Source organism: Segatella baroniae B14, assembly GCF_022024235.1.
Classification (GTDB): domain Bacteria; phylum Bacteroidota; class Bacteroidia; order Bacteroidales; family Bacteroidaceae; genus Prevotella; species Prevotella bryantii.
In genome coordinates this window covers 2386374-2485805 of record NZ_CP091799.1, presented here as the reverse complement: position 1 = coordinate 2485805, position 99432 = coordinate 2386374, and the positions used below count along the sequence as shown (strand labels likewise).

Below are 99432 nucleotides of genomic sequence, written 5' to 3'. Positions count from 1 at the left end.
TACTCTATTCCGAAACTCTCATACAACTTGATAAATTAAGTTAAGCTATCAAATAGCAAGAATTCACATGGATTACATCCAATATTTATTAAGGGGGAAAACACCTTTTCACTATACTTTTGTTTCATACTTCCCCCTTTTATCGTATATTTGCACGAAACAATCATAAAGTATGAAGAGGATTTTTTTCTATATAGCAGGATTTTGTTGCATGTTTAATGCACATGCTCAAATGCATCAATACAATACGAACTTCACCTTATCAGAAAAGAATTTCGTCGATACAGTTGCCATTGAATACGAGAATGACCAAATCTACGTTCCGGTAATAATTCAGGGCAAAAAATATCGATTCAATCTAGATACAGGGTCAAGTCAAGGCTTGCTATATACAGACACCCAAATACCTAATCTCCAAGAATTAGGCAATGTGATATCACATGATGCCAATGGAGTAACGGATACCATAAAAGTTGTTCAACTTCCTAATTTGATGTTAGGGCATCAAAATATCAACGGCTATGTTGCTTCTATTGTTAAGAAACCAATAGGCAAGGTTAATTATGATGGCATTATCGGATTCGATATTTTTAATAAAGGCATAGGAGCAAAGATTGATCCAAAGAATAAAATAATGATACTCTCCGATCGTAAACATTATTTTGACCATGAAGCTGGACAAACTCTTAAATATAACTTAAAATGGTTTGTTCCATATATTATGGTTAGCCCGTTCATGCGCCATACTGATGAAGTACTCTTCGACACTGGAGCTAAACAACTATACCAGATGAATCGAGAAAGTTTTATGGAACATCGTTACAAAAGTAAGCAAGTAAATGCCCAAGTTGAAGGAGAAGCAACAGGAAACTTTACGGTAGCAACCAACAGTACCGAAAAACAAGATAAAGTATATTTTCTGAATCTCAATCGATTAAAATGGAATGAATTCGCCTTTAAAAACGTTCGAACCATAACAACTCAAGGCGCATCGAGAATCGGAAGTCAACTTTTTAACTATGGAAGTATTGTTATTAACCCGAAAAAAAAGAGAATAACCTTTCAGCCATATAACAATAGCGACAGCGTAAACGTAAGCAATAAACAGTTTGGAGTAGCATTTATTGAAAAAGAAAACCAACCTTATATTGGACTAATTTGGCATAAAAGCGAAGCCTATAAGAACGGAATGCGCCAAGGAGATATCGTATTGAAGATTGACAATGAACCCATTAACTCATATCAAGAATTTATAGATTATCCTTTTACTACCGGCAAAAAATATAAATTTGTGTTACAAGACCCTAGAGGATTTAAGAAAGAAGTCTTCGTTACACGCTAATAAAACGAACAGACGACCATTCTCCAATAGGAAATGGTCGTCTGTTCATTATTTTAAAAAGTCATTAAATCGAAGTATACCCACCATCAACAGGCAACATAATACCATTAACATAACTACTAGCAGGACTAGCCAAGAAGATAGCCGCTGTATCCAGTTCCCCCTCAACTCCATATCGCTCTTGAGGAATTGCCCCCTTAGCATATTCTCTAAACCATTCTGTGTTCAAGGTATCCCTAGTCAGAGGTGTTTCAAAATATCCAGGACAAATAGCATTAACATTAATATTATACTTAGCCCACTCCGCAGCAAGTGCACGGGTCAAATTAACGACGCCCCCCTTAGCAGCATGATAAGGAGAAGACGGTGCTATTTTATTTCCAACAAGGCCGTATATAGACGATATATTAATAATACGACCAAACTTAGCAGGAATCATGGCCTTCTTCGCTACAGAACGAGCCATTTTGAAAGTACCAAAAAGATCTATATTTATCTCATTAGCAAACTGTTCGTCAGTAATATCTTCTGCAGGAGCAACAGCACCTGTACCTGCATTATTAATCAAAATATCGATACGACCAAAATGAGCAAGAGCTGTATCTACAGCATTCTCCACCATTTCGGTATCACTTACATCACAACGTATTGGGAATGCTTCAACCCCGAATTCTTGTTCCAGCATTTTAGCAACCTCTTTAATTTTCCCTTCACGACGAGCAACAGGAATAATATTACATCCCTGATTAGCCAAAGCACGAGCCATTTGCACACCAAGTCCTGTAGAACAACCTGTAACCAAGGCTACTCGACCTGTGAGATCAAAATAATTCTTCTTCATTTGGTATTCACTTTTGTAAATTCATGAGTTTGTCACAAATTTAATAAAAAATATTTGGACAACAACGGTATCACATTCTTTTTTGTACCTTTGCACTCAAATTAATGAATCAATAGGTTATGGCAATTCGAGCTCTTTTTTTTGACATTGATGGAACTTTGGTTAGTTTCAAAACACATCGCATACCCCCATCAACAGTAGCTTCTCTTACAAAGGCAAAAGAAAAAGGTGTAAAAATATTTATTTCTACTGGACGTCCCACTCAGTTTATTACAAATCTCCAACAAATAGAACACCTTATCGATGGATGGGTTACTACTAATGGAGCAAACTGCTTTATTGGCACAGACACCGTTCACCGCAAAGCAATGAGTCGTGAAAATGTTGATCACATAATCGCCTTATCTGATAAATATCAAGTACCTGTTATTATTGTAGGCAGTCAAGATATAGCTGTACACAACTACAATCCTCAAGTAGATATACTCTTTCGCGAAGGTCTTGGTGTTGTAAATATAGATTTCACCAAACTCGACATCGAAGATCTGAAAGGTCAGGATATACTACAGATGACTCCTTTTTTTAATCAAGCCATGGAAGAAAAATTAATGCCACAACTAAGCAACTGTACAGCAGGGCGCTGGTGTGACGACTTTATCGACATTACAGCCTTAGGTGCTGATAAAGGTGAAGGTATAGAAGCAATAGCCCGACATCAGGGAATAACCATAGATGAAACCATGGCATTTGGTGATGGAGGAAATGACAACACGATGATTATCAAAGCTGGTATAGGTGTCGCCATGGGTAATGCCAATGAAGGTACCAAGAAAATTGCCGATTATATTACGACAGGCGTAGATGACGAAGGCATTCAACATGCCTTACAGTATTACCATATCATATAAAACAATATATATAAATAATCCCGAGCAACTATTATATGTTACTCGGGATTACTATTTACTAAAGCTTCGCTTGTGAATATCCATTCATCATGCGACATTAAAATTATACAGTTTATGAACATTGGATGATCATCAACTAGTACGCTAAATAACACACTGGCATCAGAGGTTACCAATGCTGCTATTTCCTGGTCAACGTTGTTCCGCTTCTTGCCCTCATCGAAGGGAGATGGACTCGACATCGCGTCTAGTATTGACCTTCTCGTACTGCTCGTTGAACATACAACGCAACAGATCACACTTATGCTAAGCGTTTCTCAAGATGAGCACGTATTGCAGCTATGAAATCTGCAGAGTTGACAGCCTTAGCCTCAACACCCTCCATAAGATTAACAAGGTCTTTTGTTGCTACACCCTCATTCAACGTATCAAAACAAGCAGCTTCCAATTCATTACCAAAGTTCACAAGAGCACTGATGCCATCCAGTTCACCACGTTTGCGAAGTGCACCACTCCATGCAAAGATAGTAGCCATAGGGTTAGTACTTGTATCCTCACCCTTCAAGTAACGATAATAATGACGGGTCACAGTACCATGAGCTGCCTCATACTCATACTTTCCATCAGGAGATACCAACACGGAAGTCATCATAGCCAAAGATCCAAAAGCGGTACTGAGCATATCACTCATCACATCGCCATCATAGTTCTTACAAGCCCAAATGAAACCACCTTTGCTACGAATAACACGAGCAACAGCATCATCAATCAAAGTATAGAAATATTCAATACCAAGTTTTTCGAAAGTAGCTTTATATTCTTGCTCAAATATATCTTCAAAAATCTGACGGAACTGTGCATCATAAGTTTTAGAGATAGTATCCTTTGTAGCAAACCACAGATCCTGTTTGGTATCAATAGCAAATTTGAAACAACTATGTGCAAAAGATTTGATACTCTTATCAGTATTATGCATACCCTGAATAATACCAGCACCATCAAAATTATGGATTTCGATTTCTTGACGTTTACCACTCTTACCTTCGAATACCAACTTAGCTGTACCTGGTTCATCTGCACGAAGCTCCACACTCTTGTATACATCACCATACGCATGACGAGCTATAGTAATAGGCTTCTCCCAGTTTTTTACGACAGGATGAATAGAAGGTATCGTTATAGGAGCACGGAAAACTGTACCATCCATAATAGAACGAATAGTACCATTAGGACTCTTCCACATCTTGTGCAGATGATATTCGTCCATACGTTTCGCATTAGGAGTAATGGTAGCACATTTTACAGCTACACCATATTTTTTTGCAGCCTCAGCAGAATCAATTGTAACCTGATCTTCTGTTTTATCACGATTAGGAAGGCCTAAGTCATAATATTCTGATTTCAGGTCAACAAATGGAAGGATGAGTTCATCCTTGATCATTTTCCATAAAATGCGGGTCATTTCATCACCATCCATCTCGACCAAAGGGGTCGTCATCTTAATTTTTTCCATAATTCTGTAAGTTCGTGTATCTATATTCTATTAAATCTGCGGCAAAGGTAGTAAAAAAGATTCCAATTTGATTAATTCTACATCAAAAAAGTGACAAAAACTAAGAAAAATCAGTATTTAAGATACAATCCGTTTAAATGTTTCAAAAATATTGTCTTATCATCATTATACATTTTTACAAAGTCGCTAATCACTGCATTATTCATTCCAGGATAAGGCACACAATAATGCCCTTCTTTAGAATCACCATAGTTAGCTCCGAACATGATATACGACAAACGATACTTTTGAATAGCTGACAGAATTGTACCCGTAAAGTAAACACTGTCAGGAATCCCCTCTATACCTGTAGTCAATCCAGGTACCATATATCTTTCCTGAGCTACTGATGTTAACACTTGTAACATCTTATGAAAGTTTTTCCGATAAGACTCAACATTCTTAGTTTGAGAAATCAAAGAATAGTTGATGACATCAATATCATCACTGATATATTGATTTATTTTTTCACGACTTATCATCTGCGAGAAAGAAAAACCATAAATGGCATTCGTAACTTCTGCTTTTTTGAGTTTATCTATAGTTTTATCACAAAGACTCTTATAGTCTCCTGCAGATAGTTGTGTATACCAAGATTTTCCATCTAAAGGATAAAGACACAATACGACAGGAGCTTTAATGCCATAACCATCTTGTAATGAATCAAGATATTTAGCCAACTGTTTAACATACTCATCGAGCATATCTTCATTTTCATTAAAATCAGGAGCCGTCCAAAAAAGAATAATGAGTCCACCTCGTTTAAAGAGTCTAAGAATATCTTTACGAATCACATCAAACCTCTCTCCATCCCTATTTACCTTACATCCCTTCTCTACACCCATCAGTTCATATCCACCAACAGCGGCATAATCATCACAAATACTAAACATATTGCTATGATGAGATTTGTCTTTCCACCCTATACCTTTTAGGCTATCATATATTTGTCCTATCATTACACCTTTATTCATAAATGTGCGAAGATTGGTTTGAAGATTTTCTGTTCTTGTAGTTAGCCCATTACTCCCCATTTCATCATAAGACTTTCGTTCATGATGACGACAAGACACCATGAAGAATGCTACCACTAACAAGCAAAAGATAGATTTGATTTTCATGATTAACAATGTCAAAAAGCCCTCCCTAAAAAAGGAGGACTTAAAAAAGATTATTACATTAATTATTATAAGCTTCCTGCATAGCCTCAACCACAGTTGGCAGTGACCACTGAGGCTGTATACGGTCAGAGCCATCGAATATACTCATCCAGTAAAATGTAGCAGAATGATGATCTTTAGCCAGTTTTACCATATCAGCAGCCTGATCTGCAGCCAACTTAATTTTCTCTGCTGGAGAAGACTTTGATACCGATATATCAGACTCTCCATGAGTACCATATTCGCCTATAATATAAGGTATAGTCGTGAACTTCTTGGAAAGAGCTGAGAAGATTTCTGTTAAGGTATTATGACATTCACTATCCCACGTCGTTTTGGTATTGAAAAAATTCCAAGGATCATAGGAGTGAACTTGCACTATAAGATGGTTATTTACTGCATCTGTAGGAAGCATAAAGTTATTAAGTACATTTTCCCCTTTAGCTGCAGCATAAGTATTTACAATTAAGTTACGAGTTGCATTATTACCCCCAGTCGCACGAACAGCATCTACAAAATCCTGAGCATAATTGTTTAATGCCTCATATCCAGAAGCCTTCTGTGGTTCATCCCAGGAATTATTACCATCAAGCATCTCATTATAACCTTCAAAAAGCAAATGCTGATCATAATCAGCCAAAGCATTCGCAATCTGAGTCCACAGTTTCTTGAATTTCTCCTTTGTTGCAGCATATACATCAGTATCCGCTTTTATCCATGCACCAGAACCAGCAGCTGTATCATGATGAACATTCACAATAGCATAAAGACCAGCATTCATTGCATATTCCACGATTGCTTTAACACGCATCATCCATGCCTCATCAACATTTCCCTCTGCATCCATATGCTCATACCAAGTAACCGGGATGCGGACAGCATTAAATCCATTTTGCATTAGAAATGTCATCATATCTTGCGTGGTTTCGGGCTGTCCCCAAAAAGTTTCATAAGTAGCAACAGGCTTACCTGTACCACAACCATTTGCATCAAGGGTATTGCCCAGATTAAAACCTAAACCAAAGTTATCAACAGCACTCTGTGCAGATTCTTCCATATAAGTAGCGTTCTGATTGATTTCATCACGGGTAATCACAACGTTTTCGTTCATCACCTTAGTCCACCATTCATCTGATGGCATAGATTCACCATACCATGGCATAAAGTTCAACCATTTTGCTCCAGCATTCCAAGCTTGTTCAACATCAGCTGTAATAGTAGAATTATTAACACCACACTCTGCGAGAGCAATCATCTTAGATGGATAACGACCCTTAAGTTGACTATACTCAGAATACTGCTGAACAGCCGTAGTACCATAGAGATCACGACCGATAATATCTACATAAGCATCACCTGGATACCAGTCATCATCATTATTATATATATCAGAATCACCATTATAATTCTGAGAAGTCCACTCCCAAATCAAATTATGAATACCTTTATTGGAAAAGTAATTGAACATCGTGTGCCATAGTTGCTTATATACATCAGGACCATCTTCGCCCCACCAGAACCAAGCTTTTCCCCAGTTTGCACCAGACTTTAAAGTTGCATTACCGGCAGCTTCATGGAACGGACGCCAAAGAGCAACAATACCAGCATCTTGAAGTTTAAGTATAACGTTAGCCACATTTTCCATTTGTTCCATGAAAAATTTATTCTCCCAAGTACCAGAAACAAGAGCATGACTAGCCTTGAAAGTAGTTTGACTAGAGTTAATACCCTGTCCAGAACCATCTGCCCCAATAGTTGTATTTTCATTTTGAGGCACATTGAAATGCCACATCAGACTAACAATACCACCAGCATCAGCCCATTCAGTAACCGGAGTAATATCATTATAATTAATCCATCCATTAGAGCCTTGATTAGGTACAGCTATATGAATAAAATCATAGCAATTGATAGCAGGATATTTACCTGTAAGCACATGTATTTTATCGGCCTCATCATGATTCCAAGCTACATGAGCCATCATACCCGATAAGATCTTATTACCATAAACAAGCCGCAGATACTTATAGAGTTTCTTTGCTGCATCGTTAGCAGAAGCATCAGCCAAAAAAACACCTGAAACATCTACAGGATTAGAATGAGCGATATTAAAGGTTACACTCTTCACATCACTGATGTTCCAAACATTGATCTGACCGAAATCATCAAAGCCAGTCATATAATTGCCAAAGGTACCATCACCATTAAACTTAATATTTGGGAATTCCATCACCTTATAGGATTGCGAAGTCCCATCTGCCTTATTGACTACATAAGTATCATCTGCAGATTGTGCAAAAACTGAAAAAGAAATCAGAGTTGCTAAAAGAGAAAAGATAAACTTTTTCATTTCTTGGTTATTTTAACAGATTTACCATTTGTATTAATAACATATACTCCCTGAGGTAACGACTCCAAATTAAGAACTGTAAACGAACCTAATTGGGTACTATCCAAAGAAACACACATTCCATTGATAGAAAAAATACGAATCTGATTTGAAGAACCTGGAATTATCAGCGAATTGCCCTCAAAAGTCAATTTTTCATTTGTAACATCTTCAATTCCCGTACTTTCTCCAAATGTAAATGTTCTGACTTTATACAAATCATACTCTGCAGTTGTTAAACCTGCAACAATAGTCATCTTATCATTTTGCATTTTAATATTAGGAAGATCTGATAAGGCAAAAATCTGTGTGGTATTATCATTAAACGTAATAATCAATGACTTGTCTGCAGCTTTTGCTGCAAACACACAGATTGCAAAAATAAAAGCTAATATAAACTTCCTCATAATAAAAGTTTTAATCAAGTAAAATGTGGCGTAATATTAATATATCACGCCACCAATTTTATAAAAACATAGAGAATTACTTCAATGTAATCTTAGTGATTGTAACATCCTTTCCTGTAACAACGAGACCACCATTATTGACTAACTGATTAAGAGCTGTTTCTGTCAATGTATAAGTAGCAACCGTTGAAGATCCAGTCAAATCAATCTGTGCATTAGGTAAATTGTCCCATTTATCTCCCTGACGAACACTAATACATACCCAACTAGCACTTGTATCGTTTGCTGTAAAATAGAAAGTTAGTACTTGACCAGCTTTAACAGTAGACCAATCATATCCACCCCAAGCTAGATCTTGATTGCCTGCCCAATTTGCACAATCAAAGCTACCTGTCCAAATAGTCTTCTCTGCAGAATTTACAATGATCTTACCTACAGTAAATTTAGTTTCTTCTGGAGTAATAAAGATAAAATCATAAGTAGCAGGAGCTATAGAAGCTGGAATTTGGAATGTAATTTCACTGTCACTACGACTTCTAATCTTAGTAACCTTAGTTCCACCAATATAAATAGCCTCAACATTATTAAAGTTCTTTCCAGATACAGTTACATATTCACCAACAGTACCTTCAACTTCTGTACTATTAACCGCCGGTGTTGTAGAAGCATTAATGGTAAGACCTGATACCTTAACCGTTGTACCATTCATCAAGTTCAAAATAACACCTGAACCTGACGCTGCAACAGGAGTCGTTAAACCGATAGAGGTTTCTGACTGAGCAGCAAACTCTGTAATTTCGATATCAGCTTCTCCAGGGAAGGTAATAGACTTCACCAAGTCAAGATCAGTACCTGTTAGGACAACCCTATCACCCGCAGTCAATGTAGTAGGTATAAAATTTATTACAGTTGGTTTTACCAATGTATAAGCAACAGATACAGTCTTACCATTAGCCAGGCTCAAAGTGATATCCCCCTCCTGAGCAGTGACTGGAATTTTAGCTGTAATCTGAGTTGCAGATTGAGTTGCGATTGTAGCATCAGTAGCGTTAGGGAATGCGATACCTGTAATCAAGTCAAGATCCTTACCTGTAATCGTAATCGTCTTGCCATTTTTAACAGGAGAAGGAGAAACAGCCAAGTCTGTTGGAACAACCGTAGTAATACTACCAGCAGGAATCTCAACACCAGACTTCGTAACCAATGTTACTTCACCATCAGATGCTTTCACTGGAAGAGCAAAGCTAACCATAGTAGCAGTCTGAGCAATAAAATCGCTATCAGCAACAACTGCACCATTCAACTTGACACTGGCAATCTGCGTTAAGCTTGAACCCGTGACAGAGATTGTAGCACCAGCCTTAAGGGTTGTAGGCGTCAAATTCTGAACAGTAGGAAGAGTTACCGTCAGAGCATCCTCAGTACTGATTTCCGTTGGAGAAGAAGCCAAGTCTGTAAGCGTAATCTGTCCCGTCTTTGCTTCCTCAGGAATAGCTACCTGAATCGTATAACGATCATGAGCAATAAAAGCATCCTCCTTTACTGTATCATTATCTGCAAAAATTATTCCATGAAATAAATTCAAATAATCACCCTTAATCGTAACAATATCACCAACAGCACCAATCTTATTATTCTCTTGCCCAACATAGAAATCTGTTAATTTGATATCTTCACGATAGGTAACAGGAGAAATTGTGCTAATGGTACCACCCTTAACAGTCTTCAAAACAACAATACCCGTATCACACTTTTCAGCAGGAACCTCTATTGAGATTTTACTATGAGAACCCGCAGTTAGCACTTGTATAGCAGTAATCGGATCAGCACCAGGAAGATCAATCTCACTAATCTGATCCAAATGACTACCATAGAAATAAAGCATACCTCCACGAAGTACAGGACAAGGACCAAACGAGTTGACAGCAATATCATTACCGTACTGATCAGTATTCAAATCGTCATCACTACTACAAGCGGTTACTGATAGCCCTACCAGGGCCACCAATAACATGACAAATATATTATTAAGTTTTATCATGACTTACATCCTTATTAAGATTTATTTATTAGGCACAACACGAATATTATCAATCTTGATAATTGGTGTACATTCCACTCCGTCAGGAAGAACAGACTTATCATTGTAAGCACCCTTAATCAGGAAAATATTCAAACTTGAAAAGTCATTAATACTAGAGAATGACTTAGTAGCCGAATTTCCATCAAATTCAAGATTAAAATCAGAAAGAGGAATTGTGACGGTAACCCACTTATCACCTGTATCATAAAGACTTGCACTAGAATTTGAATACCAAGGCATATAAATGGCACGTCCCCAACCATTCTGAGCATGAAACCAGGTATTGTTACAACCAGCTAAGGTTACGCCGTTCACATCTACAACGCCAGCATTACCTAAACTGATCTGAGAAGGACTACCAAAAATAATCTGCATTGGACCTGCTCCCCAACCGGCATCAGCAGGAATCAACATTTCAAACTTCAAACTCTTGTTTGTCCAATCAGAGAAGTCTGCGACATCACAAAGGCGAGGATGAGATGCATAGGTCTCAGGATTAGCCCAATTACCAGCCCAGTATTCGAAAGAGAATTCATCATTCCATTTACCATTAGCAGCCATAGTAACACCAGTATTACCTATTTGCATATAATTACCACTGAGCGATGTATCATCACTCTGGATAATACGATCATGCCATCCAGAATTACCTAACACTTCATTCGTAACACTATTAGGTGTATCAAAGTCGAATAGCATACCACGATTATCCATATACTGGAATGGTGCATTGGTTGAACCATACTTATCAGAGACAACTATATCTTCATGCTGCGGCATATCCTCAGGCATGGTAAACGTAATCTTCGTTTTTTCGATACTCGTAATAGCCTCTCTTGGCAAAGTATAATCTTTACCAACTTTGATCTCTAAAGGATAGTTATCATAATCCAGGAAATAATCACCAGTAATAGTAACTTCCTCTCCTGCTTTAGCCCACTCGTTGCTCATGGAAACTACAGAAGGAGCAGAAATGGTAACCTGAAAATCATAAGGTATTGTATCATTACTAGCAGTAATCATATACATTTTATCTGTTACTACAGAAGGAATCTCGTTAGGAACAGAAACAATCAATGTATGATCAGTAATATAACTTGTATTTAATACAGCTGCCTGATCATTGAAAAGAATACCCTTGATACTTTTCAAATTATCACCTACTAAACAAATTGTAGATTGTAAAGACGCTGAAGTAAGCAACGAATCCTTGCTGGCTACATCTACCGGTCGAATATAATATACAGTAGGAGTTCCACTTGCCAGTTCAAATTTATCAGGCTGATCTGCACAGGATGTGAATCCCGAGCCAACTGCCGTTAGAGCAATCATGAAAGACCATGTTATATTTTTAATTTTCATAATTGTATTTTCTTAAAAGGTTAATAGCTATATGTATTACGCACATCTACATGAATGGATGCTGCACTTGTAGCAAGATTAGGATTCAATGCAACATCCTCAGTCGGGAACGGCAAAGAGAAACTTGCAGCTGTAACGTTAGGAGCTGCTGTAGCCTCATCATATTGGAATTCACCATCTTCCTCACTGTAAGACCAATTCGTTTTTCCAGATTCATAATATCTCTTATACACAATATTACATCCCCAAAGAGAATTACGTTTCTGGGCCGTAATTTCCTTAATGCAAGAATTTACATCATAATAACTTCTTCGAACAAAATCATACCATCGGTCACCTTCACCAGCCAATTCTAGACGACGTTCTTTCCATACTTCATCAAATGTTAATGATGACTTTTCTACATCAGAAGGAACTGCACGTTGATGAACTTGATTGAATGCATACAAAGCATCTGCATTTGTTGTTGAACCACCATCAAGAAGGGTATGTGCTTCAGCATTTACCAAGTATACATCAGCCAATCTTAAAATATGAGTAGAGAATGCATAAGCCATACGACCTGGAGTTAGACCTGTTTCTGCGATATGATCAGCATTATCACCATACAAATGCTTTACATTCGTACCACCGCAAGGAGCCTGACATTCACCAGTCGCAGCAGCATTATAAGTCTTATCATACCAAAAACGAAGGTAATCAAAGCCTTTCTTATTATTACCGAGATCATGATCTCTCCAGAAATAGTCATAAATATCACCAGCTAACATCACCGTTGCCTTACGACGGGAATCTTTATCAATTCGCTTTGCAGGATCATCCTTTGGGGATACACCAAAAGCTTCAATCAAATCAAGTGAAGGGCCTCCCCAACCACCCCAACAGTCACCATTCTCATCAAATCCTTCAGGAGCAAGGTCACTTTGCAAGGTATTCTGACATGTCCAGTGTGAGCCTACTGTCCATTTCCACGCAAACAAACTTTCATCACTGTTATTATTGCTTCCACGGAAAATATCAGAATAATTGGTTAATAAAGCACGACCAGAGTTTTCTATAACATCTTTAGAATACTCTGCAGCTTTGGCCAAATCAGAACTATTTAAAGAACCGCTTACACCAGCCCTTGTAAGATAAACTTTAGCCAAAAGACCTTCTGCACAATAGTAATCAATACGCCCCGTTGTACTTTTTTCTTTAGGAAGAAGTTCCATTGCCTTTTCCAATGTCATAATAATATACTCATACACATCAGCTTTCTGTACCTTACTGAGGGTATTATAATCACCTGCTGCTAAGTTTTCAGAGTTATTATGTATAATAGGCACATCTCCAAAACTACGAACGAGGAAAAAATAAGCCATGGCCTTCCATGCCAGACACTCACCCAAACACTGATTCTTGGTAGCCTCAGAAGCTGTAGCACCCTTAATAGACTCATAAACAGTATTAGCATGACCGATTTCTGACCAAAGCGAATAAGACATATTTACCAAATCCTGATCTGTACCGTTAACACTAAAGTTCAGATATGGACTATTCCCCCAGTACATATTACCAGATAACACTTCACCTACCTTGATAAAACCACGTTGGAAATCATACCAAGGTGAATTATACAAGTAATTGACGCCTGAAATACAAGCAGCATCGGAGGTATAATAATTTTCTGTATTGTAGCTATCCTCTACCGGCTTATCCAAGAATGAGCTACAAGACGATAAACCTAAACCCAAAAGTAAGGTTACAGCAGTATACTTTATATATTTGCTTTTCATTGTGAAATCCTTTCTATCGTTAGAATGATAAATTCAGATTGAATGTTACTGTTGTTGGAGAAGGATAACGACCATTATCCAAATTGAATACATTAGCACTTGCTGTAGATGCACCAATTTCAGGATCATAACCATCATAACCTGTAATAGTAAATAGATTCGTTGCATTCAAAGATATACGAACACTATTCATACCAAGTTTTGAAACAAGCGGTCTTGGTAGAGTATATCCAAGAGTTATACTCTTCAGGCGAAGATAAGAACCACTCTCAATATAACGACTACTCCAAGCATCATTATCATTAGGGTCATTAATAGAAGCGCGAGGCAAGGTTGCATCAGGATTGCTCACTACCACATTAGCAATATTGTCATACCAAGCTCCTGTAGTATTGCCATCGGCAGCCGTCAATTGCGCTCTACCGGCAACATCCACCAACTGATTAGTCCAAACACTATTCATGTGTGTCAGCTTCATCTTCATATAGTTGCCTATCTTGCCTCCTACAGAACCATTGAGGAATATATTCAAATCAAAGTTCTTATAACGGAAACTATTGTTGAAGCCGAAAGTGAACTTTGGCCATGGAGAACCAATATTCGTCTTATCATTTTCATCAATAATACCATCATTATTGACATCCTTAAACTTCAAATCACCTACGTATGTCGTATTCGTTCGGCTATATTTTGAAGCATCTGTACTCCAAGACTTTGTACCATCGGCATTTGTAACAATAGGATTATTTTGCTGAAGTGTATTCACCGGAGAATTCAAGATGTCTTCAAAACTTGTATATACACCTTCAACTTGATAACCATAGAAAGAAAACAGAGACTCACCAGGAACTGTACGAGTAACAACATCAGTCCACTGACCATATCCAAGCAAGGCTGTACTGCCCGACAAACTCTTCAATTTGTTACTATTAAATGATATATTGAAATCAGAAGTCCAATCAAAATCCTTTGTTGCGATAGGTTTACCACTGATATCAAACTCAAAACCAGTATTTTCAATGTCACCATAGTTACCATAAGGAGCAGCAAGAGCAGATGAACTATTACCACTAGTACCCATAATAGAAGGGAGTATCAACTGCATCAACATATCTTTTGATTCTTTCTTATAAGCGTCAAATGTAAAATTTAAACGATTATCAAAGAAGCCAAGATCAAGACCTATGTTCAGCTGTTCTTGGGTTTCCCACTTAATATCCAGATTCTTCAAGTTAGCTGGACGATAAGATACACCCAATGATGTTTCCATTACAGACATAGCAGAACCCCACTTGTAACTACCAATATTAGAGTTACCAGTTTGTCCCCATCCCATACGCAGTTTACCATTAGAAAGCCATTTACCCGCAATATCCCGAATAAATTTTTCATTAGAAAAACGCCATGCTAATGCAACTGAGTGGAAGCCAGCCCAACGCTTATTTGGACCAAAGTTTGAACTACCATCATAACGGAAGGTATATGTAGCTAAATAACGATCATCAAAATTATAAGTTTCACGAGTGAAGAAAGAAGCCATAGAGGAACTTCCCCATCCTGCACCTATCTGAGGATCACCCGTACCAAGAGCAGGGTTATGAACGATATCATTAGGAAGATTCGTATTATAAACGGAGGTATAATCGTATTTAGATTCCCAAGCTTCCTGACCCAGCATAGCCGAAACACTATGCTTGCCCCAATTATTATTGTAGCTAAGATAGTTACTCAACGACCAATAGGTATTACTGTTCTTTTGGATACGACTCTGATTCTGATCACGATTCCAAGTACCCAAGTTTACCTTAGGATTATAAGTAGAACCCTTAGATGCACCAACATTATAACCAAACTGAGCATGCCATGTAAAATGCTTAATAGGTGTGATATCTGCAAAGACACTACCATTCAAAGACTGTCTATCAAGCAAAATATCATCCATTAATGCCATAGCGATAGGGTTAGGATTGGTATAACCTTCCTTCGATACGCTTGAATAGTTACCATCTACATCATATATCTGAATATCAGGAGGAGTAGTCAAAGAATAGTTTATCAAGCCCTCATCACTATCAGCCAATTTCAAACTTTCACTAGTCTTACTATAAGTATTATTGGTACCAACCTTTAACCAATTTTTCAATTGAGCTTCTACATTCACACGAAAGCCATAGCGACTAAAATCACTACCGATAATTGTACCATTCTGCTTTTCATAGTTACCTGAAAGATAATATTTAATTTTATCAGTACCTCCTTCGGCACTAATCTGATGACTATTAGACCACGCTGTGCGGAAGATAGCATCCTGCCAATTGGTACCAATACCTAAAATAGAAGGATCGCTATAGATTGCATCGGGCTTAGAAATTTCACCCTGAGCTACCAAACTGTTATAGAACTCAGCATACTCACGGAGATTCATAATATCAAGCCGTTTATTTTGGCGAGAAGCCGAGACACTACCATTATAAGTAAATTTAGCTTCACCACTCTTACCCTGCTTCGTTGTAATAAGAATTACACCATTAGCACCCTGAGCACCATAAATAGCAGTTGCAGAAGCATCTTTGAGAACTTCCATGCTAACGATATCCGCAGGATTTAACAAAGAAAGAGGAGAAACTGCAGAATGTGTACCATTTCCTAAAGCATCACCTAAACCAAGACTTGCTCCACTATTAGAACCACCTTGCCAGATAACACCATCAACAACATATAATGGATCGGAATTAGCATTTATAGTAGCCTGACCACGAACACTTACAGACACAGCAGAACCTGGTGCGCCAGATGTTGTCATCGTAGTAACACCAGATACACGTCCCTGAAGGGCGTCATCTACATTCGTCATAGGAGCAGACTTCAAAGTCTTCTCATCCAATGATGTTGAAGCACCTGCCAAATCGCTTTTTTTCATTGTACCATAACCCACAACTACTACTTCGTTTAGATTCTGACTATCTTCTACAATGGTTACATCGATTGTACTCTGTGAACCAACTTTAATCTTTTTCTCAATATAACCTACATAGTTAACTGAGAGAGTAGCACCTGCCGGTACATTAAGTGTGTAACGACCATCAAAATCTGTTACAGTGGCAATTTTTGTACCTACTACACGAACTGTGGCACCGATAATAGGACCTTGTGCGTCTGTTACAGTACCTGAAATCTTTTTGGTTTGTTGCTGAACAACCATAGCAGCATTATCTGCTGCAAAGGTTTGAGGTAAATATCCTGCCCAAATGCAAGATACTAAACCTGCAAGCAATAACGGTCTTTGATTCTTTGGTTTCATATTGCTTAGTTCTGGTTTTTAATTATTAGCTTCATGATATTGGGATTAGCTATTATTTTAATATTAATTCTTCTGATTTTATCTTAGTAATTCATGGTACTCTTTAAATAAATGTTTTCGATATTACATATTGCAAAAATATAAAAAAAGGTGCCACATGAATAATACTATTTTGATAGAACATGATACTTTTACACCTATCTAATAATCTATATAATAAGTATTATTTTACACTTATTTTTACTTCATTTTAAAATCCTACAAAATTGTAAGTATCAGCTACTATTAACCATTGATAAAATTTTCAATAGAAATTATGAACTTTCAAAAAAATATTATCTCTACAATCCGCTTATTGAAAATCTACAAAAATAAGACAAAAAGTATCTGTTTAAATAAGTTTCATGCAAACACTTAATTTGCCTTATATTGCACTATTCAAGTAACGAAACACAAGAATAACAGATCAGATAATAATTTTAATTTTTGGTTCATCAGACAAATGACGTGATGCGTCTGTCGTGTAAGGCATAGAGTCTAAGTTCAAAGTACTTATCATCCCTGAATCCGTATGCATTTCTTTTGAGTACTTTGATCTTATTATTGATACCTTCGACTTTAGCAGTAGATATGTGACAGTCGTACCATGCTAGGATGCCGGATCGATATGCAGCAATAGTATTTGCCACCTTTTCTATCAGTGATACTTTAGTACTCCTGGCTTGTCTGATCCATTCGTCTAGGAAAGATTCTGCATGAGTTTTAGTGACTTGCATCCATATTTCCCTCATGCTCTCCTTTAAATAGTACGCCTGTGCAAGAGGTTTGTTCATGGCTAGGGCATTCTCAAGTCTCTCCTTGTGTTTGTCATCATAGATGTCCTTACCATTACAGAGCAACAGCCATCTCATACCCTTTATGACCTTCCGTCTATTGAGATCCTTCTCCTCATGGTACATCCTGCTTCTAAGTTTGTCTATCGCATCATTCATGAGCTTTACAACATGGAAATGGTCAAACACATGTACGGCAAGCGGTGCATGTTCCATCACAGAAGCAATGAAGGCCTTTGATAAATCTGTAGCTATATGCTCAATGACAACCCCATAATGGTCTACCTTGCGCCAGAAACCTTTCAGGGCATCTACACCCTTACCGTCTCCCACATATATAATCCTGCCTGTCTCCAAATCCACGACAATAGTCTTGTATACATGTCCTTTACGTACTGCGAACTCATCTATTCCTATGCTCTTTACATTCCGTATGTTCGGATTACCATACCTGGATTTCAGACGACGTTTATGAATGTCCTTTACAGTATCCCATGTCAGATGGAGGTATTCTGCCACCGATTTGATGGTTGCAATATCAAGCAGGTCCACTACAAGGTTCTCCAAACGAGCAGTATAGGTGCGCTTACCATGAGCAAAGTGGATCTCCTCCTGCATGTCACAACCGCAATCCTTGCACTTTATACGTTGAATCTTTGTATGAAGGACTACTGGAATATGACCTATCGGGACAGTCTTGAAGTCGCGCCATACATAACCATTACGAATAATATGACGACTCTTACAACATGGACAGCGCATTTTGTCCATTCGCTTTTGGATATTCAAAACTATTTGGCTATCTTTGTGGCTGAAACTGTTGCATTGGAATCCATTGATGCCGAATGCGAAAAACAGGAAGCTGGAATTTATCATGTCATTTATAGTTTGGTCGCTACAAAGATATGAATTTTCCAGCTATTTCTTTTCAATTCAATTTAACATCACGTCATTTGTCTGATGAACCTAATTTTTTTATATTCTTCCCTGAATTTAGTAGGAGAACAGCCTTTTTTCCGTTTAAAAAGACGATTAAAATTACTTAAGTTATTATATCCACAAGCAAAACTGATTTCAGAAACACTTTCATTCGTATCTATCAACTTACGAGTAGCATATCCCATTCGAATATCAATAATATAATCACTTAGGGTTTTACCTGTATGAAGTTTAAAAAATCTACTAAAAGCACTATCGCTCATATTTGCAATATTCGCTATCGTGCTCAGTTTGATTTCCTCCATATAATGCTCGCTAATATAATTTTTTACTTTTAAGATTCTTCTACTATCATCTTCCACTTTTACTTTTGCATAGCTAGTAGTGGCCAAAGTATAGGCACCCTCGGATAAAGATAATATATTCAATATCTGTAGAAATTCTATCAATGCCGTAAAACGATCCTGAATCTGACTAAGACGATCCAATTTATCATATACCTTCATGATAGCATTAAGAGGGAAAGCAAGTCCTTTTCTTGCTTCATGCATCATATGACGGATACTGGAAAATGGATTTTTGGAAAAGAAATCATCACTATCCTCATTTACCATTCCAAAACAGAATTGTATCGTTATCTCACGCACATTTTCGCATTTACAACCATTTTGCTCCCATACGTGTTCCAGTTCAGGACTCGTAATCAAGACTAAGTCATAATCACCAATCACTTCACTACTGTCGCCCACTATACGACGAACACCAGCTCCATGCTCAACAAAATTTAGTTCATAAGCCTCATGATTATGGATAGGATATGCAAATTCCTTTTTATGGCGATCAGCAATATACAGAGCATCTTTATCCATCAAAGGAGTTATTTCATGTAATACTTCACTCATAAGCGTTCCAATATTTCTATACACATTCTACTGTTATGATACGGACATTTCCAGAAACCAGCATGATCGTCTTTACGATTAATATTACCTTCGGCATCACAAGACCAGTACCATTCGCCTAACGTATAGTCTATAAGATGATCTTTAATGTACTGCCAACCTCGTATAGCTTTATTCAATGCGGATTCTTCATGGAAATACTGAAAAATATTAACCCAACCTACAACATTTTCTGCTTGTACCCACCAGTGGCGATTAGCATCAACATAACCAGTATCAAGATTAGTTTCATGCGTCATCGAGCCATCTTCATTGAGCCCTTTCTCACTAGCCTGAGCGACCTTACGAACAATCGGTTCCACGAAGGCAAGAACCCTTTTATCATCTAAGATCAAAGCTGCTTCATGCATTAACCATGAACACTCAATATCATGACCATAACTCTCTAAATGGCCAGCACCACGTGTCCAATCCATACCAAAAAACAAATCAAGGTGGTAAGTCTGTGGATTAAGTATTTTATCTGTAAAGATAGTAATCAGATTACGTAGTGCTTTTTCTAATCTAATATCTTTCCAGATACGATAAAGATTAGTGTATGATTCGATGATATGAAGATGAGTATTTTGAGACTTTGGATAATTGGCGTCTAACTCAGAAAGGCGCATATCAGCTATTTCTTTCCAGTCACGGGTCTGAGCTTCAATATACCCATTGTTTACCGCATCAAAAGAATGTTCTTCTATACACTCGAACAACTGGATGGCATAATCTAAAGCCTCTTTACTTTGAGCTTCCATACCTGCTACATTTTGTGTAGCACGGGCATACTCAGAAAGCCCATATATCATAAAACCTATCGCATAAAATTGTTTTTTGGTATCAACAGGATTACCCAAATAATCTAACTCCCAATATGTACCACCAAACTCACGATCTATGAAATAGGTTAGGATATAATCTTTTGCACGGGTAGCAGCCTTCAAATATTCAGGATTCCCCAAAACACGATAAGCAGCAGAAAAAGACCATAGTATACGGGCATTTAAAATTCCTCCTTTATTAGCCGTAGTATTTAAAACACCTTCACCTGTCATCTGACCGTAAAAGCCTCCATGTTCATAGTCTACCATTTTGTTTAACCAAAAAGGAAGGATATTACTCTGGAGCACATCCTTCACCTCTGATTTCATACGTAATATGACATCTTGTAACATACTTATTTATTAATAGGATACTTATAAGTTAAAAGAAGCATGATCACCACAATAGCAGCAGGGAACAGCGAAAATAAAGACCATACCATAGAGAGAACAGAGTCTGTAATAGATGTAGGATCTACTATAGAGTTTCCCGTAGAATCAGTAATCATACTAGCACCAGCCAAACCTAAGAACAAAGCTACTAACGAACCCGAGATAGCTGTACCAAATTTTTGTGCCATCGTACCTGATGAAAATATTAACCCTGTAGACGATGTTCCGTTCTTTTCGGTTGCATAATCAGCAACATCAGCATACATAGACCATAACAATGGAGAATAAAGTCCTACACCTATAGAAGTCAATATAACAATACCTACCATTAACCAAATATAAGAAGAATGCATAGGCACAAAGAAAAATGCTACAGAAGTAACAGCACAAATAATAGCTGCCACAGTAAAAGCTTTTTTCTTAGATCCCACCCACTTGGTAAATATAGGAGATATACCACCAAAAACCATACAAGTAAGTTCACCAAAGGTCATAAATACCGTATAATTAATAATGAACCCACTTACCGTAACATCACCTTTCAAACAATATTCAAAAAGATAACCTGCCACAGCATAACGGAAACCGTTAAAGAAATTGGTACAAATACCTATCAGTGTAAGATAGATCCATGGTTTGTTTCTAAACAAATCACCAAACTGCTTAAAAGAGAACTTTTCTGCACGTACAGGCTTCAGTCGCTCTTTAGTAAGCAGACCACATGTTAACGTACCAACAGCAGCTATAAAACCAAAGAAAACACCAAGCACTGCATATTGATGTTGGCTTGTTCCCCCAACAAATTTCTGAAGATAAGGAAAAGACAACAGAGTAACAAATCCCATGGCATAAGCACCTACCATACGAAAAGAAGAGAACTGATTTTTTTCATTATCATCATCGGTCATAACTCCTAAAAGAGAACCATAAGGAACATTAACTGCAGTATAAATGGCCATCATCAACAGATAGAAAGAATAAGCCCAAATACGTTTACCTACAGGGCCAAAGTCTGGTGTGTATAATAGAAGGGCAAAAATCAATCCGAAAGGAATTGCTCCAAATATAAGCCAGGGGCGATACGTTCCGAAACGAGACTGCGTGCGATCAGCCAAAGCCCCCATCAACGGGTCGGTAACCACATCAAACATACGAGCAACAAGCATAAGAGCTGCAGCATCTGCAAAAGTCAAACCATACACATTGGTAAAAAACAATGGGAATGCGATTGACATAATTTTCCAAGTAATGCCACCTGCGGCTGCATCGCCCAAAGCATAGCCTATTTTTTCTTTAAGACGAACCATAATATGTTTTTCTTTTAGGTATTACTGATTAATAATCTTCTTATTCTTGACAACCAAAGCCTTGATATTTCCTACACTAGCAGCTGTAGTGAATCCGTCCTCTGGTGTATTCATGCAATAATCTATTAATTTTTCAACAGTAGATGTTGCAACATGCATACGCGTATCAGAACTAGCATAATAGATAAAAACCTTACCATCTTCGTCAGCAATCCAACCATTAGAGAATGTTACATTCATAACATCACCAATATACTCTTCCCCCTGAGGTACGATAAAATATCCACCAGGCTGAGCGATTACATGTGTAGGATCATCAAGGGCTGTCATATACATATAAAGTACATAACGCAAACCAGAAGCACAACCACGCACACCATGTGCCAAATGTAGCCATCCCTTAGGAGTCTTGATAGGTTGAGGTCCCTCGCCATTTTTCACCTCCATAATGGTATGATAATGGCGCATATTTATAATCTTTTCTTCTTTAATCTCAGCATGAGTAATGTCATCAACAAGCGCCCACCCGATACCACCACCAGAGCCAGCATTAATAAAATCATCTTGTGGACGAGTATAGAAAGCATACATTCCATCTACAAACTCTGGATGAAGTACTACATTACGCTGCTGACTTTTTGCTTTCAAATCAGGAAGCCGTTCCCAAGTTTTTAAATCCTTCGTACGAGCTATACCTGCAGTAGCGGTAGCTGCGCTCAAATCTTCCGGATGATTATCATCATGACGCTCAGCACAGAAAACACCATAAATCCAACCATCTTCATGAAGCGTTAGGCGCATATCATAAACATTCGTGCAGGTATTACATCTTCTGGCATTGATATTGGCTCATCCCAAAATCTAAAGTTATCAACTCCGTTAGGACTCTCTGCAATAGCAAAGAAACTTTTTCGATCAGCACCTTCCACACGTACAACCAACAAATACTTTCCATTCCATTTAATGGCTCCACTATTAAGAGTAGCATTCATCATAATACGTTGCATCAGATATGGATTATCTTTCTTACTAAAATCATATCTCCATTCTAATGGAGTATGTTCTGCTGTAAGTATTGGATATCGATAGCGAGTATAAATTCCATTACCCCACCTCTCTGCTATATTTTTCCGAGTAAGTAACTCTTCATGATGCTGACGAAGAACGGCAATTTTTTCTGAAAATTGTTCCATACGCTATTTATTTTATTTTCTTTATATTTTTAACAAACAATGTTTTCTTTTCCTTAGCAAAATGCTTAAAATCAGAAGCTACAACAAGGCCTGGTGCAGCAATATATAGTTCTTTTGGATTGTCCCACGCATTACGCCAAAACAACACATAACTAATTGGATATTCTTTGGCTACCGGCCAAAACACATGCGTAAACCATGTTGAGTCTGGTAATGTTTGGGCTCCTGTTTCTGTCAATGCGACCAACTTATTTTCCGTTATTGCTATATCTTTTAGTGCTTCCAAATCATGTTTGAGATTTTTAATATACACATCATTATCTTTATTGAAATCATACAGGTCGACACCTATTAAATCGACATATTGAGTTCCAGGATAATATTTCAAATAGTCTGCACCACCAGAATTTGGTGAATACCCCCACAAGAGTTGATCGCAGGCATACCGTTTTAATAGTTGATCATGCGTATATATATAGAGCTGCTTATACTCATCTACTGTAGTGCCCTTAGATCCCCACCAGAACCAAGTACCTTCCATTTCATGCCAAGGACGAAAAAGAATTGGAACTTTTTCACCATCAACTGTTTGAATAGAATTGAGAAAATCAGCAACAATCTTCAACCATTTATTAAATTTTTGATGCTGTGATCCTCCTGGAAGTATTTCTTTAACAGGATTTCCAGATGGGTCCCAAGCATTTTTTTCTGTAACCGGATTAAAAGGATGCCAACTTATCGTTGTAACACCTCCACGTTCATGCTGGGCTAAAATTTCTTCCCGCATTCTATCAAATGGTACGTTGTCGATATTAGCAGTTTCTCCTAATTCGATACCACCTAATTCGAACCCCATAATAGCTGGATAATCGCCACAAACCTCTTTGACATCAGAACGTCCTCTATCCCATTTCCAATTTCGTCCGTATACGGGATCATCCTGGTGGCCTATCATGATACCTTTTTTCTGAATTTTCTTCAGACGATTCAATAATCTATAGGCTGGCGAACATGGTTCACTGGCCATTATACCAAGGCTTAAAGCCAAGCCCAAAATACTTATTGCAATTTTTTTCATCATTCGTTCAACAAATGTTTACATAAATAATTTTGCCACTCATCCCACTGTTCTTGATACCAAAAATGACCGGTCATCTGATACACACTCACTTGTTTCTGGCCTGGATAAATATTATATAATCCATAAGAAGATGTTGGAGGAACAACCTCATCATTATAGCCAAAAGAAAACCAGCCAGGTACATGAATACGACGAGCAAAATTTACTCCATCGTAATAGCGTACACCATTCAGTTTTTGCAAACTTGGAGTTTTATCATATATAAAATAATGTGGCCAACCGCCTGCAACACCATTCAATTCAGACTCATAGTCACACATGGCATCATGTACTGCAGCCAAGAAAGTAACACGCTTATCCAAAGCTGCTACAGCCAAAGACAAGAAACCTCCTTGACTTGCACCGGTTACACCTAGGGTTTTACCGTTCCATTCATCAAGAGATGCGATATAATCTACACCTCTCACAGCACCTGTTACAACGCGCTTATAATAGTTTTCGTTAGGATTATCAAGATTAGTAAAGCTATAATTACGAAGGGCTCCATATCCTAAGTCATCATATACTTTCTGATCCAAAGTTACGGGTATGCCATGAATACCTATTTCTAGGATTATAGCTTTACCAGGAGCCGTATAAGTATCACCTGTATAAGGACGAACTCCAGCACCCGGAACACGGAGTAAAGCTGGATATTTTCCTGGTTTTACTGGTACACTTAATATACCATATATTTTGCTGCTATAAGAATCATTAGAATAACTCACCTCATACACGTTCATATCTTTGGTACAACGTTCCGCCAACAATCGCTTGGTTGGATTCAGACGAATTAAGCGAGCATCAGCCAATGCTTTTTCCCAAAAAGCATCAAAATCTTTCGGGCAATGTGTGGCAGGTTGAACTTTTTCTGGTGAGAAAGCAGCCGTACATAATCCTTCATAAGTTTTACCATCTACATGAGCAGTAACCTTAAGACGATAAAAACCAGGAGTATTCATGCTTCCAGTCCATTTCATCTTACCTTCCTTGAGCTCCACTTTCTCTTTTGTTACTGTAGGGAACATAACAGGTCCTGCTTCATAACTGATAATTGCTCCAACCAAAGGAGTACCCGATTTTAGGACAGAAACTTCAAAAGAAGCTTTTTCTCCTATCTTATAATTCCAGTCTGCATGATTTGGCTGGACCTGCACCATTATATTTGTTCCACGAATTTGAGCCTGTATGCCCAAAACAGAAAATGCCAAGAAAAAAAATAAAAATATTTGTCTATACATGGTAAGATGACAAGATAATGTTAATAATTATATTATTATTAGGTTTCAGTCACTTGATATGGTAACTATGACTTTGCAAAGATAGCGTTTCTTTTGGCAAAACACTTATACTATTTTGACCATTCCTTACACTTTAACATCATTTGAATAAAAACTGCTTTCACATCGGAAACATACTATTTAAAACACAATTAAATCATTTTGCTTAGACTCATCAAAAATGAAAAAGAGTATAAGTGATACTTTACATTTTCCACATCTATTTTTAGCAAGAAAGTATAAACGAAAGTCAATAAAGTATGCACTATATATCTAAAATATATCTATATTTGCAACATTATATACTTTAAACCTAACATTACAACTCATTAATTACTAACAAATGTTCAAAAAATTATTTCTATTTGCCGTAACAGCATTTTGCTTCTATCAGACACAGGCTAAAGTCAAACTTCCCCACATGATTTGTGACAATATGGTTCTCCAACAACAAACTGAAGCCCGATTGTGGGGATGGAGCAAACCTAACAAAGAAATTAAAGTCAGTGTATCATGGTCTAACGACATTTATACGACCCTAGCTAACAAGAATGGAAAATGGCTACTCAAGGTAAATACACCCGCAGCCAGCTATACTCCACTATCCATTACTTTTGATGACGGTGAACAAACAACCATCAAGAATATTCTCTCGGGAGAAGTTTGGGTTTGCGCTGGCCAAAGTAATATGGAATTTCCTATTAAAGGCTTTTGGAATTGTCCACTAGAAGGATATAACGAAACAGTGTCAGATGCCTCATCGGCCAAAGGAATTCATTATGTGAAAATTCCGAGCACTATGCGTATGGAACCACAGGAGGATGCCGATTGCAAATGGGAATCTATCAATATCAATACCATCAACGAATGTAGTGCTGTTGGATATTTCTTTGCTCGTGTCATGAAACGCACTTTAGATATACCAGTAGGACTTATACTTGCCAACAAAGGTGGTTCACGCGTCGAGAGTTGGTTGGATAAAGAGAATCTAAAAAAATATACCAAAGAGCCTTTAGATTCAACTAACATCATCAAGAAGTATTCTACTTATGATTACCTCAGACCATTAGTTTGGGGTAATGGAACTTTCCATCCCATCTTAAACTACACCATAAAAGGCATTTTATTTTATCAAGGTTGCTCTAATGTAGGTGACCCTGGAAATAAATATTCTGATAACCTTAAATTATTAGTAGAACAATGGCGTCGTGATTTCAAGTTGGGTGAAATACCCTTTTATTTTGTACAAATAGCACCTTATTATCAAGATGCAGAAGGGAAAAATGGTATTTCTGGTGCTCTACTTCGTGAACAACAGATACGTGCAGCCGATATTATTCCCAACAGCGATATTGTTTGCACGAACGACTTGGTATATCCCTTCGAATGGTCACAGATTCATCCTCGCAACAAAAAAACTGTTGGCGAACGACTCGCTTACATCGCTCTCAATCATAATTATGGCATAAAAAATCTATGGTGTGAAAGCATGCGCTATCAAGACATGACGATTTCTAATGACACTTGTTACGTTCGCTTAACTAATAATTATGGAGGAGTATCACGATTTGAAAATATTGAAGGATTTGAGGTTGCCGGTGCTGACAGAGTATTCCATAAAGCGACAGCCCAACATTACTGGAAAGCGGGCAACGATCCTAAAAACGAAACCATCGCAGTTTACTCTTCAGAAGTTAAAAATCCAGTCGCTGTACGCTATTGTTTTCGCAATTTTCAACTAGGTAATCTGAAAAACTGTGCGATGCTTCCACTCCTACCTTTCCGAACTGACAACTGGTAAAAACCAATAACACCTTAATTACAAATATATGAAAAAAATACTATTCAGCGCTTTATCCTTATGTTTTACAGGAATGCCTGCAATGGCTGAAAATATCACGATTCAGTCTAAAAACATATCACTCATTCTTGATATCGAAAAAGGGCAGCAACCTAAATATGTCTATTTCGGTCAAAAAATAAATCTTGGCGAACTTCAGTCACCTCAAGGTGGAAGAATGGAAGCCTATCCTGCCTACGGTTTAAATACTCCATCTGAATCGGCATTAGCCATACGACATGCAGATGGTAATATGTCTACAGAACTACAAATTACAGGTTATGACACCCAACAAAAAGGAAATACGACTATTACCACCATTCACATGAAAGACCCTATCTATGCACTTCAAGTAGATTTGAAATATCGTGCATATACAGATGTCGATATGATGGAAGTGTGGAGTGAGATTACTCATCAAGAAAAAGGTACCATTACTCTTACTCAATTTGCTTCAGGGATGTTACCTATTCGCCGAGGAAACGTATGGATATCACATCTTTACGGAACTTGGGCTAACGAAGCACAAGTAGTCGAAGAGCCCATACAACCTGGAGAACTTGTTATTCGCAATAAAGATGGTGTAAGAAACAGCCATACAGATCATGCCGAAGTTATGCTATCGCTTGATGGAAAAGCGCAAGAAAACACGGGCGACATTATTGGAGCAGCACTCTGCTACAGTGGCAACTATAAACTTAAAATGGTTACCGATGATACCGAATATCATTATCTTTTTGCAGGTATCAATGAAGATAACTCTGAATATCAACTGAAAAAAGGTGAGAAATTCATTACTCCTACATTAGCGTTTACCTTTTCAGATAAGGGACTGAGTGGAGCAAGTAGAAATTTTCACAAATGGGGACGTGATTATATGCTTAGTCATGGTAACCAAGAACGCATGATTCTACTCAATAGCTGGGAAGGAGTATACTTTGATATTAACCAAAAAGGTATGGATCAGATGATGGGTGACATCGCAGATATGGGAGGAGAACTATTTGTCATGGACGATGGATGGTTTGGAGGAAAATATCCTCGACTTACTGACAACTGTGCTTTAGGAGATTGGGTGGTAGACAAGAAAAAATTACCAGAAGGGATAGAAGGCTTACTCCGCGATGCCAAAAAGCATGGTATAAAATTTGGTATTTGGCTTGAACCGGAAATGACGAATACAGCCAGTGAACTTTACGAGAAACATCCAGACTGGGTGGTTAAAGCTCCGAAACGCAATGCCGTAAAAGGTCGTGGAGGTACCCAATTAGTTCTAGATATGGGCAACCCGAAAGTTCAACAATTTGTTTTCAATACCATCGACAATCTTCTGACGAAGTATCCTGATATAGCCTATATTAAATGGGATGCTAATATGTTTATACTTAATCACGGCAGTCAATATCTAGGCATGAACGAACAGAGTCATCTTTATATTAATTATCATCAAGGATTCAACAACGTCATGAAACGTATCCGCGCCAAATATCCTGATGTTATTATTCAAGCCTGTGCCAGCGGTGGTGGTAGAGCCAACTGGGGGGTACTACCTTATTTTGATGAATTTTGGGTTAGTGATAATACAGATGCATTACAACGTATCTATATGCAATGGGGAACGAGCTATTTCTTCCCAGCGATTGCTATGGCAAGCCACATATCAGCTGTACCAAACCACACCGTTTTCCGCACAACTGCTCTCAAATACCGTATTGATGTTGCCATGAGCGGACGTCTGGGCATGGAAATTCAACCTAAAAATATGACTAATGAAGAAAAGTCTCTCTGTAAAAAAGCAATTGCAGAATACAAAACTATTCGACCTGTCGTACAGTTCGGTAACATCTATCGTCTTCAGAGTCCATTTGATCACAAGGGCGTAGCATCACTTATGTATGTCAGTGATGCTAAGGATAAGGCTGTATTCTATTGGTGGAAAACAGAAACCTTTCAAAACCAACACTTGCCTCGCATCAAAATGGCAGGCTTAGATGCCAACAAAATGTATACTGTACACGAACTGAATCGCATAGATAATAAGGAATTAGACTGTGAAGGCAAAAGCTATAGCGGTGCATACTTGATGAATCATGGACTCGACATGCCATTAACCCATCATGTAGATTGGGATAAAAAAGACAGTTGGTCAAGTAGAGTTTTATACTTAACAGCTCAATAAACAGATTTCATTGCTAAAATGAAAAGAGGATATGCTTCAATAACATATCCTCTTTTCGTTTTTATATGATCCTATACAAAGATTATTTATTTCTTCTCAATAAGTTAAGCGTATGCTGTGGCTTCATGGCCTCACTGACCTTCTCTGTATATTCCACCAAACGAAGTTTAGCTGTACCAACCATATGAGCAGCATTATCACCTACCATAAATACATACTCACCAGCATCACCTTTCCACTGACTGTTAGCCTCATCAAAGCTCGTTAAGTCACGACGGTCTATTGTCATTGTTAAAATCTGGCTCTGACCTGGAGCTAATTCCTGAGTTTTAGCAAAAGATTTCAATTCCTTGACAGGTTTTTCATAATTACCTTTTGGAGCTTGAACATAGATCTGTGCCACCTGCTTGCCACTTGTTTTACCCGTATTCTTGACTGTAACCTTCACCTGTACCTTATCTTTTATTTGTTTAACAGCAAAGTTACTCATACTGAAAGTTGTATAACTCAAACCATAACCGAAAGGATAAGCTACCGGCTTATCAAAAGCATCGAAATAACGATATCCTACATAAATATCTTCATCATGATTAGTATAGTTTACACCTGCAAGATTATTAGCATAAAGTTTTTCTGTAAGATTATAATAATCAGGCTGCTGAGGGAAATTAGCTGTAGAAGGATGATCTACCGCAGCTATAGGCCATGTCATCGTAAGTCTTCCCGAAGGATTTGCTTTACCTGTTAATACATCTACTACAGAGTTACCACCTTCTTCACCAGGTTGCCATGCTACAAGAATAGCATCTACTAAATCACGCCAACTTGCAGTTTCCATAACACTACCAGAATTAATTACAACAATAACCGGTTTACCTTGATTATGGAAAACAGCACTGACGTTTGATATCATATCCTTTTCTTGAGCAGAAAGATTAAATTCACCTTCTATCTTACGATCAAGACCTTCACCAGCCTGTCTACCGATTGTAATAATAGCAGCCTGAGCCTCCGACACTTCATGTTCAACACAACGACGAGAAATTTCAATTTCATCTAGTTTAGGCTGTCCCTGATCCAAGAACCACATTTCAGGATTCTTATCTGCTTTCAACTTTGACTTGGCATAAGCTACGTACTTTTCATAAATGTCAGTCAACTGTGCTGTTGTACTGATACCAGCATTTTTCAATCCTTGAACCATATCTACCACATAAGGAACATTAACACAGCCAGAACCGAGACCACCACTCATAAAGTCATAGCTATTTACACCAAAGAGGGCGACCTTACTCATCTGCTTCATCGGCAAAATATGCTGACCATTCAGTTTACCATTCTTCAGTAAGACCATACCTTCAGTAGAAGACTGTCTAGTTATAGCAGCATGTGCTTTTAAATTTGGTGTATTCGAGAATTTATAACCCTTAAAACGAGGCGTTTTCACGATATATTCCAACATATTACGCACATTACGGTCTACATCTTTTATATCTATTTTTCCACTTTTCACTCCCTCAATGATATGATTTACTTGAGTAGGGAAACCAGGCATCAACAAATCATTACCAGCTTTGACAACATCACTTATTGGTAAATCAGCACGTTCACCTATCCAATCGGTCATAACGATACCCTTAAATCCCCAGTCTTGTCGAAGCACTTTAGTCAACAAATCATAATTGCCCTGAGAATATACTCCATTAATACGATTATAAGAAGACATGAGAGTCCACGGAGCACTCTTACGTACCATTATCTCAAAACCCTTGAGATAAAGTTCACGCAAAGCACGCTGACTGACACGTTCATCTACACGTGTACGATCAGACTCTTGCGAGTTTACAGCAAAATGCTTAGCAGATACACCTACCCCCTGACTTTGGATTCCTTTTACCATAGCAGCACCTATCAATCCCGTAACAATAGGATCTTCACTATAATATTCGAAATTACGGCCACAAAGCGGGTTACGATGCAGATTCATACCTGGACCTAAAATGGCATCACATCCATATTCCAAAGTTTCATTACCAATAGCCTTACCTACTTTTTCTACCAAATCTAAATTCCAGGTTGAAGCCAAACAAGTACCTATAGGGAAACCTGTAGCAAAGAAAGTTTGATTTGTACCCTTACGATATGCATCAATATGAACTCCAGCAGGACCATCGGCAACAACCGTCTGTGGTATACCCAAACGTGGGATTCCTGCAGTAACACCCGCAGCACCCGCCACCAACTTCGTTTGATGCCCCATAGCAGCTCCACTTCCTGGGAATCCAGCATTACCACAACCTGTTAAGAGTTGGGCTTTCTCTTCCAACGTCATAGCAGCAATAATCTCGTCAATATTGTCAGCTCGTAACTGAGGAGCCTGTGCCATTGATGCTCCAGACAAACAAATTCCTAACGCAAAAACACCAATTTTTTTATTCATTCTGTTGATAAATAGTTAGATTATAGATTATTCTATTCGTGATTATCGAATAGAAGATAAGATTTTACAATACTTTTTGACTATAGCCAATGTAGACTTATCTGTTACAAAAACGGAATTTAGCCCTTGCGCTTCTTGTGCAGGATCACCCGTATAGTCATCACCTACCTGCCACTGTTCATGTTTCGGTTTGGCTTCACCACCCCATCCCCAGAAGTTACATCCGGCAAAGAGCCCGCCTTTCGTAGCATTTTCAGCAACCAGCCCAAATACATACTGATAATAGCTGTCACGAGCATGGGTAGATGCCTCAAGATCAAATTTGAATCCGTCACGTGGGTATCCATATTCTTCCATAACAAGAGGTTTTTGCAATCGCTTACAGATAATCAAATGATGATCTATATACTCTTTCGTATTTTTTTTGGCCCGAGGCAAATTTTCTATCAAGGAGTCAGCCTTAGCCCAACTCCAATTATAAGGCCATAAATGAACATTACAGTAATCGATATTTTTATCAGCACAAATCTGCTCATATACTTTTTCATCATTCTCGCATCCCCAAGAACCTTCACTACCGATAGAAATCAGATGATTAGGGTCTAGCTTGCGAATCAGTGCAGAAGCTTCAGATAACCATTGTGCAAATGCAGGAAGAACTTTCTTGCTGAAAGCACGAGGTTCATTACCTATCTGCCATGACATAATGGTCGGATCATCGATATAACGTTTACCTGTATAACGATTGGTACGGCTCAAAATAAATTTCACATAATCATAAAAGAGTTGATGCGCTTTTTTATTGGTAGCAAACTTGGATACAAAATTCATGAAAGCAGGATATCCATCTTCATTTGGCCGCGGAGCTTTGCCTTCGCCAGCATGTTCCAGATAAAAGCCATATCCACCACTCCACTCCCATGAATTATTAAGATAGAGAACAGCTACCATGTTACGCTTTCCCATTTCTGCCAGTAAATAATCCAAACCTGCCATAATTGTATCATTATATACTCCCGGAGCAACTTGTAAAGTAGGTTCAACTTTGGTTTTTACACCTCGTAAGCCATCAGATCCGACCAAAATACGAAGATTATTGATTCCCAAACGCTGCATATGATTAAGCTCCCTTTTCAAACGAGCGCGATTACCTCCCTGGCCTTCCGAACCAAGTATTGCACCATACCAGAAATTGGTTCCGACATAATAATACGGTTGATTTCCTCGCCAAAATTTACCATCATGGCAAGAAATGATCTGGGCTTGTAAAGTAATTCCGTAAAGAAAAAGAATTATTAAGGTAATAATTGTTCTAAATAATGTTTTCATATTGCAAATATAAAACAAAATAATGAAAGATGATGATATTATTTTTGCTAAAATTTGCCTTTATTTTATATTTGCCTTTGAAAATCAAGCACCAAAAAAGGCATGTCCCCATAAGGGACACGCCTTTTCTATGAATATTATAATTTTCTAATTACTTCTGAGCATCATTTGGAGCTTTGTCTATCAAATCCATAAACTGATCTAACTTAGGAGTAATGATAATCTGAGTACGACGGTTACGCTGCTTACCAAGTTCTGTATCATTTGTAGCGATAGGATTATACTCACCACGACCACCTGCAGTCAAACGCTTAGGATTGATACCATAGTGATCCTGAAGATACTGTACTACAGAAGAAGCACGGAGTGCGGAAAGGTCCCAGTTATTGCGGATGTTCTTCATAGAAACCGCCTTAGTATTTACAGGAACATTATCTGTATTACCCTCGATAAGAACATCATAATCCTTATAGTCCTTAATAATCTTAGCAATCTTGCTCAAAGTCTGTTCTGCACGATCATTAACCTCGTAAGAACCACTCTTATACAACATATTATCAGCTAAAGAGATGTAAACTACACCTTTCAGAACCTGAACATCTACTTCCTTCATTTCATCCTTACTCAAAGAGCGAGTAAGATTGTTGGTCAATACCATATTCAAAGAGTCGCTCTTGCTCTTCACCTCTACAAGATGACGAATATACTGGTTACTCTCATTGATCTGGTCTACCAACTTAGAAATGTTGATATTATTAGAATTGGCATTTGTCAAACTCTTATCCAATGAAGACTGCAATGATGCATAGTCTTTCTTAGACTGAGCCAACTGATCTTCAAGAGATGTAACACGAGCGTTTGCAGCTGCCAATTGCTCCTTAGCATTCTGATAGTTGCCTGTCAACTCTCTATTTTCGTTCTGGCAGTTTTCCAACTCTTTTTTGCTAGCACAGCTAGAAACTACTAAAGCGCCAGCCATTAATGTCATCACTAATAATTTACTTTTTTTCATATAGTATTGGAATTTTATTTTTGTTTATTTATGTGCAAAGTTATCAATAAGACGTACTTTACCAAGAAAAGTATAATTCCTTTAAAATATTTTAACCCCATAACCGTCAAAATGACACGATTTTAACAATTTAACTATAAAAAACACAGACTATTACGAAACGATTTGCCAACAAACTGATTATATTTTTCATATTCGCCAGTACGACTCACTCATTTTTTAATTGATAAAAAAACAGTCATGTTAATAAATAACTATAAATCAACAATTTACGAAATCAAGAAAAATGTGCGATTTTTAAGATGTTTGATATATTTCCAACTATATCCCCCCATACAAACATAATCCTCCACCCATTTCTCACGAAATAGATGGAGGTCTGAGATAACTTATAAAATTGGTTTTATATTTGGATGAAATTAATTATTTCTTCTTATTTCCAGGACCACGTTGTGGTTCAAGTTTTTCATAAGCACTATACTGGCTATCATTTAGGATAGATTTCAACTCATTCAAATACTTTTTATGCTGAGCCATTCTTTTATCCATATCTTCTTTAGATGGACGTTCACCTTTTTCACCAGGTTTACCTGGAGCTTTAAAGAGATCTGCATATTTACTTCTCAACTTAGAGAATTTCGCAGCTGTTTTCTTATCCAGATTTAATTTATCAACAATCTGTTCAGTAGTATAATGCTTAGGGCGCTGATGACCTGGCTCTTGTGCCAATGCAACAGTCATAGACAATGCTGCAACTAATGTTAACATAACTTTCTTCATAACTCTTCTAATTCAATTTAAAATCCAATTGCAAATGTATAGTAATTGATTGTCACGAAGAAAAGATTTCAGTAAAAAGCTTTTTTTTTTAAGCGAACCGGTCAAGAATAGTTATTCTTTTATTTTGATATGTCTACTTTTTGCAGTACCTTTGCACCCAAGATTATAACACCTGAATTTTTAAAGTATGATTCTTTTTTTTAGAACTCAATCTAAGAGTGTAGTTGCGACTGAAATTGATCATCAGCCGGAACAGAATGAAATCAATGAACTTTGTTGGCTTTATGGCGATGCAACCCTTGAGGATGCCCAGGAACTTAAAGGCTTCTTCATTGGCCCACGTCGTGAAATGATCACTCCTTGGAGTACAAATGCCGTTGAGATTACCCAGAATATGAGTCTTAACGGCATTTCGCGCATAGAGGAGTATTTCCCTGTTGAGTCAAAAGACGCTGAGCACGATCCTATGCTTCAGCGTATGTATGATGGTATTGACCAGACGATTTTTACCGTTAATCACGAGCCAGAACCAATCAAGTACGTTGATAACCTAGAAAAGTATAACGAAGAAGAAGGTTTGGCACTCAGTGTAGACGAAATAGCTTATCTACATAAGCTTGAAAAAGAAAATGGTCGTCCACTGACAGACTCAGAAATCTTCGGTTTCGCCCAAATCAATTCAGAGCACTGCCGTCATAAGATTTTTGGTGGTCAATTTATTATTGACGGACAAGAAAAGGAGTCTTCTCTTTTCAATTTGATTAAGAAGACTACTCAAGAAAATCCACATGAGATTCTTTCTGCCTATAAAGATAATGTAGCATTCTCTCAAGGTCCAGTTGTTGAGCAATTTGCACCACAAGATCAGAGCACTGCAGATTATTTCCAAATTAAGGATATCGAGAGTGTTATTTCTCTCAAGGCTGAGACACACAACTTCCCTACCACTGTAGAACCTTTCAATGGTGCAGCAACAGGTACTGGTGGTGAGATTCGCGACCGTATGGGTGGCGGTGTAGGATCTTGGCCAATCGCAGGTACAGCATGCTACATGACTTCTTATCCTCGTTTGAAGGATGACAACGGCAAGAGCGATATTGAGCGCGACTGGGAGGATATTCTTCCTGTTCGTAACTGGCTATATCAGACTCCTGAGCAGATTTTGATTAAGGCATCTAATGGTGCCAGCGACTTCGGTAATAAATTTGGTCAGCCACTGATTACCGGTTCTCTTCTGACTTTCGAACATCAAGAAAATAACGAAAAGTACGCTTACGACAAAGTCATCATGCTTGCTGGTGGTGTAGGTTATGGCAAGAAGCGCGACTGCTTGAAGAAGGAACCTCGTACAGGCAACAAAGTTGTACTTGTTGGTGGTGATAACTATCGCATCGGTCTTGGTGGTGGTAGTGTTAGTTCTGTTGATACAGGCCGCTATAGCAATGGTATTGAGCTTAACGCTATCCAGCGTGCTAACCCTGAAATGCAGAAACGCGACTACAACTTGGTTCGTGCTCTTGTTGAAGAAGATTCAAACCCTGTTGTTTCTATCCACGACCACGGTAGTGCAGGTCACCTGAACTGTTTGTCAGAGTTGGTTGAAGAATGTGGTGGTGAAATCGATATGACCAAATTGCCTATCGGTGATAAGACTTTGAGCGCTAAGGAAATTATCGCCAATGAGAGCCAGGAACGTATGGGTCTGTTGATTGATGAGAAATATCTCGAGCACGTACAGAAGATTGCAGATCGTGAACGCGCTCCTATGTATGTAGTAGGTGAAACTACCGGTGATGCACACTTCAGTTTCAAACAGGCTGATGGTATTAAACCATTTGATCTTGATGTAGCTCAGATGTTTGGTCATACACCAAAGACAATTATGGTGGATGAAACTGTTGAAAGAAAATATGAGGATGTTACCTATTCAGCAGACAAACTCGATGAATATATTAATCGAGTACTTCAGCTCGAAGCTGTTGCTTGTAAAGACTGGTTGACGAATAAGGTAGACCGTTCGGTTACAGGTAAGGTAGCTCGCCAGCAGGGTCAAGGCCAAATTCAATTACCATTAAGCGACTGTGGTGTTGTTGCTCTCGACTACCGTGGCAATGCAGGTATTGCGACCGCACTCGGTCATGCTCCTCAGGCAGGTTTAGCAGATCCAAAGGCAGGTTCTGTACTTTCAGTTGCAGAATCTCTTACCAACTTGGTATGGGCTCCATTAGGCCGCAAGGGAGATGAAGAAAAGCGACCTCTAGACTACGTAAGTCTGTCTGCTAACTGGATGTGGCCTTGCCGTAGCCAAAAGGGTGAAGATGCTCGTCTTTATGAAGGTGTTCAGGCATTGAGCGATTTCTGCTGCGCTATCCATGTCAACGTACCTACTGGTAAAGACTCACTCTCTCTAACCCAGCAATATCCTAATGGTGATAAGATTATCTCTCCGGGTACTGTTATCGTCAGTGCAGGTGGTGAAGTCTACGATATCAAGAAGACCGTTAGCCCTGTTCTTGTAAACGACAAGAATTCAAGTTTGTATCATATCGACTTCAGTTTTGACGACCAGCACTTAGGCGGATCTGCTTTTGCACAAAGTCTCGATAAAGTTGGTAGTGATGTTCCTACTGTAAAGAACCCAGATTACTTCGTTGACTGTTTCAATGCTGTTCAGGAACTCATTAAGAAGGGATGGATCATGGCTGGTCATGATATCTCAGCAGGTGGTATGCTGACAACTCTTCTCGAAATGACCTTCGCAAATACAGAAGGTGGTATTCATATCAACTTGCATGATATCGCTTGTGATGATATTGTAAAGACTCTCTTTGCAGAAAATCCAGGTGTCATCATTCAGGTAAGCGATGAACACAAGCAAGAACTCAGAAAGTATCTTGAAGACAATGGTATTGGCTTTGCTAAGATTGGCTATCCAACTCCAAACAATCGCAAGTTGATTATCAAGAAAGAAGGTTTCGAGCATGAATTTGACATCGACATTCTTCGCGATGCATGGTACAAGACTTCATACTTACTCGATCGCAAGCAGAGTATGGGTGGTATGGCTAAGAAACGTTATACCAACTATAAGAAGCAGCCTATCGAGATGAAGTTTAATGAGAACTTCGATGGCTCATTAGCTAGCTATGGTATCAGTGCAGATCGCAGAAAGCCATCTGGCATCAAAGCTGCGATTATCCGTGAGAAAGGTACTAATGGTGAGCGCGAAATGGCTTACACGATGTATTTAGCCGGGTTCGATGTTAAAGATGTTATGATGACTGACTTAATTAGTGGTCGCGAAACACTTGAGGACGTAAACTTCATCGTATACTGTGGTGGTTTCTCTAACTCTGACGTACTCGGAAGTGCAAAGGGTTGGGCTGGAGCATTCCTTTACAATCCAAAGGCAAAAGAAGCACTCGACAAGTTCTATGCTCGTGAAGATACACTTTCTCTAGGTATCTGTAATGGTTGTCAATTAATGGTTGAGCTCAATCTCATCAACCCTGAACATAAACATCGTGCACATCTCTGCCACAACAATAGCAAGAAGTTCGAAAGTTCATTCTTAGGGCTCACCATTCCACAGAATAACAGTGTTATGCTTGGCAGTCTGTCTGGCAACAAACTCGGAATTTGGGTAGCTCACGGAGAAGGTCGTTTCTATCTTCCAGAACCTGAGGATCACTACAATGTAATTGCTAAATACAACTACGCAGAGTATCCAGGTAACCCTAATGGAAGTGACTACAATGTTGCAGGTATCTGTTCTGCAGATGGTCGTCATCTTGCAATGATGCCACACCCTGAGCGTGCTATCTTCCCATGGCAAAACGCTTGGTATCCAGCAGACCATCGCAACGATGATGTTACTCCATGGATGGAGGCCTTTGTCAATGCCCGTAAGTGGATTGAAGAGCGCATAAAATAATAATTTGTAAATGACAGAACAAAAGAAAGACAGTATATACTGGAAGTCTTTTAAGACATTCTTTAAGATTGGCGCAGTCACCTTTGGAGGTGGCTACGCCATGATTCCTATTATAGAAGAAGAAGTTGTAAACAAGAATAAATGGATAAGTAAAGAAGAATTTCTTGACTTGATAGCAATAGCCCAAAGCTGCCCTGGTGTATTTGCTGCCAATATCAGCATCTTCATTGGTTATAAACTGAAAGGAACAACTGGAGCTATCGCAACATGCTTGGGGACTTGCTTACCTTCGTTTTTGATTATTCTTGCTATCGCCATGTTCTTCCATGAATTTCAAGATAACAAAATAATAGCAGCAATATTTGCAGGCATACGTCCAGCTGTAGTTGCCCTTATTGCCGCACCAACATTTAATTTAGCCAAAAGTGCACATATCAATCTTACCAATTGCTGGATTCCTATAATTAGTACTTTATTCATTTGGATACTTCAAGTAAATCCAATTTGGGTTATTATAGCAGCAGGCTTCAGTGGTTACTTATATGGTCAATTTATTAAACCAACAGAATAATGATATTTTTGCAGCTTTTTATTACTTTCTTTGAAATTGGTCTTTTTGGTTTTGGTGGCGGTTATGCTATGATTTCACTGATTCAAGGTCAGGTTGTAACTCGTTATCATTGGATGTCAATGAGTGAATTTACAAATGTCATTGCAATCTCGCAAATGACACCAGGTCCTATAGGCATCAACTCAGCTACTTATTCTGGGTATACAGCTATTCATAATGCAGGTCATGGTGCGTTTCTTTCAGTTTTAGGAAGTGCAATTTCTACTTTTGCACTGATATTGCCATCGCTCATCCTCATGATACTTATCTGCAAACTATTTATGAAGTACATGCATACGAATGCCGTACAAAGCATATTTGCAGGCTTACGTCCTACAGTTGTAGGCCTTTTAGCTGCAGCCACGATGTTATTAGTAAATCCAGAGAATTTTTCAACGCCAACAGAAAATCCATGGACTTTCTATATCAGTGTATACCTATTCTTATTTACTTTCGTTGGCACTATGTATATGAAAATTAATCCAATCCGCTTGATTGGATATGCAGGTATTGCCGGTCTTCTCCTTTTATATTAGCGTATTACACACTACTTCTTTGTAACATAAGTATTTGTGCAAAGTAAAACTTTATTTAACGTAATAAACTTGTAAATTTTGTAGAATATTTGTAAATTTACACCAAATATAACCTACAAAACTTACAACATGATATTAACTCTTTTATTCAGTCTTTTTACCTCATTTACAACGGATACAGCATTCGTTCATGACCCCGTTATGGCCTACGAGAACGGCATCTACTATATGTATTCTACTGGTCGAAATATCCAAGTGATGACATCGCCTAATCGAAAAAGCTGGACACTAAACCAAACTGGAGTTCTCCCCAATATCCCTTCCTGGACTCACGACAGTGTACCAGGATTCAAAAATCATATCTGGGCACCAGACATTATACAATGGCATCAACAATGGTGGATGGCCTACAGTTGCTCTACGTTTGGTAAAAACACTTCAGCTATTGGATTACTACAAGCTTCCAATTTAGCCATCAATCAGTGGACCGATAAAGGATGCCTAATAAATAGCCATGCAAAAAGAGATAACTGGAATGCTATTGATCCTAATTTTGTAAAAGACGAGGATGACAATCTCTGGCTTACATTTGGCAGTTTTTGGGATGGCATTCAACTTATCAAATTACAGGAACAAAACGGAACCTTAACTCAAGATCCTAATGTAGCTCAACTAACTATAGCAAGGAGATATCACAACAATGCTCCAAACAATATGAAAAACCCAACTTCAAAAAATGCAGGTATCAATGCCATAGAAGCCCCATTTATATTCAAACATGACAATTGGTATTATCTTTTCGTAAGCTGGGATTATTGTTGCCGAGGCGCAAAAAGCAATTACCGTGTAGTAGTAGGAAGAAGTAGGAGTATTACAGGGCCTTATATCGATGAAAATGGCATTTCCATGACAGAAGGTGGCGGAACACTCGTTTTAGAAGGAGATAAAAAAGTATATGAAGCTGCTGGACACTGCGCTGTATATCATTTTAATCACCAAGATCTATTCATATGTCATGGCTACAATCTGCAACTCGACGGAATGAGCACACTGATTCAGCGCAAAATACATTGGAAAGAAAATGGTTTTCCACAACTAGAAGAATAATGATGTTCAAAAAAGATGGGAGCGTCCCCAAGACGTCCCCATTGCTCTTATAAAATCCCTAAAAAACCTTTTTAAACTTAAAATACCTATTAAAAAGATCGATTCTAAATTTAAATAATGCGAATAAATTAACCTTTATAAACCTAATAAAACCAATTATATATTTTTATTCCATAAATAGAATGTTCTGTTTATCTTATATTGCAAATATAATTAATAATAAAATAAATATTGTAAGATATTTTTACGCAAACTATCATATTTGTGAAAACTTTTATCGAATATGTTGTTTAAAAGTAAATAGTACACTTGTGTGGTCGATAACATAAGTGGAGATTTTACAATTGTTCTCGCAAAATTCTTGCAGTCATTCCAAAATGTTTTTTACAAAACTCATTAAGATGGGTTTGCGAAGAAAAATTCAATTCATCAGCAACCTGCTTCAATGGCATATTCGTGTTATGGATATAATACAAAATTCGTTCTGCTTTACGTTTCTGTAACCAAACCTGTGGAGTCTCATTAAACTCCTTCTTAAATAAACGATGAAAATGACTTCGCTCTAATCCCATTTTCTCAGCAATAATAGTAATAGAAGTTTCTTGATCAGCCAGTAACTTTACTTTAGTCTTAAAATCGGAAGAATTATCATGAGTAACTTGAAATAGTTTTAAAAAGTCATGATTTGAGAACTGTGAATTTAAGACTATAAAAAGTTCACACTCTTTGAGACGATAAATAGCACTATAGACCATATCCATTTTGATATATGAATACACCGTTCTCAAAATATTTCGCACTAACTGAGGACTATTATAAGCAGTCTGCTGCTTATGAAAAAACATGGTTGGCTGTTTATCATCTTCAGGATGACTAAACTTGAGCCAATGACATAGAGTCTCAATAAACCCCGTTTGAAGTATGATTACTTCTGTTACCTGAGTTGCCTGCAAACATACATCAAACTCATTGGAGACAAATGCAAAATATCCCTCAGACACTTCTTCAAAAACCTCCTGTATTATGGAAAAACGCAAATGCCCGGAAAATACATAGATGAAGCGACTTTTAGTAGTGGGCAAAACACGCATAGACTCGCCTGCAGCCAATCTATGCAACCGAAAACCGACTTCAGAATCATTTTCACTGCAATATTGGCCCACCAACAAGTTTAGACTATTATTCAAAATTGGTCTCATGGTATTCTATTAATGCGATAATAAATTTAGTTCGTAAAGATAAATTATATTTTCGAAAAATGCAAATTTATTTTTGACGACAGTTACAAAAAAGATGGGGATGAGCCTACTTCACAGTATTTTCACCCCCTATTTCATCAAGAAAAATATTTTCTATAAAAGTACAAAATCTATAAAAGACTATTTGCTAATTCTCTTTTTACCATTCCGGATAACAATTCCCTGATAATTATCATCTACAAGTTGCCCCTGCATATTATAGGTTTTACCGTTCTGTACCAAAGTATCATCACACGAAATAGAATTAATCCCAAGAGTCAATCCATCAATATAAGAGCCTTCATTTACAAAGAATAGAAGTATATTAGATGGAGCACCATCTATAGTCTTCTCAAAAGAGTAATTATACTTTTTGCCAGTAGCCGTATTTATAACCGATTTCATTGTGAACAAACCATCTTTAGAATAAGTAACGGTCATATCTACTAATGAACCATCCATATCCTCCTTGAAAGTATCCCAATTAAAATCAGACGTACATCCCGTATTATTGGCAGCCGTATTATTATAATTATCATTTCGTATACCAAAATACTCCTTATAGCCACCATCATTAGGAGCTACGTTTGCACCATAAAGGCACCAGTTATGCCAATTATTAGCCTTATCACTATAATTATAAAAATGAAAGTTGAGCTGATCACCGAGCTCTATAGCATACTGGTTTTGAGAGAAATTCTGCCACCAACCAGAATTTGTATTTTTTATCACAGATGTAGGATAAGCAGTAGTTAGTTTATCACTGCTATTTTCTACTTTATAAAGCCACATCGCCTGTTGGTAATTATGCGTACCACACACTGCAGAAATAGCAACAGCTGGCGTGTTAACCATTTTATCTACATTCTGGCGAATCATGACACCAAAATAATTCAAACCTCCTATTGTTAACTTGATATACGACTTCGAATTATCTGTAAAGCTCCATGTGCCAGTTTTTCCACCTGTTATTTTACCATCAGACGTTAATGTAACAGTTATAGCCTCAGAGACCTGTTTTTTTTCATAATCCAATCGATATGGATGAACTATCAATTGGTAAGAACCCGCTATCTCCGTTTCATCAAAAAGGCGTTTACTCTCAATATCTTTTTGAGTAGTCTGCTTACCTGTATAACGGAAAGGAGATGCGACAAGATACCCATTCTCATTAACAAACAGCTGACGAACACGTACCTGATGACCTTCGCCACCATCTACAAAACGACTATGGTAAACCAAGAAAGCATCACCATTCTCATCCACAAGTACAGAATTATGTCCTTGAGCCAATTCCCCCTCATTATTTGCGCCCCATGCACCCATTGCGCCAAGAATACGAGCACCACGCTTATCACCACTAGTACCAAAGTTCTTCACATAAGAAGAATATATCGCATTATCATAAGGACCATCAATGCTCTTAGAACGGAATACACGCATTTCATATCCTCCCGTAGAAGTAAGACCACCATAAGAAAGGAATAGATAATAATATTCACCGATTTTCTCTATATATGGACCTTCGCCAGAAACATAATAACCACCAGCTATCTTTTTGCCAAAATAGGGGTCAGAAGTACAGTTTGCATTAGCTGCTCCAGGAGTAGTAACTTCTCCATTAATCTCATAAGGATAAATTGCGGTATAATCGCGTAAGCCCGTATTTTGATCTAACTGTATCTGGAAAATTCCACCCGACCATGAACCATATGTAAGATAAAGTTTACCATTATCATACTTCACACACGGATCTATACAGTTTGGCCAATAGGTGCCCCAATGGGTAGAAACATTATAACGTTCAGGAAGAGATGTTGCACCAGTTGCTATGGCTAAATCTGTATGTTTCCAATCATCAGAAGCACTATAGCCATTATGGATATACGTTCCCTGAAAACCAGAAAAGACAACCGGTCCCTGATAGATATAAGGACCTTCTATCTGATCAGCTGCAAGACATACAATAGCAGAGCACCAATTGCTACCATTAACAGACATATACATCAACCACTTCCTCATGGTTGGATTCCAAATAACATCAGGAGCCCACTGATTACCTTGGATATTATCACCAGTATACTGCCAGTCATGAATATTATAAGTACCAAAAGTTACTTCATTTCCCTGGTAATCTTTTACCCGTGTTACAGCGTTAGAGTTATAAGCATCAGCATAGGTTACTTGATGACCAGAAGGATTAGCAAAAAGTGTACAAGCACTTGTTTCACCACCACCAACACCAGAGGTCCAGTTAATCAAATCTGTAGTCTTTGAAACGGCCAAATGGGAACCAAAAATATAATATGTTCCTGCATTGTCATAGACAACAGACGGATCGTGGACAGTCGTCTCTGCATAAGATTCTCTTAAATTGGAAGCCTGTTGACCATCAGTCTGTGCTAAAGAAGTACAAGCCAAGGATAGAAAAGCTATTGATATTAAAAACGGTTTATTCATGATTATATTTTTTCTTGAATGAAAGATAAGAGAAGGAGTGGAAACTTGCTATTTCCACTCCCTGGTTATAAAAATTAAGTATTGTCATCTACGTATAAAACAATGATTGCTCTTAGCCTGGGCACTATTAAATATCAAGTGGCTACCATCAACCGTAAATGCAAACTGCAAATCATTCGGATCTACAGTGCTGAGACCAATATAATACTGTGTATACAGATTATCGTCAGTACCAGTCATTACTGCTTGAACGTCTGCAGTACCATTATTACAGTTGGTGATATAAACTGTTACATCAGAACCATTCATAGCAGCAAGCCATGTTGCCCAATCACTTTGTCCGCCACTCAAAAGAGCCGTAGAATAGCCATTTCCCCAACCATAATTATCTGCACGAACAACAGCATATTCTGTTAAAGCGGCATTACGAAGAATAACAACGAAGTTATTCCAATTGGCAGAGCCCGCATAGTTTTTGAAAGAAACAACATATGTCTTACCTGCAGGAACCTGAATATCATTAGAGAATGCAGTCCACCAAGCGGTAGAATTATCCTCTGCACCTATATTAGTTGGAGTAGGAACAACACCGACTTCTTCTGAAGCTTCAACGTTTACATTGACAGTTGCAGTCTTTCCATTATTAGTAGAAACAGTAACCGTATGTGTACCAAGGGCTGCAGAGACAGCCGAGAATGTAAGTTTTGAGTTATCAATAACTGCAGTTTTTCCACTTACATAGGTAGCAACAACTTCCATGCCTGTAGGATCAAATGCCATCGTTCTATTTACGAAATCTGAAGTAGCAATTGACTCATAAGTATAATAAGTTGTACGAGTAGGCTGTTGAGTAATCGAAATAGATTCTATCTGCTGCACAACATTAAACTTGGTGTTAGCAACAATTGGAGTAGAAGCAAGTTCACCCTTAAATGTCTTGTTATAAATGGCTACGAGAGTTTTTTCACCTTCGACATTCATATCATTGATAGCTGAGAAATAAAGTTCAGAAGCAGGCACGTTCTTCACGACACCTTCCTCGAAGGTAATATCTGCAGATACATTGGCCATTGCCTCATTAAGATCAGAACCAATATTAACTTCATCAGGTACATTATTCAATACCATAGAAATAGGCTGTTTATCATTAGCTGATGTATAACCACCTATAGGTTCGATATTTGACTGTAAGAAGTTAATATAAGAGCCTTCAGGAACAAGGAAACAACGAATGTTAGCATTCGCTGCATCTGTATTAAGATTACTCAATTTATAAGGTTGGGTATATGTCTTTGTCACAGTACCATTGGTAATTTTGATAAAGAATGTATCAGCTTTAGAACGGTCTACAGTCAAAGTTACTTTACCACCTAACTTTTGCACATTAGCATCTAAATTACTAGCATCAGGCGCCATCAACATGCTACTATTCGTATATTTAAAATATAAGTTACCCCATTGTGAATTATAAGTAGCAGAGTCACCAGTTGCATCAAAACGAAAAGCTCCATACTCTGCATAATTTGTTGCGCCACGATCTTCATCGTTTGTAATAACAAGAGCAAAATTTTTATAATAGGTATTATCAGAAGGATTAATATTCAAATTGAACACAGCATTCCATTTCTGATTATCAGGGATGACATAATACTTTGAGAATGCAGACCACCATCCTGAGGTAAAATCGGTTTTGCCAATGGTATATACATCTTCCTGCATTCCTTCAAGAACTTCTTCGTCTGTTGTTTTAGAATTTTCGATAGAATCAATCTTCGCTGCAATCCAATCTGGTGAATCTATTTTATACAGATCACCCCCCTCACAACTTGTCATCGCCAACAATCCTAAGGCTGTTGAGCAAAATAGAGTTGCTATTTTATTGAGATATTTCATATTTTTAAATTATTTAGGTTTGGAATGCTACCTCATAGCCTATATCTACTCCATGAGGTAACATAAAATCATTATTTACTCAAGTCAACAACAGGATGAACGGTCCATCCTTTCTGTTCAAAGTATGATTTATTACTTTCACTATTATTTGCAGAGTTGCCAACAAGATTAGGATTACTATTCATCAATGTCTGAACAATAGGAATAAATTCGTGTCCCTGAACATATGTATCAAAAGAACACTTCAACTCAGAATCAATTCCTACCTGCGCATAACTTACAGGATCTTTTGCACGATGCAAAGAACGACGGAAGGTTTCATGTTCTTTCAACTGTTGCTGACGATCTGAAGTAAGGAAGAATCCCCAACGTATCAAATCAAAGCCGCGACCAAACTCACATCCAAATTCCTTAGGACGCTCTACATTAGCTATTTGCTCAAAGAGTTTATCCTTGGTATCAAAGTCAGTCAAGTTTAAATCGGCCAAGTTAGCACGCTCACGCACCTGATTAATCCAGTCAATAGCCTGCTGTGTAGGGCCATTTACTTCATTCTCACATTCTGCTGCACGAAGCAACACATCTGAATAACGCATCATACGAAGATTGATACCATCATGTAAACCAGTGGCTACACTTGAATATAGACCTGTACGCATATTGGTATTCTTAGCGATAGGAAGACCTCCATTGGTATTATTGGTCATGATCGTGTCTGTGGCTGTCATTGGTACAGTGTAGCCAACATTGCCATATTCAAACCCCTCCCAATCTGCTTCATAAGTACCAATAGTCCAATACAAACGCGGATCGAGTTTACCTGCAGTAGTACGTTCTGCTTTAAACAGATTATAAAGCCATGGAGAAGCAGATAAGTCAGCCCAGCCTCCATATACACCTGGACAGAAATTACTTTCTACAGCAGAACCTTGAGTTGCATTCTTACTCGTATTTACAGGAGTCCACTCGTCATCTGTACCTTGCGAACCATAATCAAGGAATTGAATCTCGAAGAGGCTCTCATCATTATTCTCATATTGTGAACCTTCACGGAAGTTATCACCATAATTAGCCATAAGCTTATAAGTACCATACTTTTTGTTGATAATATCCTTAAGTACGGTAAGAGCCTCGCTATATTTGTGGCGTTGCATCAGAGCACGAGCATAGTAACCTGCAGCAGCTCCACATGTTGCTCTACCTTTAGCCCACTCATCACCAGCATCACGTGAAGGAAGCAAAGTCATAGCCTCTGCTAAATCTTTCTCAACCTGATCAAGAACTTCATCGTAAGAGGAATTTTTGGCATAAAGACCATCGAGGGTAGAATATGTGCTATAATCCGTAATCAAAGGAGGATTCTGGAAATATCCTGCCAGATTATAATAGGCAAGTCCACGAAGGAAAAGGAATTGTCCCTTAATACGTTTCATTGACTCTGAAAGCACAGTATCATCATCACCACATTTAGAAAGACCGAAATTACAAACATTAATGGTATAATACCATTCACGCCATATCCACCAGCCAATATCACCATCTTCTGGAAGATTATAATCATCGAAAGGCATATACCACACTTGCGATGAATTCCAAACCTCGTCGCCACGTGTTACGTCAATCGTATAACCAACACGGGCATACGATCCCTCCATACGAATATGGTTATAAGCAGCTACTACATTTTCCTCCAATTCGTCAACACCAAAGTTGGCTGTAGTCTGTTCATTTGGATTTTCTACATTCAACTTGTCACTGCACGATGTCAATGTACTGATACCTAATAACATCGCCAAGGAAATATTATATAATTTCATATTTAATGATTCTTATTTAAATAATTGTCAATTCTGTTTCTCTTCATGATTAGAAGGTAAAGTGGACACCACACATAAAGGTACGAGGTGTTGGGAAAGAACAGAAGTTATAACCTGGAGTAAACGTTCCACCTGCATAGTCTACATTATAGCCTTTATATCCAGTGAAAGTATACAAATTCTGAGCAGATACATATATACGTGCATCTGTTACCACACCACCAAACCATTTATTAGGCAAGTTATAGCCTAATTCTACATTAGCTATTTTCCAATAGGCAGCATTCTGAATCTTACGTGAGCTGAACAAATCGTTCCATGCCATACCTGTATTTACAGCGTATGTACGTGGCACATCAGACAGATATGTTAATCCATCTTCAGAATAACGGTTAGCATCAAGCATAGCAACATCCTTGTTTCCATAGCCATAACAAGAGTTCAAACTATTATAGATTTCATCTGATACATGATAGTTAAGTGCACCAAAAGTCTGGATACTCAAGTCAAAATTCTTATATTCAAAACGGGCACTGATACCAAAGTTTACCTTAGGAAGTCCACTTCCCAATACGACACGGTCTGCAGAGGTTATTTCGCCATCACCATTTACATCTTTATAAAGACAATCACCTATACCAGCACCAGTTTGTGTTATCACAGTACCATTCTCATTGACATGGTTGTCTAAATCCGCCTGAGTTCTGGCAATACCCTCATAAACATAACCATAGAATTGACCTATTTCCTGACCAACAATGGTAATATAGTCACCAGAAATATAGGAATTAGTACCAAAACCTAAAGACTTAACCCGATTTCGAAGTGTACTGATATTAGCACTTAAATCATACTTTAAAGGATGATCATGGTTACGATAAGTGGCAGAGAATTCAAAACCACTATTGTCCATGGTGGCTGCATTCATGGTCACGGTTGTATTAGAAACACCTGCATTCTCTGGTACAGGAACACTATAGAGCAAATCTTTTGAACGATTTCGATACCACTCTGCTGTAAATTCTAAACGGTTATTAAACATGGCTAAGTCGATACCTATATTAGTCGTAACTTTCTTCTCCCAAGCTATATTCTCATTAATAAAGGTAGAGATAGCAGAACCTGTAACTACAGTATTACCAAAGCTATAGGTCATATTATTACGAGCCATCGTTGCCATATACTGATATTCACCAATATTCTCGTTACCTAATTCACCATAACTTGCACGAATCTTAAACAGATTTACTACATCATGACTAATCGGGAAGAATTTTTCTTTATCAAAACGCCAACCTGCTGATACAGAAGGGAAAGTACCCCAACGAATATTACGAGAAAGGCGAGAACTTCCGTCACGACGAATGACTGCAGAAAAAAGATATTTCTCATCAAAGTTATAATTCAAACGACCAATAAAAGAAGCCAAAGCATGCTTATATTCGTATGAAGAAGCATCACGGGTTGCAGCATTTTGTATCTGTAGAAAATAAGGTTCATCAAATTCAACACCCCATGCTGTCAAAGTATTGGTATGTTCCTCCTCATAAGTCTGGCCAAGAACCAAATTAATATTATGTTTAGCAATATGCCCATCATATGTAAGTGTATTCTCTATCAAAGCATCAGAATAATCGCGTGATCCTTTGGTTAAACGTTCATTGGCCTTGGCCAAATATACACGGTTACTCTGAATCCACGAAGGAACCCAGGTTTCATCTGTTGCATGAGTTTTGCTATATGACAAGTTGATGTTATAATGTAAACTATGATTCTTGCTGTGCAAACCAACCATATTCATAAGATCAACATCTGCAGATGCTGTACCTACAAATCTATCAGCTATAGTATTACGAGTTAACAAATTATTGATTAACAATGGGTTTGAAGCTGATATATCACCATGAATAGTGTCATAGTATACACCATACCCGTAAGCATCATATTTATAACCATTAGCAGAACCTACTTGATCATCCAACACCCATGTTGAATTATCGTATGCCTTAATAGTTGGCTGCATTAACAAAGTACCACGAAGCACATTAGTAACATCACCATAAAGCCCCTGAACATATTCTGAAGCATTAGAAATAGCCATGTTATCCTGGTCTGAGTGTGAATATACTACACTCGTACGGAACTTAATAAACTTAGTATCCATCGTGTTATTTACACGAGCTGTATATCGAGTATAGTTAGGTCCGGCACCTTCGATTGTACCTTTCTGCTGGAAATAATCAAGACCAATATTATAGGTATTATTGGCACCACCACCACTTAAATTGACATTGTGGTTCTGACGAATACCAGTTTTAAAGACTTCATCAAACCAATCAGTATTGGTATCGTCCATAAAATGATATTTGCCATCTTCCCCTTTGCTATAACCACTAGGGATCGTTGTAGCTGAATTTTCTAATGCTTGACCAAGATACTGACTATACTGATCAGCATTCATGACGTCATATACACCTTTAGAAATTTTATCGACACCAAAATAGCCTGTATAGTCAACCTTCAGAGGTTGATCTTTTCGACCACTTTTTGTTGTAATAATAACTACACCATTTGCAGCACGAGAACCATAGATAGCACCAGCTGCTGCATCTTTCAATACCTGAATAGTAGCAATATCATTAGGAGAAAAATCACGGATAGTAGTACCCACAGGCACACCATCAATTACATATAACGGAGCAGTACTACCGAAAGAACCAATACCACGAATACGTACAGATGGGTCTGCACCAGGCTGACCATCAGAAGTTATCTGAACACCAGGAACTTTACCTTCAAGCATCGTAGAGATATTTGAATTAGAAACCTTCTTCATCTCCTCCGCATTCACAATAGATACAGCACCCGTTAAATCGGCTTTTTTCTGTGTACCATAGCCGACGACAACCACCTGATCTAACACATGATCATCTGTGGTCAACTGAATTTGCTCGATTTCAGAACGGCCTCTTACGGCTACTTCACGGTCTTTATAACCAACATAGCTGATAAGTAAGACAGCTTGAGATGGTGCCTCCAACTGGAAACGACCATCAAGATCTGTGACCGCCCCCTTATTTGAGCCTTTCACTTTAACAGTTGCTCCAATAAGAGGATTACCTTGTTCGTCAACAACCAGGCTACTTACCTTAATTGTTTTTGCCTGTGTCACTGAAGCCATTACTGAAGTCGGACAAATAGTAAGTCCACTCATAGCGCCTAGACATAGCATAGCTGAGAATAGTTGTTTTCTCATTTTACAAGTATTTAGGTTATTAATTGATAGAATAGTTATCTTGTTTTTCTTGACCAAAAGATTATTATACAATTCTAAAACTGGTAAATATTCACTGTCGATTTATTTTACATCCGAAAGTTTACTATTATAATTGAAATAAGAACGATTCCAATACCAGTCAGAAAGATATATTATGTTTTTACAGCATAATTTTATTAGGTTTTCATTCTTAGGTCATTAATTATCTGAGATACACTCATTTGTCTATGCCGCAAATATATACAAAGTGCAGTTTTGCAAGGTGGACAAAATAATCTATTAGGTGGACAAATAAAGATTCGTGTTGTAAATTCTCTATTTATCCACCTAGCATTTATTAATTCTCGATATCTTCTTAATTTACAGGTGCTTCTCCATTATAAACCGATGGAGATACACCATACTGTTTTGAAAAACAACGAGTGAAATATTTCGGATCATTGAATCCTACACTATAGGCAATCTCTGTAATATTTCGTCCACCTGTAGCATCCAACAATAATTTACTTGCGACTTCCAAACGATAACGACGTAAAAATTGTGCTGTCGAATCTCCAGTCTCATTAGTTAATTTTCTACTTAGAGCACTTCTACTCATTCCTAACTGATCGCCTAATTCAGACACACCAAATTCTGAATTTTGATAATTTTCTTCAACAATACACATTACCCGTTCCATAAATGGAACATTATTTTTCTCAACTTCCTTAAGTGTAGCCTCAACGCTTTTAGACTGGCTCTCTGCATATCGCTTTTGAGTTTGAAGAATCTCTTGTATACGCGTCTGTAGCTTACCAGGTTCATTACTTTCTTTTAAAGCTACTTCCAATGGACGATAAAGCTTTTCGACTTCACGATCATGCAGCACTTTAATTCGACGCTTATACAAATAGCGAGCTATAACTACAACCAAAAGTAATATTAATAGGAAAAACCACCAACTCTTCCAAAAATAAGGAATTACATGCACATTTATAGAGATACTATTCTCATCAGTTTGTAAAACAGATGAGTATTTCACCTCGAAAGTATAATCGCCCGAAGGCAGACTCGTATAACGTACACTATGCTGTCCTGGTTGTAACTGAATCCAATCATTATCAAACCCCTTAAGACGATAGCTATAAACACCTTGTGTTTCGCTACCAAAATTTAAGGTCGAGAAATCAATCATAAATGCCTTGTCACTCTCATGAAGATAAATATCATGAGCTATAGATATATCTTCCTCTAAAAAACGAGAACCAGCATATGCCTCCCTCTGATCGATCGTAAGTCCAGTAAAACGTAAATGTCCCTTATAAATACGTTCTACATTTTCTCCATTCAACTGTATTAATCCAGCGGTGGTACCTAAATACAAAGCTCCAAAAGGCGACTTCACTGCTGAATTAAAATAGAATTGTGATGAAATTAATCCATCATCCTCTGTATACTTCGTAAATACTCCGGTTTTAGGATTTAAATGAGTTAAGCCATAATCTGTAGTTATCCATAAGTTTCCTTTCTGATCTTCTACAATTCCTTTCACACTATTATTAGAAAGGCCTTGAGCCATAGAATAATTTTCATAAGATACCTTTCCATTCTTATTGACAACCCTTTTGTAAAGTCCATAGCCATTACTTCCTAACCATAAAGTGCCATCTTTCGCTTCGTAGAAGCTACAGATTTTATCAATGATTTTACTTTTAGGATTATCCAATTTATGTCGAATATGGCGAAAAGAAAAATACCCTTTTCTACTTTTACGAGATTTTAAGTCAACTACAACCATTCCTTCTACACATCCTACATAAAGCATCCCCCCTCGAGTTATAATAGAACCTATACAACCACGAATGGTTCGATTTTCTAAAAACGGCTGCTCCAAGGAATTAGATTTGAAATTATAAAAGAAAAGACCGTCATTCGTTCCTATCCACAATCCATTATTTATGCGATCATACGTCAGCGTTCCCACAAAGAGCAATGACTCCTGAAATTTTGCAGGTATCTGAAGAGGACGAATATCTTGCGGATAATCTATTTGCATTTGATGTACACCTCCTCCCCAGGTACCAACCCACATCATATTTCTCCTATCAGTAGTAAGACAAGAAACACTATTATGGGTAAGAGCAGAGTTAGACTTATTAATATGCAAGAAAGACGACTCTCCACTTTTCTTCATATTCAAACCACCCTCTACTGTACCTACCCATAATTGCTGACGCGAGTCTATTAACATTGAGTTTACTGCATTCGGTGAAATCGAAGCAGGATTATCTGAGTGAATATAATTAGTCAACAGCAATTGACGAGGAGATAACTTGGTTATACCTCCAGACTCTGTACCTATCCATAAATTACCATGACTATTCGAGATGCAATGAATAAAATTACTACTCAACGGAACTGTTTTATGACATACATCCCAAACATCAAATACTGTTTTACCAACTTGCAATACATCTATACCACAATATGTACCAACCAACAAAGACTTGCCGAAAACAGATAAACACGAAATAAAATCATGAGACAAATCTCCTTTTTTCCCGTATATCGAAAAGCCTTTAAAACAGTACCATTAGGGTTCATTATATACAAGCCATGATTAGTCCCCAGCCAGTATTTTCCTTGATACTTAATAAGTGCTGACAAAAAAGCGATTCCTGTATTTTTAAGAGATGATATTGTTTTAGCCACCTGAAGCCTCCCACCTTGAGCCTTCAATTTCACCAATGTACTATTAAGACAAACCCAAGGACAACCATCCTGATCGATATCAGTAATTATCACATCTGGTGTATTGGCCTTATAGCTAAACGAAAGTATCTGCACAACTTCACCTTGATTATTAAAAGCTATACGATAAATATAACCCATCGTAACCAACCAAATACATCCTTTACTATCTGTCATAACTCTAACAGAACGTTCGGATATTATTTTATTTAAGTCTAATATACCAGGCTTTACTTTTGGCATAACCTGTCGCATCATATCCAAATCTACGATACTTGTACCCTCATCAAAAGAGACCCATAGACGATGATATCGATCTTCTGTAAGATTTCTACAAGAATTACTTCGAAGTGACAAGCCCTGAATTCTTGTTCCAAAATAACAATTATAGCCATCATAGCGTACTAATCCTCCACTTTGAGTAGCAATCCATACAAAACCACGACTATCCATAAATATATCATTAACAAAGTTATTAGGAAGCCCTGTCATAATATTTAAATAGGATACATCATATTGCTCAAAAAGTTGTATTTGAGCGACACTATTCGCCATGGATAATAGTTCTATCAGTAGTGTTAGTAGTACATACTTCATAGGATTTTTCAAGTATAATTGGTTTAGGTCGACTACAAAAGTACAAAAAAACTAATAATATAAAAAAAAATCGCTTAAAATTCCGAGACCTTCCCAAAATAATCTCATGAATTTTAAGCGATTGCAATAAATATTTCTATACGATAAATATGATTATTTTATCTCTATAATCAATGTTTGTCGAGGAGATAAACGAATATTCTGATCCAAACGGACAGTGTCTCCCGAAATAATATCAGTAGCCTTCAAACGCCCACCAATAATCTCAGCATAACGTTTCACCTGACAAATCGCATCATGATCGGTACCATTCAATATTGTCATGACCGCCTTACCCTTATACTGACGTGCAACGACGTAAACACCATCCACAGGAATAAACTGAGTCTGTTCACCATGAACAATCACCTCGTTTCCTTGACGCCAATGCAACAGTTTGCTTACCCAATCAAACATGGCATTTTCGTCATGAGTTCTTCCATCTTTACTGAAAGCATTGTGAGTATCTCCAGGAAAACCTCCAGGAAAATCTTTACGTACATTTCCATCAGTAACCTCTTTGGTACCATTCATCAATATTTCAGTACCATAATAAAGTTGAGGAATACGTTTAATAGTCAATAACAAAGCCAAAGCCTGTTTCAGACTATTTACATCCTTTCCATTACCCAAAAAACGATCAGTATCATGATTCTCTATAAAAGCCATTACACTGGAAGGATTAGGATAGAGATAATCATAACACAAACTATTATAAATTCGATAAAATCCCTTTGACCAATGATCAGTTTCCTCAGTCTTAGCCTGATTAACTCGTTCAAAGAAAGCAAAATCCATAACGGTTTTCAAATAGCTATTCTTTTTACTCAATTTACTATCTTTCTGCCATGCAGCCGTATAAGCAGGTTCAGCTACCCACGTTTCACCTACGGTATTAAAATTAGGATACTCTTCATTGAGACATTTCATCCACTCAGCCATTCCGTCTCTATCGGCATACGGATAGGTATCCATACGGATACCATCAATACCAACAGTTTCTATCCACCATTCAGAATTCTGAATAAGATAACGCATCACATGCGAATTACGTTGATTCAAATCGGGCATAGAGGGAACAAACCAACCATCCACTGTCTCATGCATATCTATCTTAGAAGCATACGGATCGAGAACAGGAGTTAACTTATAAGATGTCTGCAAATATGAAGAAGCAGTCTTTTTATCGCCCATTCCCGTATTACGATCTACACCTGAAGCATTGGCATCCTGCGCCTCACTCAGCCATTCTGGGGTATTAAACCAGTCTTTGCTTGGCATATCCTTTACCCAAGGATGCTCAAAACCACAATGATTAAAGATCATATCCATAACCACTTTCAAACCCTTAGCATGCGCATCTTGAACAAGTCTGATATATTCCTCATTCGATCCAAATCGGGGATCCACTTGATAATAATTCGTTGTGGCATAACCATGATAAGTAGAATAGCCATGACTATCTGGAGAATTATTTTCTAAAACAGGAGTAAGCCAAAGTGCCGTTACACCCAATTGATTAAAATAATCTAAATGTTGACGTATGCCTTCCAGATCACCTCCATGTCTCAAAGATGGCTCTGAACGATCATTAACATATGGATTCATTCCCTTAATCTGATCATTTTTACTACTTCCTGAAGCAAAACGATCAGGCATCAACATATAGAGAACATCTGCATTCGTAAAACCTACATGATCTTCACCGGCCATCTGTCGATTATTTAACGGATAGTTGACAATTTGTTTATCAAACTTCAGTTTCATCGTTCCAGCCTGAGCATCTTTCACATTCAGATAAACCAACAAATAATTTGGAGAATCCAATCGTACAACAGAATCGACCTTCACTCCTGGGTAATCCGTAGAGAATTTAGCTTGACGGATATTTTTACCATAGACCATCAGTTGCAATGACGGGTTTTTCATACCCACAAACCAATTGGCAGGCTCAATTCTTTTTACTTTCGTCGCTGCACCTACATGTAAGCAACCGCATAACAATGCTAATAAAAATATTTTTTTCATAGTTGTATTCGTTCTATTAATCATGAAATATTAACGCAGACTGTCCATCTACCATCACCTTTCCGCCAGTCATCTTATCGATACCATCTTCATTGATTATTCCATCACAAGCTACTACTGTATATAATCCCTCAGGAATTATTATCTCCTGTGCATCACGATTACCATTAAGGATGACATATATCGTTTTCCAAGAATCCCCCCCAGCATACTCCTTTAATACAAATCCAACCATCGCAGGCTGTACCGGCAAAAAAGAAAGATGCTTACGCACTAAATCTGCATCACCTAGTCGGAAAGCAGGATGATGCTTACGCAAGCAAATGAGATTCTTATAATAACTAAACACTTGAGGATATTTTTTCAGATTATTCCAGTCTAGCTGATTAACTTCATCTGAAGAATTATAACTGTTATGAACCCCTTTCTTGTCACGAAGCATTTCCTCGCCAGACAATACAAATGGTACTCCCTGAGAAGTAAACACGGCAGTCTGAGCTAATTCATCCAACCGAATCAACTCATCGTCCTTGATACCTGGCAACTCTGCACGGAGGCGATCTACCAAACACATATCATCATGACAACTAACATAGCTAATTTGCTGGGTAGGTTGCAAAGCAAATGGCTTTTTATCATAATTTACCTTACTCATATCGACATCATCATGTGCAATACCTCCAACGATACCAAATTTCAAGCTTTCTTCTTCACCTGACAATCCCGCCAAAAATGCACCTTTCCTATCATCCGAGAATGGACCACGCAAGGCATCACGCATATCATCACTAAAGACTGCAATACCCGGCATTTTATAAGTAACCGCTTTCATCGCCAACATATCTTGTGGATAAGCACAACTACCAGCACTCCACCCTTCACCATACACAAAGATAGAAGGATTAATTCGATTTAATTCAGTGCGTACTTCATTCATCGTCTCTATATCATGCACCCCCATCAAGTCTACACGAAAACCATCGATGTGATATTCTTGAGCCCAATACTTGAATGATTCTAACATAAACTGGCGCATTAATGGCTTATCAGATGCTGTTTCATTACCACACCCAGAACCATTTGAAGGCGTTCCATCGGCATTAAATCGATAATATGCATTCGGATATGTCTTCTGAAAATTACTATTATCTAAATCAAAAGTATGATTATATACCACATCCAAGATAACACGGATACCCGCCTTATGCAAAGCCATAACCATCGCCTTAAACTCCTTGATACGAGTAGATGGATTATATGGATTCGTGGAATAAGAACCTTCTGGAACATTGTAGTTCAAAGGATCATATCCCCAATTATACTGAGGCTGATCTAACTTGGTTTCATCTACAGAGGCATAATCAAAAGAAGGCAAAATATGAACGGCATTTATACCTAATTCCTTCAAATGGGCTATTGCCTTCGGTTCTGTTAAAGCCAAAAATTTTCCTTTGTTTCGTATGCCCGAGGATGTGTCGATGGAGAAATCACGATGGTGCATTTCATAAATGACAAGATCTACTGGCGAACGAAGATTTAGAATATGATCCAACTCCCACCCTTCAGGGTTAGTGGTTGCCATATCCAGTATGAAACCTCGTTTGCCATTTACACTCACAGCCTTAGCAAAGACACCAGGAGTTTCTCCCTTCCCCATATCAAAGGTATAATATTTACCTACCAGATTACCTCTTACCGTTTGTATCCAAAGATCTTTTCCTGATTTCTTTAGAGATATGGTTTTCCATGGTTTATGAGTTTTGTCATTCTGATATATCCGCACTTTCACCTTACTTGGTGCATGAAGTTTAAACACAGTCTGCTCAGGACTGTAAGATACTTCTTTAAAAGTATCCTGCGCCTGAGCAGATGACATCAACATGAGAGCTGTCATAACAGCTATTAGTCTATTTACTTTCATTTAGCTATCAATGAGATGGCAAAGCCACCACCAGGAGCCTCAGTTAACTTGAGGGTATCACCTTTTTTAACGATGCGATGGGTAATGGTATATGCCTTTGGATTTTTTTGATAATGTGCATTTTTAGCGTCTGCATAAATGGTACAGTCGTACTTCCTTCCCTTATCCAGGAAATCGAGTTTAAGGGTACTCTTATGACCATTTTCGTCACATTTACCACCAACAAACCAATTATTAGTACCTTTTGCCTTACGGGCTACAGTAATATAGTCTGCAGGCTCTGCTTCCAAATACTTACTATCATCCCAATCACAGGCGACGTCCTTGATAAACTGAAAGGCATCACGATATTTGGCATAATTTTCTGGAAGATCAGCAGCCATCTGCAATGGTGAATACATAGTGACATAAAGGGCCAACTGACCAACCAATGTAGTACGAACCCATGAAGTATTATCACTCCAAGTATTCAACTGAGTTTCCAATATACCAGGAGTATAATCCATTGGGCCACCTTGCAAACGAGTAAATGGAAGTATCACGGTATGGTCTGGTTTATTTCCACCAAAAGCTTCATACTCAGTACCTCGCGCACTCTCGTTGCCCACCAAATTAGGCCAGGTTCTGCAAAGTCCCGTAGGACGAGTTGCCTCATGCCCGTTAACCATAATATGATGTTTAGCAGCAAGCTGTACATTATAAAGATAGTGATTATTCATAGACTGCGAGAAGTGATGGTCGCCGCGAGGAATTATATCACCAACATAACCCGTTTTTACAGCATCATAACCATACTTATTCATCAGGTTGAATGCATTTTCCATGTGACGTTCATAATTACCAACACTTGAAGAAGTTTCGTGATGCATCAAGATTTTTACCCCCTTTGAATGTGCATATTCGTTCAAATACTTAATATCAAAATCAGGATAAGGAGTAACAAAGTCAAATACATCACGTTTCCAATGATTAGCCCAATCTTCCCAACCTACATTCCATCCTTCAACCAATACTTCTTGCAATCCATTTGCAGCAGCAAAATCAATATATTGCTTTACTTTTTGTGTATTAGCAGCATGTCGACCATTAGGCTTTACACTATTCCAGTCAATCTGATCTAACTTAATTGATGGAAAATCATCTGTGTAATGCCAAGAACTCTTACCTACAATCATTTCCCACCACACACCACAGTATTTAGTAGGATGAATCCAAGAAGTATCTTCAATCTTACATGGTTCATTCAGATTCAGTATCAAGTTACTTGAGAGCATATCACGCGCATCATCACTAACCATTACGGTACGCCAAGGACTCTGACATGGTGTTTGCATATAGCCCTTCATTCCTGTGGCATCAGGAGTTAACCATGACTCAAATACCATATTTTTATCATCCAAATTCAAATGCATTGTAGCATAGTCGATGCAAGCGGCCTCATGGATATTGATATAAAGTCCATCTTGAGATTTCATCTGCAAAGAGGTCTGTACTCCAGTTGGTGAGAATACTGATACAGAAGAGTTATCCCAGTTGACTGCATCATGGAAGCGACTACGAATCTGTGAAAGTTTGCTTTCCTGTGTTTCCTGCTCCTGTGTATCATAGTCACCTGGCAACCACCAAGCAGTATGATCACCTGCCATAGCAAACTGTGAATGTTCCTCCTTAATCGTAAAGTAGGTTAACGAATCCTGTTGTGGAAATTCATAGCGGAATCCCATACCATCATCATATACCCTAAATCGAATTATCATCTTACGCTTACTTTCCCCTTGATTCAGATCTACTTCTAATTCGTTATAATGATTACGAATGGTAGCAGTTTCACCCCAAACAGGTTTCCAAATTTCATCAAAAGTAGATGATTTTGTGTCTAAAATTTGAAAACCATCCATTAAACTGGTTTCACGAAGTCCTTTAGAGGCATGCTTGTCTTTTGCCAGTTCCAGTCCTAAATGAGAAGGTTTTACCACGGCCCTACCCTTGTAAGTCATTTCATAAGTAGGCTGCCCATTTCCTGTTAATGAGAAGTTGACAATAATCTGTCCATTAGGAGATTTGACGGTCTGAGCCGACACGAGAAAAGGTGTCAGCAACAGACTGAGTAATAATGTTACTTTTTTCATTTTTGTGTTATAAGGTTACTTTCTTCCAGCCTCGAGTATCAATTCTGATACACAATGCGAGAAATCTTGGTTATTTATTAAATCCTCAATATTCACATGCATACGATAACGCCAGTAATGACGTGGATTAGCCGGTATATTGATTCGCTCTGCATTTTGGTCTGCCAAACGAAGTTTTTCATCGATAGCCATCCAGTCTTGAATGCTCAAAACACAGAGCATAGAAGGTGATGCAAGATGGCGACTGATAATATTGCGAGCCAGCCATCCTGGAAGTGGATGTGGTGCAGGCCCCTCACGATGCAACATCGTATTATAGTATTCTTGAGTACGTTCCCAATCTTCATCCCACCATTGACGCAATGTTGGCATATCGTGAGAAGATATTGTACATACCGAACGGTATGGATTTCTACTCAAATGCCCAAACTTAACGGTAGGGTCCTTTGGCATACTCTGTAGTTCTAGGCTTAAAATGCGAAGCTGATTCATTACCCATGGCACACAATCAGGAACCATTCCCAGGTCTTCTGCACAAACAAGCATACGAGTAGCCTCTACAAGTCTAGGCAATTTCTTCATAGCTTCACCATACCAGAACTGATTGTTTCTACGATAATAATAATCATTATAAAGCTTATTAAATGCGGCTTTGTCATTATCCCAAAGTGCTTCATAAACAAAATCAAACTGCACCGAGATTCGTGGGTGAAACTTGTTTGGATCTTTACTGTCACGTATAAAGAGTACATCACTAATAAGTGAGTATAACCCATCTCTAATCCAGATATCCTGATCTGAAGTTTTACCTTCAAATATCGCCTCAATCTTACGCTGAGTATCGTATTCTGGTTTCATTTCTAGAATATCATCATGTACACGATTCAGATATTTGGCTTTGACTTCATCCGCATGTTCTTTGAAAATACGCTCTACCACCCAGTCTGCAATAAATGGTTTAGTAAACTGTTCTTCCTGAAAATGAAGTCCATATCCCTCGATTTCGTCACGGGTCATCCCTAATGATGGAGCAAACTGACCTAACAAACCATGAACGGAATTAACAGGTATCTCCCATATGCGGAAGAAACCAAGTACATGGTCGATACGATAAGCATCAAAAAACTTCGACATATTCTGGAAACGGTGAACCCACCAGACGCAACCATCCTTAATCATTTCATCCCAATTATAGGTTGGGAAACCCCAGTTTTGGCCATTGACGGAGAAATCATCAGGTGGAGCTCCTGCCTGTCCATTCAAGTTGAAATATTTTGGCTCCATCCAGACATCACAACCATATCGATTTACCCCAATAGGGATATCACCTTTCAGAATAACACCCTTTGATTTAGCATATTCATGTACGCTTTGCATCTGTCGATTCAAGATAAACTGCACATAATAATAAAAAGCTACATGTTGATACGCTTGCGATTTATGATCTACTAGTATATCTCGATCAGCCTCATTCCAAACTTGATGGTCTGGCCAAGTAGAGAAATCAGCAGTACCATACTCTTCCCTCAAATAACTATACTGCGCATAAGGCACTAACCACCATTCAGCCTCCTTGAAGAATTGTTTAAAGTCGGTAGACTTAAGGACCTTCTCTCCCTCCTGAGCAAAGAGTTCCTTAAGATATTCATTTTTAGCCTCATTCACACGTTCATAATCTATTTGCTTCAGAGCATTCAATTCCTCACGAAGTTTCTCGAAGTCATTTTTCTTCTTTACATTCTTCAATGATGGTAAAACTGTAAAGTCAACATATTGCGGATGTATAGCAAAGATACTAATACAACTATAGGGATAACTATCCGTCCATGTATGCGTTATTGTCGTATCATTGATTGGCAACACTTGAAGAACTCGCTGATGGGTCTGTGCCACAAAAGTAATCATCTTCTTCAAATCACCAAAATCACCGACACCAAAACTTGTTTTTGAACGAAGCGAGAATACAGGCACAAGAGTACCAGCCAATTTTCGATCGTATATTTCGAAGAAAGCTTGGTCTAATTCATACACTTCTACATCACCAGCCTTCATTTCTGGTAAATCTATGGTACGATTATACCCCGTTTCCCATAAAGGACTATAATCAGCTTTCTTATTCTTTGCAATAAACTTAAATTCGAGATGATAAGTATTCAAAGCCTCAACATTGAGGTCAACTACCCACTCATTATAATTATGCTCAGCCATAGGAATAGCTTTATCAGCATTCCATTTTCCTAAAGCTTCAATACTTCCACAGAGAAATAAAGCTTCATTCTCACGCAATTGTGGAGCATGAACCTTTATCTTTACGGTCTTTGGATAAGCATGAACCGGTTCTTCTCCTAACACAATATGGTTAATACAATCAGTGTAAGCTGAAGAATATAAATAAGAATCAGCAGGAATATCATTCCATCGGTCGTAAGTAACATAGTGCTCGCCTTTCAAAGAAGACAATTTCAAGATATGCGGAGCCAATTTCCATTCAGATCGCACCTCCTGATTTCCTCTTACTACACTATAATAATAAGACAATATCTTTAACTCCTTATGACTACCTTTAATAGAACCACTCCAATGGAGTCCATCGCATGTTGACAATCTACATTGGCTTTTGGCATTACTGTTTATTACATTCAGCACCAATTCTTCTCCGAAGACGGTCTGATAAGCTATATTGAATTCTATTTTCATAGACTAGTTATTAATTTTGTTGCTAAGTTAGTAAAAAAATCTAATAACTTGTTTGCACAATTTACATGATTTCTGAGAATTCGTGCGCTAACGATTGCACACTATTCTTTTACTAAACAAAAGAAGCTGTACCACATGTCTATTTTTCCTTAATAATACTTACAGACAGCGCACCCAAAATAAGCAGAATACCTGCTAAAATCATCATGTTGCTCTGTACAGAACCGACCATATTTAATAAGATGCCACCCACAATGGCAGCAACTATCTGAGGGATACAGATTGTACCATTAAATAGTCCCAAATAAGTACCCAAATGACCATATCCCTGGAGGGCATTGGTAACAAAAGTAAATGGCATGGCCAACATAGCGGCCCAAGCACATCCGATGAGCACAAATGGAGCAAACATTAAATACTGATCATGAATAAAAGCTGTCCAGGCAAAGCCGATACCACCAAGAATAAGACTCAACGCATAAGCGAATTTACGATTTTTAAACTGCGGTAACACTGCAGCCCAAATTACAGAGCCAATAGCTTGTACTGCAAAAAGTATACCTACCCAGTTTCCTGCTTCCTGATAACCTTTACTGGCTACGTCTGTTGTTCCCCAACAGTTATCAGCGACAGTACCATTCGTATAAGTCCACATATACATAAAGGCAAACCAGCAAAAGAATTGTACAAGTCCCACTTTCCAGAAAGTAGAAGGTGCTTTCTTTAACAAACTTACCAAGTTAACTTTTTCAGCATTCAAAGGTTCTTTTAAACCATTATATTCTGCATATTCCTGTGGATTCCACTCTTTTACTTTTAGTGTGGTATAAATCACACAGATAATCAATATCGCTGCACCTATATAAAAACTATAAATCACAGAATCTGGTACAACACCTTGAGGAGCGACATTAGAAATTCCGATATAGGTAAACACAAATGGGAACACATATCCTACAAGGCTACCAGCATTACAAAGAAAGCTTTGTATCGAATAAGCCAATCCTTTCTGTTTTTCGTTAACCATATCACCTACTAGCATTTTGAATGGTTGCATGGCCATATTAATACTAGTATCCAAAAACATTAAAGCACACAAGCCAAAAATCATGGCCGTTGAAACATGCATACCAAACGAACCTGCATTAGGTAACAGGCACATCACCAATACTGCAGCTGCTGCGCCTACAAAAAGATAAGGAATACGTCGACCTAATTTGCACCAAGTCTTATCACTACATGCACCAACAATCGGTTGAACAAGAATACCCATCAATGGAGGTAAAATCCAAAAATAACTCAGATTGTGTGGGTCTGCACCCAAAGTTGCAAATATACGAGAAATATTTGCACTCTGTAAAGCGTATGCAATTTGTACGCCAAAGAATCCGAAGCTCAAATTCCACAGCTTCCAGAAACTCATATTAGGTTTTTGTTTCATATAGGTTTTGTTTTAGATTGCTTAAGACAACATTTTTCTCCAAGAGAAACTACTATATTTATCGAGTAGTGCCACGAATCACGAGACGAGTACGCACCACTCTCTTTTCAACTTTATCTTTAGGAATAGATCCTTCTACATGACCTATCAAAATATTGGCAGCTTCCTCACCAACCAGTGTACCTCGTTGCTCAACAGTAGTAAGCATCGGGTCACAAGCCTTAGCACGATTACCATTAGTAAAACCACAAATGGAAATATCATCAGGTATACGAAACCCCATGCGTTTAGCTGTATAGAGAATACCTATAGCCGTATCATCATTGATAGCAAAAAATGCATCTGGACGATTCTCTTTCGATAGAAGATCTGGCGTAATCGCTTCTGCCGAAGCACGATTATCACAGATATGAATCAAACTTTCGTCCAGTTTGAGACCATGCTGCAACAAAGCATCTTTATAACCATTATAACGATTCTTAGCAATTTCCATCGTCATAGAAGAGCCATAGTATGCAATACGTTTACACCCAGTATCAATAAGATGTGTTACAGCTGTAAAAGCGCCCATATAATCATCGACTACTACACGAGAACAGTCTACTCCCGTGCAAATGCGGTCATAAAAAACCAAAGGTACACCACTATTTATTAGTTTCTGAAAATGGTCATGCTTCGTTGTATCTTTAGCTTGTGATACAATGATACCACAAACCTTATTTTTATAAAAAGAATCGCATATTTGCACCTCACGCTCATAGCGCTCATCACTTTGGGCCACCATAATACGATACCCTCTAGCACTAGCCTCTTCTTCGATGCCTGTCAGAATAGAAGCAAAATAATAATGGATAAATTCTGGAATAATCACACCAATAATCTTCATCGGCATAATTTTGCTAAGACGGAGCGCTTCACCTATCACATTCGGATAGAAATTGTGCTCACGTGCATAAGTTTGAATACGATCCCTTTGTTCCTTACTGATACGGGGACTATCCTTCAATGCTCGCGAAACGGTAGCGACTGATACATGCAGTTCGCGAGCTATATCTTTCATTGTTATAGGCGATTGTTCTTTCATAGGTTATGTGAGCAAAAAATACTTTTTATAGCATTCCATGCAAAGATATACAAAAGTAAGATATGTCGTTTTTATTGGATATTAAATTGAAAAGGAAAAGTGCGCAAACGTTTGCGCAAATTAAGATGCAGTTTTAATATTGAAAGAGAACAAACAATCGTTAATTAGTATATATTTGCATCGAAATATTATGCCAAAAGGACATACCGCCAGAACCTAGCGAGACATATATATACTATCTTTATGCGACGCTTATCTATGTCCAGGCCTATTAAATACAGAATAATAACTAAAAACAATAATACGTTAACTAAAAAATCAAAGCAAAATGAAGCAGGTAAATTTCAAATTGCCTCTAAGGAGTTTCGCTATTGCTAGTGGAATATTCCTTTCAGCTACAGCCCTTGCACAATCTAATACTGCAAAAGGACAAGTTAAGGATGCTACTGGAGAACCTGTTATCGGTGCAACAATCATGGCTAACGGTAAAGCTGTAGGTGTAACCGATTTCGACGGTAACTATTCTGTAAACGTCCCTAAGGGAACTGAGCTTACTATTACTTATGTAGGCATGATACCTATGAAAGTAAAAGCAGGCGAAAATCAAGTCATTACTCTTACCGCTGACGACAAGACACTAAACGAAGTTGTTGTTATCGGTTATGGTGCCGTGAAAAAATCTGACTTGACGGGCTCTGTATCAGCCTTAAAACCTGATGGTAAAAATAAAGGTGTTGTTGTCAATGCACAGGATATGCTTGCCGGTAAGGTTGCCGGTGTAAGTGTAACGAGCAACGATGGTACACCAGGTGGTGCTACGACCATGCGTATTCGTGGTGGTTCTTCACTTAACGCTTCAAATGACCCTCTGATTGTTATTGACAATGTACCAATTGATAATAACGGTGTAAAAGGTCTTTCCAATATTCTCTCAGCTATCAATCCTCAAGATATCGAGAGTTTCAACATTTTGAAGGATGCTTCTGCTACAGCTATTTATGGTTCTCGTGGCTCTAATGGTGTTATTATCATCACTACCAAAAAAGGGCATAAAGGTGGTGTAAAAGTTTCATACAATGGAAGCATGACCATCAGTATGAAAAAGAAAACTGTTGATGTACTCAATGGTGATGAATTCCGCGCTTTAATTAAAGAAAAATGGGGAGAAAACTCTGATGCTTATAATGCATTGGGTACAGCTAATACAGATTGGCAGGATCTAATTTATCGCACTGCTATTAGTCAAGATCATGGTGTAACTATTTCTGGTTCTGCAGGTGCTTATTTGCCTTATCGTGTACCTCTTGGCTATACTGATCAGCAAGGTATCTTGAAGACTTCTGACTTCAAGCGTTACACAGCTTCATTCAACTTGAATCCTTCTTTGCTGGATAATCACTTAAACATCAACCTGAATGCTAAGGGAATGTATGCTCATAGCAAGTATGCAGATACTGATGCAATCAGTGCAGCTGTAAACATGGACCCTACACAGGATCCGTATTCTTATACCTCAAATTATCACAAAACTACTTACGGTGATAATCTGACAGGTCTGCTTAACAATTTCAATGGCTTTTTTGCATGGCCAAAATCGGGTAACTATGGTGATCCGACATGGCCTTATACTTATAATGAATTGGCAACCAAGAACCCACTATCTGTACTCAGTGAGAAAAACGACCGTGCTAACAGCCGTGAGTTTATCGGTAGTGCCGACTTCGATTACAAAGTACATGGCTTTGAGGATTTGAGACTTCATGCTACTTTAGGTGCCGATATTGCTAAGGGTAAACAGACTACAGACTATTCACCATCTTTCCAAAATAATAATAATGCATACTATGGAAATTATGGATGGGAATCTATTTTGAAGAGAAACCTCTCTTTAAGTACATATGCTCAATATTTCCACGACTTTAACGATAAGGCCAAAAATCACTTTGATATCATGGCTGGTTACGAATGGCAACATTTCTGGAGTAGTACTAGAAATAACTACTGGGGATATTACGGCATAAATAGCACATTAACTGATGCCAAAGGCAACAGTCTAGCTGGTCAGAAATACAATGAATCCAACTATGCTACCAAAACAGAAAACTATCTAGTATCTTTCTTCGGACGTGCCAACTGGAGTCTTATGGATCGTTACTATGTAACTGCTACTGTCCGTGATGACGGTTCTTCACGCTTTAAGGATCATTGGGCTGTATTCCCATCTTTTGCTTTCGCTTGGAAAATCAATGAAGAAAACAAATTCAAGGAGATAAAATGGTTGTCAGACTTGAAACTTCGTCTTGGTTGGGGTAAAACAGGTCAGCAAGATGTCAATAATGATTACGCATGGATTCCTACTTACACCATTAACACTGGTACGGGAGCATACTATTATGCAGATGGCGATGGTGTACTATACAGACCAGACAACTATACACCTGATTTGAAATGGGAAACCACAACTACTTATAACTTAGGTTTAGACTGGGGTATTAACAATCAGCGTCTCTCTGGTACTATAGACTGGTATTATCGTGAAACTACAGACCTATTGAACTACGCTCCAACAGAAGCACTCTCTGCTTTCCGCAATCAGGCTTGGCAAAATATCGGTTCTATGAAAAATACTGGTGTCGAGGCTGCAATCAGTTGGAAGGCTATTCAAAGTAAAGATTGGTATTGGACTATTGATGCTAACTTTACTTATAATGCTAACACTATTACTGATTTATCAGGCACAAGTTCAGACGGAAGTCCTGTTGCTAATACCAATATAAAAATTGGTACAGATAAATACTTAGAATACAATCAGGTAGGTCATCCTATGAACTCCTTCTGGGTATTCCAGCAAGCATACGACGAAAATGGAAAGGCTATTGAGAATGCAGTAGTAGACCGTAATGGTGATGGTCAGATTACCAATGATGACCGTTACTTCTATAAAAGTCCAGCAGCACCAATTACCGTTGGTTTATCTTCTCGCTTAGAATATAAGAACTGGGATTTCAGTTTCTCTATGCGCGGTAACATTGGTAACTATGTTTATGATGCTGTAAGTCAGGGATTCCACAATGTAAGTGCTAATGCTCTGTGGGCATCAACCAACTTCTTGATTAATAAAACTTCTGATGCCGTACTCGACAATTGGCAGACCGATGACGTATCAGCTATTCTTTCAGACCGTTGGATTCACAATGCTTCTTTCTTAAAAATGGAGAACATCACTTTAGGCTATACATTCGATAAGCTCTTCAAATCAGGCAATTGGCATGGAGTGAGTGGACGTGTCTACGCAACTGCTTCTAATGTATTTACCATTACCAAGTATGACGGTCTGGATCCTGAAGTTTACAATGGATACGACAACAATATCTATCCACGCCCATTCTCTGTTATCGTTGGTCTGAATCTTAACTTCTAACCTTTTTAGCGAAATCAATCATGAATAAAAATATAAAAAGTCTACTTAGTGTAGCTGTCATAGCTCTATCTTTGAGCACGACATCATGTACGGGTGATTTGGACGTAACACCTATCAACCCTAATATGAACACAGAAGTTCTATCATACGCACTTTTTAACAAATGCTATGCAAACTTAGCTATGGCCGGTAATAGCACAGGTGATGACAAATGTGATATTGATGGCTTGGATGGTGGAACATCAGGCTTCGTTCGCCAGTTGTGGAATTCCAACGAGTTGACAACCGACGAAGCTATCTGCCACTGGGGAGATGATGGTATACGCCAATACTGCTATAATACCTACGATGCTAGCCATCCTATGCTGAATGGTTTATATGCCCGCCTTACTACAGGTATTTCTTACTGTAATCAATATATCAATGAATGTGGCGCAGAAGATGCTACAAAAACTGCAGAAATTCGCTTCATTCGTGCTTTGGAATACTATTTTCTGATGGATGCTTTTGGCAATATACCTTTTGCCACAGAATTAACAAATCCAACACGTAAGACCCGCGCTGAAATGTATGAATGGTTGGAGTCCGAGCTTCTCGAAATCGAACCTGAAATGTCTGAAGCTAAAGCCAAGAATTCTTCTGATGCAGGCTACTACCGCGCAGACAAAGCAGCAGTATGGATGCTTCTATCTCGCTTATATCTCAATGCAGAGGTCTACACAGGCACAGCGCAGTGGTCTAAAGCAGCAGAATATGCAAAAAAAGTAATCGATTCTGATTATCAGTTGAATACTACTGGTAGTGGAAAATGGAGCGCATATCAGATGTTGTTTATGGGCGACAATGGTGAGACTTCTGCAGCTAAAGAAGGTATTTTCCGTATCGGACAAGATGGTTCTACTACAACCTCGTGGGCTGGTACATTGTTCCTGATGGCATCTACTTTCGATGGTAATATGAATGCAGACGTTTCTGGTACCTATGCCAAAGATGCTACCAATGGTACCGGTCAGACCTGGGGCGGTAACCGAGCTCGTACTGATTTAATCAACAAGTTCTTTCCAAATAATGATGCACCAAATGTCAGCTGTACAGAAATGCCAGAAGCTGCAGGTGACGATCGTGCTATCTTTGATGGCAAAGATCGCAAACTTGACAATGGTGACGGTTGCCTTGGAACCTTCACTGATGGTTTTGCCGTAGCAAAATGGATAAACTTTAAGACCGATGGTTCTGCAGGTCACAATGATACCTATCCTGACACAGACTTTTTCCTCTTCCGCAAAGCAGAAGCATATCTTACCTACGCAGAAGCTACAGCCCGCGCCAATGGTGGAACGCTTACCTCTGAAGGTGTAGCGGCTGTCAATGCACTTCGTGCTCGTGCGCATGCAGAACAGAAGGCAGGCTATACACTCTCAGAACTCTGTGATGAGTGGAGCCGCGAGTTCTACTTCGAGGGACTTCGTCGTCCTACTTTGATTCGTTTCGGTCGTTTCGGAGGTAATAACAATTATAACTGGAGCTATAAAGGCGGTACTAAAGCTGGTCGTAACTTTAGCGCAGACAAGAATATCTTCGCTATCCCAGCAGAACAGGTTACTTCTACTATCACCCAGAATCCAGGGTATTAATCTATATCGATTTCATAAAAAAAAGAATTACAATGAAAAATATATTAAAATCAACTATACTGTTGCTATGCGGTACCTTTGTTATGGCTTCATGTAGTGACGATCGTGAGAACAATCCCGTTCTCTTATCACCTACTACCTTTACCATGAATGTACCTACGTATTCTACCCAGACAATAGATTTGGCAACATCATCGGCTCTCGACTTTACATGGTCGCAGCCTGCTTATGGATACCCTGCAGCTGCAGAATATCAAGTACAGTTCTCACCTGACAATAGTTGGACAGTTTCTACAGATGAAGCCAATGCAGACAAATCGGGTACTTTAAAGGCCGATTATGCCAATGTAGGCTTAGCCACGAGTACATGTAATGCCTCTGTAGAAGCGGTCGATATCGATAAAGCTATTCAGCAAATCAAACAATACAAAGAAGATGAAGTTCCTGCTAATCTTAAGGTTTATGCTCGTGCGTATGCCGTATATGCAGGCGATACCATCTACTCTAACGCTGTATCGTTCAATGTTGCACCTTACTATGTAGAATTACAGGATGCAGCTCCAGAACTTTGGTATCTCATCGGTAGCTGTATTGGTGATGGTTCTTGGAAAGCAGATCAGGTAATCCCTATGTATACTATCGCAGGTAATGAATATGATTCTAAGACCGGTCAGGGTGTCATTTCTTGGACAGGTTATCTTACCACAGACGGCTTTAAACTCGTTAAGACTCCTGGTGCCTGGAATGATCAGATCGGTTCCTCTGATGGTGGTGTCGACCTTGTTAAGAATAATGGTGGTTCTTCTAATATCTGTGTCCCTACTAACGGTATTTACACCATTACTATCGATACCAAGGCTCTTGCTGGTATAGCCGCTGAAGCTTCTTGCAATAATGCCATCAAGATTGAAGCTTACACCGGTACTCCTAAAGTATTTACCTCTATGGCTATCCCTGGCTCTGAAAATAAATGGAATCAAGTTACAGGTAATGTTATGTCACCACTCAATTCTTCCGTAGAAAACCATGACTGGACAACTACTGTAACTTATAACGCTGACGCTGCCAGCTCTGATGGCTGTAAGTTTGCCGCTAATGGAACATGGGATTCCAGTTGGGGTTCAAGCAGCTTCCCTTATGGTACAGGAACAAATGGAGGCTCTAATATTCCATTCAAGGCTGGTACATATAAAGTATACTTGAACGATATTACTGGCCAGTATATGTTTATAAAACAATAATACAATGGTAGGGGTGGATTTCTCCACTCCTACACTTTAAAAGATAATAGCATGAAAAAAATATTTTATATCATAGGAATAGCTTTAACTCTAGCCAGCTGTCAACAGACTGGTTACGAACCTTGGGCTGACATACAGAGCAATACTGAGAATGCAGAAACGGTTACGTTAACTGTCTCAGAAGCACCAGCTATCGACTTTGCTACAGTTTCCACTGATTCTGTACAGTTATTTATCCCAACAGTAACATCTTCTGTCAAAACAACCGATAACTTTGTTGCCAAACTTGTAAATGGTGATAAATCTGAAGCCATCAATGCAGACTCTGCTGGATATGTTGCTGCTAACGAGTTGAAGACAGCTATACAAAAATTATATGGTAAAAAACCAGAAGAACGTGATGTAAATATTGTAGTTACAGGGTATTCGCTCATTGGCACTCAGAGTATTCTGAATACAGCCAATGTCAAGGCCAAAATAACACTAGACAATACTTTCACTGAATTCATTTACGAAATTGGTGAGAACACTACTTGGGGTGACGCTCTTGCACTATATGGACCAGACTTCGATGGTAAATATTATGGTGCTTTGTACTTGAAATCTGGCTTCAAATTCCGCTCAAATCTCGGCAATTGGGATGGCGAACTTAACCTAGGTCTTGATAGCAATGGAAATTTAATCAGCGATGGTGGATCTAGCAACATCACACTGGATGAAAATGGTTTCTACAACGTTACTGTTAATGTTGCTGATATGACTTACACACTCAAAAAGTTTGAGTATATCGAGATTATTGGTGACGGTCAAGGTAGTTGGGATAACGGAACCAAGATGACCTACAACGAAGCAGACAGAACCTGGGTAGCCGACAACGTTACCTTATCAAACGGCTCTATTAAGTTCCGTTCTGATGGAAATTGGGACAATGTCAACATCGGTGGTTCGTTGAATAATCTCGTTCAGGGCTCTAACGACAATATTCCTGTAACTGCTGGTACTTATAAGGTGGTATTACATCTTGAGAATGCTGCAGAAAAAGCTCCTTATGCAGAACTGATTGCTAAGTAAACTCTTATTTACTCTATATCTAAAGAGGGAAGAAAAAAGATCATATTTTCTTCCCTCTTTTCATAGATTTATCCTTTATATCTACTTTTTAGGCTTTAATAAGAACAACTTGTTATTGCTAACGTTTGCAAACGTTTGCACAAAGATAATTTGTTGATTTGTAAGAATTGAGAACAATCAACCACATTATGTGGTAAATTTGGAGATGAATAATAAAAAAACTAAACCTATATGAAAAAAATCTATTCCACAGCTTTTGCTCTGTTTATGTCAACTAGCTGCATGCTGGCACAAGGTTGGCCTGCTAATTATAGTGGTGTAATGTTACAAGGATTCTACTGGGACTCATATACAGATAGTAAATGGACCAAACTGGAGAAACTTGCAGACGACCTTAGTCAGTATTTCTCCCTCGTATGGGTTCCGCAGAGTGGTAAATGCCTAGAAAGTTACAACACTATGGGGTATACGCCTTATTATTACTTCAATCAAAATTCGAGTTTTGGTACAGAGGCGCAACTTCGTTCGATGATTAAAACCTTTAAAGAAAAAAATATTGGAACTATCGCTGATGTAGTTATCAATCATCATAACACTGACGGTTGGTTTAATATGCCAGCCGAAACTTATAATGGTGTAACTTACCAGCTAAAATCTACTGATATTGTTGGCGATGATGATGATGGGGCAACCTTAACACAAGCTAACTCCAGTGGAGTATCACTCAGCACGAATAATGATGAAGGCGAAGGTTGGCTAGGTATGCGAGATCTCGATCACCAAAGTTCCAATGTACAGACGATTGTGAAGGCATACGAAAAATATCTTAAAGATGATTTAGGATATATAGGTTTCCGCTATGATATGGTCAAAGGCTTTGATGCTTCGCATATTGCAGACTACAATGATGCCTCTGGCATAGAATACTCTGTAGGCGAATACTGGGATAACAATACCAAAATAGAAAATTGGATTGATGCAACCAACAAAAAGAGTGCAGCTTTCGATTTCCAGTTCAGGTATAATGTTCGCGATGCCATTAATAAAAGTGACTGGAGTCAACTGAAGTCAGACAACAACTTGGTACACGATGAAAACTATCGTCAATATTCCGTTACCTTCGTAGAAAATCACGATACACAATATCGCGATGCCAACAACCCACTCGACCCTATCAAAAAGGACACACTAGCCGCCAATGCTTATCTACTCGCCATGCCTGGTACACCATGTGTATTCTACAAACATTATTTAGCTTATCCTAACGAGATTAAGGCGATGATCGATGCACGTAAGGCTGCAGGTATCACTAATACTAGTTCTTATAGCAACTTCAGAAGTACTACAGGCTATTTTGCCAACAAGGTATCGGGCTCCAAAGCAAATCTTGTAGTATATGTTGGCAGCGGCTTTACTGCTCCAAGTACTAGTTTGTATAAGCAAATTCTAAGTGGTCCAAACTATGCATACTACATGTCATTATCTGCCGAAATACCTTTTATAGATCAGCCATCAGGCTCTTACGATACAGATATAAAAACAACACTCACTGCCGTATCAGAAGATGCCAACGCTAAACTGGTATATACCCTTGACGGTACAGAACCAACAGCCTCAAGTACCACGGTTAATAGTGGTGAAACCATAACCATCGCTTATGCACAGGGTACATCTACAACTCTTAAAGTAGCTTTACTCAAAGAGGGTACGGTAAGCAGCAGCATTACTCGCACTTATACTTTTCCTACACCAAAGCAAATAGAATTTGAAACGCCTGCTACAGGCTATACCTATACGGCTTACTTCGTTGCACCTGTTACCTGGGGGGAATCTGTAGATGTGTATGCATGGGTTTGGGATAGCAATAATAACTATACTGGTGGTAACTGGCCAGGCGATAACGAACATGTATATTGTATCGGTCAGAACGATAATGGACAATATATCTGGCAGTGGTGCTACTATGGTGAGCTAACTTCTACACCTTCCAATATTATATTCAACAATGGCAGTGGAGGTACCAATAACCAGACCAACGATAAGATATTTACCAATGGAGGCTGGTATCAAATGAACAGTACTACATCGGATGAACCGACCCTGGGTGTTGATGATATAGAAAGCCAAATATCATCTACAATTAACAAAGGTACACGATACAACCTCTCAGGTCAGCATGTGACCGAAGGTTACAAAGGTATTGTCATTCAAAATGGCAAAAAATTCATTGTTAAATAAACAAACTTTCTATCATTCATTATTGAAACACAGAACAGTGCATACTTTCTTCATAAAGCTATGCACTGTTTCTTTATAAATTTGTAACTTTGCATCATACTAATCATATCATTAATGAAAAACTACATTTTTTTGTTCATACTCTTCTTATATTCTTTTTATTTCTCTTCAACTATAAAAGCCCAGAAATACTTTGGAGGTGATGCTTCTATGTTACCTACTTATGAAAAACAAGGTAATATCTATTATACAGAAAAAGGGAAAGCAATGCCATTTCTTGATATGGTCAAAGAAAGCGGATGGAATACCATTCGTGTACGCCTATTTGTAGAGCCCCAATATGCACCTCAAGCTCATCAGGACGAAGGTGTAATTCAGGATTTAGCCTATATTATTCCCTTCTGCCAACAAATACAGGACAAAGGCATGGATATCATGCTCGACTTCCATTATAGTGATACTTGGGCTGACCCTGGCAAGCAATTTATACCGAAAAGCTGGCTTAAGGCTTCAAAAGATGCACTCGCCGACTCTGTATACAATTATACCAAGCGTAGCTTAATAACCCTAAAGAATTATGGTATCACACCAAAATTTATCCAGGTAGGTAACGAAATAACTTTTGGAATGCTTTGGCCTGCGGGTAAAGTAAATCCCTTAGAAAACGATAATTGGGATTATCTCACCCAATATATCAGGAGTGGCAGCAAAGCTTGCAGAGAAATTTGTCCACAGTCTAAAATTATTATCCATACCGAACATGCTCAACAACTCAAGACCACATTGAGCTACTATAACCATCTGAAAGAATATGGAGTAGATTACGATATTATCGGTCTGAGCTACTATCCGATGTGGCATGGCTCTATCCCGCATCTGAGAAGAGTTCTCAACGCATTATCTGATCAATATCCAGATAAAAAAATCATGATTACAGAAACAGCTTTCTATTATTCACACCAAAAAGACCAATGGGCTAAAAGTGCAAACCAATACGGCCAATATTATTCTATTACTCCAAAAGGACAGGCTAAATTTACCCGTAAATTGATTACAATGCTTAATAAACAGCACAATGTTATTGGTGTTTTCTGGTGGTTCCCTGAAGAGAACGAAAGTAAATATCCTGTTCTAAAAGGCTGGATTAATCGAGGCTTATTTGATAATAATAACGGAAAAGCGCTTCCTGCTTTCTATGAATTTATAAAATATAAAAAAAGCTTACCATGAAATTACTGAATATGTATGCAACAGCCTTACTCTGCTGCACTCTTAGTAACGTATCTGCACAAAAATATGCTGGTGGCGATATTTCATTATTACCTACTTACGAGGAACGTGGAGCTAAGTATTTTACACACGAAGGCGAACCCATTACTAATGTCCTTGACTATCTGAAAGACCAAGGATGGAATGCACAACGTGTCCGCCTGTTTGTAGATCCGAACAATGCTTCTGACGAAGCTAAGGAACAAGGGGTGCGACAGGATTTAGCTTACATTCTCAAACTAGCTAAGCGTATCAAAGAAGCTGGCTTTGCTCTCATTTTAGACTTTCATTATAGTGATACGTGGGCGGACCCAAGTAACCAATGGACACCTGATGACTGGAAAAATCTAAATAATGTTCAACTGGGTGAAAAGCTCTATAGCTATACTAAGGATGTACTCGAACAACTAGTAGCAGAAGGGGCTACCCCTGACTTTATCCAAACTGGCAATGAAATAAGCTATGGTATGGATTGGGGGACTTCTGCTTTAGACGCCAAATACTGCTACCCTTCCAATCAGTATACCTCTAACTGGACCCGGTTTAATAGTCTTCTCCAAAAGGCTACTGCAGCTTGCCGAGAGGTATGTCCAAATGCTAAAATAATACTACATACAGAACGTGTATCTTCGAATACAGATTTACAAAAAGATAATAGTAATTATAACGCCTTGACCTATTTTTGCAACAATATGAAGGATAATGCCATCGATTATGATATCATAGGCCTGAGTTATTATCCTTATTATCATGGTGACCTGAGTCAACTGGAAGGCGCTATTAAGAAAATAGAAAATTATAACAAAGATATTATGCTGGTAGAAACTGGTTATCCTTCACAATGGCCAGTTAGTGATGCTTATGACTATACGAAAACCTTTCCTTATACAGATGCCGGCCAGAAAGCTTACACAGACTCACTGGTTACGATGCTCAATAAATACGACAAGGTAATAGGCCTATTCTGGTGGTTCCCCGAAGCCAATGAATATAATATAGACTGGGCTACTAATCATGTTACTAAAGAATGGTATCATGCAACTCTTTTCAATAATCAAGATGGAAAAGCATTCAGTGCTATTTCGTCTTTGAAAAATTTTATATCTGACCCTACGGGTATTATAAACGTAAATATGGATAATAAGATATCTACAGACAATAGTTGGTACACCTTACAAGGTATAAAACTTCAAGGTGAACCTCAACAAAAAGGCTTCTATATCTATCAAGGGAAGAAAATTATCAAACGATAAATCAACACTGCCGAAAAATATAAACTAAAAACTTAAATTAGATTATTAGTTTATATTTTTCGGCAGTACTGTTATAGATTAAATATAATCTTTATTTATTCTCTGAAGAATCAGTATCAGCGACCTTTTTAGGTCCACGGACCTTATCCTTAGCAGTTATACCACTCTTTATTTCAATATTAATACCATCGCTCAAACCTGTTGTTACCTTAGTACGTTTATAAGTTTTCTTTTCACCTTCACCCTTGATGACATAAACATACGTATCAGAGCCCTGGAACTCAATAGCACTCTCCGGAACAGTAAGAACATGATTAGCTTGTGCTAAAACAATCTCTGCATTTGCACTATATCCAGAACGGATCTTGTTACCGTCTACCCCTTTGATTGCAGCTTTAATCTCAAACTGGTTAGCCCCATTACTCGTTTCTGCCTTAGGAGCTATATACTCCAAAGACGCTGTCAGCTTTTCATCCTGAAGAGCACCAATCGTAATTTTCATCGGCATACCAGTAACCAACTTTCCGACTTCAGTTTCGTCGATATTACCATCAAAAATCAAGTCACCCATATTAGCAACTGTAGCAATAGTAGTACCATCATTAAAAGTATTACTCAATATGACCGTATTACCTACCTTCACTGGAATATCAAGGATAAGACCTGAGATCGTAGATCGAATCAATGTACTACTCATATCAGCATTACTACTGGATACACCTTCGCGTACAACTTCTAAGTTATCGTTGGCAGCCTGCAATTCTTCTGCATCGCGCTGATGTACAATACGAACCTTCTCATACTCATCAGCGCTAACCAACCCCTTGTCGTACAAGAGTTTTTCACGATCTAAATCAGTCTTAGCCTGCTTCAGATTAATTTGAGCCAAACGAACACGAGCCTGTGCACTAGCTAGCGAACTCATGTCTGGAATAACTTTCACCTTAGCAATTACCTCTCCTGCAGTAACCATCTGTCCAGCCTCTTTATATATTTCGGTAATAATACCTGAAATCTGAGGCTTTACAGAAATTTCATTACGTGGTTGAATTTTACCTGTTACCACAGTAGTTTTCTTGATGTCGGTTACTTTCGGAGTAAACTCCTCATACTCCACTGGTTTAGGTTGACTCTGTATCCACAAGAACACAAAAGTACCAATGAAAATCACGGCAACAAGACCAGCAACGATAAACTTAATGTACTTTTTCATATCTAAATAGTATTTATTTTCTTATTAATCTATTAATTAACATTATTCATCTCGCATAGCATCAACTGGCTTGATACTCATAGCACGTAACGCTGGAGCCAATCCTGCCAAAACACCTAACACACTCAACAACAAAAGTGCTCCAATGGCAGTCCAGAACCTAATTTGGTAATGTACAGAAACAATACCATCAGATGTATTGGCCAACTGTAACATTTGGAGAATAAAAACAGCAAAGAGGATACCACTCATACCAGCAACAATAGTAAGCAGAATACTCTCTGTGATAATCTGCGAAAGAATCATCTTTGGTGTAGCACCTATAGCTCGACGTATACCGATCTCCGTAGTTCTCTCACGAACGGTTACCATCATAATATTGCTCACACCGATAGCTCCTGCCAATAACGTTCCAATACCGACAAGCCAGATCAAAAAGTTTACACCACTGAAAAGACTATCAAGCATGCCAAACATTACTTCTGTATTAATAATCGTTATTGCTTTTTCATCATCAGGCGATACATCATGACTATGCCCTATGATCTCACGCATACGTGGCATCAAGTCTTTCATGTGTGCTCCCGCCCGAGCTGTAATACACAAGAGGTCGATATTATCTCCCTGGTTATATAACTGCTGATACAAAGCAGCCGGTACTGCAACTGTCTCTTCGGCAGTACCTCCAATGTTTACACTACCCGAACTATAGTCTACACCTACTACTTGATAATACGAGGAATCAACACGGATTTTCTGTCCACAAGGATCACCACCTCCTGGAAAAAGTGTTTTATACACCTTTTTACCGATGACACATACTCGTCGACGCTGTGCCACATCCATCTCATTTATGTATCGTCCATAGAAAAGTTTCGGTTCTTCTATTTTCTGATATTCAGGCTGTAAACCTTTGAAACTACAAGAAATATTCTTTTCGCCAAAATAAGCAATAGATCCCCATTTCGCTAACATCGGACTAACAACAGTCAGTTCTGGAATCTGTTCCTTAAGACGGGTTACATCCTGCATAGTCAGTCCCCAACTACGCCCTTTACGAAAACCATGATAAGCCTTCGTAGTAGCTTGCGGATAAATAAAAGCACTATTCGTGGCAAACCCTTCGAAGTTTTTAGAAATATTTTCCTTGGTGCCCTGACCGCCACCTATCAAAGCTACCAACATAAAGATACCCCAAAATACACCAAAGCCAGTCAGGAAAGAACGGCCCTTATTACGCGTAATGGTATCGATTATCTCTTTATATGTATCAATATCAAATTTCATTCTGCTCTCAATGCTTCTATAGGTCTAATTTTTGCAGCTTTTCTTGCCGGTATCAATCCAGCTATGGTACCTGCAATAACCATAACCAGAGTAGCTTCGATACAGACATCGATGCCTACTGTAGGATTCAAAAAGGTATGGATAGCCTTACCAGACCCCATCGTAATGGCTTCCTGCCCGATGGTAGCATCCATATACTGATTGGCGGCAATACCCAACAGCATACCAATGTATCCGAAAAAGGTAGTAATGATAATACTTTCTACAATAATCAGGTAAAGAATATTACGTGGTTTTGCACCAATTGCTTTACGAATACCAAATTCACGGGTACGCTCCTTTACAGATATCAGCATAATATTACTTACACCAACAATACCACTGAGCAGGGTAAATATACCCACAATCCATAGAGCGGTACGCACGATACTCATACCTGCATTCATCTGCATATTCATCGTAAAACGATTCCATACCCAAATTGCTTCCTCGTCACCCGGATCGGCATTATGATTTCTATTAAGCACAGATTTATATTCTTTCTCGAAATCCTCATTTGCCTCTTCTGTATCAAGTCCCTTAAAAGAGAAAATGATATTATCAGCTTTATCGCCACGTCCATACATTGTACGAAGCGTGGTAAAGGCTGTATAGGTATCGGTACTCATGCTACTCCCATCACTTTTATTAATACCCACTACCCGATAGGCAAAATTATCTACCTTAACATAGTTACCAATTAAACTGAAGGGTTGATTAGGGGCCAATTCCTTGGCCTGATTTTCACTAATCACGATAGATTTACGCTGTTCGCTATTATCAATATCATTGATAAATCGTCCATGCAACATTTCTATCTTATTGATTTCGCCCACATTAGGATACACACCATACAATGTACTACTTACATAGTTTTCACCATACGTAATGGTTACACCATCCTGTCTAATCTGTGCACCCAAGGTTTCAATATTTTTAGAAAAATGATTCTGAGTAGAACTTATATCGGCATCATTCAAATCTATTGATCTTCCTTCTTTCATACCCTTATACGCCTTAGAGGTCTGTCCACCAAAAATTTGCATAGAATTAGCTAGAAAGCTACCGACATTACTAGTAATACCATTAATAAAACCATTACCAGCTCCAAGCAGGAAAATCAGCATGAAGATACCCCAAGCCACAGCAAAACCCGTTAATGCCGTTCGCAATTTATTGCGACTAGAGGTGGCCCATATTTCTGCAATAATATCTCTCATCGGCTTACGAATTTATTTCATATATCCATTAATGCCAAACGGACTTGCGTGATGATCAAGATTTTCCTCGATATTCTCGATGAGTCCATCCTTGATATGCACAATTTTATTGGTTTCATTAGCCACACCACTCTCATGGGTAACTACAATAATGGTCTTATGCTCTTCCTCATTCAATTGCTTGAGAAGTTGCATTACTTCTACAGAAGTTTTGGAATCGAGTGCACCTGTTGGCTCATCAGCTAGGATTATCTTTGGCTGCGTAATCAGAGCTCTGGCTATAGCAACACGCTGCTTTTGTCCTCCTGACATTTCATTAGGATAATGATCTGCCCACTTAGAAAGTCCAAGTCTGTCTAAATATTCCATAGCCATCTGGTGACGTTTCTTGCGGCCTACTCCTTGATAGAACAGAGGAAGTTCGACATTTTCAACAGCTGTTTTAAAGCCAATCAGATTAAAACTTTGGAAAATAAAGCCAATTAATTTATTTCGATATTCAGCTGCCTTCGTTTCACTCAAATTTTTAATAAGTGTTCCTGCAAGTGTATATTCACCTGTGTCGTAATTATCAAGAATACCTAATATATTCAAGAGTGTAGACTTACCGGAGCCTGAAGCACCCATAATAGAGACGAATTCACCTTCTTCAATGTCTAAATTAATTCCTTTTAATACATGTAAGGGTTGAGCTCCAAAATAGGTCTTATTAATATCATTCAAATGTAGTAAACTCATTGGTTATATAAGTTATTAAATAGTATCAAAGATAACAAATTAGTATGTTTTTACAGAATACTGTTCGCAAAGATACACTTATATATCCAATTATACCAACAATGTGTCAAATATTTTATATTTTTTTGATTTTTAAGATTTGGTCACAATATTCTTTGACAGCTGGTCTATGAGTAATAAAAATTACGGTCTTTCGATGGTTACATAAAAGATTATGCAAAACTTGTTTTTCTGTTTCTGGATCTAGGGCACTAGTGGCCTCATCAAAAAGCATAATACTACGATTGCGCAACAGACTCCGAGCTATAGTAATACGCTGAGCTTGCCCTTCACTTAATCCAGCCCCCCGTTCAGAACAAGGCGTATCTAACCCTTTCGGCAAATCATATACAAAATCGGCACAACACAATCGTAATACTTCCTGTAGCTCTTCTTCTGTAGCATTCTGTTTTCCCAATTTAAGATTATCTCGAATTGTACCACTCATCAAAGTATTACCTTGTGGTACATATACAAGATTACAACGATGACGTGGAGAAATAGGATTACTAATATCTTCATTATAAATTTCAACAGTGCCTTTCTGTGGTTTGATAAGAGCTAATATCAAACGAATAAGAGTTGTTTTTCCTGCACCTGTTTCACCTAATATAGCTGTACTGCTTCCTGGTTTGAAATCAAAGTTTAAATCTTTGATTACCTCATCATCTTGCTGATTGTAAGAATAAGTTACATGATTCAACCGGATTCCACACGGTGCACCAAGAAAAATAGGTTCACCCTGTTCTTCAAGAGGATTTTCTTCTAACTCCATCAAACGTTCTGCTGCAGTAAATACGCTAACAAATGCAGGGATTAACTTTGTAAGATCTCGGGCTGGTCCCTGAATTTTATTAACTAATTGCAGAAACGCCGTCATACCGCCAAATGATAAAGTATGTCTGCTTAAACGAACAGCAGCCCAGAAAAAAGCCACCAAATAACCAAAAGCAAAACCGAAATTGATAATGAAATTACTTAAAACCGTAAACTTCGTTTTACGAATCACATTGCCACGAAGCTCGCTCTGTGTATTTTCTAAACGATTTACCATCTCAACATCACTTTCCATTGTTTTGATAAGCATACGATGCTGAATGGTCTCCTGCAACACACTCTGAACCTTACTATCAGAATCGCGCACCTTGCGGGTAAGCTTACGCATTTGCCCGACATAAATCTTACTGACCGCTACAAATAAAGGCAACATGATAACCACCAACACTGACAGCAATTTATCCATTGAAAATAAATAAAAGAAAGCTCCCAGGAACATGGCTAATACAGATATTGCACTAGAAATAGTTTCTGTTAGAAAAACAACAACATTATTAACATCAAACTCTAACCGGTTGAGCACATCACCTGAATGCATACGTTCGCGCCCACGCCACTCTGAACGCAAGATACGCTCTAACATCTTCTGCTGCATACGATTCTGAGCTTTAATTCCTAATATATTTTTAATCCATACACTAGATATGTTTAAGCCAAAACTAGCTAAGACCAACAGACTTATATATCCAATAGCCAAATAAAGATTGCCCTGAATAACTCCGGAAGCAACATCTATGGCATACTTAAAAGCAGCAACCTGTAACAGACTCACTGCCACAGAAACTAAGCCGACTAAAGCATTGAGCAAGGCCTGTTTTCTATTGCCACACCAAGCTTTCCAAAGCCACCTCATAATAGCCCTAGAACCATACTTATATTTAGGAATATGGATAAATTTGTGCAGAAAATGTTTCATACTTTATTGGCGCTGATCAGCACCCCACATCAATTTTTCGCGCAATGTAGAGAAATATCGACGACTACATGTTTTAACGATTTTAATCGTGTAAGGCGCCTTACGTATTGTCAGTTTGGTACCTTCCACCAATTTCTGACTTCGGCCATCGACAGCTACTAAGAAATTATGACTCCGGCTCTCAACATTTAATTCAATGACACTGTCATCATTTATAACAATAGGGCGAATATTCAAACTATGAGGGGCAACAGGTGTAAGACATAGACTACCACTCTGAGGAACGATAATTGGTCCACCATTAGACAAATTATAAGCAGTACTTCCCGTTGGTGTACAAATAACGAGACCATCAGCCTGATAGTTTACTAGAAAATCACCATTGACAACAGCTTTAATCGTAATCATCGAAGCATTATCACGCTTCAAAACAGCTATATCATTCAAAGCAAACGGATTACCTTCAATAGGCTCACCATCAGCTTCTATCTGAATAGCCGTATGCTCTTCCACCCTATAGTTTTTGGTGAAGATCGCATCTAGCGCTTCTTCTATTTCACTTGGAAGCACATCAGCCAGAAATCCCAGACGCCCCATATTGACACCAATAACAGGAATACCCTTAGCCCCAACACGACTGGCTGCTTTTAGGAAAGTACCATCCCCCCCCATCGAAATGACATAATCGACATCAAAATTATAACCTTCGAATACACCATCAGCCTCAACATCGATTTTCTGATTATTGATGAGAAAATCATAAAACGTCTTATCAACATATATTTCAGCTCTTTTCAGTTTCAGGTAGGAAAGAATTTTCTGAATACTCGCAGACTTCTTAACCTGATATTCATTGCCAAACAAGGCAAATTTAAGTCGTGATTTAGCCATATTCAGTACTTTAATTTTGTGAATTCTATATTTTTTGTTACATTTGCAAATGTACATTTTTTTATTGAAAATCGACTTTATACAAGCATAATTTATGGCAAAGGTATATGAATTTCTTGCTAATGGCTTCGAAGATATTGAAGCTTTGGCACCTGTAGATATCCTCCGTAGAGGTGGTGTAGAAATCAAGACTGTCAGCATTACTGGCAATGAATGGGTTGAGACATCACATGGTATCACCTTGAAAGCTGATTTGAAGTTTGAAGATATAGACAGTTTCGAGGATGCTGATATGCTACTACTCCCTGGGGGCATGCCAGGTTCTGCTAATCTGAATGCACACGATGGGCTGAAAAAAGTACTATTAGCTCAAAATGCAGCAGGAAAACGCATCGGTGCCATCTGTGCGGCACCTCTCATATTGGGTGGATTAGGAATTTTAAAAGGCAAAAAAGCTACTTGCTATCCTGGATTTGAAAACACTTTAACTGGCGCAGAGTATACACCTGTTCTAGTACAAGAAGACGGCAATATTACTACAGGTGAGGGGCCTGCTGCTGCTTTCCCATATGCTTACAAAATACTCAGCTATTTCGCAGGCGAAGAAACTGCCAAAAACGTTGCTGACGGCATGATGTATACTCATCTCATGAGTAACAAATAAACAAGAATCATGGATTACATCATCATCACGGCAGGTGGCAAAGGATTACGCATGGGCTCGGATATTCCTAAACAGTTTTTACCTGTTTCTGGTATACCTGTGCTCATGCGCACGATTAAACGGTTCCGAGAATACAGCAAGGAACTACAGATTATTCTGGTTTTGCCAAAAGCTCAACAGGATTATTGGAAACAATTGTGCCAAAAGTATAACTTCCAAGAAGAATACCTTCTAGCCGACGGTGGGGAAACTCGCTTCCACTCTGTGCAAAATGGACTGAACCTGATACCTAATAGCGAAACAGGTGTCGTAGGTGTGCACGATGGCGTACGTCCGTTCCCAAGTATTGAAGTCATCAAACGATGCTTTGAAACGGCAAGAACAGCCAAAGCTGTCATACCCGTGACTCCTGTCGTGGAAACGCTGAGATTCGTTCCGGAAAATAAAAATGTATTGAGAAGCGACTATAGACTGGTACAAACTCCACAGTGCTTCGACATCAACCTGCTAAAAAAAGCCAACCAACAGCCTTATAGTGAAAAATTCACAGATGATGCCTCTATCGTAGAAGCCATTGGTCAACAAGTAACCATGGTAGAAGGTAATCGGGAAAATATAAAGATCACGACACCATTCGACCTGACTATAGCGACAGCATTAGTAGCGAACCAAAAATAAAAATGAACAGTATACTAGATCAAGACATTATGTACCTTTCGGGCGTCGGTCCGAAACGTAAAGAGATACTAAGCAAAGAGCTCGGTATCAACTCATATAATGACTTGTTAGAATACTATCCCTACAAATATGTAGACCGAAGCAGAATTTACACCATCAACGAACTGACATCTGATATGCCTTTTGTACAAATAAAAGGCAAAATTCTCAGTTTTGACGAATTCGAAATGGGACCTAGGAAGAAACGTATCGTAGCCCATTTCTCAGATGGAACTGGAGTATGCGATATCGTATGGTTTAGAGCCACACAATTCGTTTACAAAAACTATAAAGTACAACAAGAATATATTATATTCGGGAAGCCGACCCTATTTAATGGACGGTACCAATTTGCTCATCCTGATATCGATGATGCGAGTAAATTGGAGCTTTCGCAGATGGGCATGCAACCTTATTACATAACCACTGAAAGAATGAAAAAAATGGGACTGACTTCAAGGTCGATGGAGAAATTGACAAAAACTCTCATCGAAAAACTTAGTCAGACTCCAATACCCGAAACCTTGCCCGACTCTCTTACACACCGCTTACACCTCATAAGTCGACAACAAGCATTCCATTGGATTCACTATCCCCAGAATGCACATGAAACTCAACAAGCAAGAGAGCGCCTGAAATTTGAAGAGCTTTTTTACGTACAGTTGAATATTTTACGTTATGTCAGTGACAGAAGAAAAAATTACAGAGGTTATATTTTTGGCCATATCGGACAAATATTCAATGATTTCTACAGTCAAAACCTTCCTTTCCCACTCACAAATGCTCAAAAGCGTGTAATTAAAGAGATAAGACGAGATATGAATAGCGGCAAGCAGATGAACCGCCTTCTACAGGGCGATGTGGGTTCTGGAAAAACTCTAGTAGCTCTTATGTCTATGCTTATCGCATTAGACAATGGCTATCAAGCTTGTATGATGGCACCTACAGAAATATTGGCCGAACAACATCTGCAAACCATCAAAGATTTTCTACACGGCATGAACATTCGAGTGGAATTGTTGACTGGTATTGTAAAAGGCAAAAAACGCCAACAAATACTTGAAGATTTGGCTTCTGGAAAAATTCAAATTCTAGTAGGAACTCACGCCGTTATTGAAGATCATGTACAATTCGCTAGACTCGGTTATGCCGTAATAGACGAACAGCATCGCTTTGGGGTTGCCCAACGTGCTAAGTTATGGGGGAAAAGTTCATTTCCACCACACATACTTGTCATGACAGCCACTCCGATACCAAGAACATTAGCTATGACCATATATGGTGATCTAGACGTGAGCATTATAGATGAACTACCTCCTGGCAGAAAGCCTGTACAGACAATCCATAAATACGACTCACAGATGACCAGCCTCTATTCCGGTATTCGTCAACAGATACACGAAGGTAGACAAGTATACATCGTCTTTCCTCTCATCAAAGAAAGTGAGAAAAGTGACCTTAAAAATTTAGAAGAAGGGTACGAAGCACTACGCGAAGTATTTCCTGAATTTAGACTCAGTAAGGTACATGGAAAGATGAAACCTGCAGAAAAAGAAGAAGAAATGCAGAAATTCGTAAAAGGTGATACACAGATACTTGTCGCAACTACCGTTATTGAGGTAGGTGTAAATGTACCTAATGCATCGGTAATGGTTATTTTGGATGCACAACGATTCGGACTTTCACAACTACATCAGCTTCGTGGACGTGTAGGTAGAGGAGCCGACCAATCATATTGTATCTTAGTAACTAATCAAAAACTGTCAAAAGAAACTCGTAAACGCATAGATATTATGTGCGACACGAACGACGGATTCCGTATAGCAGAAGCCGACTTAAAATTAAGAGGTCCTGGTGATCTTGAAGGTACTCAGCAAAGTGGCATCGCATTCGACTTAAAAATCGCAAACATTGCTCAAGATGGACAAATCATACAACTTGCACGAGACGAAGCACAAAAAATTATTGACAATGATCCGAATTGCGAAAAAATTGAAAATAGCATTTTTTGGAATCGTCTTAAGGAACTAAGAAAGACCAATATCAATTGGTCCAGCATCAGTTAAGGCTAATATGCCACTTATTTAATGATATCGAGGCACAGAATTCTAACACTACGATTATCGTTGTACAGTTGCCCACTTCTACAATCTGTAATGGATACTACTGTCAAATAAAAATGTCAAAAAACAGCACTTTCAAAACTCGTCATCTAGCTCAAAATCTTTAGCTTTTGATCTGCCTATTTGAAATTTTCTACACACCCCGCCACCTCCTCCCGACAAAACCACAGGTCCTAGGGGTCGAAACCTAAGACTTTATTCGCTAAACTCTATGACTTTATCGTGTTAACCCTAAGCTTTCGACCCCTAGGACCTGTGGTTTTGTCGCCCTTCTATTAAGTCGGCGAAACGACAAACGTGTAACATACTGATATTCAAGCAAATATAAAAATGCTTCATAATTCGCATATTTGAAGACTTCTAGCATATCAACTACAAATAAGCAAATCTCAAGACGATTTATGTCAACTAAATTCAAAAAAATACACTAAAGTACAAATATCATCTCATAATGGTATATTTTGCCATCATAGCATCAAAAATTGCAGAAATCACCTGCCAAACAAAATATTTCAGTAACTTTGTCCTTGCTAATCATTAAATTTTCAGACACTTACAAATCGACAAACTCACGTTACATTTATCAAAAAGGTCACAACTTCTAACAAGAAACTAAACTGTGGTTTATTCACAAAAAATTCAACAAGACAGATTCATTTTGTAAAGTTGAGTTAACAATTTTATGTGTTAAAAGGTTTATAAAAACTGTTAATACACTAGCAAAATCCATATTTTTTTAGTATATTTGCGAAGTCTTCTAAAAAATTTGTTGGGTTTTTGTAGTTCTCAATAAATTATGCCTTTATTTTATCCGCACCGGAATATGAATTATTCCATAGTGACTTAAACCTAAAATTAATAGAATCAACACGAATGGATTTTAATAAAAAATTAAAAAAAATCGCTATTTGTGCCGTTTGCGCCATGACAGTAATTCCGACGTATGGTCAGGATCTGTTAGCCCGACAGGCACCAGTAGATAGAAAGATGAAAGCTGTTGATACTTTGGCACTTCAAGAAATTGTTGCCAGAGAAGAAATTGAAACACCCGCAGCTCAATTATATGACGACTGGAATAATAAGTATGCTCACAAAGCTACCAAATTACCTAGTCATTACAGAATAGACCTCCGTCATTTTTGCATGCCTACTCGTAGCCGCGTTGTAACCAGCAATTTTGGTTCTCGTTGGGGTCGCCAACATAAAGGTCTCGATATTAAGGTTTATATTGGCGATACCATACGTGCTGCGTTTAGCGGTAAAGTTCGTATTGTAAAATATGACGGTAATGGCTATGGTAAATATATTGTTATCCGCCATAACAATGGTTTAGAAACAATTTATGGACACCTCTCTAAGCAGATCGTTGAAGAAAATCAGGTTGTTCGTGCCGGCGATCCTATTGGATTAGGTGGTAATACTGGTCGAAGCACTGGTTCACACCTGCATTTTGAAACACGTCTTTGTGGTGTAGCTTTAAATCCAGCCTTAATGTTTGATTTTCGCAATCAAGATGTTACCGGAGATTTCTATACCTTTAATGAGGATACTTATACAGAAGAAAGTGTAGAAGCTACTGCATTACGTGGAAAAATTGGTAATGGTGGCTATACACGCGACTTGATTTACGGTGTCCTCGGTTCAAGTGAGAACAGTAGTGCTATTAGCAAGCAGACAAATAACCCTTATGGCAACGAAGTACGTTATCACAAGGTTAAAAGTGGTGAAACAATTGTTACTATCGCTCATAAGCGTGGTGTAAGCGTTGAACAAATTATAAGATTGAATCACTTAGGCAAAAACCAAAGTGTAAGACCAGGACAGATTCTAAGATATTCTTAAAAATAAGTATAGCATAAAAAAAGCATCTTCGTCTTGAAGATGCTTTTTTTATGCTATTTCTTTACTAAACTTCTTACTACAAAATAACCATGCATGAATAAAGTCAAGATTAAACCATAGTTGGCACACATCACGCGAAATCTCTCTTTCAAAGAAGCCCTATGATACTTGATACTCATACCTCCATCAAGATAATTAACCACTACAGCTTGAACATTTCGAAGTGGTAAACCTTCACGCTTAGATTCCTTCATAACACGTATACACCAATCAACATCAGCAGAGTACCTATACTGAGTATTATATAAGTGTTTTTTGGCTAAATCTGTACGAGCATAAAAGGCTTGATGACAAACTAGCATACCTTTACAGAAAGAACGCCATGTCAACCGCTTAGGAGGAACCAATCGACGATGACGAATAAAGTGTCCCTGATCATCTACAATATCAGTATCACCATATAACACTCCTGGAAGCAATTCCTGCTCACCTACAGACGCAGCAATAGTCTCTAAGGTATCTTCATTAGGAAAGCAGTCACCAGCATTTAAAAACACGATATAATCGCCTGTAGCTTGCAGAATACCCTTATTCATAGCATAATAAAGTCCGTCGTCTGGTTCAGAAGTGATACGAATTTGGTGTCCCGTTTCTTTCTCTATGGATTTCACCTGATAAGCATGCACAAGCGATAAAGTATTATCACTCGATGCACCATCAATGATAAGGTGTTCCACCTGCGAATAGCTTTGCTTAAGTACACTATTCAGTGTTCGCTCAACTACCTGCTGAGCATTATAAGTAATGGTTACTACCGTAAAAGTGATCATAATTTATAATTCCTAAAGGCCATAGCCTGATTATATACATCAATATATTTCATGGCAACTGCTCGTTGTGAGTATTGTACCGAAACTTTATGAATAGACTGATAGCTTAATTCTTTTCTATCAGCCTCCGCAAGAACCCAAAAAATACCTTTAGCCAAATCATCAGCATCACGATATTTTGCCACATATCCTGTTTTCTGATGATCAATCATTTCTGGTATGCCACCTGTTTGGAATCCAACACAAGGAACACCACAAGCCATTGCCTCCATAATTGTATTCGGCAGATTATCTTCTAGAGAAGGTAAAACAAAGACATCTGCAGAATTATACACATTAACTATCTTACGCTGATCATTTACATAGCCCAACGAATAAACTGGCAATGAAAGTTGATTTTCTAATTCCTCCGAATGCCCTCCTAAAATAGCAATCCCCGTATCTTCTTTCATTTCAGGATGCATGGCAACCAATCGCTCAATGCTGTGAATAAAATAATTCATGCCCTTGCGCTCATCTGTAACCTTTTGTGAAACGAAAAGAATGAGTTTTTTATTATCAGGAAGACCTGCACGAAGTCTGGATTCCTTCTTATCTTGCGGCAAATATACACGAGTATCTATCGGATTAGGTATATTGGTGATGCGCTGTCCTACAAAAAGCCTACTTTGTTTAGCTTGATCTTGTAACCATTTACTACAAGACACAAAATAGATATTACCATCCTTATAGAGTGCTTCCTTTTTTCGCCAAACCTTATTAGACAAATCATGTACGCCACCTCGATGAGGCAAGAGTAAACAATGAGAACACATGTTTTTCAATCGCTCACACCCTCTTGCATAATGACAGATACCTGTAGCTGGCCACAAGTCATGCATAGTCCACACGACGGGTTTACCACTATTCAAAATTTTACGGATACCTTTTAATGACAAAAATCCTTGATTAACCCAGGAAAGGTGGATGACATCTGCTTCCTGAAATTCACGAAGTTGTGTGACATCCGAACCACAACAAGCTGTATCAATCTCCCAAAGATGCTTTTTGCAAAAATGTAAATGACGAAATATAGAAAAACGTTCCCACAGAAAATTCCAACTAACTCGAAGTGACGGTCTTAATCCTACTACGGTAATATCATCTGTAGTCTTATCTCTTACTAACATTTTTGCCTTGACACCATTGTTGTTCAAAGCATCCTTCAAACGGTTAGCAGCAACAGCAGCACCTCCCGTGTTTTCAGAAGTATTGATAATTAATACTCTCATAAGTTTCTTATTTGCGACAAAAGTAATAAAAAGTATTGGAAATGACAAAAAAAATACGCTACAACTCACCACGAGCTGAAGCGTATACCTATGTTTAACTAAAAATCTTTTCTAAAGTAAAGGGAGCCTCTCGGTTCACCTTGTTACCACTTTGTTAAACAATCTTTAAAATCTACCTTAAAAACCTAATAACTAAAAACCTAAATCTTTATTACTAACCTAAACAATCTATTAACCTTTTGATGATGCAAAGATAGATTATTTTGAGTAATTATGATTCAGGTTCTTACCTATTTTCTTGAATTATTAGTACTTTCTTGATATATATCAAATTTTTTGTGTGCGCAAACATATGTTGCAAAACATAAAAATACAACTATACGTACTATCTTAACCTTTCTCTATTAATGCGACAGCATAAGCAGACATACCTTCCTGCCTACCTGTAAAACCAAGTTTTTCGGTAGTTGTAGCCTTAATAGAGATTTCATCTTCATCAATACCCATAACCTGTGCGAGACACGCTTTCATTTGAGGCACATGAGGATTAATTTTAGGCCGTTCTGCACATATCGTAGCATCAATATTACCTACACGATACCCTTTTGTGGCTATCAGCTCTACCACTTTACGAAGTAGTATCTTACTATCTACATTCAAAGTGTCTGCCGAAGTGTCTGGAAAATGATAACCGATATCTCGCATATTAGCAGCACCAAGAAGTGCGTCGCAAATAGCATGAATCAACACATCTGCATCACTATGACCTAAAAGACCCATGGTATGGTCTATCTTAATACCTCCTAAAAAAAGGTTACGACCCTCCACAAGCTTGTGTACGTCGTAACCCATTCCTACTCTTATTTTCATATATTTAAATTCTAAATTTATCTACGGAATAAATCTTTTATACCATCCATATCGAAGGATAAGGTAAATCGTAAAGTCTGATCAAGCGGATTACTCTTTGCTGTAGCAATAACATAACCAGCATCAATAGCCATGACATTCATCTTGAATCCTGCACCAACTGTAAAATACTTACGATTTCCTTTATTCTCACTTTCATGATGATAACCAGCTCGAAGAGAGAATTTATCATTATAAGTATATTCAGCACCTAGACTCCACTGTATCTCCTCTAACTCCTCTTTAAATCCACCTGGTGCATCGCCAAAACTCTTGAAAATACCACTAATACTTGAAACATTATAATATTCGTCTATGACACGCTGATTATAAGTTACATCATCTTCACCCTCATTTTGCACAGGATAAGTAGGAACAAGCAGTTTGTTAGCATCTAACGCAACCGTAAAACGATTATATTCATCTATAGGTACCATCAACGAAGCACCAAGTCGAAGATTAGTCGGAATAAAGTAATTACGATCATCGCCACCAAACTTTATCTTACTACCTATATTCGAGATATTAAGACCAAATCCCAATTGACATTCACGAGAACCAAGATTAATATAATTCTGATAATATGCAGCCAAATCAGCAGCAAAAGCACTTCCAGGCTTTGCATCGCTCGTATTTTCAAATTTTAAATCTGAATAAATCCATCGCACAGCTGCCGCCATTGAAAATTTCTCACTCAACATCAAAGAATAAGCCACATCAACAGACATTTCATATGGATTGATACTTTCATCTAGATCTGAACTAGTATACACAGTACCCATATTGAAATAACGAACTGATCCTGAAACTGCACTATAGTCGCCTATACGATAATAACCTGACAAATAAGCCAAATTCATATCATTTACCAACTGCCGTAACCATGGTGTATAGTTAAGTGCTACACCTGCTCTAGATATAGTAAACGGATATTTGGCCGGATTCCAATATTGAGAGTTTACATCAGGATCTGTAGCTGCTCCCACGTCACCCATACCTGCTGCACGAGCATCAGGAGCTATTGACTGTGAAGTAACAGAAGTCGTTACCGGATTAAACATATTATTTTTATCTTCTTGAGCATAACCCTCGGTCACCGTCAACGCAAAAGCAACAAGGCAAAATATCTTATAGAATTTATTCATCATTTTCTTTTTGGGTTCTACACTATAATTTCAAAACGCATATTATCAACTAATTATTGTTTACGATTATTAGTTTCTTAGCCTTGGTCGCTGTCGAACTGCCTTCTGAAGAGATTTTTGCACGATATATATATACCCCAGTTGAAAGTTTTCCTCCTGCAGAGGATGACAAATCCCAAGTGGTACGGTAGGTATGGTCTTCAGAAGCACCACTACCACTATGCGACCATACAATTCGTCCTGACGTGTCAAAGACTTCTATTTCTACATTAACACTGCTGTTAATACGATCGTGTACCACTATAAAGTCCGTCGTTGTTGAAGCTGGATTTACAGAAGTATAAATATCACGCAAGGTAGGGGTTAAACCATTCACTACATTAAAATTTAAAGTAAAAGTGCTAGAATTATTCAGAGTATCCCATGCTCTAAAAAGTAAAGAATGCTTTCCTTCTGCTAATTCTGGTATAAGATAACCCACTGTTCCTTCTTGATAAGTACCAAACTTTGGACTAAAATAGCTATTCAGATTATAAGTTTTTGAAGCATCTCCATCAATAATCAACTCCAGATCGTGTCCTATACCATTACCTGTGGCATTAATTCCTGAAGTGTCTGATAACTCGGCATAAAAATAAGGTGTAGCATTTACATTACCACCATCCATAAATGTTTCATAATTAAGATAACTAAATATCTTTGGACCTATACTATCGGATAGAGAAACATTACTTCCACCTAATTTAAATTGGACAGTATATCCATTTCCCGTCAAAGTATGATCGGTATTAACAACATAGAAATTCATCAAGCCTGAATCACTAGAATACTTAATATCCTTAGGCACTGCAAAAGAGAATTCAAACTGCCCATTGCGAACACTATCATTTCCAGAATAAAGCACTTTGTCATAACTAGTAAAGACAAACGGCTCAGATGTTTCTGAGATATCATTAACTTTACAAGTAATCGTATCCTTACTATCGAGAATAGAAACAGAAAGGACACCATTAAAATTTGATGCATTCTCTACATGGCCCTTAACTGTAACTTTAGAACCAGCTTTCAATGTTGGTACTGAATCTGATATTGACACACCGTCAATATCGTCGACAGTAACCGACAACGAAGGAAGATTCAAAGCTAAAGCGGGATCACCCAACAGAGAATACTGCAAATGATTTGTAGTTCGATCTGACTCTCCGTTATATCCAGTACCATTAATCATGTCATTCTGGGCAAGTACATGAGCCTCTCCCAAAGTATAAGGCTTACCATTTTCATCTCTACCTAATACATATTTCAAAAAAGCACGATTTAATTTCTTATTCAAATCTGCATATACTGTACGTGTTGTACCATAGAAAGCCATTGTACCACCATTAGCGTTTAATACAGACGCTTCGCCTATCGTTTCTTTGACACCATCGAAAGGCATGATATCGCAAGAAGCTGTAATCCACAATGGTAAACGAGTATTTGTAAATTCTTCAAAATCTGTTATTTTTAATACTGCCTCGTGAGATAACTGACTTTCAGAACCATGACCAGCATAATCAAACAAAAGAGCCCCATTAGCCATCTGTTGCTTGATTAAAGAAGTTACCTCTGGATAAGTATTACCAGTAGAAGAGGATTCGCGTGTATAAGCATCCCACATTACCTTATTCATAAGAAAGCTAGGATAAAGCTGAGATATATAATCGGCAACTTCATTTTCATCACGCATATGCAGATTATCATTACCATCATCCCCAAGGAAAAGAATAGAATTCTGCCAAGCTCCAGCATTATTATTAGTAATATAATTTATGGTCTTATCAACCATAACTTTTGCTTCGTCTGCTGTCACTACTGGAAAACGTCCTACACCTACATCTATCTGTTCGATGGAAGGATTAAGTCCCTTACCATCTTGAAGGATGCCATACCAGCTATCATCTACGTAACAGGAGATCTCATTAAAAGAATTTTCACTTTCAAAAGCTAGAAGATAGTCATCAGGATTTAATGAGGAGCAGTCTGAGGTCAACATTCTATTATCCCAGACACAATCGCCAAAAAGCAAAAAATATTTCAACGTTTTTGTGGCATTCGTCGCATTGGCTTTATCATAAAGCATCTTCAGATATCTACGATAAGCCATTGCATCAGGTGTTCCACTTGAAAACTCATTATATAATTCGTCTGCCGGTACGATATTAACAGAAAGACTATCATGAGTTTCATGGAAAAGCTTTAAACGTTTAGCCTGTTCTAGCAATTTTTGGCTCGTTGGTATCACAATAACCATATCAGCCAGACTATCTGCATGATGGTCTTGATTGGTTATATTACAAACATAAGTTGGAGCTGAAAAATTGTCGGTAAGTAAATTTGGCCTAGGTAGAATAGAGTCCCAAACCATCGTAAGATAATCTAATCGAATAGGACCACCCGACAAGACCTTAATTTGTATAGTATCTCTTTCTCCGAGATTCTTGACTAAAAAAGAACCGATAGCTTGATTACCCTTATCATAAGAAGTCAAGCTGACTGATAGATTCAAAGAATCTCCATTTAAAATGACTCTTGCTGTACTGTTAGTACCTGCTGTAATACATGCAGCCAGTCTACCAGTCGTACCATTGGTTTCATTTTTCATCACCAAAGTCTTGGTGGAACTAATCTCTTCATTGTCAAAAAGATTACGTCCACCTGGATACCAACTATATCCATCTACTTCATAATGTGAATGATAATAATCAGGTGATGGATAAAAGGATTGAATGAAAGATACAGAATCTATAGTTTTAGGGGTATCTTCACTTTGAGTGATAAAATAATAGCCATAGTCGGAATATGGATTACGCGTACGACGTGTTGCTGTTTTGGAAGTCCAACTGATAGGTCCCTGAGCATAAAAAAGACGTTTTCCCCCTACTGTACAAGTAGGAACCTCCTGTAAATCATCGTAGTATCTAAGCGTATCACCATGAAGTGCTTCATATTGAAGTTTACCGCCATAACCATAAATTTTAACCTTACTCAAATCAGAGAAACCTGCTTTACGGATAACAGCATCTGTTAATTGAAAAACTCCAGATTCAGGAACTCTAATCTTAGCCCATGTACCCTGAGCGAGGACAGAATGTTCCGCATAACGAGAACCATTCCCTTGAGCTACACGCAAAATAGACTTTTGAATACGATTTTTCTTTTGCGATGTTATGGTTAACATAAAGCTAACCAACATCTGATATTTATTATTACGATAAACAATCGGCAGAAAACTTACCGTAAATCTTCCACGTCCTCTGAAGACAGACAAGTCTGTATGAATTACAGGAGAGGCAGGAAGAACTTCACCTGATAATCTCTGATAAGAAGCTATATCTTCAGAAGTCATATCCATATATTCTGGATAAGACAACTCTGCAGTATAAACAGAATCTTGATAATTCCCCACCAAAGGAATCGTATGTACAAATTCCTGCAAAACAGAATCTAACTTCACATTTTCCGTTGTCAAATTAAAAAAGCGTTTGTGCTTTTGAGCAGTAACGTTCAAACT

General features: G+C 38.2%; 63 protein-coding genes and 2 pseudogenes (1 of these 65 cut by a window edge). 19 read left to right on the top strand and 46 right to left on the bottom strand.

The features are described 5' to 3' along the window. Window positions 1-172 precede the first annotated feature (172 nt). Window positions 173-1342, top strand: coding sequence for an aspartyl protease family protein (locus L6469_RS10375; protein WP_006282920.1), 1170 nt, complete (start codon window positions 173-175; stop codon window positions 1340-1342). A gap of 64 nt (window positions 1343-1406) precedes the next feature. Here the strand turns inward: L6469_RS10375 and L6469_RS10370 are convergent, their stop codons facing one another. Continuing rightward, window positions 1407-2183 carry an SDR family oxidoreductase gene (locus L6469_RS10370; protein ID WP_006282919.1) on the bottom strand — a complete coding sequence of 259 codons (777 nt, stop codon included), beginning with the start codon at window positions 2181-2183 and terminating at the stop codon, window positions 1407-1409. 119 nt (window positions 2184-2302) lie between these two features. Here L6469_RS10370 and L6469_RS10365 point away from each other — a divergent pair, with 119 nt between their 5' ends. Next, window positions 2303-3091 carry a Cof-type HAD-IIB family hydrolase gene (locus L6469_RS10365; RefSeq protein ID WP_006282918.1) on the top strand — a complete coding sequence of 263 codons (789 nt, stop codon included), beginning with the start codon at window positions 2303-2305 and terminating at the stop codon, window positions 3089-3091. A gap of 38 nt (window positions 3092-3129) precedes the next feature. On the opposite strand, the gene L6469_RS10360 is transcribed toward L6469_RS10365, so the two are convergent. From L6469_RS10360 to L6469_RS10285, 16 genes and pseudogenes are all read right to left on the bottom strand, one after another. Further along, complete coding sequence (locus L6469_RS10360; RefSeq protein WP_143067237.1) at window positions 3130-3333, bottom strand: hypothetical protein; 204 nt, start codon at window positions 3331-3333, stop codon at window positions 3130-3132. Window positions 3334-3392: 59 nt separating this feature from the next. Next, entirely contained in the window at window positions 3393-4604 is a 1212-nt protein-coding gene (locus L6469_RS10355; RefSeq protein WP_006282917.1) for an NADP-dependent isocitrate dehydrogenase, read from the bottom strand. Window positions 4605-4714: 110 nt separating this feature from the next. Next, window positions 4715-5764: a hypothetical protein gene (locus L6469_RS10350; protein WP_036857933.1), complete on the bottom strand. Its 1050-nt coding sequence runs from the start codon at window positions 5762-5764 to the stop codon at window positions 4715-4717. 58 nt (window positions 5765-5822) lie between these two features. Next, window positions 5823-8153 (bottom strand): cellulase family glycosylhydrolase, encoded by a 2331-nt coding sequence (locus L6469_RS10345; protein ID WP_006282915.1) that lies wholly within the window; start codon window positions 8151-8153, stop codon window positions 5823-5825. Beyond that, complete coding sequence (locus L6469_RS10340) at window positions 8150-8599, bottom strand: T9SS type A sorting domain-containing protein (protein WP_074614364.1); 450 nt, start codon at window positions 8597-8599, stop codon at window positions 8150-8152. The genes L6469_RS10345 and L6469_RS10340 overlap by 4 nt, the downstream gene beginning before the upstream one ends. A 76-nt stretch (window positions 8600-8675) precedes the next feature. Then, on the bottom strand, window positions 8676-10640 hold the full coding sequence (locus L6469_RS10335) for an IPT/TIG domain-containing protein (RefSeq protein WP_006282912.1): 1965 nt from the start codon (window positions 10638-10640) through the stop codon (window positions 8676-8678). Window positions 10641-10661: 21 nt separating this feature from the next. Continuing rightward, on the bottom strand, window positions 10662-12044 hold the full coding sequence (locus L6469_RS10330; RefSeq protein WP_006282911.1) for a glycan-binding surface protein: 1383 nt from the start codon (window positions 12042-12044) through the stop codon (window positions 10662-10664). A 20-nt stretch (window positions 12045-12064) separates the two neighbouring features. Continuing rightward, window positions 12065-13822 carry a RagB/SusD family nutrient uptake outer membrane protein gene (locus L6469_RS10325; protein WP_006282910.1) on the bottom strand — a complete coding sequence of 586 codons (1758 nt, stop codon included), beginning with the start codon at window positions 13820-13822 and terminating at the stop codon, window positions 12065-12067. Window positions 13823-13841: 19 nt separating this feature from the next. Next, on the bottom strand, window positions 13842-17123 hold the full coding sequence (locus L6469_RS10320; protein WP_039870788.1) for a SusC/RagA family TonB-linked outer membrane protein: 3282 nt from the start codon (window positions 17121-17123) through the stop codon (window positions 13842-13844). 494 nt (window positions 17124-17617) lie between these two features. Continuing rightward, window positions 17618-18832, bottom strand: a complete 1215-nt coding sequence (locus tag L6469_RS10315; protein ID WP_223918687.1) for an ISL3 family transposase — start codon at window positions 18830-18832, stop codon at window positions 17618-17620. Window positions 18833-18900: 68 nt separating this feature from the next. Further along, entirely contained in the window at window positions 18901-19797 is an 897-nt protein-coding gene (locus L6469_RS10310; protein ID WP_006282906.1) for an AraC family transcriptional regulator, read from the bottom strand. Further along, a complete protein-coding gene (locus L6469_RS10305) occupies window positions 19794-21014 on the bottom strand; it encodes an AGE family epimerase/isomerase (protein WP_039870786.1) in 1221 nt (406 codons plus the stop codon). The genes L6469_RS10310 and L6469_RS10305 overlap by 4 nt, the downstream gene beginning before the upstream one ends. Window positions 21015-21016: 2 nt before the next feature. After that, window positions 21017-22360 carry an MFS transporter gene (locus L6469_RS10300; RefSeq protein ID WP_006282904.1) on the bottom strand — a complete coding sequence of 448 codons (1344 nt, stop codon included), beginning with the start codon at window positions 22358-22360 and terminating at the stop codon, window positions 21017-21019. 21 nt (window positions 22361-22381) lie between these two features. Then, window positions 22382-23553, bottom strand: a pseudogene (locus L6469_RS10295) (glycosidase). Window positions 23554-23560: 7 nt separating this feature from the next. Continuing rightward, window positions 23561-24634 carry a glycoside hydrolase family 26 protein gene (locus tag L6469_RS10290; RefSeq protein WP_006282902.1) on the bottom strand — a complete coding sequence of 358 codons (1074 nt, stop codon included), beginning with the start codon at window positions 24632-24634 and terminating at the stop codon, window positions 23561-23563. After that, window positions 24631-25914, bottom strand: a complete 1284-nt coding sequence (locus tag L6469_RS10285; protein ID WP_036857936.1) for an acetylxylan esterase — start codon at window positions 25912-25914, stop codon at window positions 24631-24633. Before L6469_RS10285 ends, L6469_RS10290 begins: the two co-directional genes overlap by 4 nt. Window positions 25915-26296: 382 nt before the next feature. On the opposite strand from L6469_RS10285, the gene L6469_RS10280 reads away from it, so the two are divergent. Further along, window positions 26297-27754 carry a sialate O-acetylesterase gene (locus L6469_RS10280; RefSeq protein WP_006282900.1) on the top strand — a complete coding sequence of 486 codons (1458 nt, stop codon included), beginning with the start codon at window positions 26297-26299 and terminating at the stop codon, window positions 27752-27754. Between the two features lie 28 nt (window positions 27755-27782). Then, complete coding sequence (locus L6469_RS10275; RefSeq protein WP_006282899.1) at window positions 27783-29972, top strand: alpha-galactosidase; 2190 nt, start codon at window positions 27783-27785, stop codon at window positions 29970-29972. Between the two features lie 82 nt (window positions 29973-30054). Here the strand turns inward: L6469_RS10275 and L6469_RS10270 are convergent, their stop codons facing one another. The 4 genes from L6469_RS10270 to L6469_RS10255 all read right to left on the bottom strand — a co-directional run bounded on the left by L6469_RS10270 (window position 30055) and on the right by L6469_RS10255 (window position 35533). Then, window positions 30055-32412, bottom strand: a complete 2358-nt coding sequence (locus L6469_RS10270) for a glycoside hydrolase family 3 C-terminal domain-containing protein (protein ID WP_006282898.1) — start codon at window positions 32410-32412, stop codon at window positions 30055-30057. A 42-nt stretch (window positions 32413-32454) separates the two neighbouring features. Continuing rightward, window positions 32455-33741 carry a glycoside hydrolase 5 family protein gene (locus L6469_RS10265; protein ID WP_006282897.1) on the bottom strand — a complete coding sequence of 429 codons (1287 nt, stop codon included), beginning with the start codon at window positions 33739-33741 and terminating at the stop codon, window positions 32455-32457. Window positions 33742-33892: 151 nt separating this feature from the next. Then, on the bottom strand, window positions 33893-34753 hold the full coding sequence (locus L6469_RS10260) for a flagellar motor protein MotB (protein WP_006282896.1): 861 nt from the start codon (window positions 34751-34753) through the stop codon (window positions 33893-33895). 423 nt (window positions 34754-35176) lie between these two features. Next, complete coding sequence (locus tag L6469_RS10255) at window positions 35177-35533, bottom strand: hypothetical protein (protein ID WP_027453065.1); 357 nt, start codon at window positions 35531-35533, stop codon at window positions 35177-35179. A gap of 187 nt (window positions 35534-35720) precedes the next feature. Here L6469_RS10255 and purL point away from each other — a divergent pair, with 187 nt between their 5' ends. From purL to L6469_RS10235, 4 genes are all read left to right on the top strand, one after another. Continuing rightward, complete coding sequence (gene purL, locus L6469_RS10250) at window positions 35721-39467, top strand: phosphoribosylformylglycinamidine synthase (protein WP_006282894.1); 3747 nt, start codon at window positions 35721-35723, stop codon at window positions 39465-39467. 10 nt (window positions 39468-39477) lie between these two features. Further along, window positions 39478-40038 carry a chromate transporter gene (locus tag L6469_RS10245; RefSeq protein ID WP_006282893.1) on the top strand — a complete coding sequence of 187 codons (561 nt, stop codon included), beginning with the start codon at window positions 39478-39480 and terminating at the stop codon, window positions 40036-40038. Further along, the gene (locus L6469_RS10240; protein ID WP_006282892.1) at window positions 40038-40613 is read left to right on the top strand and encodes a chromate transporter; all 576 of its coding nucleotides are present in this window, start codon (window positions 40038-40040) and stop codon (window positions 40611-40613) included. The genes L6469_RS10245 and L6469_RS10240 overlap by 1 nt, the downstream gene beginning before the upstream one ends. A gap of 129 nt (window positions 40614-40742) precedes the next feature. Beyond that, complete coding sequence (locus L6469_RS10235) at window positions 40743-41720, top strand: family 43 glycosylhydrolase (RefSeq protein ID WP_006282891.1); 978 nt, start codon at window positions 40743-40745, stop codon at window positions 41718-41720. A gap of 338 nt (window positions 41721-42058) precedes the next feature. Here the strand turns inward: L6469_RS10235 and L6469_RS10230 are convergent, their stop codons facing one another. The 13 genes from L6469_RS10230 to L6469_RS10170 form a co-directional block, all read right to left on the bottom strand. Further along, window positions 42059-42919, bottom strand: coding sequence for a helix-turn-helix transcriptional regulator (locus L6469_RS10230; RefSeq protein ID WP_006282890.1), 861 nt, complete (start codon window positions 42917-42919; stop codon window positions 42059-42061). A gap of 180 nt (window positions 42920-43099) precedes the next feature. Next, a complete protein-coding gene (locus tag L6469_RS10225) occupies window positions 43100-45418 on the bottom strand; it encodes a glycoside hydrolase family 43 protein (RefSeq protein ID WP_237851087.1) in 2319 nt (772 codons plus the stop codon). A gap of 84 nt (window positions 45419-45502) precedes the next feature. After that, entirely contained in the window at window positions 45503-47311 is a 1809-nt protein-coding gene (locus L6469_RS10220) for a hypothetical protein (RefSeq protein ID WP_006282888.1), read from the bottom strand. A 71-nt stretch (window positions 47312-47382) separates the two neighbouring features. Next, window positions 47383-49128, bottom strand: a complete 1746-nt coding sequence (locus L6469_RS10215) for a RagB/SusD family nutrient uptake outer membrane protein (protein ID WP_006282887.1) — start codon at window positions 49126-49128, stop codon at window positions 47383-47385. Between the two features lie 49 nt (window positions 49129-49177). Beyond that, window positions 49178-52384: a SusC/RagA family TonB-linked outer membrane protein gene (locus L6469_RS10210; RefSeq protein WP_039870779.1), complete on the bottom strand. Its 3207-nt coding sequence runs from the start codon at window positions 52382-52384 to the stop codon at window positions 49178-49180. Window positions 52385-52760: 376 nt separating this feature from the next. Further along, complete coding sequence (locus tag L6469_RS10205; protein ID WP_237851085.1) at window positions 52761-54884, bottom strand: two-component regulator propeller domain-containing protein; 2124 nt, start codon at window positions 54882-54884, stop codon at window positions 52761-52763. Then, window positions 54860-55732, bottom strand: a complete 873-nt coding sequence (locus L6469_RS10200) for a two-component regulator propeller domain-containing protein (protein WP_237851083.1) — start codon at window positions 55730-55732, stop codon at window positions 54860-54862. The genes L6469_RS10205 and L6469_RS10200 overlap by 25 nt, the downstream gene beginning before the upstream one ends. 153 nt (window positions 55733-55885) lie before the next feature. Further along, complete coding sequence (locus tag L6469_RS10195; RefSeq protein WP_006282884.1) at window positions 55886-57799, bottom strand: glycoside hydrolase family 13 protein; 1914 nt, start codon at window positions 57797-57799, stop codon at window positions 55886-55888. A gap of 16 nt (window positions 57800-57815) precedes the next feature. Continuing rightward, a complete protein-coding gene (gene pulA / locus L6469_RS10190; protein WP_027453072.1) occupies window positions 57816-59720 on the bottom strand; it encodes a type I pullulanase in 1905 nt (634 codons plus the stop codon). Then, a complete protein-coding gene (locus L6469_RS10185) occupies window positions 59717-61849 on the bottom strand; it encodes a glycoside hydrolase family 97 protein (RefSeq protein WP_006282882.1) in 2133 nt (710 codons plus the stop codon). Before L6469_RS10185 ends, pulA begins: the two co-directional genes overlap by 4 nt. A 15-nt stretch (window positions 61850-61864) precedes the next feature. After that, complete coding sequence (locus L6469_RS10180; protein WP_006282881.1) at window positions 61865-64546, bottom strand: 4-alpha-glucanotransferase; 2682 nt, start codon at window positions 64544-64546, stop codon at window positions 61865-61867. Window positions 64547-64685: 139 nt separating this feature from the next. Next, on the bottom strand, window positions 64686-65987 hold the full coding sequence (locus L6469_RS10175; RefSeq protein ID WP_006282880.1) for an SLC45 family MFS transporter: 1302 nt from the start codon (window positions 65985-65987) through the stop codon (window positions 64686-64688). Window positions 65988-66045: 58 nt separating this feature from the next. Then, on the bottom strand, window positions 66046-67071 hold the full coding sequence (locus L6469_RS10170) for a LacI family DNA-binding transcriptional regulator (protein WP_006282879.1): 1026 nt from the start codon (window positions 67069-67071) through the stop codon (window positions 66046-66048). Between the two features lie 328 nt (window positions 67072-67399). Between L6469_RS10170 and L6469_RS10165 the strand changes: the two genes are divergently transcribed. From L6469_RS10165 to L6469_RS10135, 7 genes are all read left to right on the top strand, one after another. Next, entirely contained in the window at window positions 67400-70492 is a 3093-nt protein-coding gene (locus L6469_RS10165) for a SusC/RagA family TonB-linked outer membrane protein (protein WP_237851081.1), read from the top strand. Window positions 70493-70512: 20 nt separating this feature from the next. Then, on the top strand, window positions 70513-72126 hold the full coding sequence (locus tag L6469_RS10160; RefSeq protein ID WP_006282877.1) for a RagB/SusD family nutrient uptake outer membrane protein: 1614 nt from the start codon (window positions 70513-70515) through the stop codon (window positions 72124-72126). Window positions 72127-72158: 32 nt separating this feature from the next. Further along, window positions 72159-73367 carry a SusE domain-containing protein gene (locus L6469_RS10155; RefSeq protein ID WP_006282876.1) on the top strand — a complete coding sequence of 403 codons (1209 nt, stop codon included), beginning with the start codon at window positions 72159-72161 and terminating at the stop codon, window positions 73365-73367. Window positions 73368-73418: 51 nt separating this feature from the next. Continuing rightward, window positions 73419-74438, top strand: a complete 1020-nt coding sequence (locus L6469_RS10150; RefSeq protein ID WP_006282875.1) for a lipoprotein — start codon at window positions 73419-73421, stop codon at window positions 74436-74438. A 231-nt stretch (window positions 74439-74669) separates the two neighbouring features. Next, window positions 74670-76676 carry an alpha-amylase family glycosyl hydrolase gene (locus tag L6469_RS10145; protein WP_006282874.1) on the top strand — a complete coding sequence of 669 codons (2007 nt, stop codon included), beginning with the start codon at window positions 74670-74672 and terminating at the stop codon, window positions 76674-76676. A gap of 114 nt (window positions 76677-76790) precedes the next feature. Then, a complete protein-coding gene (locus tag L6469_RS10140) occupies window positions 76791-77906 on the top strand; it encodes an arabinogalactan endo-beta-1,4-galactanase (RefSeq protein ID WP_006282873.1) in 1116 nt (371 codons plus the stop codon). After that, complete coding sequence (locus L6469_RS10135; protein ID WP_006282872.1) at window positions 77903-79198, top strand: glycosyl hydrolase 53 family protein; 1296 nt, start codon at window positions 77903-77905, stop codon at window positions 79196-79198. Before L6469_RS10140 ends, L6469_RS10135 begins: the two co-directional genes overlap by 4 nt. Before the next feature lie 91 nt (window positions 79199-79289). On the opposite strand, the gene L6469_RS10130 is transcribed toward L6469_RS10135, so the two are convergent. The 6 genes from L6469_RS10130 to L6469_RS10105 form a co-directional block, all read right to left on the bottom strand. Beyond that, on the bottom strand, window positions 79290-80411 hold the full coding sequence (locus tag L6469_RS10130; RefSeq protein ID WP_074548200.1) for an efflux RND transporter periplasmic adaptor subunit: 1122 nt from the start codon (window positions 80409-80411) through the stop codon (window positions 79290-79292). Window positions 80412-80453: 42 nt separating this feature from the next. Next, window positions 80454-81698, bottom strand: coding sequence for an ABC transporter permease (locus tag L6469_RS10125; RefSeq protein ID WP_006281283.1), 1245 nt, complete (start codon window positions 81696-81698; stop codon window positions 80454-80456). Further along, window positions 81695-82957, bottom strand: coding sequence for an ABC transporter permease (locus L6469_RS10120; RefSeq protein ID WP_006281284.1), 1263 nt, complete (start codon window positions 82955-82957; stop codon window positions 81695-81697). Before L6469_RS10120 ends, L6469_RS10125 begins: the two co-directional genes overlap by 4 nt. A gap of 12 nt (window positions 82958-82969) precedes the next feature. After that, the gene (locus tag L6469_RS10115) at window positions 82970-83695 is read right to left on the bottom strand and encodes an ABC transporter ATP-binding protein (protein WP_006281285.1); all 726 of its coding nucleotides are present in this window, start codon (window positions 83693-83695) and stop codon (window positions 82970-82972) included. A gap of 115 nt (window positions 83696-83810) precedes the next feature. Beyond that, window positions 83811-85487 carry an ABC transporter ATP-binding protein gene (locus L6469_RS10110; protein WP_006281286.1) on the bottom strand — a complete coding sequence of 559 codons (1677 nt, stop codon included), beginning with the start codon at window positions 85485-85487 and terminating at the stop codon, window positions 83811-83813. 3 nt (window positions 85488-85490) lie between these two features. Further along, the gene (locus L6469_RS10105) at window positions 85491-86378 is read right to left on the bottom strand and encodes an NAD kinase (protein ID WP_006281287.1); all 888 of its coding nucleotides are present in this window, start codon (window positions 86376-86378) and stop codon (window positions 85491-85493) included. Window positions 86379-86472: 94 nt separating this feature from the next. Here L6469_RS10105 and L6469_RS10100 point away from each other — a divergent pair, with 94 nt between their 5' ends. From L6469_RS10100 to recG, 3 genes are read left to right on the top strand one after another with little or no spacing between them, the layout of a single operon-like run. Next, the gene (locus tag L6469_RS10100) at window positions 86473-87042 is read left to right on the top strand and encodes a DJ-1 family glyoxalase III (RefSeq protein ID WP_074548194.1); all 570 of its coding nucleotides are present in this window, start codon (window positions 86473-86475) and stop codon (window positions 87040-87042) included. 9 nt (window positions 87043-87051) lie between these two features. Next, window positions 87052-87720: a 2-C-methyl-D-erythritol 4-phosphate cytidylyltransferase gene (locus tag L6469_RS10095; RefSeq protein WP_006281289.1), complete on the top strand. Its 669-nt coding sequence runs from the start codon at window positions 87052-87054 to the stop codon at window positions 87718-87720. A 2-nt stretch (window positions 87721-87722) separates the two neighbouring features. Beyond that, window positions 87723-89825 carry an ATP-dependent DNA helicase RecG gene (recG, locus tag L6469_RS10090; protein ID WP_006281290.1) on the top strand — a complete coding sequence of 701 codons (2103 nt, stop codon included), beginning with the start codon at window positions 87723-87725 and terminating at the stop codon, window positions 89823-89825. 507 nt (window positions 89826-90332) lie between these two features. Here recG and L6469_RS14805 read toward each other — a convergent pair. Next, window positions 90333-90420, bottom strand: a pseudogene (locus L6469_RS14805) (transposase); the annotation flags it as partial. A 335-nt stretch (window positions 90421-90755) separates the two neighbouring features. Between L6469_RS14805 and L6469_RS10085 the strand changes: the two are divergent. Then, window positions 90756-91724, top strand: a complete 969-nt coding sequence (locus L6469_RS10085; RefSeq protein ID WP_006283572.1) for a M23 family metallopeptidase — start codon at window positions 90756-90758, stop codon at window positions 91722-91724. A 53-nt stretch (window positions 91725-91777) separates the two neighbouring features. Here L6469_RS10085 and L6469_RS10080 read toward each other — a convergent pair whose 3' ends face one another. From L6469_RS10080 to porU, 5 genes are all read right to left on the bottom strand, one after another. Next, window positions 91778-92554, bottom strand: coding sequence for a glycosyltransferase family 2 protein (locus L6469_RS10080; protein WP_006283573.1), 777 nt, complete (start codon window positions 92552-92554; stop codon window positions 91778-91780). After that, entirely contained in the window at window positions 92551-93825 is a 1275-nt protein-coding gene (locus L6469_RS10075) for a glycosyltransferase family 4 protein (RefSeq protein ID WP_006283574.1), read from the bottom strand. Before L6469_RS10075 ends, L6469_RS10080 begins: the two co-directional genes overlap by 4 nt. 390 nt (window positions 93826-94215) lie before the next feature. After that, on the bottom strand, window positions 94216-94695 hold the full coding sequence (ispF, locus tag L6469_RS10070; RefSeq protein ID WP_006283575.1) for a 2-C-methyl-D-erythritol 2,4-cyclodiphosphate synthase: 480 nt from the start codon (window positions 94693-94695) through the stop codon (window positions 94216-94218). A 17-nt stretch (window positions 94696-94712) separates the two neighbouring features. Continuing rightward, window positions 94713-95879, bottom strand: coding sequence for a type IX secretion system outer membrane channel protein PorV (gene porV / locus L6469_RS10065; RefSeq protein ID WP_006283576.1), 1167 nt, complete (start codon window positions 95877-95879; stop codon window positions 94713-94715). 49 nt (window positions 95880-95928) lie between these two features. Beyond that, on the bottom strand, window positions 95929-99432 hold the 3' portion of the coding sequence (gene porU, locus L6469_RS10060; protein ID WP_006283577.1) for a type IX secretion system sortase PorU. It continues 42 nt past the right edge of the window; the window shows 3504 of its 3546 coding nt (coding positions 43-3546); the start codon falls outside the window, past its right edge — the gene reads right to left on this strand; it ends in the stop codon at window positions 95929-95931.

Bases quoted from the DNA above. Each gene is read 5' to 3' on its own strand.
- L6469_RS10375 (WP_006282920.1), top strand. From the start codon at position 173: ATGAAGAGGATTTTTTTCTATATAGCAGGATTTTGTTGCATGTTTAAT.
- L6469_RS10370 (WP_006282919.1), bottom strand. From the start codon at position 2,183: ATGAAGAAGAATTATTTTGATCTCACAGGTCGAGTAGCCTTGGTTACA.
- L6469_RS10365 (WP_006282918.1), top strand. From the start codon at position 2,303: ATGGCAATTCGAGCTCTTTTTTTTGACATTGATGGAACTTTGGTTAGT.
- L6469_RS10360 (WP_143067237.1), bottom strand. From the start codon at position 3,333: ATGTCGAGTCCATCTCCCTTCGATGAGGGCAAGAAGCGGAACAACGTT.
- L6469_RS10355 (WP_006282917.1), bottom strand. From the start codon at position 4,604: ATGGAAAAAATTAAGATGACGACCCCTTTGGTCGAGATGGATGGTGAT.
- L6469_RS10350 (WP_036857933.1), bottom strand. From the start codon at position 5,764: ATGAAAATCAAATCTATCTTTTGCTTGTTAGTGGTAGCATTCTTCATG.
- L6469_RS10345 (WP_006282915.1), bottom strand. From the start codon at position 8,153: ATGAAAAAGTTTATCTTTTCTCTTTTAGCAACTCTGATTTCTTTTTCA.
- L6469_RS10340 (WP_074614364.1), bottom strand. From the start codon at position 8,599: ATGAGGAAGTTTATATTAGCTTTTATTTTTGCAATCTGTGTGTTTGCA.
- L6469_RS10335 (WP_006282912.1), bottom strand. From the start codon at position 10,640: ATGATAAAACTTAATAATATATTTGTCATGTTATTGGTGGCCCTGGTA.
- L6469_RS10330 (WP_006282911.1), bottom strand. From the start codon at position 12,044: ATGAAAATTAAAAATATAACATGGTCTTTCATGATTGCTCTAACGGCA.
- L6469_RS10325 (WP_006282910.1), bottom strand. From the start codon at position 13,822: ATGAAAAGCAAATATATAAAGTATACTGCTGTAACCTTACTTTTGGGT.
- L6469_RS10320 (WP_039870788.1), bottom strand. From the start codon at position 17,123: ATGAAACCAAAGAATCAAAGACCGTTATTGCTTGCAGGTTTAGTATCT.
- L6469_RS10315 (WP_223918687.1), bottom strand. From the start codon at position 18,832: ATGATAAATTCCAGCTTCCTGTTTTTCGCATTCGGCATCAATGGATTC.
- L6469_RS10310 (WP_006282906.1), bottom strand. From the start codon at position 19,797: ATGAGTGAAGTATTACATGAAATAACTCCTTTGATGGATAAAGATGCT.
- L6469_RS10305 (WP_039870786.1), bottom strand. From the start codon at position 21,014: ATGTTACAAGATGTCATATTACGTATGAAATCAGAGGTGAAGGATGTG.
- L6469_RS10300 (WP_006282904.1), bottom strand. From the start codon at position 22,360: ATGGTTCGTCTTAAAGAAAAAATAGGCTATGCTTTGGGCGATGCAGCC.
- L6469_RS10290 (WP_006282902.1), bottom strand. From the start codon at position 24,634: ATGATGAAAAAAATTGCAATAAGTATTTTGGGCTTGGCTTTAAGCCTT.
- L6469_RS10285 (WP_036857936.1), bottom strand. From the start codon at position 25,914: ATGTATAGACAAATATTTTTATTTTTTTTCTTGGCATTTTCTGTTTTG.
- L6469_RS10280 (WP_006282900.1), top strand. From the start codon at position 26,297: ATGTTCAAAAAATTATTTCTATTTGCCGTAACAGCATTTTGCTTCTAT.
- L6469_RS10275 (WP_006282899.1), top strand. From the start codon at position 27,783: ATGAAAAAAATACTATTCAGCGCTTTATCCTTATGTTTTACAGGAATG.
- L6469_RS10270 (WP_006282898.1), bottom strand. From the start codon at position 32,412: ATGAATAAAAAAATTGGTGTTTTTGCGTTAGGAATTTGTTTGTCTGGA.
- L6469_RS10265 (WP_006282897.1), bottom strand. From the start codon at position 33,741: ATGAAAACATTATTTAGAACAATTATTACCTTAATAATTCTTTTTCTT.
- L6469_RS10260 (WP_006282896.1), bottom strand. From the start codon at position 34,753: ATGAAAAAAAGTAAATTATTAGTGATGACATTAATGGCTGGCGCTTTA.
- L6469_RS10255 (WP_027453065.1), bottom strand. From the start codon at position 35,533: ATGAAGAAAGTTATGTTAACATTAGTTGCAGCATTGTCTATGACTGTT.
- purL (WP_006282894.1), top strand. From the start codon at position 35,721: ATGATTCTTTTTTTTAGAACTCAATCTAAGAGTGTAGTTGCGACTGAA.
- L6469_RS10245 (WP_006282893.1), top strand. From the start codon at position 39,478: ATGACAGAACAAAAGAAAGACAGTATATACTGGAAGTCTTTTAAGACA.
- L6469_RS10240 (WP_006282892.1), top strand. From the start codon at position 40,038: ATGATATTTTTGCAGCTTTTTATTACTTTCTTTGAAATTGGTCTTTTT.
- L6469_RS10235 (WP_006282891.1), top strand. From the start codon at position 40,743: ATGATATTAACTCTTTTATTCAGTCTTTTTACCTCATTTACAACGGAT.
- L6469_RS10230 (WP_006282890.1), bottom strand. From the start codon at position 42,919: ATGAGACCAATTTTGAATAATAGTCTAAACTTGTTGGTGGGCCAATAT.
- L6469_RS10225 (WP_237851087.1), bottom strand. From the start codon at position 45,418: ATGAATAAACCGTTTTTAATATCAATAGCTTTTCTATCCTTGGCTTGT.
- L6469_RS10220 (WP_006282888.1), bottom strand. From the start codon at position 47,311: ATGAAATATCTCAATAAAATAGCAACTCTATTTTGCTCAACAGCCTTA.
- L6469_RS10215 (WP_006282887.1), bottom strand. From the start codon at position 49,128: ATGAAATTATATAATATTTCCTTGGCGATGTTATTAGGTATCAGTACA.
- L6469_RS10210 (WP_039870779.1), bottom strand. From the start codon at position 52,384: ATGAGAAAACAACTATTCTCAGCTATGCTATGTCTAGGCGCTATGAGT.
- L6469_RS10200 (WP_237851083.1), bottom strand. From the start codon at position 55,732: ATGAAGTATGTACTACTAACACTACTGATAGAACTATTATCCATGGCG.
- L6469_RS10195 (WP_006282884.1), bottom strand. From the start codon at position 57,799: ATGAAAAAAATATTTTTATTAGCATTGTTATGCGGTTGCTTACATGTA.
- pulA (WP_027453072.1), bottom strand. From the start codon at position 59,720: ATGAAAGTAAATAGACTAATAGCTGTTATGACAGCTCTCATGTTGATG.
- L6469_RS10185 (WP_006282882.1), bottom strand. From the start codon at position 61,849: ATGAAAAAAGTAACATTATTACTCAGTCTGTTGCTGACACCTTTTCTC.
- L6469_RS10180 (WP_006282881.1), bottom strand. From the start codon at position 64,546: ATGAAAATAGAATTCAATATAGCTTATCAGACCGTCTTCGGAGAAGAA.
- L6469_RS10175 (WP_006282880.1), bottom strand. From the start codon at position 65,987: ATGAAACAAAAACCTAATATGAGTTTCTGGAAGCTGTGGAATTTGAGC.
- L6469_RS10170 (WP_006282879.1), bottom strand. From the start codon at position 67,071: ATGAAAGAACAATCGCCTATAACAATGAAAGATATAGCTCGCGAACTG.
- L6469_RS10165 (WP_237851081.1), top strand. From the start codon at position 67,400: ATGAAGCAGGTAAATTTCAAATTGCCTCTAAGGAGTTTCGCTATTGCT.
- L6469_RS10160 (WP_006282877.1), top strand. From the start codon at position 70,513: ATGAATAAAAATATAAAAAGTCTACTTAGTGTAGCTGTCATAGCTCTA.
- L6469_RS10155 (WP_006282876.1), top strand. From the start codon at position 72,159: ATGAAAAATATATTAAAATCAACTATACTGTTGCTATGCGGTACCTTT.
- L6469_RS10150 (WP_006282875.1), top strand. From the start codon at position 73,419: ATGAAAAAAATATTTTATATCATAGGAATAGCTTTAACTCTAGCCAGC.
- L6469_RS10145 (WP_006282874.1), top strand. From the start codon at position 74,670: ATGAAAAAAATCTATTCCACAGCTTTTGCTCTGTTTATGTCAACTAGC.
- L6469_RS10140 (WP_006282873.1), top strand. From the start codon at position 76,791: ATGAAAAACTACATTTTTTTGTTCATACTCTTCTTATATTCTTTTTAT.
- L6469_RS10135 (WP_006282872.1), top strand. From the start codon at position 77,903: ATGAAATTACTGAATATGTATGCAACAGCCTTACTCTGCTGCACTCTT.
- L6469_RS10130 (WP_074548200.1), bottom strand. From the start codon at position 80,411: ATGAAAAAGTACATTAAGTTTATCGTTGCTGGTCTTGTTGCCGTGATT.
- L6469_RS10125 (WP_006281283.1), bottom strand. From the start codon at position 81,698: ATGAAATTTGATATTGATACATATAAAGAGATAATCGATACCATTACG.
- L6469_RS10120 (WP_006281284.1), bottom strand. From the start codon at position 82,957: ATGAGAGATATTATTGCAGAAATATGGGCCACCTCTAGTCGCAATAAA.
- L6469_RS10115 (WP_006281285.1), bottom strand. From the start codon at position 83,695: ATGAGTTTACTACATTTGAATGATATTAATAAGACCTATTTTGGAGCT.
- L6469_RS10110 (WP_006281286.1), bottom strand. From the start codon at position 85,487: ATGAAACATTTTCTGCACAAATTTATCCATATTCCTAAATATAAGTAT.
- L6469_RS10105 (WP_006281287.1), bottom strand. From the start codon at position 86,378: ATGGCTAAATCACGACTTAAATTTGCCTTGTTTGGCAATGAATATCAG.
- L6469_RS10100 (WP_074548194.1), top strand. From the start codon at position 86,473: ATGGCAAAGGTATATGAATTTCTTGCTAATGGCTTCGAAGATATTGAA.
- L6469_RS10095 (WP_006281289.1), top strand. From the start codon at position 87,052: ATGGATTACATCATCATCACGGCAGGTGGCAAAGGATTACGCATGGGC.
- recG (WP_006281290.1), top strand. From the start codon at position 87,723: ATGAACAGTATACTAGATCAAGACATTATGTACCTTTCGGGCGTCGGT.
- L6469_RS10085 (WP_006283572.1), top strand. From the start codon at position 90,756: ATGGATTTTAATAAAAAATTAAAAAAAATCGCTATTTGTGCCGTTTGC.
- L6469_RS10080 (WP_006283573.1), bottom strand. From the start codon at position 92,554: ATGATCACTTTTACGGTAGTAACCATTACTTATAATGCTCAGCAGGTA.
- L6469_RS10075 (WP_006283574.1), bottom strand. From the start codon at position 93,825: ATGAGAGTATTAATTATCAATACTTCTGAAAACACGGGAGGTGCTGCT.
- ispF (WP_006283575.1), bottom strand. From the start codon at position 94,695: ATGAAAATAAGAGTAGGAATGGGTTACGACGTACACAAGCTTGTGGAG.
- porV (WP_006283576.1), bottom strand. From the start codon at position 95,879: ATGAATAAATTCTATAAGATATTTTGCCTTGTTGCTTTTGCGTTGACG.